Annotated in this window: 100 protein-coding genes and 1 riboswitch (2 of these 101 only partly in view); of the genes, 41 read left to right on the top strand and 59 right to left on the bottom strand. The window is 67.6% G+C overall.

Features of this window, described 5'->3' with window-relative positions; genetic code table 11:
• Positions 1 to 257, bottom strand: partial view of a helix-turn-helix domain-containing protein gene (locus tag AC07OZ_RS12985; protein ID WP_495467521.1) — the 5' end (the start) only. It extends 580 nt beyond the left edge of the window; only the first 257 of its 837 coding nucleotides appear in the window; the start codon lies at positions 255 to 257; the stop codon falls past the left edge of the window.
• Positions 258 to 409: 152 nt separating this feature from the next.
• Between AC07OZ_RS12985 and AC07OZ_RS12980 the strand changes: the two genes are divergently transcribed.
• The 4 genes from AC07OZ_RS12980 to AC07OZ_RS12965 all read left to right on the top strand — a co-directional run bounded on the left by AC07OZ_RS12980 (position 410) and on the right by AC07OZ_RS12965 (position 4560).
• Entirely contained in the window at positions 410 to 1333 is a 924-nt protein-coding gene (locus AC07OZ_RS12980) for an extracellular catalytic domain type 1 short-chain-length polyhydroxyalkanoate depolymerase (protein WP_495467520.1), read from the top strand.
• A gap of 104 nt (positions 1334 to 1437) precedes the next feature.
• Complete coding sequence (dbpA, locus tag AC07OZ_RS12975; RefSeq protein WP_495467976.1) at positions 1438 to 2778, top strand: ATP-dependent RNA helicase DbpA; 1341 nt, start codon at positions 1438 to 1440, stop codon at positions 2776 to 2778.
• On the top strand, positions 2775 to 4025 hold the full coding sequence (locus AC07OZ_RS12970; protein ID WP_495467519.1) for a DEAD/DEAH box helicase: 1251 nt from the start codon (positions 2775 to 2777) through the stop codon (positions 4023 to 4025). Before dbpA ends, AC07OZ_RS12970 begins: the two co-directional genes overlap by 4 nt.
• Positions 4026 to 4041: 16 nt before the next feature.
• Complete coding sequence (locus AC07OZ_RS12965) at positions 4042 to 4560, top strand: hypothetical protein (protein WP_495467518.1); 519 nt, start codon at positions 4042 to 4044, stop codon at positions 4558 to 4560.
• A gap of 50 nt (positions 4561 to 4610) precedes the next feature.
• Here AC07OZ_RS12965 and AC07OZ_RS12960 read toward each other — a convergent pair whose 3' ends face one another.
• The gene (locus AC07OZ_RS12960; protein ID WP_495467517.1) at positions 4611 to 4826 is read right to left on the bottom strand and encodes a putative motility protein; all 216 of its coding nucleotides are present in this window, start codon (positions 4824 to 4826) and stop codon (positions 4611 to 4613) included.
• 370 nt (positions 4827 to 5196) lie between these two features.
• Here AC07OZ_RS12960 and AC07OZ_RS12955 point away from each other — a divergent pair, with 370 nt between their 5' ends.
• Complete coding sequence (locus tag AC07OZ_RS12955) at positions 5197 to 6792, top strand: chitinase (protein WP_495467516.1); 1596 nt, start codon at positions 5197 to 5199, stop codon at positions 6790 to 6792.
• Between the two features lie 68 nt (positions 6793 to 6860).
• Here the strand turns inward: AC07OZ_RS12955 and AC07OZ_RS12950 are convergent, their stop codons facing one another.
• Complete coding sequence (locus tag AC07OZ_RS12950; protein WP_495467515.1) at positions 6861 to 8270, bottom strand: aminotransferase-like domain-containing protein; 1410 nt, start codon at positions 8268 to 8270, stop codon at positions 6861 to 6863.
• A gap of 99 nt (positions 8271 to 8369) precedes the next feature.
• Between AC07OZ_RS12950 and AC07OZ_RS12945 the strand changes: the two genes are divergently transcribed.
• Positions 8370 to 8609 (top strand): hypothetical protein, encoded by a 240-nt coding sequence (locus AC07OZ_RS12945; protein ID WP_495467514.1) that lies wholly within the window; start codon positions 8370 to 8372, stop codon positions 8607 to 8609.
• 69 nt (positions 8610 to 8678) lie between these two features.
• Here AC07OZ_RS12945 and AC07OZ_RS12940 read toward each other — a convergent pair whose 3' ends face one another.
• From AC07OZ_RS12940 to AC07OZ_RS12925, 4 genes are all read right to left on the bottom strand, one after another.
• Positions 8679 to 9350 (bottom strand): 3-keto-disaccharide hydrolase, encoded by a 672-nt coding sequence (locus AC07OZ_RS12940; RefSeq protein WP_495467513.1) that lies wholly within the window; start codon positions 9348 to 9350, stop codon positions 8679 to 8681.
• Positions 9350 to 9985, bottom strand: a complete 636-nt coding sequence (locus AC07OZ_RS12935) for a gluconate 2-dehydrogenase subunit 3 family protein (RefSeq protein WP_495467512.1) — start codon at positions 9983 to 9985, stop codon at positions 9350 to 9352. Before AC07OZ_RS12935 ends, AC07OZ_RS12940 begins: the two co-directional genes overlap by 1 nt.
• Before the next feature lie 2 nt (positions 9986 to 9987).
• A complete protein-coding gene (locus AC07OZ_RS12930) occupies positions 9988 to 11802 on the bottom strand; it encodes a GMC family oxidoreductase (RefSeq protein WP_495467511.1) in 1815 nt (604 codons plus the stop codon).
• A 111-nt stretch (positions 11803 to 11913) separates the two neighbouring features.
• A complete protein-coding gene (locus AC07OZ_RS12925; RefSeq protein WP_495467510.1) occupies positions 11914 to 12513 on the bottom strand; it encodes a flavin reductase family protein in 600 nt (199 codons plus the stop codon).
• A gap of 336 nt (positions 12514 to 12849) precedes the next feature.
• Here AC07OZ_RS12925 and AC07OZ_RS12920 point away from each other — a divergent pair, with 336 nt between their 5' ends.
• Positions 12850 to 13212, top strand: a complete 363-nt coding sequence (locus AC07OZ_RS12920; protein WP_495467509.1) for a hypothetical protein — start codon at positions 12850 to 12852, stop codon at positions 13210 to 13212.
• Positions 13213 to 13325: 113 nt separating this feature from the next.
• The gene (locus AC07OZ_RS12915) at positions 13326 to 13970 is read left to right on the top strand and encodes a hypothetical protein (protein ID WP_495467508.1); all 645 of its coding nucleotides are present in this window, start codon (positions 13326 to 13328) and stop codon (positions 13968 to 13970) included.
• 75 nt (positions 13971 to 14045) lie between these two features.
• Here AC07OZ_RS12915 and AC07OZ_RS12910 read toward each other — a convergent pair whose 3' ends face one another.
• The 5 genes from AC07OZ_RS12910 to AC07OZ_RS12890 form a co-directional block, all read right to left on the bottom strand.
• Positions 14046 to 14654, bottom strand: coding sequence for a DUF2939 domain-containing protein (locus tag AC07OZ_RS12910; protein ID WP_495467507.1), 609 nt, complete (start codon positions 14652 to 14654; stop codon positions 14046 to 14048).
• A gap of 82 nt (positions 14655 to 14736) precedes the next feature.
• Complete coding sequence (locus AC07OZ_RS12905; RefSeq protein ID WP_495467506.1) at positions 14737 to 17466, bottom strand: TonB-dependent receptor; 2730 nt, start codon at positions 17464 to 17466, stop codon at positions 14737 to 14739.
• A gap of 98 nt (positions 17467 to 17564) precedes the next feature.
• Entirely contained in the window at positions 17565 to 18794 is a 1230-nt protein-coding gene (locus AC07OZ_RS12900; protein ID WP_495467505.1) for an MFS transporter, read from the bottom strand.
• Positions 18795 to 18803: 9 nt separating this feature from the next.
• A complete protein-coding gene (locus AC07OZ_RS12895; protein ID WP_495467504.1) occupies positions 18804 to 19778 on the bottom strand; it encodes a carbohydrate kinase family protein in 975 nt (324 codons plus the stop codon).
• A gap of 153 nt (positions 19779 to 19931) precedes the next feature.
• Positions 19932 to 21182 (bottom strand): ROK family transcriptional regulator, encoded by a 1251-nt coding sequence (locus AC07OZ_RS12890; RefSeq protein ID WP_495467503.1) that lies wholly within the window; start codon positions 21180 to 21182, stop codon positions 19932 to 19934.
• 269 nt (positions 21183 to 21451) lie between these two features.
• Between AC07OZ_RS12890 and AC07OZ_RS12885 the strand changes: the two genes are divergently transcribed.
• Both AC07OZ_RS12885 and AC07OZ_RS12880 read left to right on the top strand, forming a co-directional pair.
• On the top strand, positions 21452 to 22603 hold the full coding sequence (locus AC07OZ_RS12885) for a hypothetical protein (protein ID WP_495467502.1): 1152 nt from the start codon (positions 21452 to 21454) through the stop codon (positions 22601 to 22603).
• A gap of 4 nt (positions 22604 to 22607) precedes the next feature.
• Positions 22608 to 24470, top strand: a complete 1863-nt coding sequence (locus AC07OZ_RS12880; protein ID WP_495467501.1) for a glycoside hydrolase family 9 protein — start codon at positions 22608 to 22610, stop codon at positions 24468 to 24470.
• Positions 24471 to 24485: 15 nt separating this feature from the next.
• On the opposite strand, the gene AC07OZ_RS12875 is transcribed toward AC07OZ_RS12880, so the two are convergent.
• The 4 genes from AC07OZ_RS12875 to AC07OZ_RS12860 are packed head-to-tail and all read right to left on the bottom strand — an operon-like array spanning position 24486 to position 27777.
• A complete protein-coding gene (locus AC07OZ_RS12875; protein ID WP_495467500.1) occupies positions 24486 to 24650 on the bottom strand; it encodes a hypothetical protein in 165 nt (54 codons plus the stop codon).
• Between the two features lie 51 nt (positions 24651 to 24701).
• On the bottom strand, positions 24702 to 25661 hold the full coding sequence (locus AC07OZ_RS12870; protein WP_495467499.1) for an alpha/beta hydrolase: 960 nt from the start codon (positions 25659 to 25661) through the stop codon (positions 24702 to 24704).
• Positions 25658 to 27166 (bottom strand): GMC family oxidoreductase, encoded by a 1509-nt coding sequence (locus AC07OZ_RS12865; RefSeq protein WP_495467498.1) that lies wholly within the window; start codon positions 27164 to 27166, stop codon positions 25658 to 25660. The genes AC07OZ_RS12870 and AC07OZ_RS12865 overlap by 4 nt, the downstream gene beginning before the upstream one ends.
• Positions 27163 to 27777, bottom strand: a complete 615-nt coding sequence (locus AC07OZ_RS12860) for an isochorismatase family protein (RefSeq protein WP_495467497.1) — start codon at positions 27775 to 27777, stop codon at positions 27163 to 27165. The genes AC07OZ_RS12865 and AC07OZ_RS12860 overlap by 4 nt, the downstream gene beginning before the upstream one ends.
• Positions 27778 to 28026: 249 nt before the next feature.
• Here AC07OZ_RS12860 and AC07OZ_RS12855 point away from each other — a divergent pair, with 249 nt between their 5' ends.
• Together AC07OZ_RS12855 and AC07OZ_RS12850 are read left to right on the top strand one after the other, a co-directional pair.
• Positions 28027 to 28941 carry a LysR substrate-binding domain-containing protein gene (locus tag AC07OZ_RS12855; protein ID WP_495467496.1) on the top strand — a complete coding sequence of 305 codons (915 nt, stop codon included), beginning with the start codon at positions 28027 to 28029 and terminating at the stop codon, positions 28939 to 28941.
• 165 nt (positions 28942 to 29106) lie between these two features.
• Positions 29107 to 29991, top strand: a complete 885-nt coding sequence (locus AC07OZ_RS12850; protein ID WP_495467495.1) for a pirin family protein — start codon at positions 29107 to 29109, stop codon at positions 29989 to 29991.
• A 60-nt stretch (positions 29992 to 30051) separates the two neighbouring features.
• Here the strand turns inward: AC07OZ_RS12850 and AC07OZ_RS12845 are convergent, their stop codons facing one another.
• Positions 30052 to 30381 (bottom strand): DUF1330 domain-containing protein, encoded by a 330-nt coding sequence (locus tag AC07OZ_RS12845; protein WP_495467494.1) that lies wholly within the window; start codon positions 30379 to 30381, stop codon positions 30052 to 30054.
• Between the two features lie 174 nt (positions 30382 to 30555).
• Between AC07OZ_RS12845 and AC07OZ_RS12840 the strand changes: the two genes are divergently transcribed.
• Complete coding sequence (locus tag AC07OZ_RS12840) at positions 30556 to 32844, top strand: GAF domain-containing protein (protein WP_495467493.1); 2289 nt, start codon at positions 30556 to 30558, stop codon at positions 32842 to 32844.
• Here the strand turns inward: AC07OZ_RS12840 and AC07OZ_RS12835 are convergent.
• Positions 32831 to 33754, bottom strand: a complete 924-nt coding sequence (locus tag AC07OZ_RS12835) for a LysR family transcriptional regulator (RefSeq protein WP_495467492.1) — start codon at positions 33752 to 33754, stop codon at positions 32831 to 32833. The two genes, AC07OZ_RS12840 and AC07OZ_RS12835, sit on opposite strands and share 14 nt — an antisense overlap.
• A gap of 127 nt (positions 33755 to 33881) precedes the next feature.
• Between AC07OZ_RS12835 and AC07OZ_RS12830 the strand changes: the two genes are divergently transcribed.
• Positions 33882 to 34898: a uroporphyrinogen decarboxylase/cobalamine-independent methonine synthase family protein gene (locus AC07OZ_RS12830; protein ID WP_495467491.1), complete on the top strand. Its 1017-nt coding sequence runs from the start codon at positions 33882 to 33884 to the stop codon at positions 34896 to 34898.
• Here AC07OZ_RS12830 and mmsB read toward each other — a convergent pair.
• From mmsB to AC07OZ_RS12805, 5 genes are all read right to left on the bottom strand, one after another.
• Positions 34831 to 35724 carry a 3-hydroxyisobutyrate dehydrogenase gene (gene mmsB, locus AC07OZ_RS12825; RefSeq protein ID WP_495467490.1) on the bottom strand — a complete coding sequence of 298 codons (894 nt, stop codon included), beginning with the start codon at positions 35722 to 35724 and terminating at the stop codon, positions 34831 to 34833. The two genes, AC07OZ_RS12830 and mmsB, sit on opposite strands and share 68 nt — an antisense overlap.
• A 147-nt stretch (positions 35725 to 35871) precedes the next feature.
• Positions 35872 to 37005, bottom strand: a complete 1134-nt coding sequence (locus AC07OZ_RS12820) for an enoyl-CoA hydratase/isomerase family protein (RefSeq protein ID WP_495467489.1) — start codon at positions 37003 to 37005, stop codon at positions 35872 to 35874.
• Between the two features lie 9 nt (positions 37006 to 37014).
• Entirely contained in the window at positions 37015 to 37818 is an 804-nt protein-coding gene (locus AC07OZ_RS12815) for an enoyl-CoA hydratase (protein ID WP_495467488.1), read from the bottom strand.
• A gap of 120 nt (positions 37819 to 37938) precedes the next feature.
• Positions 37939 to 39099 (bottom strand): acyl-CoA dehydrogenase family protein, encoded by a 1161-nt coding sequence (locus AC07OZ_RS12810; RefSeq protein WP_495467487.1) that lies wholly within the window; start codon positions 39097 to 39099, stop codon positions 37939 to 37941.
• A gap of 29 nt (positions 39100 to 39128) precedes the next feature.
• Positions 39129 to 40637, bottom strand: a complete 1509-nt coding sequence (locus tag AC07OZ_RS12805) for a CoA-acylating methylmalonate-semialdehyde dehydrogenase (RefSeq protein ID WP_495467486.1) — start codon at positions 40635 to 40637, stop codon at positions 39129 to 39131.
• Positions 40638 to 40833: 196 nt separating this feature from the next.
• On the opposite strand from AC07OZ_RS12805, the gene AC07OZ_RS12800 reads away from it, so the two are divergent.
• The 4 genes from AC07OZ_RS12800 (at position 40834) to AC07OZ_RS12785 (ending at position 47571) form a co-directional block, all read left to right on the top strand.
• Complete coding sequence (locus tag AC07OZ_RS12800) at positions 40834 to 42339, top strand: helix-turn-helix domain-containing protein (RefSeq protein ID WP_495467485.1); 1506 nt, start codon at positions 40834 to 40836, stop codon at positions 42337 to 42339.
• Positions 42340 to 42378: 39 nt separating this feature from the next.
• A complete protein-coding gene (locus AC07OZ_RS12795) occupies positions 42379 to 42948 on the top strand; it encodes a DUF8617 domain-containing protein (RefSeq protein ID WP_495467484.1) in 570 nt (189 codons plus the stop codon).
• 308 nt (positions 42949 to 43256) lie between these two features.
• Positions 43257 to 43586, top strand: a complete 330-nt coding sequence (locus AC07OZ_RS12790) for a CrpP-related protein (protein WP_495467483.1) — start codon at positions 43257 to 43259, stop codon at positions 43584 to 43586.
• Between the two features lie 670 nt (positions 43587 to 44256).
• Positions 44257 to 47571 carry a sensor histidine kinase gene (locus tag AC07OZ_RS12785; RefSeq protein ID WP_495467482.1) on the top strand — a complete coding sequence of 1105 codons (3315 nt, stop codon included), beginning with the start codon at positions 44257 to 44259 and terminating at the stop codon, positions 47569 to 47571.
• Between the two features lie 41 nt (positions 47572 to 47612).
• Here the strand turns inward: AC07OZ_RS12785 and AC07OZ_RS12780 are convergent, their stop codons facing one another.
• The gene (locus AC07OZ_RS12780) at positions 47613 to 48584 is read right to left on the bottom strand and encodes an alpha/beta fold hydrolase (RefSeq protein ID WP_495467481.1); all 972 of its coding nucleotides are present in this window, start codon (positions 48582 to 48584) and stop codon (positions 47613 to 47615) included.
• A gap of 271 nt (positions 48585 to 48855) precedes the next feature.
• On the opposite strand from AC07OZ_RS12780, the gene AC07OZ_RS12775 reads away from it, so the two are divergent.
• Positions 48856 to 49500, top strand: coding sequence for a response regulator (locus AC07OZ_RS12775; protein WP_495467480.1), 645 nt, complete (start codon positions 48856 to 48858; stop codon positions 49498 to 49500).
• Between the two features lie 49 nt (positions 49501 to 49549).
• Entirely contained in the window at positions 49550 to 50305 is a 756-nt protein-coding gene (locus AC07OZ_RS12770; protein WP_495467479.1) for a GNAT family N-acetyltransferase, read from the top strand.
• Here AC07OZ_RS12770 and AC07OZ_RS12765 read toward each other — a convergent pair.
• Positions 50265 to 50528, bottom strand: coding sequence for a VF530 family protein (locus AC07OZ_RS12765; RefSeq protein WP_495467478.1), 264 nt, complete (start codon positions 50526 to 50528; stop codon positions 50265 to 50267). The genes AC07OZ_RS12770 and AC07OZ_RS12765 overlap by 41 nt on opposite strands.
• Positions 50529 to 50647: 119 nt before the next feature.
• Between AC07OZ_RS12765 and AC07OZ_RS12760 the strand changes: the two genes are divergently transcribed.
• On the top strand, positions 50648 to 51133 hold the full coding sequence (locus AC07OZ_RS12760) for a hypothetical protein (RefSeq protein ID WP_495467477.1): 486 nt from the start codon (positions 50648 to 50650) through the stop codon (positions 51131 to 51133).
• A 107-nt stretch (positions 51134 to 51240) separates the two neighbouring features.
• Here the strand turns inward: AC07OZ_RS12760 and metE are convergent, their stop codons facing one another.
• The 12 genes from metE to AC07OZ_RS12700 all read right to left on the bottom strand — a co-directional run bounded on the left by metE (position 51241) and on the right by AC07OZ_RS12700 (position 65459).
• The gene (metE, locus tag AC07OZ_RS12755) at positions 51241 to 53532 is read right to left on the bottom strand and encodes a 5-methyltetrahydropteroyltriglutamate--homocysteine S-methyltransferase (RefSeq protein ID WP_495467476.1); all 2292 of its coding nucleotides are present in this window, start codon (positions 53530 to 53532) and stop codon (positions 51241 to 51243) included.
• Positions 53533 to 53724: 192 nt separating this feature from the next.
• Positions 53725 to 54588: an isocitrate lyase/PEP mutase family protein gene (locus AC07OZ_RS12750; RefSeq protein ID WP_067278390.1), complete on the bottom strand. Its 864-nt coding sequence runs from the start codon at positions 54586 to 54588 to the stop codon at positions 53725 to 53727.
• Between the two features lie 68 nt (positions 54589 to 54656).
• Positions 54657 to 55868 (bottom strand): 2-methylaconitate cis-trans isomerase PrpF, encoded by a 1212-nt coding sequence (gene prpF, locus AC07OZ_RS12745; RefSeq protein ID WP_495467475.1) that lies wholly within the window; start codon positions 55866 to 55868, stop codon positions 54657 to 54659.
• Between the two features lie 75 nt (positions 55869 to 55943).
• A complete protein-coding gene (gene acnD, locus AC07OZ_RS12740; RefSeq protein ID WP_495467474.1) occupies positions 55944 to 58592 on the bottom strand; it encodes a Fe/S-dependent 2-methylisocitrate dehydratase AcnD in 2649 nt (882 codons plus the stop codon).
• A 51-nt stretch (positions 58593 to 58643) separates the two neighbouring features.
• Positions 58644 to 59816, bottom strand: a complete 1173-nt coding sequence (gene prpC / locus AC07OZ_RS12735; protein WP_495467473.1) for a bifunctional 2-methylcitrate synthase/citrate synthase — start codon at positions 59814 to 59816, stop codon at positions 58644 to 58646.
• Positions 59817 to 59869: 53 nt separating this feature from the next.
• Positions 59870 to 60301 carry an acyl-CoA thioesterase gene (locus AC07OZ_RS12730; protein ID WP_495467472.1) on the bottom strand — a complete coding sequence of 144 codons (432 nt, stop codon included), beginning with the start codon at positions 60299 to 60301 and terminating at the stop codon, positions 59870 to 59872.
• A gap of 531 nt (positions 60302 to 60832) precedes the next feature.
• A complete protein-coding gene (locus AC07OZ_RS12725; RefSeq protein WP_495467471.1) occupies positions 60833 to 61729 on the bottom strand; it encodes a serine/threonine-protein kinase in 897 nt (298 codons plus the stop codon).
• A 123-nt stretch (positions 61730 to 61852) separates the two neighbouring features.
• Positions 61853 to 62416 carry a hypothetical protein gene (locus AC07OZ_RS12720; RefSeq protein WP_495467470.1) on the bottom strand — a complete coding sequence of 188 codons (564 nt, stop codon included), beginning with the start codon at positions 62414 to 62416 and terminating at the stop codon, positions 61853 to 61855.
• A complete protein-coding gene (locus AC07OZ_RS12715) occupies positions 62413 to 63261 on the bottom strand; it encodes a bis-aminopropyl spermidine synthase family protein (RefSeq protein WP_495467469.1) in 849 nt (282 codons plus the stop codon). Before AC07OZ_RS12715 ends, AC07OZ_RS12720 begins: the two co-directional genes overlap by 4 nt.
• Positions 63262 to 63397: 136 nt before the next feature.
• Entirely contained in the window at positions 63398 to 64051 is a 654-nt protein-coding gene (locus AC07OZ_RS12710) for a hypothetical protein (protein ID WP_495467468.1), read from the bottom strand.
• Positions 64048 to 65109, bottom strand: coding sequence for a hypothetical protein (locus AC07OZ_RS12705; protein ID WP_495467467.1), 1062 nt, complete (start codon positions 65107 to 65109; stop codon positions 64048 to 64050). Before AC07OZ_RS12705 ends, AC07OZ_RS12710 begins: the two co-directional genes overlap by 4 nt.
• The gene (locus AC07OZ_RS12700; RefSeq protein WP_495467466.1) at positions 65106 to 65459 is read right to left on the bottom strand and encodes a hypothetical protein; all 354 of its coding nucleotides are present in this window, start codon (positions 65457 to 65459) and stop codon (positions 65106 to 65108) included. Before AC07OZ_RS12700 ends, AC07OZ_RS12705 begins: the two co-directional genes overlap by 4 nt.
• A gap of 42 nt (positions 65460 to 65501) precedes the next feature.
• On the opposite strand from AC07OZ_RS12700, the gene AC07OZ_RS12695 reads away from it, so the two are divergent.
• Positions 65502 to 66158 (top strand): hypothetical protein, encoded by a 657-nt coding sequence (locus AC07OZ_RS12695; protein ID WP_495467465.1) that lies wholly within the window; start codon positions 65502 to 65504, stop codon positions 66156 to 66158.
• Between the two features lie 345 nt (positions 66159 to 66503).
• Here the strand turns inward: AC07OZ_RS12695 and AC07OZ_RS12690 are convergent, their stop codons facing one another.
• The 7 genes from AC07OZ_RS12690 to AC07OZ_RS12660 all read right to left on the bottom strand — a co-directional run bounded on the left by AC07OZ_RS12690 (position 66504) and on the right by AC07OZ_RS12660 (position 73241).
• Positions 66504 to 67865: a TRAP transporter large permease gene (locus AC07OZ_RS12690; RefSeq protein ID WP_495467464.1), complete on the bottom strand. Its 1362-nt coding sequence runs from the start codon at positions 67863 to 67865 to the stop codon at positions 66504 to 66506.
• On the bottom strand, positions 67862 to 68449 hold the full coding sequence (locus tag AC07OZ_RS12685; protein WP_331616326.1) for a TRAP transporter small permease: 588 nt from the start codon (positions 68447 to 68449) through the stop codon (positions 67862 to 67864). Before AC07OZ_RS12685 ends, AC07OZ_RS12690 begins: the two co-directional genes overlap by 4 nt.
• Before the next feature lie 7 nt (positions 68450 to 68456).
• Complete coding sequence (gene dctP / locus AC07OZ_RS12680; RefSeq protein WP_495467463.1) at positions 68457 to 69476, bottom strand: TRAP transporter substrate-binding protein DctP; 1020 nt, start codon at positions 69474 to 69476, stop codon at positions 68457 to 68459.
• A gap of 229 nt (positions 69477 to 69705) precedes the next feature.
• A complete protein-coding gene (locus AC07OZ_RS12675) occupies positions 69706 to 70506 on the bottom strand; it encodes an HvfC/BufC N-terminal domain-containing protein (protein WP_495467462.1) in 801 nt (266 codons plus the stop codon).
• The gene (gene bufB / locus AC07OZ_RS12670) at positions 70503 to 71375 is read right to left on the bottom strand and encodes an MNIO family bufferin maturase (protein WP_495467461.1); all 873 of its coding nucleotides are present in this window, start codon (positions 71373 to 71375) and stop codon (positions 70503 to 70505) included. The genes AC07OZ_RS12675 and bufB overlap by 4 nt, the downstream gene beginning before the upstream one ends.
• Positions 71376 to 71379: 4 nt before the next feature.
• Positions 71380 to 71667: a BufA2 family periplasmic bufferin-type metallophore gene (bufA2, locus tag AC07OZ_RS12665; RefSeq protein WP_431049986.1), complete on the bottom strand. Its 288-nt coding sequence runs from the start codon at positions 71665 to 71667 to the stop codon at positions 71380 to 71382.
• 149 nt (positions 71668 to 71816) lie between these two features.
• On the bottom strand, positions 71817 to 73241 hold the full coding sequence (locus tag AC07OZ_RS12660; RefSeq protein ID WP_495467460.1) for an aminotransferase-like domain-containing protein: 1425 nt from the start codon (positions 73239 to 73241) through the stop codon (positions 71817 to 71819).
• 113 nt (positions 73242 to 73354) lie between these two features.
• Here AC07OZ_RS12660 and AC07OZ_RS12655 point away from each other — a divergent pair, with 113 nt between their 5' ends.
• The 3 genes from AC07OZ_RS12655 (at position 73355) to AC07OZ_RS12645 (ending at position 76555) form a co-directional block, all read left to right on the top strand.
• A complete protein-coding gene (locus AC07OZ_RS12655; protein ID WP_495467459.1) occupies positions 73355 to 74641 on the top strand; it encodes a hydroxymethylglutaryl-CoA reductase, degradative in 1287 nt (428 codons plus the stop codon).
• Positions 74642 to 74723: 82 nt separating this feature from the next.
• Positions 74724 to 75170 carry a hypothetical protein gene (locus AC07OZ_RS12650; RefSeq protein WP_495467458.1) on the top strand — a complete coding sequence of 149 codons (447 nt, stop codon included), beginning with the start codon at positions 74724 to 74726 and terminating at the stop codon, positions 75168 to 75170.
• Entirely contained in the window at positions 75170 to 76555 is a 1386-nt protein-coding gene (locus AC07OZ_RS12645) for a tripartite tricarboxylate transporter permease (protein WP_495467457.1), read from the top strand. The genes AC07OZ_RS12650 and AC07OZ_RS12645 overlap by 1 nt, the downstream gene beginning before the upstream one ends.
• 67 nt (positions 76556 to 76622) lie before the next feature.
• On the opposite strand, the gene AC07OZ_RS12640 is transcribed toward AC07OZ_RS12645, so the two are convergent.
• Positions 76623 to 78404: a glycoside hydrolase family 16 protein gene (locus AC07OZ_RS12640; RefSeq protein ID WP_495467456.1), complete on the bottom strand. Its 1782-nt coding sequence runs from the start codon at positions 78402 to 78404 to the stop codon at positions 76623 to 76625.
• 301 nt (positions 78405 to 78705) lie between these two features.
• On the opposite strand from AC07OZ_RS12640, the gene AC07OZ_RS12635 reads away from it, so the two are divergent.
• On the top strand, positions 78706 to 79197 hold the full coding sequence (locus AC07OZ_RS12635; protein ID WP_495467455.1) for a cupredoxin domain-containing protein: 492 nt from the start codon (positions 78706 to 78708) through the stop codon (positions 79195 to 79197).
• Positions 79198 to 79901: 704 nt separating this feature from the next.
• On the opposite strand, the gene AC07OZ_RS12630 is transcribed toward AC07OZ_RS12635, so the two are convergent.
• Both AC07OZ_RS12630 and glmS read right to left on the bottom strand, forming a co-directional pair.
• Positions 79902 to 84596 carry a DUF3320 domain-containing protein gene (locus tag AC07OZ_RS12630; protein WP_495467454.1) on the bottom strand — a complete coding sequence of 1565 codons (4695 nt, stop codon included), beginning with the start codon at positions 84594 to 84596 and terminating at the stop codon, positions 79902 to 79904.
• A 505-nt stretch (positions 84597 to 85101) separates the two neighbouring features.
• Positions 85102 to 86976, bottom strand: coding sequence for a glutamine--fructose-6-phosphate transaminase (isomerizing) (glmS, locus tag AC07OZ_RS12625; RefSeq protein ID WP_495467453.1), 1875 nt, complete (start codon positions 86974 to 86976; stop codon positions 85102 to 85104).
• Between the two features lie 149 nt (positions 86977 to 87125).
• Here glmS and AC07OZ_RS12620 point away from each other — a divergent pair, with 149 nt between their 5' ends.
• Positions 87126 to 87611: an Lrp/AsnC family transcriptional regulator gene (locus AC07OZ_RS12620; protein ID WP_495467452.1), complete on the top strand. Its 486-nt coding sequence runs from the start codon at positions 87126 to 87128 to the stop codon at positions 87609 to 87611.
• Between the two features lie 14 nt (positions 87612 to 87625).
• On the opposite strand, the gene AC07OZ_RS12615 is transcribed toward AC07OZ_RS12620, so the two are convergent.
• The 6 genes from AC07OZ_RS12615 to AC07OZ_RS12590 all read right to left on the bottom strand — a co-directional run bounded on the left by AC07OZ_RS12615 (position 87626) and on the right by AC07OZ_RS12590 (position 93990).
• Positions 87626 to 88807, bottom strand: a complete 1182-nt coding sequence (locus tag AC07OZ_RS12615) for a class I SAM-dependent rRNA methyltransferase (RefSeq protein ID WP_495467451.1) — start codon at positions 88805 to 88807, stop codon at positions 87626 to 87628.
• Positions 88808 to 88941: 134 nt separating this feature from the next.
• Positions 88942 to 90573, bottom strand: coding sequence for a hypothetical protein (locus AC07OZ_RS12610; protein WP_495467450.1), 1632 nt, complete (start codon positions 90571 to 90573; stop codon positions 88942 to 88944).
• 15 nt (positions 90574 to 90588) lie between these two features.
• Complete coding sequence (locus tag AC07OZ_RS12605; RefSeq protein WP_495467449.1) at positions 90589 to 91518, bottom strand: tyrosine recombinase XerC; 930 nt, start codon at positions 91516 to 91518, stop codon at positions 90589 to 90591.
• A complete protein-coding gene (locus tag AC07OZ_RS12600) occupies positions 91496 to 92218 on the bottom strand; it encodes a DUF484 family protein (protein WP_495467448.1) in 723 nt (240 codons plus the stop codon). The genes AC07OZ_RS12605 and AC07OZ_RS12600 overlap by 23 nt, the downstream gene beginning before the upstream one ends.
• Positions 92215 to 93090 (bottom strand): diaminopimelate epimerase, encoded by an 876-nt coding sequence (gene dapF / locus AC07OZ_RS12595; protein ID WP_495467447.1) that lies wholly within the window; start codon positions 93088 to 93090, stop codon positions 92215 to 92217. Before dapF ends, AC07OZ_RS12600 begins: the two co-directional genes overlap by 4 nt.
• A gap of 9 nt (positions 93091 to 93099) precedes the next feature.
• A complete protein-coding gene (locus AC07OZ_RS12590) occupies positions 93100 to 93990 on the bottom strand; it encodes an LpxL/LpxP family acyltransferase (protein ID WP_495467446.1) in 891 nt (296 codons plus the stop codon).
• A gap of 204 nt (positions 93991 to 94194) precedes the next feature.
• On the opposite strand from AC07OZ_RS12590, the gene metK reads away from it, so the two are divergent.
• The 4 genes from metK to AC07OZ_RS12570 all read left to right on the top strand — a co-directional run bounded on the left by metK (position 94195) and on the right by AC07OZ_RS12570 (position 98838).
• Complete coding sequence (gene metK / locus AC07OZ_RS12585) at positions 94195 to 95373, top strand: methionine adenosyltransferase (protein WP_431259433.1); 1179 nt, start codon at positions 94195 to 94197, stop codon at positions 95371 to 95373.
• 119 nt (positions 95374 to 95492) lie between these two features.
• A complete protein-coding gene (locus tag AC07OZ_RS12580; protein WP_495467445.1) occupies positions 95493 to 96560 on the top strand; it encodes a GGDEF domain-containing response regulator in 1068 nt (355 codons plus the stop codon).
• Positions 96561 to 96646: 86 nt separating this feature from the next.
• On the top strand, positions 96647 to 97669 hold the full coding sequence (locus tag AC07OZ_RS12575) for a GGDEF domain-containing response regulator (RefSeq protein ID WP_495467444.1): 1023 nt from the start codon (positions 96647 to 96649) through the stop codon (positions 97667 to 97669).
• 71 nt (positions 97670 to 97740) lie between these two features.
• The gene (locus AC07OZ_RS12570; protein ID WP_495467443.1) at positions 97741 to 98838 is read left to right on the top strand and encodes a DNA glycosylase AlkZ-like family protein; all 1098 of its coding nucleotides are present in this window, start codon (positions 97741 to 97743) and stop codon (positions 98836 to 98838) included.
• 6 nt (positions 98839 to 98844) lie between these two features.
• On the opposite strand, the gene AC07OZ_RS12565 is transcribed toward AC07OZ_RS12570, so the two are convergent.
• Positions 98845 to 99873 (bottom strand): aldo/keto reductase, encoded by a 1029-nt coding sequence (locus tag AC07OZ_RS12565; protein WP_495467442.1) that lies wholly within the window; start codon positions 99871 to 99873, stop codon positions 98845 to 98847.
• A gap of 189 nt (positions 99874 to 100062) precedes the next feature.
• On the opposite strand from AC07OZ_RS12565, the gene AC07OZ_RS12560 reads away from it, so the two are divergent.
• Both AC07OZ_RS12560 and AC07OZ_RS12555 read left to right on the top strand, forming a co-directional pair.
• Entirely contained in the window at positions 100063 to 101004 is a 942-nt protein-coding gene (locus AC07OZ_RS12560; RefSeq protein WP_495467441.1) for an AraC family transcriptional regulator, read from the top strand.
• 8 nt (positions 101005 to 101012) lie between these two features.
• The gene (locus tag AC07OZ_RS12555) at positions 101013 to 101996 is read left to right on the top strand and encodes an AraC family transcriptional regulator (RefSeq protein WP_495467440.1); all 984 of its coding nucleotides are present in this window, start codon (positions 101013 to 101015) and stop codon (positions 101994 to 101996) included.
• 59 nt (positions 101997 to 102055) lie between these two features.
• Here the strand turns inward: AC07OZ_RS12555 and AC07OZ_RS12550 are convergent, their stop codons facing one another.
• Entirely contained in the window at positions 102056 to 102688 is a 633-nt protein-coding gene (locus tag AC07OZ_RS12550) for a hypothetical protein (RefSeq protein ID WP_495467439.1), read from the bottom strand.
• Between the two features lie 174 nt (positions 102689 to 102862).
• Complete coding sequence (locus tag AC07OZ_RS12545; RefSeq protein ID WP_495467438.1) at positions 102863 to 103702, bottom strand: SDR family NAD(P)-dependent oxidoreductase; 840 nt, start codon at positions 103700 to 103702, stop codon at positions 102863 to 102865.
• Positions 103703 to 104243: 541 nt separating this feature from the next.
• Between AC07OZ_RS12545 and AC07OZ_RS12540 the strand changes: the two genes are divergently transcribed.
• From AC07OZ_RS12540 to AC07OZ_RS12525, 4 genes are all read left to right on the top strand, one after another.
• On the top strand, positions 104244 to 104414 hold the full coding sequence (locus tag AC07OZ_RS12540; protein ID WP_197507081.1) for a hypothetical protein: 171 nt from the start codon (positions 104244 to 104246) through the stop codon (positions 104412 to 104414).
• Between the two features lie 85 nt (positions 104415 to 104499).
• Positions 104500 to 104757 (top strand): translation initiation factor IF-1, encoded by a 258-nt coding sequence (gene infA, locus AC07OZ_RS12535; protein WP_067278543.1) that lies wholly within the window; start codon positions 104500 to 104502, stop codon positions 104755 to 104757.
• 49 nt (positions 104758 to 104806) lie between these two features.
• Positions 104807 to 105016, top strand: coding sequence for an oxidoreductase-like domain-containing protein (locus AC07OZ_RS12530; RefSeq protein WP_495467437.1), 210 nt, complete (start codon positions 104807 to 104809; stop codon positions 105014 to 105016).
• A gap of 210 nt (positions 105017 to 105226) precedes the next feature.
• Positions 105227 to 105709, top strand: a complete 483-nt coding sequence (locus AC07OZ_RS12525) for a hypothetical protein (RefSeq protein WP_495467436.1) — start codon at positions 105227 to 105229, stop codon at positions 105707 to 105709.
• Here the strand turns inward: AC07OZ_RS12525 and AC07OZ_RS12520 are convergent.
• Entirely contained in the window at positions 105637 to 106428 is a 792-nt protein-coding gene (locus AC07OZ_RS12520; protein WP_495467435.1) for an HAD-IIB family hydrolase, read from the bottom strand. The genes AC07OZ_RS12525 and AC07OZ_RS12520 overlap by 73 nt on opposite strands.
• 82 nt (positions 106429 to 106510) lie before the next feature.
• Positions 106511 to 106609: riboswitch (S-adenosyl-L-homocysteine riboswitch) on the top strand.
• A 102-nt stretch (positions 106610 to 106711) separates the two neighbouring features.
• Between AC07OZ_RS12520 and ahcY the strand changes: the two genes are divergently transcribed.
• The 4 genes from ahcY (at position 106712) to AC07OZ_RS12500 (ending at position 110517) form a co-directional block, all read left to right on the top strand.
• A complete protein-coding gene (ahcY, locus tag AC07OZ_RS12515) occupies positions 106712 to 108145 on the top strand; it encodes an adenosylhomocysteinase (protein ID WP_495467434.1) in 1434 nt (477 codons plus the stop codon).
• A 33-nt stretch (positions 108146 to 108178) separates the two neighbouring features.
• Positions 108179 to 108910 (top strand): TlyA family RNA methyltransferase, encoded by a 732-nt coding sequence (locus AC07OZ_RS12510; RefSeq protein ID WP_495467433.1) that lies wholly within the window; start codon positions 108179 to 108181, stop codon positions 108908 to 108910.
• Complete coding sequence (gene metF, locus AC07OZ_RS12505) at positions 108907 to 109746, top strand: methylenetetrahydrofolate reductase [NAD(P)H] (RefSeq protein WP_495467432.1); 840 nt, start codon at positions 108907 to 108909, stop codon at positions 109744 to 109746. The genes AC07OZ_RS12510 and metF overlap by 4 nt, the downstream gene beginning before the upstream one ends.
• A gap of 129 nt (positions 109747 to 109875) precedes the next feature.
• A complete protein-coding gene (locus AC07OZ_RS12500) occupies positions 109876 to 110517 on the top strand; it encodes an OmpW/AlkL family protein (RefSeq protein WP_495467431.1) in 642 nt (213 codons plus the stop codon).
• Between the two features lie 10 nt (positions 110518 to 110527).
• Here AC07OZ_RS12500 and pepQ read toward each other — a convergent pair whose 3' ends face one another.
• Together pepQ and AC07OZ_RS12490 are read right to left on the bottom strand one after the other, a co-directional pair.
• Positions 110528 to 111862 (bottom strand): Xaa-Pro dipeptidase, encoded by a 1335-nt coding sequence (gene pepQ / locus AC07OZ_RS12495; RefSeq protein ID WP_495467430.1) that lies wholly within the window; start codon positions 111860 to 111862, stop codon positions 110528 to 110530.
• 20 nt (positions 111863 to 111882) lie between these two features.
• On the bottom strand, positions 111883 to 111981 hold the final stretch of the coding sequence (locus AC07OZ_RS12490) for a 5-formyltetrahydrofolate cyclo-ligase (protein WP_495467429.1). The gene runs 495 nt beyond the window's last position; 99 of the gene's 594 nt are visible here — the last part of the coding sequence; the start codon falls outside the window, past its right edge; the stop codon is at positions 111883 to 111885.

Below are 111981 nucleotides of genomic sequence, written 5' to 3'. Positions count from 1 at the left end.
AGCGCCAGGTGTTGCTGCTGCGGCCGGGTCGCGGCCGTTGCGTGCTCGATGCCGGGCGCCACCAGCGCCATGCAGGCGGCGTTGATGCGGAAGGCGCTCTGCTCCTCGCGCACGCGCACCACCATGCCGCCCGAGCGGGGCATCAGGACCATGTACTCGTCGTGCGCGTGGAACGCCGTCTCGTAGGACGGCGTGCGGCTGTCGACGATCCGGGCGGTGACCTGGGGCGCCAGGTGGCGGCGATGGGTGTGGAACATGGCCCGGCATTCTGTCCTTCGCGCGGACAGATGCCCAGGTGGCGACCCAGGCGGCTACCCGATGGGTATCGCAAACATTCATGAAGCCGATCGGCGATCCGTGCTTCAATCGGTTCACTGACACACGCGCCCTCGGCGCCATCGGCCTTCGAATGCTCATCGACCTCCCGCTCGAACAGAAGAGCGGCACGCTCGCAGAACAGTTCATCCGCAGCACTTCCGTGCAAGGCCGCGCTTCCATCGACTATCAGCTATACGTCCCGCCGGGCGACCGCGACGAAGCCCGTCCGTTGCTGGTGATGCTGCATGGCTGCGGACAGGACCCCGACGACTTCGCCGTCGGCACCCGCATGAACGAGATGGCGCGTCGCAACGGCTGGCTGGTGCTGTATCCCGCGCAGTCGACGCGGGCGAATCCGCAGGGCTGCTGGAACTGGTTCAAGCCCAACCACCAGGAGCGCGGTCGCGGCGAGCCCGCGCTGATCGCCGCCCTGACGCGGGAGATCATGGCCGGCCACCGCGTCGATGCGGACCGCGTGTTCGTCGCGGGCCTGTCGGCCGGCGGTGCGATGGCGGTGATCCTCGGCCGTGCCTATCCGGAACTCTTCGCCGCCGTCGGCGTGCATTCCGGTCTGCCGCACGGCGCCGTCGACGACGCGAACGGCGCGATGGCGATGATGCGAAGCGGACAGCCCGCGCGTCCGCCCGCGAGCGCTGCCACGGACGTCGGGACGGACGGCACCGGTCGCCCGACGCCGACCATCGTCTTCCACGGCACGCGCGACATGACGGTCCACCCGCTCAACGGTGAGCAGGTCTACGCCGATGCCACGTCCGGCGTGGCCGGCGTCCCGCGCGTCGAGAACGGCCGCGAAGGCACGCGGGCCTACACCCGTCGCACGCACGTGACGCCGCAGGGGCGCGTGCATGCCGAACTCTGGCTGATCGAAGGCGGCGGGCACGGCTGGTCCGGCGGCGACCAGAGCGGCTCCTGCACCGACTGGCTGGGGCCGGATGCGAGCGACCAGATGCTGTGTTTCTTCATGGCACACCCGCTGGGCGACAATCGTGCATGACCCGCACCGATCCCACCGGCGCTGCTGCCTCGGCTCCCGCAGCCTCGCAGCCGCCGGCGGCGCCTAGCGCCACCTCCTTCGACAGCCTGCCGCTGCCGCCCGCGATGCGGGCGAACCTGCAGCAGCTCGGCTACCTCTCGATGACGCCCATCCAGGCCGCCAGCCTGCCGCTCGCGCTGGCCGGCAAGGACCTGATCGCGCAGGCGAAGACGGGCAGCGGCAAGACCGCCGCGTTCTCGCTGCCGCTGCTGACCAACCTGAATCCGCGCCGCTTCGCCGTGCAGGCGCTGGTGCTGTGCCCGACGCGCGAGCTCGCCGAGCAGGTGACGCAGGAGATCCGCCGCCTGGCGCGCGCGGAGGACAACATCAAGATCCTGACGCTGTGCGGCGGCGCGCCGATCCGCAACCAGCTCGCGAGCCTGTCGCACGGCGCGCACATCGTCGTCGGCACGCCGGGCCGCATCCTGGACCACCTGCAACGCGAGACGCTGACGCTGGAAGCGCTGAACACGCTGGTGCTGGACGAAGCCGATCGCATGCTCGACATGGGCTTCGCCGAAGACATCGCGCAAGTGATCGCGAACTGCCCGAAGACGCGCCAGACACTGCTGTTCTCGGCCACCTATCCGGACGGCGTGAAGTCCATCGCGACGCGTTTCATGCGCGCGCCGCAGGAGGTGACGCTCAAGGAGAAACACGCGGCCGGCAAGATCCGCCAGCGCTTCTACGAGGTCAAGGAAAACGAGCGCCTGCATGCCGTCGGCCTGCTGCTCAACCACTTCCGCCCGGCCAGCACGCTGGCGTTCTGCAACACCAAGCAGCAGTGCCGCGACCTCGTCGCCGTGCTGCAGGCCGAAGGCATCGTCGCGCTGGAACTGCACGGCGACCTCGACCAGCGCGACCGCGACCAGGTGCTGGTGCAATTCGCCAACCGCAGTTGCAGCGTGCTGGTGGCGACGGACGTCGCGGCGCGCGGTCTCGACATCGCGCAGCTCGAAGCCGTCATCAACGTCGACATCACGCCCGACCCCGAGGTGCATGTGCATCGCGTCGGCCGCACCGGGCGTGCGGACGAGGAAGGCTGGGCGTTCAGCCTCGCGAGCCTCGATGAAATGGGCCGCGTCGGCCGCATCGACCAGATGCAGGGCAGTGTCACGCCGTGGCATCCGCTGACCGAGCTCACCACCGAGCCCGGCGCCGAGCCGCTGCATCCGCCGATGGTGACGCTGCAGATCCTGGGCGGCCGCAAGGAGAAGATCCGTCCGGGCGACGTGCTGGGCGCGCTGACCAAGGACCTCGGCTTCGACGGCGCGCAGATCGGCAAGATCAACGTCAACGAGTTCTCGACCTACGTCGCCGTCGAGCGCGGCATCGCCGACCAGGCGCTGCGCAAGCTCAACGCCGGCAAGGTCAAGGGCAAGTCGGTGAAGGTGCGCCTGCTGTGAGCACGGTGGACAGCTTCGCCGCGCTGGGCCTGTCGTCGCGCCTCGTGCGCGCGGCCGACGAGCTCGGTTTCGAGATCCCCACGCCGATCCAGGCGGCCGCCATGCCGCCGATCATCGCTGGCCGCGACCTGCTGGGTTCGGCGGCGACGGGCTCCGGCAAGACGGCGGCTTTCGTCTTCCCGATGCTGCATGGCATCGATTCGCGCGTGCGGCCTGCGCTGCGCCGCACGCAGGCGCTGGTCCTGGTGCCCACGCGTGAGCTCGCCGCGCAGGTCGGCGAGACGGTGATCCAGGTCGGACGTTTCCTCGACGAGCCCTTGAAGGTCTCGGTGCTCTACGGCGGCGTGTCGATCAATCCGCAGATGATGGCGCTGCGCGGCGGCGCGGACATCGTCGTCGCGACGCCGGGCCGGTTGCTGGACATCGTCGAGAAGAATGCACTGAAGCTCGCCGACGTGGAGTGCCTGGTGCTGGACGAGGCCGATCGGCTGCTCGACGCCGGCTTCGCCGACGAGCTGGCGCGGGTGCTGGCGCTGCTGCCGAAGCGTCGTCAGAACCTGCTGTTCTCCGCCACCTTCCCGGCAGCGGTGCAGGCGCTGTCGGATCAGTTGCTGCACGACCCGGTGCGGATCGAGATCACCGGCGAGCCCGCCACCGAAGGCCAGATCGAGGAACACGCAGTCGAGGTCGACGTCGCGAAGCGGACCCCGCTGCTGCGCCACATGATCGAGCAGGGCCAGTGGTCACGCGTCCTGGTCTTCGTCGCGACGCGCTACGCCTGCGATCACGTGGCGGACAAGCTGCGTCGCGGTGGCCTCCAGGCCGCGGCCTTCCACGGCGACGAGAGCCAGGGCGCCCGCACGCGCACGCTGGCGGACTTCAAGGCGGGGCGGATTCAGGTGCTGGTCGCCACCGACCTGGGCGCGCGCGGCATCGACATCGCACGGCTGCCGGTGGTGGTGAACTACGACCTGCCGCGTGCCGCGGCGGACTACACGCACCGCATCGGCCGCACGGCGCGCGCCGGCGCGAGCGGGCTCGCGGTGAGCTTCATCAGCGCGGCCACGGAAGCGCACTTCCGCCTGATCGAGAAGCGTCAGGGACGTCGCGTCCAACGCGAGCGCATCGCCGGTTTCGAGCCGACCGAGGTCGCCTCGCCCGAAGCCGCCACCGGCGGCATCAAGGGCAGGCGGCCGAGCAAGAAGGACAAGCTGCGCGCGGCGGCCGCGGCCGCAGCGGGCAAATGACGGTCGAGGCTCTGGAATGACGGCCTTCCTCAACCGCCTGAGATCCATGCTTTCAGGCGGTACGCCTGAGCCCAAAGGCGAATCGATTGAAGACCCGCTCGACTACGACAAGGCGATCGGATTGGACGCCGAGGCCCTTGCGGAGTTGGGCATCTTGTCCGCCTACCTTGAACTGCTTCCCACGCTGCAGCAGTTTGCGGAGTCGCCCATCGAGGTCACCGAGCACATCGACGACGACGAACCGAGCTATGCCATCTCGGCGGCCGGAAAGAGGATTCAGGTCTGGGACGCCGGCACCACGAACGTCGACTGCTGGGAGCGGGCGACTGTCGCGTTCTTCGACATCGTCAACGCGAATCTCCAGACCTCGTCCCACAGGTTCTACGCGCTCTACGGTGGCAACGACCTCCACGGCATGTTCCTCACCGACGAGGAGTTTGCCGCCGCGAGAAGGACTCTCAAGAAGCGGTCCGAATGGCCATGGCTTCCAGTCGATGTGCCGCCGCACTATGGGTACCCAGACGCGGCCACCTGAAGTGGGCATCGGAGCGCGCGCGACCCGCTGCGGGTCGCGCAGCCGCGCGATCAGGCGTAGGTGTTGACGTTGCGCCCGAGGCTGCCCTCGGTGGCCAGGGCGGGCGCCTGCGGCAGGGCGGCGAGCAGCGCGGCAGCGCCGGACTCCTGGACGTCCATGGCCTTGCGGAGCACCAGCAGGCTGGCGGCATTGCCCACCGTGCCTGGCGTGCTGTTGGAAGCACCGCTGACCGCGGCAGCGACGCTGGAGGAATTGGCGATGTTCATACCTTCAATATCGGCGAATCCCCTGCAGAGTTGAGCACGAATCTCGCGATACCACGGGGCCAAGGTGGTGAAGCACGCTCAGCCGGCCTTCGCTGAGCCCCCCGGCTCGTCGATTTGTGACGCGGCCCGTCCAGCCCCCCGCTTCCAGGCACCCGACCACACGCCTTGTCACCACGATCCGGGTTTTCCCGCTGCGCCACTTCGTCCGGATTTCGGAAAGTGGTATCCAAGCGGTGGCATGAAAACTGGATTATTCGAATACCAGTAAAGATCCACCGTCGACGCAATCCGTCGGCTGGCTCGCATGCGCCTCCGGCGGCTTTGGTGCGGGTTCGGGACCCGCTTCGGTCTCAACCCTGGATCCACTGCCATGACCGTCTCCGTCCGACGCCCCTCCTCCGCCACGTCCGCCCCGCTGCGACTGATCGTCGCCCTCGGCGCCGCCGCCCTCACCTTCCAGGCGGTCGCGCAGACCGCCGCGGCCTGGAAGCCCGATGTCTACTACACGGCCGGCACGGTCGTGAGCTACAACGGCCAGCTCTACCGGGCCACCGTCAACCAGACCGACTACGCCAGCACCGGCTGGAACCCGACCAACGCGTCGCTGTGGACGCTGGTCGGCCCCGCGAGCGGCCCGGCACCCTCGCCTGCCCCTTCCCCGGCACCCACGCCGAGCCCGGCGCCCAGTCCCGCCCCTGCCCCCACGCCGGCCCCGTCTCCGGCCCCTGCGCCGCAGGGCGCGTGGAACGCAGCCACGGCCTACTCGGGCGGCGCGATCGTCAGCTACCAGGGCGTGATCTACCGCGCCAACTGGTGGACGCAGGGCGACAACCCCGCCGCGCAAAACGGCCCCGTCGGTTCCGGCAAACCGTGGACGGTCTATGGCGGCTCGACGCCACCCGCCCCGTCGCCGGCGCCCACGCCCTCGCCTGCTCCCTCGCCTGGACCGGCGCCCGCACCTGGCCCCGCGCCCACCCCGGCCCCGTCGCCCGGCCCGGCGCCCGCGCCCGGCAAGCACCAGCTGATCGGCTACTGGCACAACTTCACCAACCCGGCCGGCCCGACCTTCCCGATCAGCGAGGTCTCCGCCGACTACGACGTGATCGTCGTGGCCTTCGCGGACGATGCGGGCAACGGCAGCATCGCCTTCAACCTCGACCCGAGCGCTGGCGGCGAGGCCCGCTTCATCGCGGACGTCGCGGCCGCGCGGTCCAAGGGCAAGAAGGTCGTGCTGTCCTTCGGCGGCCAGAACGGCACCGTGACGCTCAACAACGCAACGCAGGTGACCAACTTCGTCAACAGCGTCGAGGCCATCATGCGGCGCTACGGCTTCGACGGCATCGACATCGATCTGGAGAGCGGCGCCGGCGTCACCTCGGGCGCGCCGGTGCAGGCCAACCTGGTCACGGCGGTGAAGCAGCTGAAGCAGCGCATCGGCAGCGGCTTCTACCTGTCGATGGCGCCGGAGCACCCGTACGTCCAGGGCGGCTTCGTCGCCTACAGCGGCATCTGGGGCGCGTACCTGCCGATCATCGACGGCCTGCGCGACGAGCTGAACGTGCTCCACGTCCAGTACTACAACAACGGCGCCGTCTACACGCCGTACGCGACGCAAGGCCTGGCCGAAGGCAGCGCCGACATGCTCGTGGCCACCAGCCGGATGCTGATCGAGGGCTTCACGACCAACAACGGCACCGGGCCGTTCGTGTTCCGCGGACTGCGGCCAGACCAGGTCGCGTTCGGGTTGCCATCAGGCCCGTCGTCGGCCAACAGCGGCCAGGCGAGCGTCGCGACGATCACGGCGGCGCTCAACTGCCTGACGAAGCTGTCGCAATGCGGCGCGATCAAGCCGCCGCAGGCCTATCCGACGTTCCGCGGCGTGATGACGTGGTCGATCAACTGGGACCGCCATGACGGGAAGAGCTTCTCGACGGGCGTGAGGTCGTCGCTGAACGCGTTGCCTTGAGCGAAGCCGGCCGGGAGGCCGGCTCAGGGATCACACGGTCGGGGCCCATTCGGCCCCGGCCGAACCCCTTAGCCCACAAGCGCCTTTGCAATCTGACCCAAGGTCTTCAGCGCCTCCTCGACCTGTGCGTGGTCGGGATGCCCGAAGTTGAGCCTCAGGTGGTGCGTGAAACGGCGATCGGCCGAGAACAGATGCCCCGGCGCGATGCTGATGTCATGGGACTGGGCGACCCTGTGCAGTTCCAGCGCGTCGATCCGGGCGGGCAACTCGACCCAGACGAAGTAGCCGCCCTCCGGTTGCGTGACCCGCGTGCCTTCAGGAAAGCTCCTCGCGATGGTCCTCAGCACGGCTTGACGGTTCGTGACGAGCGCTTGCCGAAGCTGCCGCAGGTGCCGGTCGTAGCCGCCCCGCCGGAGGTACTCGCTCAAGCCCTCCTGCATAGGCACCGGGGTGGCCAATGAACTCATAAGCTTGCGGCGGCTGACATCCCGGGCGAACCGGCCCGCGGCCGCCCAGCCGACGCGGTATCCGGGCGCCAGCGACTTCGAGAACGAGCTGCAGTGCAGCACCAGGCCGGCCTTGTCCCAGCCCTTGGCGGGCCGTGGGCGTGAACCGAAATACAACTCGCCGTAGACGTCATCCTCGATGAGCGGGATCCCGCGCTCGGCGAGCAACGCCACCAGCGCCGCCTTGGCCGCATCGGGCATCAGGCTGCCCAACGGGTTCTGGAAATTCGGCATCAGCCAGCATGCCTTGACCGGATGACGGTCGAGAACGGCCGCCAGCGCCGCCACGTCGACGCCGGTGCGCGCATGGGTGGCCACTTCGACCGCCTTGAGTCCGCGGCGCTCCAGCGCCTGCAAGGCGCCATAGAAGGTCGGCGACTCGATGGCGACGAGGTCCCCCGGCTGCGTGACCGCCTCCAGGCACAGGTTCAAGGCCTCCATCGCGCCGTTGGTCACGACGATCTCGTCCGCGTCGACCTTGCACCCGGCGCCCAGGTAGCGCAGGCCGATCTGGCGCCGCAGTTCGGCGCTGCCCGGCGACAGGTCCTCGACCGTGCGCCATGGGTCCAGCCCGCGCGTGGCCTTGCCCAGTGCCAGGGCCAGCTTGTCCAGCGGGAACAGGGCCGGGCTCGGAAACGCCGAGCCCAGCGGTACGACGGCCCGGTTGCGCGACAGGCCGAGCACCTGGAACACCAGCTCCGACACCTCGACGCTGCGCTCCTCGGCCAGCGGATCCGACGCGTGGGGCTCGGCGTGCGGGATCGCCGCCTCGTTGACGAAGTAGCCGGACCGGGGCCGCGCCTCGATCAGGCCGCGGGCCTCGAGCAGGTAGTAGGCCTCGAAGACGGTGGACGGGCTGACACCGCGGTCCTTGCTCGCTTCGCGGACCGAGGGCAGGCGGTCGCCGGGGCGCAACTGCCCCGCGGCGATGGACGCCGCCAGGTCATCGGCCAGGACTTCGTAGCGCTTCACATCTGATCCGGTCTTTTTCTAAGAATCTGGATCTGTATTTTTCATGGCGCCGAGCGCACAGTGGCAACTCGGAAAGAGAGCCTGGAAACGTCGAACATCATGGAATGGGTCCCTGCAGTCTTCATTGCGTTCAAGGCCAGCGTGCTGTGCATCGGCATGTTCTTCGCCATCAAGTGGCACTACGACCGGGCAAAGAAGGAGAACGGGGCGGAGAAGCAGCGCGCGGTGCTTCGCACGAGCGCCATCGTGGCCGTTGTCTTCTTGCTGCTGGTCGTCGGCCTGGTGGTCCTGACCTTCAGCCTGGGCACGATGCTCGGCCTGGACCTGACTTTCTCATGAGGGCGCTGCCGGCGTGACCAGCGTCGCTGGCGCCACGCCGGGGTCAGGCCGCAGCAGCCGCCGCAGGCGTCAAGGCAGCACCTTCACCTTGATGTTCCTGAAGTGCGCCTCGCTCTCGGGATCGTGGCCCTGCAGCGCGAAGGTGCCGCTGGCCAGATAGCGCTTCTCCAGGCCCTTCTTGCGGACGATGGGCGACTCCTCGGTGTAGTCGGCCGTCTTCTCGCTGTTGACGAAGGTGGTGACGTGTTTGCCCTCGACACGCACGGTCAACGTGAACCACTGGTTGTCCGGCGACACAACCTTCAGATAGTCCTGCACGCCCCACAGGCCGCCGGTGCGGCTCGGGTCGCTGTGCGAGTTGTTGACCTGCACCTCATAACCGAGCTCAGGCCAGCCCACCTCCTGCCACTGGGTGTGGAAGTAGACGCCGGAGTTGGCCTTGGGAAAGGTCATCACGTCGACCTTCAACTCGAAGTTCCTGAAGTCGTGCTGCTGCACGGGCCCCATGTAGAACAGGTGCGAGCGCGGCCCGCGGACGACGACGGCGCCGTCCTTCACGCTGAAGGAGCCGGGCTGGTCGCTGGCGCGCCAGTGCTCGAGGCTCTTGCCGTCGAACAGCAGTTGCCAGCCGGCGGCGGATTCTTCGGCGGTGAGCGTGTTGGGCATGTCGGCGGCGTGGGCAGTGGCGGACAGGGCAAGCGCGGCAGCAGCCGCAATGGAAGCAATGGGGGCAAGGCGCATCAGGCGACTCCAACGATCTGCAGGACCTTGAGGGGCGGGCCGTCGAAGGTGACGGAGGGGATGTTGCCGACGAAACCGACGTCCTTCATGCCGTCGGGCGTCGTGTAGAAGCCGCCGGCGGTCAGGTCGCGGAAGCGCTTGAAGAAACGCGCGGCGGTGGCGAACTCAGGTTTGGCGCGCTCGGTCCAGCAGATGTCGTCGGCGATCTGCGATTGCTGCGAGACGTCGAGCTGGTCGAAGCGCTTGCCGCCGAAGCGCTTCGCGCTTTCGGCCTCGATCCAATCCAGGCCGCTCACGATGACGGGCTTGTCCTTCGTCTGGGTCGGGTACGGCGCGCTGATCCATTCGTCGATGAAGCGGTGCACCTGCAGTTGCGCAGCGCTGGGCGACTGGTCATCGGCCGGGATGATGAGCCCGCACAGCGCCTGCGCGGTGCGGTTCTGCGCGGCGTTGAAGGTCAGCGGCCACAGCTCGCCGCTCTTGTAGCTCTTCGTCAGCGTCGGGTCGGTGCCGTAGCCCTTGGGCTTGCCGCCCTTGCCGTCCACGCGCCGGGCGGGCGTGGCGCCGGCCGACACGTCGACGCTGAGCGCCGCGCCCGCGGCCAGCATCCATTGCAGGGTCGTTCTGCGGTCCATGCTCAGAGCTCCTTCTTGCGGAAGCGGTCGACGATGTGGTCGGCCTGGCGCCAGGCCAGCGCCATGATCGTCAGCGTGGGGTTCTTGTCGGCATTGGAGGCGAAGGGCGCGCCGTCCGACAGGAACAGGTTGGGCACGTCCCAGGTCTGGCCCCAGCCGTTGGTGACGGAGGTCCTGGCGTCCGCGCCCATGATGGCGCCGCCGACCTCGTGGATGATCGAGCCGCCGGGGGCGATGGCCTTGCGGCCGTCCAGCTCGGGGCCGCCGTCGAGCACCTTGCCGCCCATGGCCTCGACGATCTCGGCGAAGGTCTTCTGCATGTGCGCGGCTTGGCGGGTTTCGTGCTCGGCCCACTGCCAGTGGAAGCGCAGCACGGGAATGCCGAAGCGGTCCTTCTTCGTCGGGTCGATCTCGCAGAACGACTGGTCGTTCGGGATCATCTCGCCCCGGCCGGCGAAGTACACGAACGAGCCGAAGGTGCGGCGCACGTCCTGCTTGAACTTCGCGCCGTAGCTGCCCTTCGTCAGCCACTCCAGGCCCGCGCCGGTGCTGGCGCCGGGCATGCGGCGGCCGGTGCCCAGCTCGATGTGATAACCGCGGGGGAAGCCCAGGCCCTGCTCGGCCCAGCGCGCGCCCTGCTTGCCGTACAGCCACCAGGGGGCGTACAGGTGGGAGCCGCCGGCACCATCCTCGTTGTGCGGCGGCAGGTTCTCCAGCAGCGGCACCTGGCCGGACAGGTCGCTGCCGACGGTGTCCATCACGTACTTGCCGACCTTGCCGCTGCTGTTGGCCAGGCCCTGCGGGTAGGCGCTGGTCCTGCTGTTCAACAGGATGCGCGCCGACTCGCAGGCACTGGCGGACAGCACCACCGCGCGGCCTTTGACTTCGATGTGCTTGCCGGTCTTGCGGTCGACGAAGCGCACGCCGCTGGCCTTGCCATCCTTGGTCGTCACCTCGTAGACCATGGCGTCGCACAGCACGTCGAGGTTGCCGCTGGCCAATGCCGGCGGCAGGTGCACCGCGGGGCTCTGGTAGGTCGCGCCGATGGAGCACCCGCGCGAGCACGGCGTGGCCCAGAAGCAGGCCGCACGCTCGCGCATGGATTGCGCAACCAGCGCCTGCGCGCGCGGGTTGCCGGGATGCAGCAGCGCGGGGATGCGGCTGTCGTCGAGCTTCGCGGTCAGCACGGCGCGATGGATGGGCACCACCGGGATGCCCAGCTTGCCGGCGCGTTGCGCGACGAGGCGCTCCCCCACGCGCGCCGCGGGTGCGGGCAGCAGGCAGCCGTCAGGCGAGTCGGGCGTGTTCTCCAGACCCTCGTTGCTGCCGTAGACGCCGACCAGCATCTCGACCTTGTCGTAGTACGGGGCCAGGTCTTGATAGTCGATGGGCCAGTCGAAGCCCAGTCCGTCGCGGCTGTAGGGCTTGAAGTCGTAGGGCCCGTTGCGCAGCGAGATGCGGCCCCAGTGGTTGGTGCGGCCGCCCAGCATGCGGGCGCGCCACCAGTCGAAGCGCTGCTCTTCCTTGTCGGACGCCTGCGTGTACGGCTCGCCCGGCACCTGCCAGCCGCCGTCCACCGTCGCGTCGTAGAAGCCGAAGGGCTTGTCCGGCGTGCTGGCGCCGCGCAGCGGGGCGTCGTGCGAGGCCTGGAACATCGGCGTCTCGGTGCGGAAGTCGTAGTACCGGCCGGCTTCCAGCATCAGCACCTTCACGCCTTCCAGCGCCAGTGTGTAGGCCGTCTGGCCGCCACCGGCCCCCGAGCCGACGACGATGACGTCGTAGTCGCGCGCCAAGTTGCGCGTCGTCACAAAACCCATGCGCCCTCCTGAAAAGGTCGGCGGAGTTTGCCATCGCGGCGGCAGGCGCGCGCCTCAAACGATCGACTTGGCGCACGCGCCCTCATGCCCCGTTCACACCGGGGATGACGTTCAGTCGGGGCGCGCCATGAAGAACTTTTCCCCGAGCTCGAAGTAGTCGCCGGGACCACCGCCTCGCAGGATGATCCTGGCCGCCGCGGTATCGAACAGTCCGTCCTTCAACAGGGCCGGGGAAATGTGCATGAGCAAGACCTGACCCAGGATCATCCAGGTGTCGACGGGCTCGTCGTCCTTCGACTTCAGCTGGATGAGCTGGGACACCTTGCACTCGAAGGCGACCGGGCTCTCCCCGACGCGAGGCGGCGCCACCTTCACGGACGCGACCTCGGTCAGTTGTCCGAGCTCGAATTCATTGACGCCGTGAGGGACCCGCGCGCACGTGGCATTCATGGCCTCCGCCAGGTCGCGGGTGGCGAGGTTCCAGACGAACTCGCCGGTCTCCTCGATGTTCCTCAGCGAGTCCTTCCGACCGATGCTGGAGAAACCGATGATGGGCGGCGTGTAGTTCAACGCGGTGAAGAAGCTGTACGGCGCCAGGTTCACGACACCGGCCTTGCTCTTCGTGGACATCCAGCCGATGGGCCGCGGGCCGACGATGGCGTTGAACGGGTTGTGGGGCAGGTTGGGCGCGGTGGGGTCGTAGGTGTGCATGCGCTGGGTCGATCGGGTTGGGCTGAGGGCCGGACTTCGGACGTGGCTCGTGCTCACGCTCAATCGGCGCCGCTGATGATTAGACTCGCTGCCATGGCTGCCTTCAGACATGGCTTTTTCGAAACGGGGCGAGCGGGCGTGAGGCGACTCCTTCAGTCCGCTGTGCTCGCCGCGATGGCGGTCGCAACGTTCACGACCTCCGCGACCATTCCGTTCAATGGAAGAAATGCGCCGCCAACCCCAACGCCTCCTCCGCCCCCGCCCCGGTCCGAGGCCACTCGGCCGCTGCTACTTCTACTCAAGCGGGTCTGCGACCTGGGATTGATCTTTGAGCCCGTGATCCTGGCGGACTACTTGCCCTTCGCGCTCCGCACCAACTTCTACGAAGACTCGGTCGTACGCCGCTCTGACAAGGCGCCGACGCCGCTGGGCATGACAGCGACTTATGCGGGCAATTTCTGGCAAGCGCAGCCGTCCGTCACCTTGGTCTGGCCCTCTCGCCCGCTGGTCAGCATCCCGCGTGAAGAGGTCCACGCATCACTCGGAATGCCGGATGACATCCAGACGTCCGACGCGGAATTCGGCGACGGACTACGCACCGAGATCTACGAGCAGATCTGCAAGTCGAACAGCCGGTTGCTGGTCGTTTACGGGCGCAGCAGCGACGCGGCCCTGGAGCTGGTCGTCATCGCGCGCTGACGCCGAGTCGGCGTCGGGCCGACCCCCTGGGACACGGGAGTCGCGCACGCGAAACGGGCACTTCTCACGCCGTGTGGGCGGCGAGCGCCCCGGGAGCTTCCTACACTGCGCCGATGTCCATCGCCCGCCACTCCCTCGTCCTGGCCTCAGCCCTCGCGCTGACCGGCTGCGCCTCCACCCAATACCCCCCGTGCTGGCTGATCGGCGCGTGCGCCTCGATCACGCAGTCTTCCGAGACCCTGGTCGCGCCGAAGCCGCCCAAGGCACCGATCGAGAAGCTCTGCGTGTCGCGCCTGGCGGCCGCTCCCGGCACACAGATCCGCGTGATGACGGTGGGCGTGAAACCGTCCGAGTCTCACCTGGCCGGAGCGCAGGCCGCCTCGCAACAGATCGTCGAGCTCTACCAGCGCAACGCGCCAACGCTGATCGCCCAGCAACTGCAGGCCAGTGGCGTGCAGTCGTCGGTATGCCGGGGTGGACTGGTGGACATGAACGCCAAGCTCGAGCTGTCCGTGATCGGCATCACCTCGGACAACGGCGGCGCCGGCGCCCGGATGCAGCTCGACGTGTACGGCGAACTGTCGATCCCGGTGTCGTTCGCGTCGCCCTTGTACACGACCGTCTGGAAGGGCACGTTCAAGACCGGCAGCCGCATGGCCGTCACGACGGCCGACGAGGAGAACGTGAAAGCGTTCGCCGAGAACGTCGCCGCCGAAATCGTTGGCACCGGCTGGGTGCCCAAGCCCCAGAAGAAGTAAGCCGGGCGGCGGCCAGGCGGCGGCCAGGCCGCGGACAGCCGTCGATGGCGGGCGCCCCCTTCGGTGCCCCATGTCTCACAACGCCGGCAACCGAATCTCCGTCAGTACCCACGACGCAAACCCCCGTCGCTGAAAGACCAGCCCGGTCCGGCGGTCCTCGGCCTGTCCCGCGCGGCGGGCGTAGAGGATGAATGTGTCGGCGCCTTGGCGTTCGGTCGTCCAGATGGGCTCGCGCTTCGACGATGTCGCGCTGCCATCGGGCTCGCCACCCTCGTCAGAGGGCGTGTCGCCCGGCGTCTTCGCACGGGACTCGCGCCGAGGCATCAGCTTGCCCTCCTGCATGATCCGCATGACCGACTCCGGCCGCACGAAGGCCTCCACCATGCGATCGACCATCGCCGTCGCGAACAGCGAGCCCAGCGCCGCGCCGGCCTTGGCGATGTCGCTGCCGGATTCGGACCGCTCGGTCGCGCGCGCGCCGATGGCGGCGCCCAACTGGCCCTTCAAGCTCTCGCGCAGCAACGGATAGTCCACGCGCTCGTTGAACGCCGCCGCATCGCCGGCCTTCGCCGCATTGCGCATCTGATGGATCGCCAGCCACGGCGACCAGTACCAGTAGGCGGCGAGCGCCAGGACCGCCGCGATGAACGCGGCTTTCGAGAACTTCCGAGCGGTGGGAGTCATCCCTTGCCTTGCGTTTGATGCACCGGGACGCAGTGTAGAAAACTCAAGGCCGGGTCGCGCCGCGAGGGACGGCATCGCAGGATCAGTAATCGATCCCCACCCGGATCCCGAAGGTCCGCGGATCGTTCCAGTACCCGCGCACGAAACCGCCGCCGTCCTGCGCGGAGTTCTTCGTCATCTTGTTGGTCGCGTTCAGCACGTAGATCTCCGCGTGCCAGTCCTTGGGCGCCTGCAGCCGCAGGCTCGCATCGACCTTCGCGAAAGCCTTCTGCCCATCGGAGATGTGCGCGTTGTCCAGGTTGCGCAGCGTGAAGTACATCTTGTCCTGCCACTTCACGTTGACCCACGGCGTCAGTTCCCAGCCCTCGCCGAAGCGGAAGCTCTGCGAGAAGTTGACACCGAAGCTGTACTTCGGCGACAGCGGCAGGTGGTTGCCGGTGATGTCGTAGATCTGGCGGCCGGCGTTCTCGCGGATCGGCCCGGTGTAGGGGTCAGGACATGCCGGCGCGCCCATCTCGGCGCGCACGCCGCAGTTCCAGCTGTCGTTGAAGGACGGGTAGTCCTTCATCTTGCTGTTGATGTAGCTGAAGAAGGCGCCGAGCCGCGCGCCCTTCCACGGCTTGTAGTCGACCTCCAGCTCCAGGCCGGGGATGTCGACGACACCGACGTTCACCGTCTGCCACTTGGTGACGATGTCGCAGGTCGGGTTCTCGTCCGGGCACGGGCCCACCTGCTTGACCTTGGAGGCGAAGAAGTCGCCCGTGACCTGCATGTCCTTGTAGCGGCTGTAGAAGAAGGTCGCCGACAGGCTCAGGCGCTTGTCCAGCATCAGGCCCTTGTAGCCGAGCTCGAAGTTGGTGACCGTCTCCGGCTTGTACGGGAAGAAGGTGTACTGCGGGCCGGCCGGACCGTCGACGCATTCCTTGCCGCCGCAGCGGTCGTCCTTGTCGCCGAAGCCGCCCGCCTTGTAGCCGGTCGACAGCGAGGTGTAGACCATGTCGGCCGGCGTCAGCTGCTTGCGCAGGCCGAGGCGGTAGGTGAACTTCTTCCAGCTCTCGCCGTGGTCGTTGCCCGCGGGCTCGCCCCACAGGCCATAGGCGCCAGGACCGGCGAAGGGTCCCATCTGCTCGGTCAGGTCGCGGCCGTTGTGCGGGCGGAAGCCCGGCGTGCCGGGCGTGCCCGGGTCATAGAGGCCGTTGTAGTAGGCCGGCGTCGAGCCGTCCCAGCCGCCGTAGACGCGGCCGCCCTTGTCGGTCTTCTTGTCGAAGCTGATGCGGCCGCCCACCGTCGCCGTCCAGGTCGGCACGAAGGTCCAGTCCGCCTGCGCGAACAGCGCCTTCGCATCGATCTGGCGATCGGGCTGGTGATAGAACTGGCTGGTCGGGAAGCCGAAGGGCGCGGTGACCAGCTGCTCCTGCGCGTAGTCGATCGCGTTCTTCTCGTGCATCCAGAACAGGCCGGTGACCAGCTGCACGGTGTCGGTGTGATGCTTGAACTGCAGCTCGTGCACCTGCGACTTGTAGGTCGAATCCAGCGTCAGCGAGGTCTCGTCGCGGATCGGCCAGGTGCCCCAGTCACCGTCGGGTCCGACCGGCAAGGTGGCCGTGACCTGGCGCGACAGCGGGTAGTAGCCGCCGTCGTCGTCCGACTGCTGCGAGCGCTTCTGCGTCGCGTAGGCGAAGCCGTATTCGATGCTGGATTGATCGTTCAGGCGCCAGTTGAGGTTGGAGCGCACCGTGTCGATCGACATGTCCGTCTTGCCCGGCACGTTGACCTTCACGTCCCACTTGCCGCCGGGGCATGCGAAGTCGGTGCCCGCGGCCATGTCGCAGTCCTTCATCGCGATCTCGCCGGCGCCCTTGTTCTGGAACTTCTCGTAGGCCACCAGCCATTCGAGGTCGCTCGAGAGCTTCACGCGGCCGGCGATGCGCGCCGCCCATTCGTCGCGGTTGTAGTAGTACTTGCTGCGCGGCACCTTGGCGTTGCGGCGCTGGTCGACGTCGGGGATGCCGTCGGCGACGAAGCCGTGCTCAGGCATGTTCACGTCGGTGAAGTCCTGCTGCTGGTTGATCCAGCCGTCGCGCTTGATCGTGCTGACGGTGGCGCGCAGCGCGATGGTGTCGTTGACCGCGATGTTCTGGATCACGTTCAGCTGGCGCTTGCGGTAGTTGCCGAGATCCAGTTCCGCCGAGCCGTAGGTCGCGCCGAACTCGGGCTTCGCCGGGATGATGTTGATGCTGCCGCCGGTGGAGTTCCGCCCGAACAGCGTGCCCTGCGGGCCGCGCAGCACTTCCACCTGCTCGAGGTCGAACATCAGCGCCAGCGCGCCTTGCGGCCGCGGCGAGTAGAGGCCGCCGACGTGCAGACCGACGGCCGGATCGCCGACCTCGGTGAAGTTGGTCGAGCCCACGCCGCGGATGTTGATCTGCACGCCCGAGTCGGCGCCCTGCGAGATCTGCAGGTTGGGCACCTTGCCGGAAAGGCCGCGCACGTCGTGGATGCCTTCACGGGTCAGCGCCTCCTGCGAGAGCGCGGTGACCGCCACCGGCGTCTGCAGCAGGCCGGAGCTCACGCGCGTCGCGTTGACGGTGATCACGGGGAGCTCGTTCTTCTCCTTGTCCGTGATCTCGCGCGCCTTGGCATCCGGCTTGGTGTCAGGTTTTGCCTCGGCCTTCGCCTCGGGCTGCGACACGGGCGCGGTCTGCGATTGCGCGAAGGCGGCGGTGGCCAGCAGGCTCACGGCGGCAGCCGTGGCGGTGCGAGCGAAAGCGGCTCCAAACACGGGACGGAATGCGGCTCGATCGGGTCTCATCACTGGGATCTCCATGGGTCTGTCAGGCAGCCGCCGTCCCGGCGACGGGGCCGTGGCACGGGACAAAGGGGCTGGAAGGGGGAGGCGGTACGGAGCGGTCAGGCCTCTGGGCTGGGCTTGAACCGGGACAACAGGCGGGACAGCGGAACGGTGTCGTTGGTCACGAGCGGCCGCGCCCAGGCACTCACGCTCAGGATGTAGAGGAGCGTGAGGAAAACAGTGGACATCGCGGCGCGCAGGCCGATGACGTCGCCGAGGCCGCCGACCAGCAGCGGCAAGACCGCGCCGCCGAGGATGCCGGTGCAGAGCACGCCGGAGAACGCGCCGTGGTGGTGGGGCACCGAGTTCAGGCCCAGTGAGAACACCACCGAGAACATCACGGACAGGAAGAAGCCGGAGGCCGGGAAGGCGATCTGCGCGACGTGGGCGGAACCGAAGAGCGCGAGCGCCACGCTGCCGATGGCCAGCACCGTGAAGCCGGCGAGCACGACGCGGGAGTCGAGCAGCTTCAGCAATCCCAGTCCGAGCAGGCAGCCCAGCGACATCAGTCCCCAGAAGCCCGCGACCGCGTCGGCGCCGTCGGTCGTGGCGGAGACGCCGTGGTACGTCGAAAGGAACTGCGACATCCAGTTGGCCAGGGTCTGCTCGGTGCCGACGTAGGCCATGATGCCGAGGAAGAACAGGCGGACATCGCGGCGCGCGAGCAGCTCGCGATACGCGGCCCAGCCGCCGGCGCGTTCATCGTCCTTGAGCTGGACCTCCGGCAGTGGCAACGTCTGGTTGGCGACGATCAGCGCGACGAAGCCCACGACGAAGATCCAGTAGAACGGCACCCACGCGAGGCCCTTCGCGGCATCCGGCCGCTCCATCAGCAGTTGGAAGGCCATCGGGCTGAGGAACGACGCGAGGCCGAAGACCAGCTGCCCCATCACCGAGAAGAAGGCGAAGTGGGGTTCGCCGCCCGCCGTGCGCATCAGCGGGTTGATGACGACCTGCAGCAGGGCCATGCCGAGGCCGATCACGAACAGCCCGCCGACGGCGGTCGCGTAGCTCGGCCACAGCGCGATCGCCAGCGAGCCGGCCCCGTTCAGCAGAAAGGCGGTGAGGATGGTGAAGCGCGAGCCCCTGCGTTCCACCAGCATGCCCCCGGGGATCGACACCAGCCCGTAAGCGAGGAAGAACGAGAACGGGAGGAAGCCCGCCAGGCCCAGGCTCAGGTGGAAGTCCTGGATGATGATCGGCATCAGCGGCCCGATCAGGTTGGTGACGAAGGAGATCACGAACCAGATGACCAGGATGTAGCCGACGATCAGCGCGCGGTGCTTCATGGCGACTCCTCAGGCGGGGACTCTGGAGGGAAGGCAGCCGGCGAACTCGCCGGCGCGGATGGTCTTGCGCGGGAAGCGAGACAGGATGGCCCCGGCGGTGCGGCAGCCCGCGGCCAGCCCCTCGGCGAGATCGCCGCCGCGCAGGCGCGCGGCCAGGTAGCCGGCGTTGAACGCGTCGCCGGCGCCGATGGTGTCGAAGATGTCGGCAGGCTCGGTGATGCGCTCGACGCGTCGGCCGTCCTCGATGCCCAGTGCGCCGCGCGCGCCGACCTTGACGATCAGGCTCGCGTCGGGCTTCAGCGCGCGGCCGATCAGCGTCAGCGCTTCATCGAGGTCCTCGGTGCCGGCGATGCTCTGCGCCTCGAGCTCGTTGATGAGCAGGTGGTCGCAGTGCGGCAGCCAGCTCATCACCTCGTCCCGGTCCCAGCCTTCCGGCGGCCAGCCGGTGTCCAGCGCGACGCGGTAGCCGCGGCGTCCGGCCTCGGCCATCAGCGCGGCGTAGCGAGGCCGCAGATCGGTGAGCAGGAAGGGCGCGGTGAACAGCGCGATCGATGGTGCCATCTTCGGCGTCTCGGTCGGCTGCAGGTGCCCGAGCACGTGATCCGCCGACAGGCGCTGCAGATGCCCGTGCGTGGTGAAGAAGTTGCGCTCGCCGCAGGTGTGCATCAGGCCGACCGAGACGGTGGTCTCGATGTCGCAGATCTCAAGGCTCGTGGTGATGCCGGCGAACTGCTCCGCCAGCCATTGGCCGAAGTGGTCGTTGCCGACGGCGGAGATCAGATGCGCGTGTTGTCCGATGTGGCGCGCGGCCAGCGCGGCATTGGCGCCGGAGCCGCCGGGGCGCAGCTCGCTGCGCGGCATCAGGAGTTCGGTGCCGAGTTGCGGCCACCCGGTCAGGCTGCCCAGCACGAGGTCGACGCCGACGTCGCCGACGATGCTGAGCGGGGGATGCGCAAGCGGTGAAAGAGGTCGTGCCGTGTCCATGGGCGCCGACTGTAGGAGCACTCAGAACACAGCGTCAATAATTAAATCCATTGGATTTAAGTAATCAAGGGAATCCCCCAACGGGCTTTACCCTGTCCCTACCCTGCGCGATCCTCCCCGCGCGCCGCCCTGCCCTGCGCTGTACCCCGCGCTCTACCCTCGCTTGGGCATCGGGGCCCGATGTCCCAGCAGCTCGGCCACGTCGGCCTCGCCGCGACGGTCCTGCTGCAGCGTCTCCAGGCGCGGGGACAGCATCTCGTAGATCGGCAGCACGGCGGCGCCGAGGATGGAGCTGTCGTCCTGCCGGTCCGACAGCAGCAGCCGCGTCTCCGGCGTCGCGACACCGCCGCGCACCGAGCGGTGCCAGGGCGAGGCGAGCGCGACGAGATGCTCCACCAGCACCTTGGGCGCCGAGCCGCCGATGACGATCGAATGCGGGTCCAGCATGTTCTCGATCATGCAGACCGCATCGCGCAGCCGGTCCGCGGCCTGGCGGCACCATTGGTGCAGCACCTTGTCCTTCGGGTCCTTCAGCCGCTTGGCCAGGTCCAGCGTCCAGACGTCGTGGTCGGACACCTTCAGCGCCTCCGCCAGCGAGTGCATGGAGACGTAGCGCTCCAGGCAGCCGCGGTTGCCGCAGTAGCACGGCGTGCCGCCGGGCACGATGGGCACGTGGCCGATCTCGGTCGCATTGCCGTTCGAGCCCGGATAGGCGGCGCGGCCGATGACCAGCGCGCCGCCCAGGCCCAGGCCCAGGTGCAGATAGAAGAAGTTGTCCAGGTGGCGGGCGACGCCGAAGAGCGTCTCGCCCAGCGCGCCAGCCACGCTGTCGATCCGGTAGAAGACGGAGAGCCCGGTCACCTCGCCGAGCTCGTCCAGCACGGACAGGTCGTTCCAGCCTTCCAGCGCGGTCGGGCCGACGAAGCTGATGTCGGTGTGACCCAGCGGCCCCGGCAGCGCGACGCCGATGCCCCACAGCGGCTCGGTCGATTCGCGGCGCAGCTGCGCGACCAGCTGCAGCATCGCGGCCAGCATCTGGCGGCGATCGCTGGTGTCCATGTCGACCTCGCAGCGGCTGCGGATCTCGCCGACCAGGTTCACCAGCGCGGCCGACGCGCGGCCCGGCTCCAGGCTGATCCCGATCGCGTTGCCCGCCTGCGGGTTGAGCTCGAAGGCGATCGGCGGCTGGCCGCGCGACTTGTCGACCTTCTGCCGCCTCGAGACGATCAGGCCGATGGCCTCCAGGTCGTTGGTGATGTTGGCCACCGTCTGGGGGCTCAGGGACACCATGTCCGCGATGTCCTTGCGCGACGCCGCGCCGTGCTGGCGGATGAAGTCCAGCACCACACGGCGGTTGTAGGGCGCGCTGGACTGTTGGGTGGCCCCTCGACTGGTGGTTCTCATGCTGGCGGGTGGTCCTTCGGGTATCCCCCATTCTGACGCAGCTTCACGACGGCATCACGAGGCCGGCTGACAAATGAATTTACACATCCAGTGGTTTTATTTATTGCGCCAACGAAATGTTCCGCCTACATTCGCCGCCCATGGGCTGCAACGACCCACGCCCCCGAGCGCAGGACCGGCTTGGCGAGAGTGGTGGGCAGCGGCTCTCGGGAATCTGTCCCGTGGCGCAGGCCACGCCCCCTACCCCCGTGTTTTCGGAGGCAACCACCATGCAATCTCGTTCCCCCAGCGTCCGCCGCATCGGCGTGCAAGCGGCGCTCACCGTCCTGGCGCTCGTCTGCGGCGCGTCGGCGGCTGTCGCAGCCGGCAAGCCCAAGGCAGCGGCTCAGACGAACGGCCAACCCAGCGTCTACGTGCAGGACGGCTGGGTCTACACCCACACCTTCACGGCGACCGGCCAGCCGCTGGTGACGGCCACCAAGGCCGCGGCAGCGGCGGGCGTCATCCCCGTCGGCGACTCGCGCGTCTACGGCAACGTCTTCGACAAGGGCCGCAAGCTGACGGTCAACCAGTGGCAAGCCGTGCTCAGCATGGATGCCTATCCGGAGAACGGCACCACCAACTATCAAGACCCGGAACCCTGGCGCTACTGCGAGGTCGACTACGAGGCCTCCGAAGGCATCTCCGACTACCGCGGCAACACCTTCGGTCCGGTGGGCGTGACGACGGTCGGCGACTTCCCGGACTACTTCAAGAACGCCTACGCGCCGTACGTGCTGGGCAAGACCGGCGCGACCAACACCGACATGAAGAACTGGGGCGTCCAGGTCACCGGCATCGCGGCGGCGGACATGAAGGCGGACGACACGCGCCTGGACCCGTATCCGAACCTGGCCCGCTCCAACTCGAAGAAGCGGGCGGCGCTGACCAAGATCTGCCAGGCGCTGCAATCGGACTTCGACAACCGCCAGGCCCAGTACGTGATGAGCCATTACTCGCACATCGACAGCGACAAGCTGGTGCCGGTGCTGGACGCGCTGAAGAAGCTCGGCTTCACCAGCTTCGGCCAGTACAACCTGGTCGGCCTGGCCTTCCAGGTGCAGGTGAACACGGGCTCGATCAGCAGCGTCTCGGCGTTCTCGTCGGTGAAGTCGGCGGGCAACTGCGGCAGCATGTCCAACGAGACCTGCTTCGCCACCTACCTGACGGACCAGTACATCCGCTGGCTGAAGTCCTCGAGCCTGGGCGACGATGCGGGCAACTGCTGGCGCGCCAGCATGGCGCTGGACATCTACAAGCAGGACCCGACGATGGGCAACGTGAGTGTGGTGACCAGCATCATCAACAGCAAGTACCCGAACAACTCGGGCAAGTGCCCGACCTCGGGCGTGAAGTGGTCCAAGAACATGGCCTGGAATTGATCGCATGAAGACCCACGCCACCGCACGCACGGTGCTCCTCCCCCGACGCTCCGCGCTCGCGGTGGCCGCGGTCTTCGCGGTCACTGCGGTCCTCGCGACCGCATCGATGGCCTCGCACGGAGCGACGGATGAACGCAAGACGACGGTCTCCGTCAGCCTGCCGAAGGATCCGCTGCTCGTGCAACTGAATCAGGTCGCGCTGGAACGGACTGGTCCGAAGCGCGCCCTCATCGAATCGACGGGCGCGGCGCAGACGGGCCGCTACCGCGTGCTGTCAGGCGGCAAGACGGTCGCCGAAGGCGAGCTCAAGCCGCTGCCCGATTTCTCCGCCTGGGGCGCGGGCAAGCGCTACTTCGAAGCGGACTTCTCCTCGGTACAGGCTACGGGCGTCTACCGCGTCGAGGCGACGCTGAACGGCACGCGCGTGCTGTCCGCGCCGGTGCGGGTACGCGATCAGGCGCTGTTTTCGATCACCGCCGACAAGCTGCTCGACTACTTCCACCGCAGCCGCCACACCGGCAAGGGCGATCGCCGCATCCGCATCTTCGAGACCGACCGCTTCGTCGATGTCCACGGCGGATGGAAGGACGCTGGTGGCGACACGGGCAAGTACCTGTCGCACCTCGGCTACGCGAATTTCTTCAACCCGCAGCAGACGTCGATGGCGGCCTGGGTGCTGGCCTACACGGCGGATGCGTCGGCGGACCTGTACCGCCGAGCGGGGCTGCTCAAGCGCGCCCAGGACGAAGCGTTCTGGGGCGCGGACTACCTGCACCGCATCCTCGATGCCGAGGGTTACTTCTACACGACGGTCTTCGACAAGTGGGGCGCGGAAGGCGCCGAGCGCATGGTCGTCGGCTACGAGGGCGACGACGGGCGCTACACCAAGCTCTACCGCTCGGCCTACCGCGCGGGCGGCGGCATGGCGATCGCCGCGCTGGCGCGGGCGTCGCTGCTCGCGAAGCAGTCCGGACGGCACGGCAGCTTCGATGGCAAGACCTACCTCGCGGATGCGATCAAGGCTTTCGACCATCTGCAGCAGTTCAACGCGCAGTACACCGCCAATGGCGTCGAGAACATCATCGACGACTACACCGCGCTGATGGCCGCGGTGGAGCTGTACCACGCGACGAAGGACACACGCTTCCTCGACGCGGCGCGGACGCGCGCCGACAGCCTGATGCGTCGACAGACGGCCGATGGCGGCTTCATCAGCGACGGCGGGACGCGTCCCTACTATCACGCGGTCGAGGCTGGCCTGCCGGCGTTGAGCCTCGGCTTCTTCCTCGACATCGAATCGGACGACGCCCGGCGCGCCCGCGTCACCACGGCGATCAAGGCATCGCTGCAGCACGAGGTCGACATCACGCGGCGCGTGTCCAACCCCTTCGGCTACGCGCGGCAGTCGTTCCAGCTCGCGAAGGACGGCAAGGCTGATGGTCCGGTGCTGGAAGGGTTCTTCATTCCCCACAGGAACGAGACCGGCTACTGGTGGCAGGGCGAGAGCGCGCGCCTGCTGTCGCTGAGCACCGCGGTGGCGGTGGCGGGTCGCAAGATCTCCCCTGCCCTGCCCACGGACTGGGCCGTGTACGCGCAGGACCAGATCGACTGGACCTTGGGCAGGAATCCCTACGGCATCTCGATGCTCTACGGCTTCGGCCAACGCAACCCGCCGACGGTGGCGTCGAGCGCCGGCGACATGTTCGTCGGCGGCATCTCCAACGGCATCACGGGCGCCGTCGGCAGCGACACCGGCGAAGGCATCGCCTTCGGACCCGGTCCGGACGACGAGCAGTGGCGCTGGGTGGAGCAGTGGATCCCGCATTCGACGTGGATGCTGCTGGCGGCGACGTCGATGGCGCGCTGAGTCGAATCTTCGGGGTTACCTCTTTGGGGTGTCGGTCAGGTCCGACGGCGCCTGGGGAGCCGCTTCCGCCAGGGGCGGCGTGAGGACAGCGCCGCCGACGGCAACGATGAGCGTCGACAGCGCCAACAGCGCGCGCGAACGACGGACAAGAAGGCGGGCAAGGGACTTGAGAGCGTTCATGCTGGATCCTCCTGGCGATCGGTTGAATGGGTTGGCGGGTGCGAAGCCGCGTCAGCGCAGGTGTCGCACGAGGAACTCGGCGGTCTGATCCAGCGCCAGGCGAGCGCTCGCGAGTTCCTGCGTGTTGAGCTGGAACACGTGGTGCAGGCCCTGCCAGACCTGCAGTTCGACCTCGGTGCCGGCGGCCTCGGCGGCGCGCGCCATGCGGATCGAGTCGTCGCGCAGGACCTCGTCGCTGCCGACCTGGATCAGCGTGGGCGGCAGGCGCAGGTCGGGCTCGAAGAGCGGCGACGCGCGCGGGTCGTCGGCCGGCGTCGCGCCAAGATAGGCCGCCGCTGAAGCACGCAGATAGTCGACCGCCAGCAACGGATCGACCACCGCGGGATCGCGGACACTCTCGCCACTCAGGCTGAGATCGGTCCACGGTGAGAACGTCGCGATCGCGGCCACCGGCAGTCCACGACGCCGCGCCTCCAACACCGTCGCGAAGCTCAGGCCGCCGCCGGCGGAGTCGCCGACGACGGCGACCGAGTCGAAACGCTCCGTCAGCGCGGCCAGCGCCGACACCGCCAGATCCCTCGCCGTCGGCCACTGCGCCTCCGGCGCCAGCGGGTACTCCAGCGCGAAGGCGGGAACGCCCGAGCGCGCCACGATCTGGCTGACGAAGCCGGCATACGGCCCCGCGTGGCCGAGGCCGTAGCCACCGCCATGCAGGAAGAGGATGGCGCGTCCGGCGAGCGCCGCACCGGGATCGGCCGGCTCGCACCACCAGCCGGGAGCCGGTTCGTCGAAGACCTCGCGCGTCGTCACGCCCGGCGCCATCGGCGTGGCGCCGATGAAGCGGTCGTAGACCTCGCGCGGCGTGCCTTGCGCGGTGGACCAGAAGCGGCCGAACTGCGCGCGCAGCTCCCGCGAGGCGACCACGTCGTCGGCCATCAAGGGGATCGCACTGGTGCCAGTGGTCTTGAGGACCGCCGCGCTCGTCGCGCCCGTCGTCGTGTTCGTCGTCATGCTGGTACTCCCAGGCTGCGGCCGGCGAGGTGCCAGGCCATCATCATCGTGGTGATGTTGGGCGGTGCGCTGGGGACCAGCGGCATGATCGACGCGTCGATCACGAACAGCCCGGTGATGCCGAACACGCGGCCGCCGCCGTCGACGACACCGTCGCCCGGCCGGCCCATGCGGCAGGTGGATGTCGGATGCGCGTAGCCATCGAGGTGGCGAGCGATCACGGGACCGAGGTCGTCGCCGTCGGATACATCGGCGCCCGGCGACATCTCCGCATGGACCAGGTCCGCGAATGGCGGCTGGCGGCCGATCGCTCGCGAGAGCCTCACCGCCTCCAGCATCCGCGAGCGGTCGCGCGCGGTGCCGAGGAAGTTGTAGCGGATGCGAGGCGCCGATCGCGGATCGCGGTCGACGATCTCCAGGCTGCCGCGCGCTTCCGGCTGCGTGAGCGCCACGGCCAGGACGATCGCGCCGCCGGTCGGACTCAAGGCCGGATCGAACAGGTGCGTGGCGGAGACGTGGACGTCCAGGTCGCCCGGCGCCGCTTCCGACGACGCGGCCCACAGGATCGCGCCCGCCGCGGGATGCATGCCGGCGGCTTCGGGCGTCAACGCATAGACGTTGTAGTAGAACGGGTGCTCCTGCAGCCCCTCGCCCACCGGCAGATCGGCCACCAAGGGAACGCCTAGCCGAGACAGCACGGCCGCCGGCCCCACGCCGGAGCGCATCAGGATCGCCGGGCTGCCGAAGGCGCCGGCACTCAGGATCACCTCCTTCGCGTGCCAGGTCTTGCCATCCGCGTCGACGACACCCACGGCGCGACCTTCCTCGATCAGCACCTTGTCGATCTCGATGCCACCGTGGATGGTCAGGTTGGGCCGGGCGCGCACGGCCTCGTCGAGGAACGCGATGCCGGTGTTGATGCGACGACCCGAGATGACGTTGAGCGGATACGGCGACACGCCGTCCTGCTCGCCGCCGTTGAAGTCGTCGACGCGGGCGAAGCCGAGATTCGCCGTCGCGTCGACGAAGGCGTTCAGCGCGGGCGTCAGTTCGTCGGGGCGACGATGCCGGATCGGCAGCGGTCCGTGGCGGCCACGGAAAGCCTCGTCACCGTCGGGCGTGTTCTCGATGGCCTTGAAGGCCGCGAGCACCGCGTCCCATTCCCAGCCGTCGATGCCGAGCGCGCGCCACTTCGCGAAGTCCTCGCGCCGCGAGCGGATCGCCACCGCCGCGTTGACCGCGGAGCAGCCACCGATCGTCTTGCCGCGCGGCGCCCGGATGCTGCGTCCCTCGATGCCGGTCTCCGCCGTGTAGCCCCAGTCGTGTCCATCCGGACCACCGGCGGTGTCGGCGTCGGCGAGGTCGCGCGGGAACACGTTGGGCCGGTAGGCCTGGCCGGCCTCCAACAGCAGGACCCGCCGCGACGGATCCGCGCTCAGCCGGTGGGCGAGCACGGCGCCGGCCGAGCCCCCACCGACGATGAGGGTGTCGTAGGCGGCGGTCATTGCTTCAGCGCTCCGGCGACCTGGCCCATCAGGACGGCGAACGGCATGTCCAGCGCGGCGTAGACCTCCAGCGCCTTCGGGTCGGCGTTGTCCGCCATGATCTCGACCATCAGCGTCGCGTAGTCGGAGACCTCGATGCCCAGGGTGGTCAGGCGCGCGACGCCGGCCTCGCGCTTGGCAGGGGTGAAGGTGCCGCAGGCGTCGATCGCGACGATCGGCTGGAAGCCTTCTTCCTGCGCCGAGATCGCCGGCAGCGAGGCGCAGACCTCGAAGGACAGGCCCGCGATGATCAGGTGGTCGCGGCCGGTCGCCTTGACCGCGTCCACGAAGGGCGCGAAGTCCCAGGCGTTGACGGTCGAGCGGTCCATGATCTCGCCGCCGCCCAGCGCTTCCTTGAGCTCGGGCGCGGTCGGTCCCCACATGCTGTCGCGGGCCGTGGTGATCGCCACCACCGGCAGGCCCAGGACCTTCGCCGCCTTGGCCAGGCCGACGACGTTGTGCTTCAGGTCGCTGACGGTCATGTCGCGGACGCCGGTCAGCAGGCCCACCTGATGGTCGATCAGCAGGACGGCGGTGTTGTCGCGGTTCATGCGGGTGCGCTTGGTTTTCATGTCGGATCCTTGAGGGTTGAAGGGCTCCGGCGGCGACGGTGTCGCGAGGTGTTCCGGAGTGATTTCATTCCATCCGACGCCCCTCGGCGGATCAACGGGGCTGGGTTGAATCGAGCTTCCAACGGGTCGGAAGACCAGCGACCTTCCGTCACGGATCGTCCGGTCGAACGGCGCCACAATCCGCTCGCTCATCGCCAGCCAGCGTCATCCGACGGTGGCCCGGCGCACGCTCATTGCCCGAGGACGCCGATGCTCGATCTCAACGATTTCCGATACTTCGTCGAAGTGGCCGACCGGGGCGGACTGTCCGCGGCGGCACGCGCGCTGGAGCGGCCCGTGTCGACGATCAGCTACCGCATCCAGCAACTGGAACGCGAGCTGGGCGTCACGCTGTTCGCGCGGACCTCGCGGCAGGTGACGCTCACCGAAAGCGGCATGGAGTTCTACAGCCACGCCGTGGCCACGCTGTCCCGCGCGGACGAGGCGGAACTGGCGATGCGCAGCCTCTCGAAGGAGCCGGCCGGCACGGTGCGCTACACGGTGGCGACGGCGACGGCGCAGTTCGCGATGGCGCGGATGGTGTCGACCTTCCTGGAGAAACATCCGAAGGTGGAGATCGTCCAGCACGCGGGCGACAACAACGTGGACATCGTGGCGGACCGATTCGACTTCGCGATCCGCGCGTACTCGGGCGCGCTGCCGGATTCGACGATGGTGCAGCGCCCGCTGGCCGAGGCGCCGTGGCACCTGTTTGCGTCGCCGGCCTATCTGGCATCGGTGGGCACGCCGCAGACGCCGGACGACGTGGTCGGCTGCGCGAGCCTGTTCATGAAGCGCGACAGCGTCACGCCGTCCTGGCGGCTGCGCCGCGCGGACGATCCGGAGCAGGTGGTGCAGGTGGCCATCCGGCCGAGGATCCTGGGCTCCTGCATGGTGACGCTGAAGCAGGCGGCGGCGTCAGGCCTGGGCATCGTGGCGCTGCCCGCCTACGTGTGCCGGGATGACGTGCGCGCGGGGCTGCTGCAGCGCGTGCTGCCCGACTGGATCGCCGCGGATGCGACGATCACCGTGCTGATGCCCAGCCGCCGCGGCATGACGGCCGCGACACGCGCATTCATCGAGCACATCGCGGAGGCGTTCCCCGAGGCCGTCCGTCTGGACTGACGCAACGGCTCGCCTTGGCGCGCCTCGGGGTGAGCGCATGGCACGAGCGCGTCATCGTCCAGCCGGTTGGAAGCAGCATCCCGATCCGACGGCTTCTCCGGGCGCGGCCCGGCCTCCAGAATTTCTGCAAGGACGCGCCTGGAGCGTCTTCTGGAGCAGAGTCACATGGACCCCACCGACACCCTCGCGACCGCGGAGGTTGCCGCCGACCGCGTCGGCGACACGATCACCGGCAGCCCGCAAACCATCGGCCGGAACTTCACGGCGCGGCATTTCTCGGAAGAGATGTTCCGCGGGCGGATGGACCCGCTGCTGATGGTCGACCACTTCGTGATGACCGGCCCGACCTTCGCGCCGCATCCGCACGCGGGCATCTCGGCCGTGACGATGATGTTCGAGGACGCCGTCGGCGGCTTCTTCAATCGCGACACGCTGGGCAAGCGCTTCACGCTGCGCGCGGGCGACCTGTACTGGCTGGCCGCGGCGGGCGGCGCCGCTCACGAGGAAGTGCCTGAAGCCGGCGCGCGCACGCATGCCTTGCAGATCTTCGTGAACCTGCCCGGACGACTGAAGCGCGGACCGGCGCATTCGCTGCTGGTGCGCGCCGAGGACGTGCCGGTGATCGAAGCGCCCGGCCATCGCGTGCGGGTGGTGCTGGGACAGTCCGGCGACATCCTCGGCGCGGCCGGGACGCCGGAGCCCTTCACGCTGCTCGATGTCACGCTGACGCCGGGCGGCGCTTTCGCGCATCCGCTGTCGTCGGAGGAGATGGCCTGGATCTACGTGATCTCGGGCGCGGTGACGCTGCATTCGCAAGCCCGCGAGCATGTCATCGAGGAAGGTCGTGCCATCTCGGTGCGTGCCGGCGTGGACGGGCTGGTCCGCCTGGAAGCCGACACGCCGGCCCATGCCGTGCTGATGGCCGCGAGACCGATCCGCGAGATCTTCGTCAAGCACGGACCGGTCGTGATGTCGACGATGGCCGACGTGCGCCAGGCCTTGATCGACTACGCCGACGGGCGGTTCGGCGAGTTGCCGACGGCACCCTGATCGCCGACCGCCAATCGCCAAATTGCCGATTGCCGATTGCCGATCCCTCGGCGATGGAGGTCAGCCGATCACCTGGCCTTCGGTGATGACGGCGCGGTAGCTGGCACCGCGGAAGCGATGTTGCGCCGCGGCCTGGTAGGCCGGGCTGAAGTACCAGGCCCGTGCCGCTTCCACCGACGGGAACTTCAGAAGGACCACGCCTTCCATCGGCGCGCCCTCCACGACCTCGTGCGCGTCATAGGCCGCGAGCACCTGCGCATCGTGCCCTTCGAAGGTCGCGCCGACGGCGGCGCCGTACCGGGCCATTTCATCGGCGTCGAGGGTCGCTTCCTTGATGAAGACGATGTAGGCGGGCTTGGCCGCTGGCGCGGCGGCGGAATCTTGGGACATGACAGGCCTGTCGAGGTTGAATTTCAAACGCGTCGCCGACGTGGCGTCGCGCAGGCAATGTAGGCCGGCGGCAAGGCGCTGAAAAGGCGTCCGCCGACCGATCTCTTTCAAACGGCATTTGAAGATGCGGGCAAGGCGCAGGAGCCATCCGGGCGACAGCGCTAACATCCGCCGATGGGCACGGAGCAGCAGCACATCGACGCGATCGGCCGGATGGCGGTGGTGCCGACCATCCTGGACGCCACGGCGCGCCTCACCGGGATGCGGTTCACCGCCGTCGCCCGCGTGACCGACACCTCGTGGACCGCCTGCGCCGTCCGCGACGAGATCGCCTTCGGGCTCAAGCCCGGCGACGAGCTCCAGCTCGTCACGACGATCTGCAACGAGATCCGGCAGCACGGCCGTCCCGTCATCTTCGGCAGCGCGAGCGCGCACGAGCAGTTCCGCGATCACCCGACCCCGAAGATGTACGGCTTCGAGAGCTACGTCTCGATCCCGATCTTCCGCGCCGACGGCTCGTTCTTCGGCACGCTGTGCGCCATCGATCCGCGCCCCGCCCAGCTCGACGATCCCGTGCTGCAGCAGACGCTGGAGCTGTTCGCCAAGCTCATCGCGACCCAGCTCGATGCGCAGGACCTGGACGCCCAGCGCCAGGCCGCGCTGGCCGCGGCGGCCGACGCGCGAGAGTTGCTCGAATGGGAGAACCAGCGCATCACCGCGCTGCTCAACGAGCGCGAGCAGGTGGAGCGTGTCATCACCCGCGAACTGAACGACACGCGACGCCTCCGCGACGTGGCCGCCCGTCTGATCGGCACCGACGGCGGCTCGACCCTGTTCGGCGAGATCCTCGAGGCGGCCATCGAGATCCTGGACGGCGACGCCGGCACCATCCAGCTGCTGGACGAGCACTCGCACTGCCTGACCTTCCTCGCCTCGCGCGGCTTCAGCCCCGAGGTCACGGCGCACTTCTCGGTGGTGGATGCGTCGTCGGGCTCGCCTTGCGGCCGGGCGCTGGCCGCCGGACAGCGGACCTTCATGCGCTTCGACGACCCCGACGATCCCGACACGGATGGGTCCAACCGGATGCACCTGAACGACGGCGTGCGATGCGCCCAATCCACGCCGCTGGTCAGCCGGTCCGGGCGGCCGATCGGGATGTTCTCGGTCCACTGGGCCGAGCCGCGCGATCTCAGCGAACGCGAGCTCCGCTTCCTCGACCTGCTGGGTCGCCAGGCCGCCGACCTGATCGAACGCAACCAGGTGCAGGACGCGCTGCTGGCGCGCGAGCGCGAGTTGCAGGAGGAAGCCCGCCGCAAGGACGAGTTCATCGCCGTGCTGGCCCATGAGCTGCGCAATCCGCTCGCGCCCATCCGCAGCGGCATCGAAGTGCTCAAGCGCGCCAACGGCGACATGAAGCTGATCGAGCGCGTCCGGCCGATGATGGAACGGCAGATCGTCCAGGTGGTGCACCTGATCGACGACCTGCTGGACGTCTCGCGCATCCGGTCGGGCAAGGTGCAGCTCAAGCGCGATTGGGTGAACCTGCAATCGCTCGTCGAGAGCGCGCTCGAGGCGCACCGCGGCCAGATCACGGCGAACGGCATCGATCTGCAGGTGACGCTCGACGATCCCGCACGACAGCTCCACGTCGATCCGACGCGGCTGTCGCAGGTCGTCTCGAACGTGCTCCACAACGCGGTGAAGTTCACTCCCGCGGGCGGCCGCATCGCGATCCGCTCCACCGTCGAACCCGCCATGTCCGGAGAGGGCACGGAGCAGGTGCTTCGCATCACCGACTCCGGCGTCGGCATCGCCCCGGACATGCTGCCCGACATCTTCGACCTGTTCACGCAGGCGCGGTCCGACAGCTCGCGCCACGGCGGGATGGGGATAGGCCTGGCGCTGTCGCGCAGCCTGATGGAACTGCACGGCGGCGCGATCGAGGCCACCAGCGGCGGCGCCGGCCAGGGCAGCGAATTCGTGATCCGTCTGCCCGTGGAGGTCCGCGAGGCGGCGCCGGCGATCCTTGATCGCAGGGAGGACGACATCGACCTGGCCGGTCTCCGCGTGCTGGTGGTCGACGACAACCAGGATGCCGCCGACGGCGTCGCCATGCTGCTGTCGATGAGCAGCGCCGACGTGCGCGTCGCCTACGACGCCACCCGCATCGTCGAGGACGTCCGGGACTTCGACCCGGGACTCGTGCTGCTGGACATCGGCCTGCCCGGCATCGACGGCTACGAGGCCTGCCGGCGCGTGCGCGCGGCGGTCGGCCCCGCCGTCCATGTCGTGGCCTTGACCGGCTGGGGCCAGGAAGACGACCAGCGTCGCGCGACCGCCGCCGGCTTCGATGCCCATCTGACGAAACCGGTGGACCTGTCGAGCCTGGCGCGGATCGCGTCGACTGCGTCGCAGGCGTTGACCGCGTCAACGACGGCCAAGTCCCCGCTCAGAGCAGACTGACCGCCGGCAGCGTCAGCAGCGAGGTCTCGCGCATGATGCTCACGAAGTCGCTGAGGTAGGGCTTGCTGGCGAGCGAGGTGGTGCTCACCGCATACAGCCGCCCGGTCAGGCCCGCCTCGCCGATGCGCTGCTGCGCGACATAGCCGCGGGCGAGGTAGTTCTCGACGGCCCACAGCGGGAGCGCCGCCAGCCCGCGGCCGCTGGCCACCAGCTGCAGCATCGCGACCGTCAACTCGCTGGTGCGACGCGGCGGCGTCACGCCGGCCGGCTTCAGCACGCGGCGCACGAGATCGAGCATCTCGTCCGGCACCGGGTAGGTGATGAGCGTGTGGTCGGCGAAGTCCGCCGCCTCCAGCCACGGCTTGGCGAGCAAGACATGACCCTTGGGCAGCAGCGCGACGATCTCGAACTCGAAAAGCGGGTGCACGACCACCGCCGCCTCGTCCACATCCACGTCGGACACGATGGCCACTTCCGCGCGGTCCTGGTGCAGCAGCCCCACGGGGTCCGCATGGAAGCCGGACACGATGTCCAGCTCCACCTCCGGCCAGCGGCTCCGGAAGGCGTCCATCGCCGGCATCAGCCAGTCGAAGCAGGTGTGGCACTCCACCGCGATCCGCAGCTGGCCCGCGGCGCCGGCGGCCAGGCGGCGCAGGTCGCGGTCGGCCTCCTCCACCAGCGGCAGCACCTGCTCGGCCAGGCGCAGCAGGCGCTGGCCGGCCACGCTGAACTGCACCGGCTGGGTCTTGCGCTCAAAGAGCACGGCCTCGTAATGGTCCTCCAGCCCCTTGAGCTGATGCGACAGCGCGGACTGCGTGAGGTTGAGCAACTGGCCGGCGCGCGAGACGTTGCCGGCCTCTCGCACCGCCAGCAGCGTGCGCAGGTGTCTGAGTTCCAACGGCAGGTTCATGAATGGAATTGTTGATCGACTGAAAAACGTTTCGTTTGAATCATAACGAGCAAGCCGGGATCATCGGCCTTCGAATTCACCACGACGACGCACGACGACGCTTCAGATGATCCGGATCCATGAACCCATGCGCTGGCTCCGCCCCGTGCCGCACCCCGTGGCCGCCGCCGCCATTGCCAACGCGGCCAGCGCGCAGGATCGGCCGGCACCGGCGCCTGCGTCGCGCGCTGCCCTGTGGCGGGCGCAGCAGGCCAAGGGCCGCGACTTCGTGACCGTGGGCGCGCGGCCCGGCGTCGACGCGGTGACGCAGATGCTGTCGCTGATCGGCCTCGCCGCCGCTGAATTCGACAGCGCCACGACCTTCCAGTTGGACACGAGCGCGCTGCTGGCGGAGATCGACGAGGCCATCGCCCTGCCCGCCAGCCCGTGCGTGGCAGTGCTCGGCCCGGTGAGCCTGCTGTTCCTCGGCAGGAGCGTCGAGGAAGGGTTCGACCGGCTCGGCCTGCTGGACCGCCTGCTCCCCGTTTATGAAGCGCTGCTGACGAAGCTCGCGGCGCGCGGCGTGACCTGGGTGCAGATCGATGAGCCGCTGCTCGGCGAAGCGTTGGAGCCGGTGTGGCAGGACGCGCTGCGGCGGACCTACGCGCGGCTGCTCGGCGTGGACCAGCATCTGATGCTCACGACGGGCGCGGCGCTGCTGCCGGGCAACCTGGCGCTCGCCTGCGAGTTGCCGGTGGCCGGTCTGCACATCGACGCGCCGATCGATTCCGATGCGTTGAAGGACGCCGCGCAGCGGCTTCCGCGCGAGCGGGAACTGTCCGTGAGCGTCGAGCGCTCCGCTCGCATCAGCGCGGACACGAGTGTGGACGGGCACGCGAGTGCGGACACCTGCGCCGACGTGCGCGCGGCCGCCGATGCGCGCACCCTCGCCTCGCTGCGCGCGTTGCGTCAGCTGCGCGGCGGGCGTGTCTGGCTGGCCGGCGAACTGGAGTGGAATGTCCGCGACGGTGTCGAAGCCGCCGATGACCTGGTCGCCCTGCAACGCGCGCTGTGGCGCGACGATGCGGCGCTGGCGCTCACGGCGTCGTCAGCAGCTGCTGCACGCTCGAGAAGTCCAGGCCTCCCCGCCCAGCCCGGCTGTTGAGCGCATAGAGGTTGCGCGCGAGCTCGCCCAGCGGCACGGCCGCGCCGACCTGCAGCGCGGCCTCGACCGCGAGGCCGAGGTCCTTGAGCATCAGGTCGCTGCCGAAGCCGCCGCTGTAGCCGCGCGACGCGGGCGCTTCCGGCTTCACACCGGGCCAGGGATTGCAGACCTCGGTGGCCCAGCTGCGGCCGGTGCTCACGGCCATCATCGCGGACAGCGCCTGCGGATCGAGACCGTGCGACACGCCGAGCGCCAGCGCCTCGCCGGTCACGGCCATGATCACGCCCAGTGCCATGTTGTTGCACAGCTTGGCCACCTGGCCGGCTCCGGACGCGCCCATGTGGAAGATGTTCCTGCCCATCGCGGAGAGCACAGGGCGCGCGCGCTCCAGCGCCGCCGCCTCGCCGCCGACGATGAAGGTCAGCGTGCCCGCGGCCGCACCCGCCGTGCCGCCCGACACCGGCGCATCGATCATCGCGAGCCCGCGTGCCTGGGCAGCTGCCGCGACGCGCTGCGCGCTCGCCGGGGCGATGGTGCTGCAGTCGATGACGAGCGCACCCGCGGCGATGTGGGCGATCAGACCGTCGTCGCCGAGGAACAGCGACTCGACGTGTTTACTGGCCGGCAGCATCGAGATCACCACCGACGCGCCTTCAACGGCCGCCGTGGCCGACGGCGCCACGGTGACGCCCGCCTCACGCGCGGCGGCGAGGGCCGCTTCGCTCAGATCGAACGCCGCCACGGCGTAGCCGTTCTTCACGAGATTCGCCGCCATCGGCCCGCCCATGTGGCCGAGGCCGATGAAGGCGATGCGTTCAGCGGTCATCGCGTTTCCGGTTGCGTTTCCGGTTGCGTTGCTCATGGTCCCGTCTCCTTGTCTTGATGGCATGCGCTGCCATGTGGTCAATGCAATGCGATCGATGCGGTGTGGTCAATGCAATGCGATCGATGCGGTGTGATCGATGCGTTGAACTCAGCGCAGGTCGGCCAGCGGATGCTCGCCGGTGAAGCGCGCCGCCAGCAGCACGTCCAGATGCGCATCTCCGCCCTCGTCTTGCGCGGCGCCTGACCAGCGCGGCGTCTTGTCCTTGTCGATCAGCAGCGCGCGCACACCTTCGGCGAAGTCGGGGAAAACGCAGCAGCCGACCGAGGCCTGGTACTCCAGGCGGAACACTTCCGCCAAGGACGCGTGGCGCAGGCGACGCTGCAAGGCGATGGCCAGCGCTGCCGAGGTCGGCGAGCCTTTCTGGAAGGTCGAGCCCGCTGCGGCCAGCCACGCGTCGTCCTCGCAGGCCAGCGAACGCAGACGTGGCGCGATCGTCGCCAGCGCGTCGTGCGGACCGATCAATGCGTCGATGCGGTCGCGGTGCGGCGCCAGCTGGCTCGGCGCCAGCTCGGCGGCAGGCAGCGCGCGCAGCAGATCGTCGAGCCGCTCCGAGTCCGCGGCGCGTTGGCCCTCCCAGCGCGCATGCGCGATGCCTTCGAGCAAGGCGCCGTGATCCTCGGCGCGCGCCGCGCGATCGGCCAGGCCGGCCCAGAGCGCGTCCGCCGCGTTGAGCGGCGCGCCGGTGAGCGCGAGGAACAGCCCCGTCCGCCCCGGCAGCCGCGAGAGGAACCAGCTCCCGCCCACATCCGGATAGAGGCCCAGCGTGATCTCCGGCATCGCCAGCTTGCTGCGCGGTGTCACCACGCGGTGTGACGCGCCCGCCATCAGTCCGATGCCGCCACCCATGACGATGCCGTGGCCCCAGACGAGCAGCGGCTTCGGATAGCGATGGATCGTGTGGTCGAGGCGGTACTCGCGCTCGAAGAAATCGGCGGCGTCGGATGGGACCTTGCCAGGGCCGACCGCGCGCATCGCGCGGTACAGACCGACCACGTCGCCGCCGGCGCAGAAGGCCTTCCCGCTGTTGCCGTCGAGGATCACGCCCGCGACCTGCGGATCGTCGGCCCATGCGTTCAACTGCGCCTGAAGCAGATCGACCATCGGCAAGGTCAGTGCGTTGAGGCTGGCCGGCGCGTTCAGCGTCGCGTGGCCGAAGCGATGGCCCGACGCGGTCACCACCGTGCGGAACAGCACCGGTGCTTCGTTCTGAAGATCAGTCATTGACGGCCCTCAGGCGTTTCGCCACTGCGGGCTGCGCTTGCCCAGGAAGGCTTGCACGCCCTCGCGCTGGTCTTCGGTCTCGAAGAGTCCGATGAAGGCTTCGCGCTCCGAGGCGAGTTGCGACTGCGGCGGCGCGGTGCGCGCGCCTTGGATGAGTCGCTTGCAGGCGGTCACGCTGGTGGGGCTCTGCGCTTGCACGCGCTCGGCCCACTGCAGCGCCTTCGCCAACGCGCCGCCTTTGGGCACGAGTTCGTCCGCCAGTCCGATGCGCAAGGCCGTCTCCGCGTCGACGCGCTCGCCCAGCAGCACCATGCGCTTGGCCCAGCTTTCGCCGACGGTCCAGCTCAGCCATTGCGTGCCGCCCGCGCAGGGCAGCAGGCCGACGGTCGCCTCGGGCAAGGCCATCACCGCATGCGATTCCGCGATGCGCAGGTCGCAGGCCAGCGCGCATTCGAGTCCGCCGCCCATCGCGTAGCCGTTGATCGCGGCGATGCTGACGCCGCGGAAGCCGGCGAGCGCCTCGAAGGCCTCGCCGAAGCGGCGGGCCATCGTCGCGGCGACGCCCTTGTCGCCGTCGGCGAACAGCTTCAGATCGGCGCCGGCGCTGAAGAACTTCTCGCCGTCGCCGGTGATGACCAGCACGTAGATCTCGCGGTCACGGTTGAGGTCGCCGACCAGCCGCGTCAGCGCGGCGAGGCTGTCGGCGGTCCACGTGTGGGCGGGCGGATTCATCAGGGTGACGACGGCCGTGTAGCCGCGGCGTTCAAGGCGCAGACCAGCATAGGCGGTCGTCGTGTCGTGGGTGTCAGTCATGAGGTCACGCAAGTGAAGGTGTGAATGGGATCGAGGGGTTGCAGGTCATCTGCCTTCGACAGGCCGCTGGCCTCACCCCTGCCCTCTCCCGCAAGCGGGAGAGGGAGTAAGAAGGGCGCATCACCGGATCGCCTCCGGCGCCTGGTCCTGCAGCATCCGGCGCGCGACGATGACGCGCATGATTTCGTTGGTGCCTTCGAGGATCTGGTGCACGCGCGCGTCGCGCAGGTAGCGCTCCAGCGGGTACTCGCGGATGTAGCCGTAGCCGCCGTGGATCTGCAGCGCCTCGTTGCAGACGCTGAAGCCGATGTCGGTGGCCAGGCGCTTGGCCATCGCGCAATACACCTGCGCATCGGGCGACTTCGCGTCCAGCTTGGACGCGGCAAGCCGCACCATCTGCCGCGCGGACACCAGCTCCGTCGCCATGTCGGCCAGCTTGAACTGCAGCACCTGCATGTCCGCCAGCGCGCGGCCGAACTGGTGGCGCTCGTGCATGTAGCGCTGCGCCGCGGCCAGCGCGCCCTGCGCGGCGCCGACCGAGCAGGTCGCGATGTTGATGCGTCCGCCGTCCAGCCCCTGCATCGCGATGCGGAAGCCCTGCCCTTCCTCGCCCAGCAGATGCGCCGCCGGCACGCGCACGCCGTCGAAGGCGATGGCGCGCGTGGGCTGGCTGTTCCAACCCATCTTCTCTTCCTTGCGGCCGTACTGGATGCCGGGCGAATCGCCTTCGACGAGGAACGCGGAGATGCCGTCCGCGCCCGCGCCGCCGGTACGCGCCATCAAGACCAGCACGTCCGTCGCGCCGGCGCCGGAGATGAAAGCCTTGTTGCCGTCGATCACGTAGTCGTCGCCATCGCGCCGCGCGGTCGTGCGCAGCGAAGCGGCGTCGGAGCCCGATCCCGGTTCGGTCAGGCAGTACGACGCGAGCGTCACGCCGCTGCACAGGGCCGGGCCGAATCGACGCGCGATCGCTTCCGTCGCATAGGTGCTCACCATCCACGCCGCCATGTTGTGGATGCTGAGGAACGCGGTGGTCGACGGACAGGCCGTGGCCAGTTCCTCCAGCACGATGGTCGCGTCCAGCCGCGGCAGACCGAGTCCTCCGCATTCCGCCGGCGCATAGAGCCCGCAGAAGCCGAGTTCGCCCGCATGACGCAGCGTGTCGCGCGGGAAGAACGACTGCGCGTCCCAACCCGCCGCGTGCGGCGCCATCTCGTCGCGGGCGAAGTCGCGCGCCGCCTGCTGGAAGGCGCGTTGCTGCTCGTCGAGCTCGAAGTCCATCAGGTACTCACCGGTTCAGGGTTCGCGGCTCACTTGAGGCTGATCGTCGTGTTGACGCCGCCGGTGGAGGCATCGTCGAACCAGCGCGCGGTGACGGTCTTCGTCTGCGTGTAGAAGAGGACGACCTGCTTGCCGTAGGGGCCGAGGTCGCCGAGCTTCGAAGCCCGCGATCCGGTGAACGAGAACATCGGCACCGGCACGGGGATGGGCACGTTGATGCCGACCTGGCCGATGTCGATCTCATCCTCGAAGCGGCGCGCCGCCGCGCCCGACTGCGTGAACAGCGCGGTGCCGTTGCCGTTCGGGTTGGCGTTGATCATCGCGATCGCGTCGTCCAGCGTCGCCGCTTCGGCAACGCAGAGCACCGGGCCGAAGACCTCCTGGTCGTAGATCGTCATGCCGGGCTTCACGCCGCTGAAGATCGTCGGGCCGACGAAGTTGCCTTCCTTCAACTGGCCGCTGAGCGGCGGCAGGCGGCCGTCGAGCGCCAGCGTCGCACCGTCCTCGATGCCGCGGCCGATCAGGCTTTCGACGCGATCGCGCGCCGCGCAGGAGATCAGCGGTCCGACGTCGGTCGTCGCCGAGTCCCCGGCGCCGACGCTCAGCCCCTTCGCTTTCGCGATCAGGTCCGGCAACCACTCTCGCGCGGCGCCGACCAGCACCGCCACCGACACCGCCATGCAGCGCTGCCCCGCCGCGCCGAACGCGGCGCCCGCGAGCGCGTTGAGCGTCTGCTCCTTGTGCGCATCGGGCAGCACGACGGCGTGGTTCTTCGCGCCCATCATGCATTGCACGCGCTTGCCGGCTTTCGTCGCGCGGTCGTGCACCAGCGTGCCGACGCGCGTCGAGCCGACGAAGGAGATGGCGCGGATGTCCGCGTGGTCGCACAGCGCGTTCACGACGTCCTCGCCGCCGTGCACGACGTTGAGCACGCCCTTCGGAATACCGGCCTCGAGCGCGAGCTCGACGAGCCGCATGGTCACCATCGGATCCTGCTCCGACGGCTTCAGCACGAAAGTGTTGCCGCAGGCGATGGCCATCGGGAACATCCACAGCGGAATCATCGCGGGGAAGTTGAACGGCGTGATGCCGGCGCAGACGCCGAGCGGCTGCAGCAGGGTGTAGGTGTCGACGCCGCCCGCGACGTTGTGGGCGCGCTCGCCCATCTGCAGCGAGCCGATGTTGGCCGCATGCTCGACAACCTCGAGTCCGCGGAACACGTCGCCTTCGGCATCGGCGAGGGTCTTGCCCTGCTCGGCGGTCAGCGTCGCGGCCAGCGACTTGATGTTGTCGCGGATCAGCTGCTGGTATTTCAGGAAGATGCGCGCACGCTGGCCGATGGGCACCTTGCGCCAGGTCTTGTACGCGTCCTGCGCGGCGGCGATGGCGGCCTCGACTTCATCGGGCGTCGCCATCGGCACGCGGGCCAGACGTTGCTGCGTCGCGGGGTTGATCACGTCGCGCCACTCGGTGCTGCGCGACTGGACGAATTCGCCGTTGATCAACAACGGAATACGGGGCAACTCTTCGCGGCTCATGCACGGTCTCCAAGCGGTCGATGCCATCGTTGCGACCGATTCGCGGACCATTCCGCGGCGCACTCGACGGTGGATTGAATTTCACAGAGAATCTATCCACACACTTCGCAAGACGCCAGTTCTTCCTCTTGTGAAGCGGTGCCGCGGCAAAACACTCCACACGAATTCTGTGAAATCAGCGAATCCTGTGAAACGCATGACCAGCCCCACCGGCGCCCCGCCGAGCTCGTCCCGCAAGCTGTTCATCGGGCCGCGGATCCGCCGCCTGCGCGAGCAGCTGCAGTGGAACCAGGCCGAGCTGGCGAGCCGCCTGGGGCTGTCGCTCAGCTACGTCTCGCAGATCGAGACCAACCAGCGGCCGGTCACGGCGAGCGTGCTGATCAAGCTCGCGGAGGTCTTCGGCGGCGGCATCGGGCAGTTCTCGGAGGAGCAGGATCAGCAGTTGCTCGCTGACCTCGATGCGGCGCTGCGCGACCGCTCGCTGACGACGACGGTGATGGCGCCGGCACAGGTCGCGCGGCTGGTGGAACAGGCGCCCGAGCTGGCGGAATCCTACGTGGCGCTGCATCAGCGCTACCTGCGGCTGCAGGACGAGCACTCGCAGATGATCGACCGCTTCTACGGCGAGCAAGGCCGCGAGGCGGCAGGCGCGCCGCCCTCGTTCCGCGGCGAGCCGCTGCCGCACGAGGCCGTGCGCGATCACCTGAATCGCAGGAACAACCATCTCGACGATCTGGACCTGCGCGGCGAGCAGCTGGCGGCGTCGCTCGGTCTGGTGCCTGGCCATCGCGCGCAGCCGCTGCGCGATCTGCTGCTGCAGCGCTTCGGCATCAAGACCGAAGTGGGCGATGAAGGCGAGACGCGGGAAGAGACGACCGACGCCTTCCTCCGCCACTACGACGCGCGCCGGAAGCTGCTGCGCATGCCGCGGTTCCTGAGCGATGCGCAGCAGGCGTTCCAGCTCGCCACGCAGTACGCGCTGATCGCCGAGGCCGAGGCCATCGAGGCGGAACTCGGCGCCGGCGCCTTCGTCGACGAGGCGACGCGCGCGCTGGCCCGCCAAGGCTTCGCCCACTACTTCGCCGGCGCGACGCTGCTGCCGTATGGCGAGTTCCTCACCGCGGCGCGCAACGCGCGCTACGACATCGAGCTCCTGCAGCAGCGCTTCCAGGTGAGCGTGGAGACGATCTGCCATCGCCTCTCGACCCTGCAGCGCAACGGCAACCGTGGCGTGCCGTTCTACTTCGTGCGCGTGGACCAGGCGGGCAACATCTCCAAGCGGCAGAGCGCGACGAGTTTCCACTTCGCGCGGCACGGCGGCGCGTGTCCGCTCTGGCATGTGCACGAGGCCTTCGCGCAGCCGGGTCGTTTCCTCACGCAGATCGCGGAGATGCCCGACGGCAGCCGCTTCTTCGGCATCGCCCGGACCATCGAGCGGCACGGCGGTGGCGGCTACCTGGCGCGGCGCAAGCTGTTCGCGATCGGCCTCGGCTGCGACATCTCGCATGCGAGGGAACTGGTGTACGCCGAAGGCCTGAACTTCGACGAGAGCACGGTCTCCAAGCAGGCGATCCCCATCGGCCCCGGCTGCCGCGTGTGCCCGCGCGAGCACTGCGTCCAGCGCGCGTTCCCGCCCGCGGGCAAGGCGCTGGTGGCGGACAGCGACAGCGAGTCGTTGGTGTCGTATCGGTTCACGGGTTGAGCTCGATCCCATGAACCTCGAAGACACGAAGCACCTCCCATGAAGTTCGCATGCTCCTGCGGCCACGTCATCGTCGACCAGACCGACTTCCTGCCCTACAAGGCCTACCTGATCGCCGACCAGGATTGGGAGGACCATTGCGAAAGCTTCGAGGCAGCGTGGGAGTCCCGCCGAATGCTGGACCGCACGTGCTATCAATGCGGGCAGTGCGGCCGGCTGTGGGTCGACGACACGGGCGGTCAATTGCAGAGCTTCATGCCGGAGAGTCCGGCAGGCCATCGCATCCTGGGATCGTCGCTCGGCAAGGCTTGGCGCTCGCCGATGGTGGGCCGCTGGACAGACAGCCCCTATGGTGGCGCTCCCCGAGGCACGCTGTGGTGCAATGCCGCGCCTGAATTCCACCAGGACTTCGACGACTGGGGAGAGCTCGAGCGGGCCTACCACGCGCTGCTGTCCCAGCTCATTCATCAGGATCGGGTGAGATCCGCGTTCCTGTCGAAGAACGGGGAGACGCTCCATCAATGGTCGTTGGAGAAGACACCGAAGTCGGCAGACGGTTCGAATTCCGGGGGCTGGTGGCAACGTTGGTGGAAGTTCCGGCAGCGCTGATACTCCGCGCATGCCCGCCTATGCTTGGTCCTGCCTGTCCTGCGGCCGCTCGAACGCGCCTGCGTGCGAGCGTTGCAGCGAATGCGGCTGTCCTGCGGCGCCGCGCTCAAGCCAGATCGAAGACGCTCGGCGCCAGTACACGCAACGAGGCGGCACGCTCGAGAACGACGCCAGGATGGCGGCGACGTGGGACCCCGATCCCTTCGGTCTGCTGGTCAGGCTGTTTCTTGCCCTCCTGTTGGGCCACTGGCCCCGGCGCAGAGACGAAGGCTGAGTCGGCACCGACCCGTCTTCGCTGAGAGCGCCTAATGGAGTCCACGATCAAGCTGGAGTGGACGATGAAGCGCAGTACCAAACCCCACCCGGACAAGCCACAACGGTCCGATGACGCACGCGGACTGCCCACCGCGGAACGCGCGGAGCTGCAGCGGCAAGGCGCGAAGGCCGCGGCCCGTGGCGACCGGTCTTCCGGGAATCCGATGAACGAGGCGTCCAATCTGCCGACGAACACGGGGGAATGCTCCGACGTCTGGAAGGAACGCAAGGACGCGTGGCAGAGCGGCCACGAGGCCCAGACGAAGACCGACGACAAGACCACGCCCCGCCTCGAGATCGACCGCACGAAGGACGAGCACTGATCAGCCCGGCGCCACGCCCGGCAAGTTCTCTCCACGATTGCTCGATATCGGCCCGGATTACCGGGCGACCTCGCGTTGACGGTCCTCGCCAGCGGCCCCGGATCGAGGCCGCTGACGCATGACGCCAAGCGCGCCCCGTCTTTACGTCGGGAACGGCGGGCCACGGCCTCCGACTTGCTCCATCCGTGGAGCCGGTTCCCCGGCTCAACGAAAGTCTCATCATGAACCGCAGTACCTCGCCTCACGGCACGCAAGCCCATGGACCGTCGAAGCCCGAGAACGAGGACGACGACCCGGTGGGGGACAACAAGCCGGTGGGAGAAGGTCCTGAAGGGAGCGATGCGGGATCGCGAGATCCCCTCAACGGTCACCGCTCGGATGAAGACGCACGCAGCCGTCCGCAACGCCAGCCGTCGTCCGACAGCAAGCTGCCGCAATCCAGCCGAGGCTGAGGCCCAGTCCCCGCCTGACGAGATCTTGTTGGCGAACAGAGCGTGCGGACGACGCTGAAGCCGTTGCGTTCTGGCGAGCGGTGGCGTCGAGCCTGCGGACCAGAGGCTGAGCGCGGACTTCGCAGGCCACCAATCACCGGCCGACGTCTCCCATCCGGGCGACGCCCCCCTGCCCCCGCCGGTGGTATGTTGCGCGCTCCGCACCTCCGGCCCCCGACATGCAAGCACCCGGTCTTCGTCTGCTTCGTTCCATCGTCCGTGCCGGACTCGCGTTGCTGCTGCCGCTGCTCGGTCATGCGGGCGCGATGGCGGCGCCGGCCGCGCAGGCGCCCGCGCCGGACCGGATCACCCTCGACGAACTGCTGAAGCATCCGCCGCTGGACCAGCTCCATCACACCTCGTGGGGCGGGCGGGAAGGTCTCTTCGGACCGGTGTACGGACTCGCGCAGACCACCGACGGCTACCTCTGGCTGGGCACCGACCGCGGCCTGCTGCGCTTCGACGGCATCCGCTTCGAGACCTTCGAATCGCTCGCCGGGGAGTCGCTGCAGAGCAAGTCCATCATGACCTTGTTCGCGACGCCGGACAACGGCCTGTGGGTCGGTTTCCTGTCAGGCGGCGTTGCGCTGGTGCGCGGCGGCCAGGTGGTGTCGCAGGAGAAGCCGCAGGTCGGCGGCTTCATGGGGTCCACGCGCGCCTTCGCGCGTGAGCGGAACGGCACGATGTGGGCAGCCAGCACGCGCGGGCTCTTCAGGCGCGACGGCGACCGCTGGCGCCGCATGGGTCAGGCCGAGGCCTACCCGGAACCGTCGACGGGCGTGCTGACGATGGCCGTGAGCATCGACGACGACGACAACGTCTGGGCGGAAACCCGTTCGGGCCTGTTCGTGCGGGCCGCCGGGCAGACGCGATTCGCGCGGGTGTCCGTCCCCGGCCGGGGCATGCGGTACCTCGCCCGGGATCCGCAGGGGCGCATGTGGGGCGACGTCGAACGGCATGACGCGGCCGGTGTGTCCCACATGCGCTATCACCGGCTTCCGCAGCCCAACGCGGCGAGCGAAGCGATGGGGACCGGACACCCGATCCATCAGAGCACCTACATGCCGATCTTCGACAGGGACGGCCACCTCTGGTCCGGCGCGCTGGACGGGGTCACGCGGGAGCGTCTGCCGAGCCAGGAGCCCGCCGCCGACCTCGATCTGGCGCCGGAGGCGACCGCCGCGCCGCCGACACCGCTCGCCCCGTTCGTGCCTGCCCGCGGCGCACCGGCACCGGCAGGCGGCCAGGCCTACCACTTCCACCTGCCGGCGCTGCAACGGCTGACCCAGCATCAACGCCTGAGCGGCGACGAGGTGCTGCAGATCTTCCAGGACCGGGAGGGCGCCATCTGGATCGGCACGAACGGCGGGCTCGATCGGCTGCGGCCGTCGCGGCTCTCTCTGTTCCAGTTCCCGACCGGCATGTCCACGCTGGCGATGGCCGCCGGACCGCAGGGCGATCTCTGGTTCTCGTCGCGCAACGGCATCTTCCACCTCCCGTCGTCCGGCGCCGGGCCGGACCTGATCCGCTACCCCGTCGCCAACCCGTCGCTGAGCCGGGTCTTCGTCGGCGCCGACGGCACCGCTTGGTTCGGCGATGCCAACGGCCTGTCCCGCCTCGGCACGGACGGCCGGTTGATCGAGGAGAAGGGCACCAGCTTTCCCGACTGGAAGGGCATGCTCGTCGACATCGCCCAGGACCGGGCCGGCACCGTCTGGACCGCCACGCAGTTCATGGGCCTGCTGCGCCGCTTCAGCGATGGCCGTTGGGAGCGGCTGTCCGGCACCCGCGGTTTTCCGGCGTCGACGGTGCTGTCCTGCGTCACCGTCGACGGACGGGGCCGGGTCTGGGTCGGTTACTCCGACGGCCAACTGATCCGCGTGGACGAGGACGACCGCATCACCCCCTTCACCCACCTGGTCGCACTGCGGATCGGCGCCGTGCAGTCGATCACCGCGGGCCCGGGACACGTGTGGATCGGCGGAGAACGCGGCGTCCAGCGGATTGACGACGACGGCGGCCTCCATGACTTGCGCGCCGCGGCGGCGGACGCCTTCAACGGCGTGAGCGGCATCGTCGAGACGCCGCAAGGCGACCTGTGGCTCAACGGCGCGGCCGGCATCACCCGCATCGAAGCCGCCGACCTGCGCCGTGCGATGAAGGATCCGCGCGTCCTGGTGCCGCTGACGGTGCTGGACACGCTCGACGGCCTCCCCGGGCGCGCGGAAACCTCGTGGCCGTTGCGCACGGCGCTCCAGACACCCGACGGCCGGCTCTGGTTCACCGTGACCAACGGCGTGGTCACCCTGGACCCCGCCACGCTGGCACGCGGCGAAGGTCCTCCGGCCATCGACATCCAGCGCGTGTCGGTGAACGGCGCCCCGCTGAAGCCTCAGCATGGCGGCCTCGTGCGGGCCGTCGCGGGGACGCGTGACCTGCAGGTCGACTACACCTCGATGTCGCTGGCCATGCCCGAGCGCGTGAACTTCCGGTACCGGCTGCGCGGCCTGGAGACGGCGTGGCACGACGCAGGGTCACGTCGCCAGGCCTTCTATACCAACCTCGGTCCGGGCCGCTACGACTTCGAGGTCCAGGCCAGCAACGACGAGATGACCTGGAGCGCCGCGCCGGCCACGCTGGCCATCGAGATCCCGCCGACTTTCCTCCAGTCGACCGGTTTCCGCGTGCTCTGCGCCCTGGCGGTGCTGATCGCGATCGCGCTCCTCGTGCGCATGCGCCTGCGCCAGATCGAAGCGCGTGCGCGCGAGCGCTACCGCGCCCGGCTCGACGAGCGCACGCGCATCGCGCAGGACCTGCACGACACGCTGCTGCAGGGCTTCCAAGGCCTGTTGCTGCGTTTCCAGCGCGTGGCGTGGGGCATCCCGGACGGGTCGCCGGCGCGCGCGGAGATGGAACGCGCGCTGGACCAGGCCGATGCCGTCGTCATCGAGGGCCGCAACCGCGTCACCGACCTGCGCCTGCCGCCGCCGGACGTGGGCACGCTGGAGCAGACGCTGGAAGCGCTGGGCCGGGATCTCTCCGGCTTCCATGAGGCGGCGTTCCGTTCCGGCGTCGAAGGCTCGCCGCGGCTGCTGGACGCGCGCGTGCACGCCGAACTGGCGCTCGTGGGCCGCGAGGGGTTGTTCAACGCGTTCCAGCACGCAAAGGCGACGGCCATCACGCTCACCATCGCGTACACCGACAGCGCGTTCAGGCTCACCATCGCCGACGATGGCGTCGGCGTGCCGACCGCGACGCAGCTCGACGGCCACAGCCCCGGTCACTGGGGACTGAGCGGCATGCGCGAGCGCGTGACCGGCGTGGGCGGCAGCTTCGAGCTGCGCAGCGCGCCGGGCGCCGGAACCGAGGTGCGGCTGAGCATCCCCGCGGCACTGGCCTATCGTCGGCGCGACAAGCCGCCGCGCCTGCCGGCGCTACAGGGGTGGCTGCGCGACCTGCTGGGCCGCGCACTGCCGACGCGCGCGCCGGGCTGACGACGGATCAGACCTGGCGCTGGTTCACGCCGGGACCCGGCTCACTTCAGGAACTCGACGAGCGCACCCATCGTGACCTCCGGGGACTCTTCCATGATCCAGTGGCCGGCGCCCTTCACGATGCGGCCGTCGACCGACTCCGCGACCAGGCGTCCCTGCGCGATCAGGAACTCGCCCGAGGCCTTCTCGCCGGTGAGCACGAGCATCGGCATCTTCAGCTTCGTCTTCGACATCGCCTCGAAGTCCTTGGCATCCTGCTCGAAGGCCTTGAAGTAGCCGAAGCCCGCGTGCATGCCGCCCGGCTGTCCGTAAGCCGCCGCGTAGAACTTGCGGTCGGCTTCCGGGATGGACTTCGTCTTGTCCGCGGCGAAGTCGTTCCAGAAGTGCTCGAAGTAGATGCGCTCGCGGCCCGCGACCAGCTGCTCGGGCACCTCGCCATAGAAGTGGAAGTGCCACAGGTCGCGCAGCAGCCACACCTTGGTCCAGTCGCCGACGCCGGGCAGGAAGGCGTCCAGCAGGGCGATCTTCTCGACCTCGTCGGGGTACTGCGCCGCGTAGGCGTAGGCCACCATCAGGCCGATGTCGTGGCCGACGATCTTCACCTTCTTGTAGCCCAGCTGCTGCGTCAGCGCGTGGATGTCCTGGGCCAGCAGCTTCTTCTCGCCGGGACGGTCGATCTTGCCGGAGCCGCCCGCGCCGCGCAGGTCCACCGCGATGACGGGGCCGTCGGTGGCCAGGCGCGGCATCAGCGGACGCCACATCCGGCTGGTCTGCGCGTAGCCGTGCAGCAGCACGATGGGCGTGGCGTCGCCGGAGCCGGCCGTCAGGTAGTGGAGCTTCACGCCGTTCACGGTGGCGTCGCGTTCGACGATGGGGGCAGGTCTTGCCTTCGACGCGGCGGTCGACTGGGCCATCGCCGGAGAAACCGCGACGAGAGCGCCGACGGCGGAGATCGCGGCGCCTCCCGCAAGGAGCAGCGCCGCGACGGTGCGGCGGGTGGCGGTCATGGTCATGAGGAATTCCTTCAGGCGGGCAAGGGGTTGCCGGGTGGAGTGGGACCTGCGCCCATTCAGCGAGGTGCCGGTGATGTTCGCCACGGCCGGCTTGCGCCGCCATGCCGGATAGGAGCCCCGCCGCCTCCCTCTTTCGTACAGGGTAGGCGGCTGGTGGCGGGGCTTCCACACGCTGTCACCGGTGGGCGGCGGCATCTCCCGAAGGAGAGATCCCCCTCCCCTCACGAACGGGCAGAGTCCCCGCGGAAAGGATGCAGAGAGGATGCCCGCCATGACGACCCCACTGCCGAAGCACGACCGGACGATCCGCGTGATGACGGTGGACGACCACCCGATGCTGCGCGAGGGCTTGGCCGGCGCGATCGAGCTGCAGCCCGACATGCGCCTGGTGGCGGAGGCGCAGGACGGCGCGGAGGCGCTGGCGTCCTTCCGCCGCTGCCTGCCGGACGTGACGCTGATGGACGTCCGGATGCGAACGATGGACGGCATCGCGGCGCTGAAGGCGATCCGCGGCGAATTCCCGGCGGCGCGCATCGTGATGCTCAGCAGCTTCGGCGCGCCGGCCCAGTTGCTGGAGGCGGCGCAGGCCGGCGCGGCGGGCTACCTGCTGAAGGAGACGCTGCGCAAGGACCTGCTGGACACGATCCGCGCGGTGCATGCCGGCGGCCGGCGCTTCCCGCCCGAGCTCGCCATGCAGCTCGCCGAGCATGTGGCCGATCAGCACCTGACCGGGCGCGAGACGACGGTGCTGAAGCTGGTGGCCGAAGGCCGCTCGAACAAGCGTATCGGCGGCCAGCTGGACATCGCCGAGGGCACGGTGAAGGCGCACATGAAGAGCATCCTCGGCAAGCTCGCCGCGAGCGATCGCACGCATGCGGTCACGATCGCGGTGAGACGCGGGATCATCGATCTCTGAACCATCACGCGGTCCGGCGACATCGGCGGCCAGGGTGGGCATGTTGGCCATGGCCACCGTGGCGGGATATGACCTTCTGCGCGCCAGCCCTGTGCAGAAGATGATGTGCCGGATGCACCCACTCACCTCGACTTCGACTGGCGCTCCTGAAATCGGCGCGCTCGATCCATCGGCCGCCGCCCGGGCGTGGGCCTGCGGATGGGCGATTTCCCGCAGCACGCCGGCGCCGGTCGAACGCCCCGGCTACTTCCAGATCCACGTCGGGAAGCCGGATCAGGTCACGCGCTACGTCGTTCCTCGCTTCGATGCCGAAGCGTTTCGAAGGCTCGTCGCCGCCGAGGCCGGTCCCGGAGTCTGGTTGAAGGTCTGCGCTCCGTCACAGGACGTGTCGCCCCTGCTTTCCAGCGACTGGACCGTTCATGCGCCTGAGTTCCTGATGAGCGTCACGCTCGCAGGAAGCGACGGCCTGGTCGTTTCCGGCTACCGCGTTCAGATCGAGCGGATGGGTGCGATCGCATTGGCAACGGTCGTTGCCGACTCGGGGGAACTGGCGGCGAGCGGCCAGGCCGCCGTCGACGGCGCGTTCGCGACCTTCGATCAGATCGTCACCGCGGAAGCCCACCGGAGGAAGGGGCTGGGTCGGCTCGTCATGGCGGCGTTGTCCCATGCCGCCCTCGAGCTCGGCGCCCGGCACGGCGTGCTGGTCGCCACTGAGGCGGGCGCCGCGCTGTATCAGACGCTCGGCTGGGCGATGGTCTCGCCGGTCACGGCCGCGTCGTGTTCCGCCGCCGCTCCCGCAGCATGAACAGGTAGAGCCCTTCGACCTTCTCCCGCGCCCACGGCGTCTTGCGCAAGAACTTCAGGCTGGACTTCACGCTGGGCTCGAAGGCGAAGCAGCGCAGCGGGATGCGCTCGTCGAGGCCGTCCCAGCCGTATTCGGCGGCCAGCTCGGTCACGATGGTTTCCAGCGTCAGGCCGTGCAAGGGGTTGCGGGGTTGCTCGGGCGGCGGCGGGGCGGAATCGGTCATGGATGGATTGTCGCCGGTCACAGGCGGATCGCCGCCGGATCGCGCCGCATCCCCGTGATCGTCGCGAAGGCCGCCCGGGCCACGCCGGGGTGCTCCCGCCCGCGTGGTACCTTCATCGCATGAGCACGAATTCTCCCGACGAAGAACGCCCCATCATTCAAGAGCCGCGCACGTGGCAGGACGAGCGCTGGACCGCGCAGGTCATCAAGAACGAGGACGACGAAGGCTGGGCGGTCGCCATGACCCTGATCGGCGAGTCCGAGCCTGCGCTGGTCGGCCCCTGGACCATGGGCCGGGACAAGAAGAACCCGAAGCCGCTGGATGCCGCCGCGTTCCACACGCTGGTGAAGACGGCCTCCGAGGTGCTGCGCCGTCATGAGCAGCAGCTGCACGCGCGGCTGCACAAGAGCGTCAAGCTGGACACGGACAACGGCCGCGTGCAGGTGCTGCTCGACATCGTTCCCGATGAAGACAACCCGTACGCGACGCTGACCGCGCTGAACGACGACGGCGAGCAGCTCGCGCAGGTGCGCGTGGCGGCGGGCTTCAAGTTCAACGAGGCGAGCGCCGCGGCTTGGGTGGAGAACGACTTCCTGAAGCCCTGACGTCGGTTCGTGCGTGAGGCTGCTGGCCCTCACCCCTGCCCTCTCCCGCAAGCGGGAGAGGGAGAAAGAAGGGCGCTGGCGTAGCGCCCTCTCCTGCTGGAAGAAGTTCAGACCGACTGCCGCAGCGTCCTCGCCGCCGCGACCATGTTCGTCAGCGCCGGGATCACTTCCGCCCACTGACGGGTCTTGAGCCCGCAGTCCGGATTCACCCAGAGGCGCTCGGCGGGGATGCGCTCCGCCGCCTTCCTCATCAGTTGCACGATGTGCTCCTGCGTCGGGATGTTGGGCGAGTGGATGTCGTAGACGCCCGGGCCGATCTCGTTCGGATACTTGAAGTCGTCGAACGCGTCGAGCAGCTCCATGTCCGAGCGCGAGGTCTCGATCGTGATCACGTCGGCGTCCATGTCGGCGATGGACGCGATGATGTCGTTGAACTCCGAATAGCACATGTGCGTGTGGATCTGCGTCTCGTCCGCCACGCCGTTGGCGGTGATGCGGAAGGACTCGACGGCCCAGTCCAGGTACTCGCTCCACTGCGACTTGCGCAGCGGCAGGCCTTCGCGCAGCGCGGCCTCGTCGATCTGGATCACGCGCACGCCGGCCTTCTCCAGGTCCAGCACCTCCTGCCGGATCGCCAGCGCGAGCTGCTTGCACGACACCGAACGCGGCTGGTCGTCGCGCACGAAGGACCAGTTCAGGATCGTCACCGGCCCGGTCAGCATGCCCTTCATCGGCTTGTCGGTCAGCGACTGCGCGTAGCGGGTCCACTCGACCGTCATCGCCTTCGGACGGCTGATGTCACCAAACAGCACCGGCGGCTTCACGCAGCGCGAGCCGTAGCTCTGCACCCAGCCGAACTGCGTGAACACGTAGCCCTCGAGCTGCTCGCCGAAGTACTCGACCATGTCGTTGCGCTCGGCCTCGCCGTGCACGAAGACGTCCAGGCCCAGCGCTTCCTGCTCGTTGACGCTGCGCTCGATCTCGGCGCGCATCGCCGCCTGGTAGCCCGCTTCGTCGAGGCGGCCGGCCTTGTACTCGCTGCGCGCGTGGCGGATCTCGCCGGTCTGCGGGAACGAGCCGATGGTCGTCGTCGGGAAGGCGGGCAGCTTCAGCAGCGCGGCCTGCTTCGCGGCGCGCTGGGCGTATGCGGCCTGGCGCTGGCCGAGCTTTGCATCGATCGCGGCCACCGCGGCCTTCACCGCCGGGTTGTTGACGCGCGGCGAGCGGCGACGGGCTTCGACGGCATTGCGGTTGGCATCCAGCTCCGTTTGCACGGAGGCGCGGCCGCCCTTGAGCGCACGGCCCAGCAGGTCCAGCTCCGCCAGCTTCTGCAGCGCGAAGGCGAGCCAGGACTTCACTTCGGCATCGAGCTTCTGCTCGCTCGCGAGGTCCACCGGCACGTGCAGCAGCGAGCACGACGGCGCGATCCACAGGCGCTCGCCGAGCGTCGCGGCGACCGGCTCCAGCCAGTCGAGGACGGCGTTCAGATCGCTCTTCCAGATGTTGCGGCCGTTGATCACGCCCAGTGAGACCACGCGGTCTGCCGGCAGCGCCGCCGTCAGCGCGGAGACTTCATCGCGCGCGTTGACGGCGTCCAGGTGGATGCCCTGCACCGGCAGGCTGGCGGCCAGCGCCAGGTTGTCCTTGAGTTGGCCGAAGTAGGTCGCCAGCAGCAGCTTCACACCTGACCCCGACAGCGCCGCGTAGGCCGTCTTGAAGGCCTGCGCCCAGCCGGGCTCGAGGTCGGTCACGAGGATCGGCTCGTCGATCTGCACCCATTCCACGCCCTGCTCGGCGAGCGTCTTCAGCAGCTCGGCGTAGACCGGCAACAGCAGGGGCAGCAGTGAGAGGCGGTCGGAGTCGTCCTTCGACTTGCCCAGCGCGAGGTAGGTCACCGGACCGACGATCACCGGCTTGGCCTTCACGCCTTGCACCTTCGCCTCGAACAGCTGCGCCAGCAGGCGCGAGGCGTCGAGCTTGAACGTCGTCGTCGCGTCGAACTCGGGAACGATGAAGTGGTAGTTGGTGTCGAACCACTTGGTCATCTCGCCGGCGGCGACACCGCCGCAGCAGTGCGAGTGAGCCTCGGCGCTCTCGGCGGAGCGGCCGCGGGCGACGCGGAAGTAGTTGTCCAGCGTGTTGCCGTGGAAGTCGCGCACACGCTGCGGCAGGTTGCCGAGCGTGAAACTCATGTCCAGCACCTGGTCGTAGAACGAGAAGTCGCCGACGGGCACCAGGTCCAGCGCCTGCTGGTCGGCCCAGTGCTTCGCGCGCAGCTGGACGCCGAGGGCGAGGAGCTCATCGCGCGTGGACTGGCCCTTCCAGTAGGCCTCCTGGCCGAACTTCAGTTCGCGCTTGGCGCCGATGCGGGGAAAGCCGAGGTTGTGGATAGTGGTCATGGAGAGGCTCCCTCCCGGGAGATCGACTGCTGAAAAGTCCCGAAGCGTAGGGACCCTTCTCCATGACGTAAAACGATATTAATTCAAGATAACTTGAATGGGATTCATCACTGAACCGCTTCCAGCGCCCTTCCTTCTCCCTCTCCCGCTTGCGGGAGAGGGTCGGGGTGAGGGCTGCGGTCGTTGGAGTCCTCAGGTGTACTTCTTCTCCAACGCATCCCACTCCGGCTTGTTCACCAGACGCTGGCGCTCGGCGAATGGGATCACCAGGTTGGGGTCCTCGTCGATGCGGCGCTGCGTCTTGAGCACGCCCAGCGCCTTCTGCATCCCGGCCACCGCGCCCTGCAGCGCCGCGTTGGCATACAGCACCACGCCGTAGCCCATCTGCTGCAGTTCGCCCGCATCGGTGATCGGCGTCTTGCCGCCGATCACCATGTTCATCAACTGCGGCGTCGACAGACGCTGCGGCAGCGCGCGGATCTCTTCCGCCTTCGTCACCGCCTCGACGAACAGGATGTCCGCGCCGGCTTCGGCGAAGCGCTGCGCGCGCTCGATCGCGGCCTCGAAGCCCTGCGTCGCGCAGGCATCCGTGCGGGCCATGATCAGGAAGTCCGGATCGCGCCGCGCGTCCACCGCCGCCTTGATCTTGCTCACGGCTTCCTCGGTCGAGATCACTTCCTTGCCGGTGAAGTGCCCGCAGCGCTTGGGCGCCACCTGGTCCTCGAGCTGGATGCAATCCGCGCCGGCGCGTTCCAGCACGCGCACCGTGTGGCGCACGTTCAGCGCGTTGCCGAAGCCGGTGTCGGCGTCGACGATCAGCGGCAGGTTCACCGCGTCGCGGATGCGCGCGGTGTGGTCGGCGATCTCGGACAGGCCCATGAAGCCCTGGTCCGGCAGGCCGAACCACATGTTGGTCACGCCGGCGCCGGTCACGTAGATCGCCTCGAAACCGAGGTCCTCGATCACCTTGGCCGACAGCGCGTTGAAGGCGCCCGGCACCAGCACGCCACGGCGTTCGTTCACCAGCGCGCGCAGCGTCTTGCGGGTCGATGTCATGTCAGTTCTCTTTGATGTCTGAAGTCGAATTCGATACGGAGGTCGATGGCGAGATCAACGGGAGCCGATCACAGCGCCTCGGCCGGCACGCGCACGGTGCCTTCCATCAGGATGCGCGCGCTGCGGCTCATCACCGCCTGCGTCACGCGCCATTGGCCGTTCTCCTGAACGGCCTCCGCGCCGACGCGCAGCGTGCCGGACGGGTGGCCGAAGCGCACCGCCGGCAGCGCCTTGCCGCCCGCGGCCTCGCACACCAGCGTGCCGGGGATCGCGGCCGCGGTGCCGATGGCCACCGCCGCCGTGCCCATCATCGCGTGGTGCAGCTTGCCCATGGACATCGCGCGCACCAGCACGTCGATGTCGCCGGCCTCGACGGTCTTGCCGGCCGACGAGCGATAGGTCGACGGCGGCGCGACGAAAGCCAGCTTCGGCGTGTGCTGACGGGTCTTCGCCTCGTCCAGCGTCTTGATCAGGCCCATGTGCAGCGCGGCGTGCGCGCGGATGGCCTCGAGCCGCTTCAGCGCGGCAGGGTCGCCGTTGATCGCGTCCTGCAGCTCGGTGCCCGAGTAACCCAGGTCCTTCGCATCGACGAAGACCGCCGGGATGCCCGCGTTGATCAGCGTCGCGCGCAGCTGGCCGCCGGGAACGAGGTCCTCCGGCATCGTCAGCACATCCACGACGTTCCCGGTCGGGAACAGCGCGCCGCCGGCGTCGTCGCCATCGGCGTCGTCATTGCCCGGATCGAGAAAGGCCAGCTCGACCTCCGCCGCCGGGAAGGTCACGCCGTCGAGCTCGAAGTCGCCGCTCTCCTGCACCTGCCCGTCGCGCATCGGCACCTTGGCGACGATGGTCTTGCCGATGTTGGCTTGCCAGATGCGCACGGTGGCGATGCCGTCGCGCGGCAGCGTCGAGGCATCGATGAAGCCCGCCTGGATCGCGAACGGTCCGACCGCCGCCGACAGGTTGCCGCAGTTGCCGGACCAGTCGACCAGCGCGGTGTCGATGGCCACCTGTCCGAACAGGTAGTCGACGTCGTGACCGGGCCGCGTGCTGCGCGAAATGATCACCGTCTTGCTGGTGCTCGACGTCGCGCCGCCCATGCCGTCGATCTGCTTGCCGTAGGGATCGGGGCTGCCGATGACGCGCATCAGCAGCCGGTCGCGCGCGGCGCCAGGCACGCGCGCGGCCTCGGGCAGATCTTCCAGGCGGAAGAACACGCCCTTGCTGGTACCGCCCCGCAGGTAGGTCGCGGGGATCTTCACTTGAGGGAGAAAACTCATGACTGCTTCCGTCGTTGTTCCCGATGTTCACGAGGTTCGCGGTGCTCGCGAGGTTCCGTCGAGCACCGCGCGACCTCAGGCCGCCTCGGCCGCCGCCAGGAAGTCCTGCGCGAAACGCTGCAGCACGCCGCCGGCCTGGTAGACCTCGACCTCCTCGGCGGTGTCGAGGCGGCAACGCACCGGCACTTCGATGCGCTCGCCGTTGCGGCGGTTCACGATGACCGTCAGCGTCGCGCGCGGCGACAGCGCACCCTGCACGTCATAGGTCTCCGAGCCGTCCAGGCCGAGCGTGAGTCGCGTCGTTCCCGCGAGGAACTCCAGCGGCAGCACGCCCATGCCGATCAGGTTGGTGCGGTGGATGCGCTCGAAGCCTTCGGCGACGATCGCCTCGACGCCTGCGAGACGCACGCCCTTCGCCGCCCAGTCGCGCGACGAGCCCTGCCCGTAGTCCGCGCCGGCGATGATGATCAGCGGCTGGCGGCGCTCCATGTAGGTCTCGATCGCTTCCCACATGCGCACGACCTGACCCTCGGGCTCGATCCGGGCGAGCGAGCCGGCGATGACGTTGCCGTCGGGGTCGCGGACCATCTCGTTCTTCAGCGTCGGATTGGCGAAGGTGGCGCGCTGCGCGGTCAGGTGGTCGCCGCGGTGGGTGGCGTAGGAGTTGAAGTCCTCTTCCGGCAGGCCCATCTTGGCGAGGTACTCGCCGGCGGCGGAGTCCATCATGATCGCGTTGGACGGCGACAGGTGGTCGGTGGTGATGTTGTCCGGCAGGACCGCCAGCGCGCGCATGCCGCGCAGCGTGCGTTCGCCGGCCAGCGCGCCTTCCCAGTAGGGCGGACGGCGGATGTAGGTCGACTGCGCGCGCCAGTCATACAGCGGCTCGGTCTTCGTCGTCGACGCCGCGGTGATCGCGAACATCGGCTCGTAGACCTTGCGGAACTGCTCCGGCTTCACGCTGGAGCGCACCAGCGCGTCGATCTCGTCGTCCTCGGGCCAGAGGTCCTTCAGGCGGATCTCGCGTCCCTCGACGACGCCGAGCACGTCGCGTTCGATGTCGAAGCGGATGGTGCCCGCGATCGCGTACGCGACCACCAGCGGCGGCGAGGCCAGGAAGGCCTGCTTGGCGCGGGGGTGGATGCGGCCGTCGAAGTTGCGGTTGCCCGAGAGCACGGCGGTGGCGTAGAGGTCGCGCTCGACGATCTCGCGATCGATGGCGGGATCCAGCGCGCCGGACATGCCGTTGCACGAGGTGCAGGCATAGGCGACGACGCCGAAGCCCAGCGCTTCCAGGTCGCCGAGCAGGCCGGCTTCCTCGAGGTACAGCGTGACCGCGCGCGAGCCGGGCGCCAGCGAGGTCTTGACCCACGGCTTGCGCGTCAGGCCGAGGCGACGCGCATTGCGCGCGAGCAGCGCCGCGGCGATGACGTTGCGCGGGTTGCTCGTGTTCGTGCAGCTGGTGATGGCCGCGATGATCACGGCGCCGTCAGGCATGCGGCCGGGTTCTTCGGTCCACGGACCGGCGATGCCGCGCTCGGTCAGCGCGGAGGTCGGCAGACGGCGGTGCGGATTCGACGGGCCGGCCATGTTGCGCACGACGCTGGCCAGGTCGAACTTCAGCACGCGCGGGTAGACGACGCCCGACAGCGTGTTGCCCTCTCCCGACCACAGGCCGGCGGCCTTCGCGTAGGTCTCGACGAGCTGGACCTGCGCTTCCTCGCGCCCGGTCAGGCGCAGGTAGGTCAGGGTCTGCTCGTCGATCGCGAACAACGCGGCGGTGGCGCCGTACTCGGGCGCCATGTTGGAGATGGTGGCGCGGTCGCCGAGCGTGAGTCCGGAGACGCCTTCGCCGTAGAACTCGAGGTAGGCGCCGACGACCTTTTCCTTGCGCAGGAACTCGGTGAGCGCGAGCACCAGGTCGGTGGCGGTGATGCCGGGTTGGCGGCGGCCGGTGAGCTCGACGCCGACGATGTCGGGCAGGCGCATCCACGAGGCGCGGCCGAGCATCACGTTCTCCGCTTCCAGCCCGCCGACGCCGACGGCGATCACGCCGAGCGCGTCGACGTGGGGCGTGTGGCTGTCGGTGCCGACGCAGGTATCGGGATAGGCGACGCCGCGGTCCACGTGCACGACCGGCGACATCCGCTCCAGATTGATCTGATGCATGATCCCGTTCCCCGGCGGGATCACGTCGACGTTGCGGAACGCTGTGCGGCACCACTCGATGAAGTGGAAGCGGTCCTCGTTGCGGCGGTCCTCGATGGCGCGGTTCTTCTCGAAGGCTTGAGGATCGAAGCCGCCGCACTCGACGGCCAGCGAGTGGTCGACGATCAGCTGCACCGGCACGACCGGGTTCACCTTGGCGGGATCGCCGCCCTGATCGGCGATCGCGTCGCGCAGGCCGGCCAGGTCCACGAGCGCGGTCTGGCCCAGGATGTCGTGGCAGACCACGCGCGCCGGGTACCAGGGGAAGTCGCGATCGGCCTTGCCGTCGGCGAGCTGCAGCAGGCTCGCGTCGAGGTCGGCGGGCTCGCAGCGGCGCACCAGGTTCTCGGCGTGGACGCGGGCGGTGTAGGACATGCGTTCCCACGCGCCGGGGCGCAGCGCCTCGACGGCGGCGCGCGCGTCGAACCAGTCGAGCGCGGTGCCGGCCAGCGGCTTGCGCCAGGTCTCGTTGAGCGGGATTGCGGAGGCGATGGTGGGTGCGGGCGTCGTGGCTGGCATCTCTGAAACTTCTCTCATGCGGTCATCGCGGTCGACGGGATCGGGGGCACCTCAGGGACGCTGTGCCAGCGGGACGAAGACCTGGTCTTCCGGGCCCGTGTAGACGGCGCTGGGGCGGATGATCTTGTTGTCCTGGCGTTGCTCGACCACGTGGGCGGACCAGCCGCTGGTGCGGGCGATGACGAACAGCGGGGTGAACATGGCGGTGGGCACGCCCATCATGTGATAGCTCACCGCGCTGAACCAGTCCAGGTTGGGGAACATCTTCTTGGCGTCCCACATCACGCGCTCGAGGCGTTCGGCGATGTCGTACATCTTGGTCGAGCCGGCGTCCTGGGACAGGTGGTGGGCGACCTTCTTGATGACCTCGTTGCGGGGGTCGGAGACGGTGTAGACGGGGTGGCCGAAGCCGATGACGACTTCCTTGGCCTCGACGCGGCGGCGGATGTCGGCTTCGGCTTCGTCGGGGGTGTCGTAGCGCTTCTGGATCTCGAAGGCGACCTCGTTGGCGCCGCCGTGTTTCGGGCCGCGCAGGGCGCCGATGGCGCCGGCGATGGCCGAGTGCATGTCGGAGCCGGTGCCGGCGATGACGCGGGCGGTGAAGGTGGAGGCGTTGAACTCGTGCTCCGCGTAGAGGATCAGCGAGGTGTGCATCGCGCGTTCCCAGCTCTTGGTGGGCGGCTTGCCGTGGAGCAGGTGCAGGAAGTGGGCGCCGATGGAGTCGTCGTCGGTTTCGACCTCGATGGAGCGGCCGTTGTGGCTGTAGTGGTACCAGTACAGCAGCATGGAGCCGAAGGAGGCCATCAGCTTGTCGGCGATGTCGCGGGCGCCGGGCAGGTTGTGGTCGTCCTTCTCGGGGAGCGAGCAGCCGAGGGCGGAGACGCCGGTGCGCATCACGTCCATGGGGTGGGCGGCGGCGGGCAGGGTTTCGAGCGCGTCCATGACGGCGGCGGGCAGGCCGCGCAGGGCCTTGAGCTTGTCCTTGTAGGCGCGCAGTTCGGCGACGTTGGGGAGCTTGCCGTGGACGAGCAGGTGGGCGATCTCTTCGAACTCGCAGCGTTCGGCGAGCTCGAGGATGTCGTAGCCGCGGTAGTGCAGGTCGTTGCCGGTGCGGCCGACGGTGCACAGGGCGGTGGTGCCGGCGGCGACGCCGGACAGGGCGACGGACTTTTTGGGCTTGAAGGCGGGGGCGGCTGCCGCGTTCGCGGTCGTGGTGTCGCTCATGGGGATGTCTCCTGGAGATGGAATCTGGGAAGGGATTCGGAAAGGCGGATGGCTCAGAGGTCCGATGCAGACGAGGTTAGCGGCTGCGGCTCGGACGGCGTGCGAGGGGTGATTCGGCAAGGCTTGCCGGCGGCGACGGCGACCATCTCGAAGGTGGCGCGGAGGACGTCGGAAGGGGCCGCATTGTCGATGCGGGCGTGGACCTCGACGGTCATCGAGGTGCCGCCGACGCGGGAGACGCGGGAATGGATGTGGAGGACGGAGCCTACCGGGACCGGGGCGAGGAACTGCACGTCCTTCACGGCGACCATGACGATGTCCTGGAAGCAGAAGCGCGTGGCGACCATGTGGGCGTTCTGGCCGAGCCAGGACAAGGCCTCAGGGCCGAACAAGGTGCCGTAGTGGTTCGCGTGACGCGGCAGCACCAGCTCGCTGCGAAGCATCTCCGTCGAAGAAGCGCTCGACAGCGCAGTAGGCCAGTCCATTGCAGGTTGTGAAATTGGCAAGTTCACAATGTTCGCAGCGGATGGGCCGACGGGCAACGATGAAGTTGCGATGGGTTGCGAAGGCGGGAGGGCCGGTTTGCGAAACTTGTGAAGTTCTGGCTCAGGTGAGCTGGATTTCAGAAATGTCTACGAGCGCAGACTTTTCGCTGTTTTCGACACCCAAAACTCAGAAAAGTCTACGAGCGTAGGCACAACCTGACCCCAAGCATGAAGCGTTTGATCAAGTCCCCTGAAGCCCTCGGGCTCGTCATCCGAGCGGTACGGAGGTACTCGAATCTGCTGCTAGACGGTTTGGCAGGGGTGGCCGAGGCGAGCAAGCAACTTGTGATGGATGCAGAACGCGCTCAATGCTGATTGGGAAGTGGCTGCAATTGATAGACGAGCTTGGCCTCCAGCTGACTGTCGACATTGCTGACGACTTAGGCCTCAGGCGGGGACGTCAAAGAGAATGAAATGACCCCCAGGAGTCTCTAATCTTCTTCGCCTCGAGAAGGCCGCGCGACTAGATGCTTAGCCGATGGCCGCAACGAGCTCCTCAACTTCTTTTAAGGATTGAGGTCGACCTTCAGGATCGTCATCGATCATGGCAACCACGAGTTCTCGAAGTTTTCCATTCGCTGGGCATTCCCTTTTTGATGGGATACCCGCAGAGATTTTTCCTGTAGCCAAGTACCAAAGTAGCTTGCCCACCTGAAAGATGTCGGAGCGATAGTCAACTGGGTGAGCCTTGTTCCTCGAGTACTCAATCAGCTCGGGTGAGGAAAAGAAGACAGGACCAACGAACTCCGTGATCTGCGTGAACGTATCCATCGGACGACCCGATACGTCTTCCCCTTGTCTCTTCGCTAGTCCGAAATCGATCATGAGCACGGCCTGCCTATCGCCACCCGCCCATACAAAGTTATCAGGCTTGATGTCCCGGTGAATGAAGCCGACCTCATGCAAATGAGAGACAGCCGCGCAAATGCCCGGCGTCATCCGCTTCAGGTCTCTTACCGATAGTGGCCCGACATGCTCGATGTGTTGGCGCATGTTCAGGCCGCCAAGCTGCATTGCAGCCCAAGGGATGGATCGGAGAGTCTGCGGAGCCTGTTGTGATGAGACCTGAACATGGCCTGCATCAAAGAACTTTGAGATGTACGGCGAATTCAGTTCTCGAAGGACACGGACTTCGTTGCTGAACCGGTCGGTTCGCGGCACGCTGCTTTGACGGAGAATCTTGACCGCGCAAGCCGGGCCAACGTCTCGGAAACCGCGCATCTTGTTTGCAGTGAAGACAACCCCGTTACCACCGCCGAGCGTAGCTCGCTGTAGACGGTAAATCTCCAGGCTGTCACTCGTAATGTGCTCCGGAACATCGAATCGACCGAGGTTTCGATTGCCATCGAAGAGATCGATGTACAGCATGACTCACCCCCATTCGATCGACTAGTCGTTGAATGCGTCCGTGGACGTTTCCGGATCTCAAACCGCCATCTGTAGCAGCTAGGGCATGCGAAGCTCTATTGGAACCACGATGTCCGAGTCCAATCATCGCAACAAGACGGCGTAAGGATCAGCCAATCGAGCCGCCAGCCCGAGATGCACGGCGCTGTCTCCCGAGTTCGGTCCTGCGCTTGGGTCATAGACCAAACACGCTTTGTCGAGATGGCCCCGGATGTAGTCAGCGCCACTGCGGCCAGCGCACCGACCCACGCCCACACGCGTCTGAGCCAAAGAGAGCGCTAGATTGATGGGCTCTAACGTCTTGAGTACAAGTGCGAATCGAGACCCCAGAACCTTGACTCCTTTAGGAATCGGTTCGTAGTGTTTCCCATCGACGCTGTACTCCGTCGCTTCACCTTGTGCATAGTGATGCGAATTAATCTCCTGCATCAACAGCCGAACGGTCAGGCCTTTTGCCGTTTCTTCCTTTACAAAAGGCTGCACCGCCGTCAGCGGGTGGCAGCTGTTGCCGCCATAACCCCAGAAAGAGACTCCGGCTTGCTCAATCTCCGCTCGCTTACGACGGATGATGTCTTCAAGCGTCTCGCTTGCGTGAACACCCACCTTCATGTAGAGAAACGAGTCGCCTGGGCTGAGGATCGAGCTCATTTTTCCTGCTCCAGAAGTTCTAAGGCATAGGTGACATCTACAGCCTTGCCATAGTCGACACGGGCGTGCTCACGCACATATCGGACTCTCAATGGCTGCGCCTTGCCATAGAAGTCTTCCAGTCGGCTGCCATGCAGCGCATGGCTTTTGGTGGGCAGCACTCGATCGGGGTGGGAGCGGAAGAAGAGGTTGCACGAACGCAGGTCCGGGGCGTCATCCAAGTGATACTCATGCAGGTTGGTCTGCATCTCTTGGACATAGAACCCTTGTTCAAGCGCAAATTTTTGCGTCTGAGCCAAAACGCGAGCCGACCAGGGCACCTTGGGATCATCCGCAATCACAACGGCCCCCACAGAATCAGCCCCACAGGCCTCCATACCTCGCTCGGCAAATACCTTCACGCTCTCGCCATCATTGCTCGCTCCCCACGGGGGATTCGTATAGAAGGCGTTGAACTTGCCAATCAACTCAGAAGGCAGCTTGTCGATGCAGTTGTAGAGCTGCGAATCGATTCGATCACTCATCCGGTTGGCATCGGCAAAGCGCTTGACGGCATTGACGATCCTCTCGTCAAAGTCGAGCACGAGGATACGAGCAGGACCTTCCGAAAGGACGGCTTCATGCAGCAGATACGTGAGGCAAAGACTGATGCTGTCTCCATCGCCGATGAAGATCAGATCTCGACCAGAGAAGCGCTGCGCGATCAAACTGGTCTGCAAGACCATGTCGCCCGCCTTCATGTAGATCTGGTCGAACTCGCGTAACGGCGGCGGTCGATTTTGGATCACGTCCGAAACCGCATTGATGGCTTGACGTAGGTCAAGCTGCGTCTTTTCTCTTGCCATCGGCCCTCCCTTTGAGCATCCCAGCCAAGACAGCTTACTAGTACCAAGTACTGTTCGATGGCGCACAAATGGGGGGGGTGGCTATTCCCGAGTAGCGTCGAGGCAACAGTCGGACGCATCAGCCCATTTGCAACACTTATGGCTTGAGCCACCCAGGAGCATTCCGCACAAGCTGTTCGTTGACTAGATGGGTCAATGCGGCGGTGAAGCGCAATGCATCACCGCTAGCGACCTGGTGGTAGACAAAAGCGACGGCCTCGTCTGCCCGCGGGGCAAGTGCAAGGGCCCGACCGACAAATGCCAAGCCTCGGGCCTGCGCCATGCGAATGAAGATCTGCTCCAAGCAGATCAAATGTCCCTGGAGCGCAGAGATACAAGGGTCGAGACGCCCCATTTCGGGGAGTGCCAGAATTGCGCGCTTATCCCCGGTGGCAACGTCGAGCAAACCGCGATGCAAGGCGACGACCAAGAGCATCAATTCGCCCTCGTCCAGATCAAGCTCGTTGATCAAAGCAATCGCCATCAACTCGGCAGCCTTCAAAGCCTCCGCCTCGGTCAACTCTATCTCGACAATTGAGGTCAAAGCTGCCTGTAGTCGATCCGCCTCGCCTTGACTCGCGCACAGCTTTCGTCGGCGGCTTTCGTCCGCCACTCCCATGTAGCGCAGCATCACCTTGATCGAACCGACCTCGCCTCGGCCCCGGCCGACGGCAGCCAAGCCCTCTTGGAAACAGCCCATCCGGGCGAGCTTGATCACGACATCGTTATCGATCAGAAGCGTCAGGCTCATATGGGCGCGACCGCTTCCAAATATGCGCGAGCCTGCTCGTCGATGGCACCATGCCCATGTCCATGCCCATGCCCATGTCCATGCCCATGCTCAAGCTGAGACCACAACACACGATTGACGAGGGCGCTCGGCGCGTTCGGCTGCTGGGGAAGAAGTTTTGCCGCCGCCATTGCTCGGCTCCAGTTATGAGTGCTGTGCCCATAGCACATCACGATGTGCCCAGGATCAATACCCAATTGGGGTGCTGACTGCAATGCCAACGCGGCCAGCTCTTTAGCTGAACCATGTGCTGCCGAGGTCAGCTGACCACCAAGAACGCTGAAGCTCGACTGGCCTGTAAGAAGTTGCTGTGCGTATGCATCGGCCGCAGCCTCCTCATCGTCATCAACTAGTTCGTCCGCTCGATTGTTGGGATCCAACGGGTCGGCGTCGACAATGGCCCCCGCATCCTCCAAGTGACCCAATGCGATGTGCCCCAATTCATGAGCCACATGGAACATGTATTGGGCATCAATGCCTGTCTCGCGCGCCACCAAGATCGCGTGGCGCTGGCCCAGCCTTACGGCAATGGCCGTCACGCCCTTGGTGGTCGAGGGGAACACACGCAGATGCAAGACAGGAATTCCAAGCGACCAACAAGCCGTCAGCACGTCGCCAAAGGAGACAAAAGCCCCACCGGAGCCTAGCAAGGCTTGGCGCAGAACAAGAGGATCCTTCGGGACTTGGTGCACCACACCAGCCGCCATTACTCCTAGTGCGATCCGACCCACGCCTCGGGCAAAAGCGACCAAAGCCTCCCTGCGAGGACCGTCCACCAAGCGCATGTGCTTGAACTTGGTAGGGCCGGCTTGAAGGAATCCAACCGGCAGGTTGTCGTCCAGAAGAGTACGCGGATCCAAACTGAGGCGCCGGGCCAGCAGGAGCGAAGCCAAGGTTTTGGCAGATGGCGAGTTGGCATCTGCCGGCTGCCACCACTCGGGCAACGCCGCATCCACCAGCTCTCTAGACAAGCCAGTATCGAGCAGTCTGTCAACAAAATGGTCTGCTGAAGTCGTCATTTGGTGCCCGAACCAACTGTAGCAACAGCGCCGGCCGCGCGGATGACTGCCGCGATCGCGCGGGCATGCTCCGGCGTGCCGTTCCACACTTCCCAAATTGCGGATGCCAATGTGGGATCGACGATGGGGCTTGTCTTCAACGGTCCCTTCGGTGACGTTGATTGCCTCTCAATTGCATAATTGCATAACTTCTTGAACGCCCGCCCTTCGCGCACCGGTTCGCCACCTAGTACGCGACTGACTGCAGCTTGGCTCACTCCTGCAAGCTTTGCCAGATCTTCTTGTCGAAGATCTTCTTGCTCTATCCAAAGCAAAAGGGCGATCCATCGCTCCTTGATTTTGACGCTCATTCGCGTTATATTACTGCATAAATGCATTCGCGGAATTGCCTAATGAACGTCACACCTGAGCGTTTTTGCTGGACGCGCTTCGGGACAGAGTCCGGAGAGCCCATCGAAGAAATCCTCAGACGCAAGGAAGCACAGCGCATCGCCCACGACGGCATGTTTCTTTGGGGCATTGGCAATAGCGTTGGACCTGCCGTTCGCGAACTCGTGCGACTTGAGAAGCAGCCAAAGGTGGTGTTTTCGCCCATGCGCAGCAAGCCCAAGAGCGTGGACGTGGCGCCTTCTCGAGTGATCACGTGGACCCGAGCCTTCACGCTCGATGGCGACGAATGGGCCATGCCGGAAGGGCTGCATGTCATCAGCCGCGGGGCGACGGAAGCCGGGGCCTTAAAGCGTGCGCACTATGCGCTGGTCTGTCGATCTAGCGCTCCCCTTGTGATTTCGTCCGATACGGCCGCTCAGATTCCATACGAGGGATTGGTCAATCTACTTAGCCAGAACAAGCTTGGCCACTCGCAAGTCACAGCCGTTGTTGAGCAGAAACCACGCGAGGAGGGTCCTCCGGCAGGCACCGTCTACGCAGTCGGTTTCGTGGCCGAATTGGTCTACCCATACTTCGTCCGCCTAGGCGATCCAAGCTTCGAGGGTGGAGCATGTCCGAGGCGCCGGGCAGAACAGTCTGTGCTTGAGCTGACCAGTTGAACCTTGCCAATCCATGAGGATGCCTCTCGCTCATGGGGGCCACAACACCTCGACTCGCAGTGCTTCCGCACAGCTTTCAATTCAGGCCGCGTCGCTCCTGACCTGAATGAATGTCCTGGGGCAATCCAAGGCGTTCATTCCCACTCACTCATTTCAACAGATAGCACTGCTGCGCCGATTCATAGACACCATTGCGCGCACTGCCTTGTCGAGGAAGGCCGGATCGCACGCCCTCACCCTTCGTCAGGTCAGCCACTGCATTCGCGTTGCCCTTGAATGCCCTGAGTCGACCCACGGAAGCGGCAGGCGACTCAGGTTGCAGTTGGCAGATTCACCTGCGTCGCCTCAATGCCCCGCCACCACCTTCCCCATCACCAAATCCGGCAACCCCGTCGCGATGCTCGGGAAGATGCAGATCAACACCACCGCCAGCAGCATCAGCACAACAAACGGCAGCACGCCCCAAATGATGTCCCTCAGATCGATATCCGGCGCGATGTTCTTGATCACGAAGATGTTCAACCCCACCGGCGGGTGAATCAGCCCCGTCTCCATCACGATCGTCATCAGGATCCCGAACCAGATCAGGTCGAACCCCGCCGCCTTCAGCGGCGGCAGGATGATGGGCGCGGTCATCAGGATGATGCTGACCGGCGGCAGGAAGAAGCCCAGCAGGATGACCATCAGCAGCACTGCCGCCAGCAGCACCCATTTGGACAGGTGCATGCCGACGATCCACTCCGCCACCGCCTGGCTGATGTGCAGGTAGCTCATCACGTACGAGAACAGCAGCGACATGCCGATGATGAACATCAGCATGGTCGACTCCTTCAAGGTCGACGTGAGGATGGGCGCCACGTCCCGCGGTCGCCACACACCGTAGATCACCGCGATCAGACCCAGCGCCAGCAGCGCGCCCAGACCCGCCGTCTCCGACGGCGTCGCGAAGCCGCCGTACAGCGCCACCATCACGCCGATCAGCAGCAGCACGAAGGGCACGACCCGCGGCAGCATCTCGAACTTCTGACGCGTGGTGAAGGTCTCCTTCGACAGCAGCGCCGAGGCTGCCCCCGTGCGGTTGAACTCGGCCTCGGCCAGCGCGTACTCCTTGCGGTAGCGCAGCGCCGCGTAGACGGCGAACAGCACCACCAGCAGCACGCCCGGCGCGATGCCCGCCAGGAACAAGCGGCCCAGCGACTGCTCCGCCGCCACCGCGTACAGGATCATCGTGATCGACGGCGGCAGCAGGATGCCCAAGGTCCCGCCGGCCGCGATGATGCCGGCCGCGAAACCGGGCGAGTAGCCCCGCTTGCGCATCTCCGGGATGCCGGCGCTGCCGATGGCCGAGCAGGTGGCCGGGCTGGAGCCGGCCATCGCCGCGAACAGCGCGCAGGCGAAGACGTTGGCGATGCCCAGCCCGCCGGGGATGCGCCCCATCCAGACGTGCATCGCCGCGTACAGGTCTTGCCCCGCCCGGGACTTGCCGATGGCCGCCCCCTTCAGGATGAAGAGCGGAATGGAGAGCAGCGTGATGCTGGCCATCTCCTCGTAGACGTTCTGCGTGACCGTGTCCAGCGCGGACGCCGGCATGAAGAGGGCCATGAACAGCACCGCGACGCTGCCGAGCGCGAACGCGATCGGCGCGCCCGAGAACATGAACAGCAGCGTGACGATGCCAAACAGTGAGCCGAGGACGAGCATGCTCATGCGCCCACTCCCGATTGATTTGCCGAGTTGTTTTTCTTGAAGAGCCCGTTGATGCGCGCAGTCAGTTGAACCAGCAGTTGCAGGCTCAGCAGCGTCATGCCCAGGGCCATCAGGCCGTAGGGGATCCACAGCGGCGGCGCCCAGGACGACGAGGTCGTCTGACCCTCGACCCAGGCCTCGTGGAACAGCGTCCACGACTTCCACGCGAAGAAGGCGCAGAAGGCCGTGCACAGCAGGTCCACCAGCGCCAGGCGCAGGCGGTTGACCGACCGCGGCAACAGCCCGGCCATGGCCTCGATGCCCACGTGCCCTCGCAAGGATTGGACGAAGGCGCCGCAGAGGAAGGTCGCACCGACCAGGCAGAAGACCGCCGCCTCGTCCTGCCAGTCCGTGGACGCCTTCATCACGTAGCGCGAGACCACGCTGTACGTCAGCACGCACGAGGCCACCAGCAGCGCCAGCATGCCCAGCACGACCACGCCTTGATTGATGAGGTGCAGCAGCCGCGCGAGCGGCAGCAGCACCGCCGGCGTGTCGGGGTCGATGCCGGCGACCGCCGGCTTCAGTTCAAAGCCGTGGCTCATCGCGCTCTCACAGCAGCTTCTGGGCGGCCTTGAGGATGGCCGCGCAGGACTCGTTCTTCTCGGCGAAGTCCTTCCACGCGGTGTCGCGCGCGATGGCCTGCCACTTCTTCAGCGTCGCCTCGTCCATGTCGTAGACCTTGGCGCCGGCCTTCGCATAGATCGCGGCCGCGGCCTTGTCATCGGCCTTGGCGGCATCGCGGGCGAAGACCTCCATCTCGGCGCCCACGCCCATGACGATGTCCTGCTGCGCCTTGGGCAGCTTGTTGAAGACCTCCTTGGAGATCATCAGCGGCTCCAGCATGAACCAGTAGGTGCGCTCGCGACCCGAGGTCAGGTGCTTGGCGATCTCCTCCAGCTTGAAGGAGATGAAGCTGGTCGACGAGGTCATCGCCGCGTCCATCGCGCCGGTCTGCATCGCCGCGTAGATCTCGTTGGACGGCAGCGTGATGACCGACGCGCCGGCCTGCTTCAGCATCATGTCCATCTCGCGGCTGCCGCCGCGCACCTTCAGGCCCTTGGCATCGTCCGGCGTCACCAGCGGACGCGCGCGGCTGGCCACGCCGCCCGCCTGCCAGACCCAGCTGACGATCATCACGCCCTTGTCGTCCAGCACCTTGGACAGCAGCTTGCCGACCTCCGCCGTCTTCCAGGCCGCGCCCTGCTCGTAGCTGGGCACCAGCGCGGGCATCAGACCGGCATTGGTCTCGGCCACCTCGCCGCCGGCATACGACAGCGGCACCAGGCTCATGTCCAGCGCGCCCTTGCGCATGGCGGAGAACTGGGCGTTGGTCTTCATCAGCGACGAGCCCGGATAGACCGCCGCCTTGAGCGCTCCGTTCGAGCGCTTCTCCACCTCGGCGGCGAAACGGCGGCACAGCCGGTCGCGGAAGTCGCCTTCGGTCAGCGTGCCGCTGGGGAACTGGTGGGAGATCTTCAGCGCGCTCGCTTGAGCGTGCGCGGTGGGCAGCCAGACGGCTGCGGCGGTGCCGGCGGCGGCACCCATCAACTGGCGTCGAGTCAGGGTCATGCTTGTCTCCAGGTCCGCCATGGGTGGCGGTATGCGGGCGGAGTGTCAAAGCGGCCCCCGACCCGATCAATCAACCTGTCGTTGCGACCTTTACCTCCGACGGAAGGATCGCGGGCTAACCCTGAGGCCCCTGCCCCGGCCCCAATGGAAAAGGGCCTCGCATCGCGCGAGGCCCTGCTTCATTCACACCGTCGTCACATCGGCGAGGCGCGCCGACCATGGGCGCTGCTCAACGAACGAGCAGCTCCTCGTCCACCCAGCGACGCAGCAGCATGCCCATCTCCGCGGCGACGTTCAGCTCGGGCTGCGCTTCGGCCAGGACCGCACACGTTTCTGCGAACGTGCGCCCCGAGGCCAGCGCGTCCAGCGCCTGAGCCTCGAGCGGCCCCAGGCTTCTGAAATGCGGAGAATGGCCGCGCCGCCAGATCAGCAGATTCAGCGGCTTCGCCAGCGGCTGCGCGGCCGGCGGCGTCTCGTCGCCATCGAGCGCCTGCCACAGCGCCAGCGTGTTGAAGGACTGCTTCAGGCGCGCATAGCTGGGCGGCAGCTGAAGTCGCAGGTCGGCCCAGTCCTCGGGCGCCAGCGACGCCAGGTCGGCCATCGTGAGCGTGGGCGCATCAGCGGCATCAAAGGCGCTGCGCAGCGCCCAGTCCAGCGCGGCCAGTTCGCCGATCTCTCCGTCGTCCGGCCACCGCTGCGACAGCCACTGAGCGAAGTCCGCGCCGTACCAGCGCAGGCTGAAGTGCTGCGAGCCGTGACCTTCGACGAAGGCCAGCGCCTCGCGCTCGAACCACTCGTCGCCGAGGTATCGCCGCGTGTGCCCGTAGCTGTCCGCCAGCGTCTCGTGCAGCCGCGCGCGATAGGCATGGTGGTAGATGGACAGGCGTCGCTCCGTGGCGATGCCAGGGCCGCGACGCAGCCTCGTGCCGATCTGGCTGGGTTGCCCGATCAGGTAGGCCTGCAGCGACTGCTGCAGGTCCAGGAGCTGAAGGGCCGGAAAGGAATGAAGGGGCGTCGCGATGTCGTTCATGCGGCCTTCCTTCCGGCGTCGCCGGGCCAGATGGTCGCCGTGATCACGCGGGCCTGATCGAGCTCCACCAACAGCTCCGACAGCGGCGGAATGTGGTCGTCCCGCTCGATCATCGTCGCCACCGGGCCGAATCTTCTGAGCGCCTCGGCGTACAGCTGCCAGACCGGCTCGGCCACCGGCTGGTCGTGCGTGTCGATCAGGTGGTCGCCGTGGTCGCTGTGGCCGGCGACGTGGATCTGCTGCACGCGCTCCGCGGGCAACGCATCGAGGTAGGCGAGCGCATCGAACCCGTGGTTCACCGCGCTCACATGGATGTTGTTCACATCGACCAGCAGCAGGCAGTCGGCCTGTCGCGCGACCTCGGCCACGAACTGCGCCTCGGTCAGGCTGGAGTCCGCGTAGTCGAGATAGCTGGAGACGTTCTCCACCACCAGCCGGCGGCCGAGCGCGTCCTGCGCCTGACCGATGTTGCGCACCACCACCCGCAGCGCCTCGTCCGTGTAGGGCAAGGGCAGCAGGTCGTGCAGGTTGCGGCCGTGGACGCCGGTCCAGCACAGGTGGTCGGAGATCCAGAGCGGCTCGACGCGACGGGCCAGCGCCGCCAGTTGCCGCAGGTAGTCCGCATCCAGGCCGGCCACGGCGCCCAGGTTCATCGAGACGCCATGCATCACCATCGGGACTTTCGCGCGGATGCCGTCCAGCATGGCCAAGGGCTTGCCGCCGGGCACGAGGTAGTTCTCCGAGATCACCTCCAGCCAGTCGACCGGCTGGGGTCGCTCGAGGAACTCCCGATAGTGCGTGCTGCGCAGCCCCAGGCCGAAGCCCGGGCTCGGCTGCGCGACGCGCGAGACAGGTCCGGCGGGCCTCACGGATTTACTTCTTCGCGGACAGATCGCCGATCGTGCCGCCGGCGCTCAGGCACGACGCCGCGCTCATGCCCTTGAAGCTGTGGCCCTTGCACTCGTTCTGGCCCTTGCAGGCGTTCTCCGTGGTCTTGCAGTCCGCGTTGCCCTTGCACTCGTGCACGCCGTAGCAATGCACCTTGTCGCTGGCGGCCACGGCCAGGCCGCTGCTGCCCTGGGGCGCGGGCGCCGCCTGGACGGACAGGGCGAACATGGCGGCGGCAGCGGCCAGGGCGGCGGATTGGGTCTTGCTGATCATGGGATGCACTCCGTAAGAAGGTTCAGGTGGATGAAGCGGAGCGCTCCTGCGCGTTCCGCACCCTTCTATTCGCAGCCACCGCCGCGGAAGTTACAGCGCCCGGAAAATTTTCTTCGCCGCGCCCGTCGTCCCGCCGCACGCCGCACGCCTCACGCCCCCAATCGCCGCAACGTCGCCCGCAGCGCCTTCGCGAACCGGGGATCGGCCACCGCGCCGACGTTGAACCTCGCCCACGGCGACACCTTCGACGAATCGACACTGAAGATCCGCCCCGGTGCCATGACGATCTTCTGCGGCAGCAAGGCCTGCGCGAGCACCAGCGAGTCCGCGACACCGGGCAGCGCCGCCCACAGGTAGAGGGATCGGGTGCTCCTGGAGAAGATGTCCGCGCCCACCGACTCGAACAACGCCACCGCGGTGGCCGTCGCGCCTTCGAGCCGGCCCCGCAGACGGATCAGGTGCCGCTGGTAGTGGCCCTCGCTCAGCATCACGTCCACCGTGCGCTCGCAGTATTCGGAACTGCTGACGTGGATCAGCGCCTTCAGGTCGGCCAAGTCGCTGGCCAGGTCGGCGCCGCAGGCGATGAAGCCGACACGGAGCGCCGCCGAGAACGACTTCGAAAAGCTGCCGATGTAGATCGTGCGCTCGAGCTGGTCGAGCGAGGACAGCCGCGGCGACGACATCGGCTTGAAGTCCGCCAGCGGGTCGTTCTCGACGATCAGCAGGTTGTACTTCTGCGCCAGCTGCAGCACCCGGAACGCCTTGGCGGCGGAGAGGTCCGAGCCCGTCGGGTTCTGCGCCAGCGACTGCGTGAAAAAGAGCCTCGGCCGCTGCGTGATCAGGAGCTGCTCCAGCACCGCCAGGTCCGGCCCATCCGGCAAGCGCGGCACGCCCAGCACCTCCGCGCCGGCCATCTTGAGCTTGCCGAACAGCGGGTAGTACCCCGGGTCGTCCACCAGCACCTTGCCGCCGGGCGGCACGAAGTAGCGGATGACGATGTCCATCGCCTCGTTCGCACCATGCGTCAGCACGATCTGGCGCGGCTCCGCCCCGATCCCGAAGTCCGCCAGCTTGCGCACCAGGTGCTCGCGCAGCGGCGCGTAGCCGAAGCGGCTGCCGTAGCGGAACAGCGCGCCGAGACCCGTGCGCACGACCTTCTGCTGGTACTTGTCGAGCCGCACATCGGCCAGCCACTCGACCGGCGGGAAGCCGTCACCCACCGCGAGCGCGCCCGGCTCCGTCTTGAGCTGCTCACGCATCAGCCACACGATGTCCATCGCCCGGCCGAGGCTGCCCGCCTCGCTGTCGACGGCCTTGGTCGCGGGCCTGTCCAGCACGAAGTAACCCGCGCCGCGCCGCGGCTCGATCAGCCCGCGCGACACCAGCAGTTCGAAGGCCGTCACCACCGTGTTCTTGGAGTACCGGTGCAACTCGGCGAGTTCGCGCAGCGAGGGCAGCTTGTCTCCGACCTGGTAGGCGCCGTCCTCGATCTGTCGCTGAACGGCATCGGCCAACCGGATCGGCAGCGACACGGCGCGCGGCGCGGCCGCAGGTTTCATGCGAGAAACGGTCATGCGGTCCCCTTCGGTTCGCGCGTCCATCCGGCCACTGTCCCGACAAACTGTACCTTCTTGTTTGGGTACACATTCCCTACATTGCCCCTGCACCGTCACCCGCAGGAGACATGATGGTCGTCGACTCCCGGCTTCCCAACTTCCGCAGCCTCTCGCCGTATCAGCGCTTCGAGCACATCGCCAGCGTGACCGACCTGAGCGCCGAGGAAGTCGCCCTGGTCACCCAACCGGGCGCGCTCAGCGTCGAACGCGCCAACGGCATGGTCGAGAACGTCATCGGCACCTTCGAGCTGCCGTTCGGGATCGCCGGCTACTTCCAGGTCAATGGCCGCGACGTGCTGATCCCGATGGTCGTCGAGGAACCGTCGGTGATCGCCGCCGCGTCGTTCATGGCCAAGCTGGCGCGCGAGTGCGGCGGCTTCGAGACCTCGAGCACCGGCCCTCTCATGCGCGCCCAGGTGCAGGTCCTCGGCATTACCAATCCGCACGGCGCGCGACTGGCGCTGCTGAAGCAGCGCGACGAGATCCTCCAGGTCGCCAACAGCCGCGACAAGGTGCTGATCGGCCTCGGCGGCGGCTGCCAGGACATCGAGGTCCACGTGTTCCCCGACACCGCCCGCGGCGCCATGCTCGTGATGCACCTGATCGTCGACGTCCGCGATGCGATGGGCGCGAACACCGTCAACACGATGGCCGAAGCGGTCTCGCCGCTGGTCGAGCAGTTGACCGGCGGCACGGTGCGGCTGCGCATCCTGTCGAACCTGGCCGACCTGCGCCTGGCGCGCGCCCGCGTGCGCCTGACGCCGGAAGTGCTCGAGACCCGGGAGCGTCGCGGCGAGGACATCATCGAAGGCATCATCGACGCGTACGCCTTCGCGGCCATCGACCCCTACCGCGCGGCGACGCACAACAAGGGCATCATGAACGGCATCGACCCCGTCATCGTCGCCACCGGCAACGACTGGCGCGCCGTCGAGGCGGGCGCCCATGCCTACGCGTGCCGCGGCGGCCGCTACACGTCGCTGAGCACCTGGGAGAAGGACGGCAGCGGCGCCCTCGTCGGCACGATCGAGATGCCCATGCCGGTCGGCCTGGTCGGCGGCGCCACCCGGACGCATCCGCTGGCGCGTCTCGCGCTGAAGATCATGGGCGTGAAGTCGGCGCAGGAACTCGGCGAGATCGCCGCCGCGGTCGGCCTGGCGCAGAACGTCGGCGCCCTGCGCGCACTCGCCACCGAGGGCATACAGCGCGGCCACATGGCCCTGCACGCCCGCAACATCGCGCTCGTCGCGGGGGCGATGGGTCACGAGATCGAGCTCGTCGCCACCTGCATGACCGACGAACACGACGTTCGCACCGACCGCGCCGTCGCGCTGCTCAAGGCGATACGCGGCCAGTGATCACCGCGGACCGGACCGCGCTCTCCGCAGCCGCCTCGATCGGCGGACTGCATCCGGCATAGAACAACGACGGAGACAAACCATGACGGACAGCAGCACGACACGACCGCGGCGTTTGATCGAGGTATGGGGCGACACCGCCGATCAGGGCCACCTGGCCTGGTCCATCGGCATTGGCGTGGTCGTCAGCCTCACCGGATTCCTGATCGCCAACAGGATCCTCAAGGGGAGCGTCGATTCGCCCGAGCTGGCGCGCGCCTACGCCATGCTGGCCGGCCTGGTGGGCTGCGTGGTCGCCGGCCTCATCTGTGCCTTCCTGTTCGCGCCCCAACGCGAAGTCGTCGACGGTGTCGGCGCCGATCCCCGTTGGCGCGAAGAGGTGCTCGCCGGGCTCGCCGCGCAATACGGCGGTCTGGGCGCCGTCGCCGACCTGCCGCCGGCGGTGGTCAAGGAGATGAAGGAGCTTCAGATCTACGAGCTGTTCGCCCACTACCAGCCGGCGGCGATCGTTGAAACGGGGAGCGCCTGATGGACGCCGCGCTCTTGGGTCAACTCTCGTGGGCCGCCGGCATGGGCCTGGCCGGCGCGGTGGTCTTCGCCGCGATCGGCCTGGTGTCCGGCACCGACGAGACCACGACCCTCGCGCCGCTGACCCTGCTGGTCGTGCTGCTCGGCGTGCCCGCCGCCGGCGTGTTCACCTTCTTCCTGGCCGGGGCCGTCGCCAAGCACATGACGCACGCCGTGCCGACGGCGCTGCTCGGCATCCCGGGCGACACCATGGCCACGCCCTTGCTGCAGGACGCGAACGTGCTGCGCCACCTCGGCGTGCCGCACATCGCGCTGCGCAAGATGGTGTCGGGCGCGATCATCGCGGCCTTCGTCGCCGTACCGCTGGCGGTGCTGTTCGCCGTGCTGCTGGCCCCCTTCGGCCCGACGATCACCAAGGCCGCGCCGTGGATCTTCGTCGTCGCCGCGGTGTTGATCGCCTACTTCTCAGGCGGCCGCTGGGCCTCGGTGGCGGCGCTCGTGCCCTTCGTCGTGGTGATCATCGCGTTGCAGACCCTCACCGCGAAGTACAACGTCAAGCTCAGCATCAGCTACTTCCTCGGCATCGCGATCGGGCCGCTGGTGGCGGACCTGTTCTCGATGCTCTCGCCGACGAACAGGCTCCGCATGAAGCGCGACAGCGTGCGCACCTTCCAGCTCGCGCCGGACGTCAAGGGCTGGTCGGGTTACTTCCCGAATCCATTCAAGGTGCTGGACCGCAGCCAGACGACGTGGACCCTGGCGACGGCCACCGTGTCGAGCGCGACCTTCGTGTTCAGCCCGGTCGCGATGACCGTGGTGCTCGGCGAACTGGTCGGCTCGCGCGTCAAGCATGCCTACCATCGGCTGACGACCGTGCTGAGCGCGCGCAATGGCGTGACCGAGGCGACCTACATCGCCGAGGCGCTGATCCCGCTGATCGCGTTCGGGCTGCCGCTCAGCCCGGTGGCCGCGGGTCCGGCCGCGCCGCTCTTCAATGCGCCGCCACGCTTCACGGTCGACACGGTGACCGGCGAGACGCACAACCTGCACAACCTCCTGAGCCACTGGGAGTTCCTGGGCTACGGCATGCTGGCCGTGGTGCTCGCGGCGCTGGTGTCGTATCCGTTCGCGATGAACTACGCCCGGCGGGCCGCGCTCTTCGTCTCGACCCGCGTGAGCCACGAAGCCATCATCGCGACCTTCATCGGCCTGATCGTCGTGATCAGCGTCTGGGAAGGGCAGTACCTGGGGCTCCTGGTCATCACGGTGATGGGCCTGATGGGCGGCCTGCTCTCGCGCACGATCGGCTTCAACGCGGGCGTCCAGTTCATGGGCTACTACATCGCCGTGCTGACCGTGCCCGCGCTGCTCAAGCTCGTCGCCTGAGAGACGCCGTCCCTGCGAATGAAGCGGAGCGCCACGAGGACTCCCCGGGGCACTCCTGCTCAGTCGCTCACTTCAGTGTGTAGCTCTGCTGCGCCGTGTCATACGCGCCGTTGCGCGCCGGGTCCCAGTAGGTGAAGTTGAAGCGCACGATGTCGCCCTTCTTCAGACCTGACACCGTGTACGCGTTGCCGCTGCCTTCCTTGAGCATGCGCACGTTCAACTGACCGCCGCCGTTGACCGTGTAGTGCACGTCGGCCCAGGTGCCCGTCGCCTGCGAGAACTTCACCGTGGTCGCCGTCGGCTGGCTGATGCCATCCGGTGTGGTCGGCGTGGTGGGCGGGTTCGGATCTGTCGGCGTCGTCGTTCCCGTGTCCCAGTACACGTCGTCGATCGCGAACTGGAAGGCCTGCGTCGGCAGCCGGTTGTTGTCGCCCGAGAACATGAAGATGTCCGCGATCGACTGCAGCGCGACCTTCGGTCCGATCAGCGTCGAGATCGGCACCGTGGCCGTCGCCCATTCGCCGTTGCGCACCAGGCCGAACGTCGTCGTGTTCGCCGGGAAGTTCACCCAGTTCTGGTTGGTGTAGGTATCGCCGATGCCGATGTTGAACGACACGTTCGCCGGGATCTTGATGCGGAACTTCAGGTTCCCGTTGCGGTAGTTCGTCAGGTCACGCAACTGACGCGCCTGGATGCCGCCGCCGAACCACTGCCCCGGCGTGTTGTAGCTCCAAGCGATGACGTTGGTGCCCTCGGCCGGCTGGATGTTGCCCGCGCCGGTCGACGCGCCGTTCCACAGGAAGATGTCCGACGTGCTGCCGGCCTGCAGCTTGTTGGTGATCGCCGTGTTGTCCGTGAACACGCCGAACTTGCCTGCCGCTTCCGGCACGGTCTGGTTGCCCAGCTTGACCTCGCCCTTGCCGTCGAGCTCGTACACGCGGACGTAGTCCACGTACATCGTGCCCGGCAGCGGCGCCGTCACCTGCGAGGGATTCGCCGCGTCGGTGAAGTTGCCGCCGACCGCCAGGTTCAGCAGGAAGTAGAACGGCGCGCGCAGGGCCTCCGTGTTCACCGGCAGCGGCTGGTCGTACATGTCGTGCTCGCCGTCGTTGTCGACGACGGTGAACCGCATCTGGCTTTCCGTCCAATAGAAGCGGTACTTCACGAAGCGGTTCGCGAACGAGGTCGTCGGCTTGTACCAGTTCTTGGTCTGCCACGCCGTCGAGGCCGCGCACGATTCATTGCCCGGCACACAGGCGGCTTCCGCGAAGGTGATCACGTTGGCGCCGACGAAGTAGTCCGGTCCCGGCGCGCCTGCGGCGGCCCAGGCCGACGACTTGTGGCCCAGCTCGGCGATGTCGATCTCGCCCTTTCGCGGCCAGGCCTGCGGGCTGGTGCCCAGCAGCCAGGCCGCCGGCCACAGACCCGTCTGCAACTGCGGCGTCGCCATGCGGATCTCGATCATTCCGTACTTCACCTGCACCTTGTTGAAGGTGTCGATCTTTCCCGAGGTGAACTCGTTGCTGCCGATGGTCTGCCGAAGCGCGCGGATCGCCAGCGCCCGCGTGCCCACTTCAAAGGGCACGTCGGCGATCGAGAGGTTGTTCGGGCTGTAGTACTCGAGTTCCGCGTTGCCGTAGCCGCAGAGATTGATCTGGCAGCCGTTGCCGTCGTACGGCGTCCAGAGCGAGGTGTTCAACGAGGCGCCGTTGAACTCCTCCGACCACAGCAGGCGACCGATGGTCGGGTTGGTCACGCTGGCGTCGGCCTGCGCGGCGGCAGTGACCAACAAGCCCAGCGCGGTAGCGCGCAGGAGACCCTGCGCATCGAAGCGGTTCTGCAATCCCATTCATGTCTCCAAGAGGTTTCGATGGTGTGCTGCAGGGCACCGATGAGCGCAGCCAGCCAGCGCTCTGCGTCACTGGTCCGGGTCCGCGGCTTGTCTCCTGCGACAACCATCCTAGGCAAGAAATGCGGATTCTGAAAGCGCTTTCATAAAATTGGGGTTTTGGATTGCAACGGCTTGAAAGCGGCGCCCCAGGACGAATCGAGTCGCGACCCGCTTGACCTTGCCACAGGGGCAAGGTTCAACATGCCTCGCGAGCGCTTGCTCCACCCGTGAAGACCGATCGTCCTGAAGGAGAAACCCGATGAAGACATCCCACCTGATGGCACTGGCCGCGCTGATCGCCGCCGCGCCGGCCGCGTTCGCCCATGGCGACGCGGAACACGCCACGCCGCGCAAGTTCGACCCCGCCCAGGTGGAACTCACGGACTTCGGTCAGGAAGGTGACCCGAAGAAGGTCACGCGCACCATCCAGCTCGACATGGCCGACACCATGCGCTTCACGCCGGCTGATGTCGCCGTCAAGCGCGGCGAGACGGTCCGGTTTGTGGTCCAGAACAAGGGCCAGGTGTTGCACGAGATGGTGCTCGGCACCAGGACGGCCCTGGCGGAACACGCCGCGTTGATGCGGCGCTTCCCCGGCATGGCGCATGAGGACCCGAACATGGCTCACGTCAAGCCGGGCACCAGCGGCGAGATCGTCTGGCAGTTCACCAAGGCGGGGGAATTCCAGTTCGCGTGCCTCCTGCCGGGGCACTTCGAGGCGGGCATGGTGGGTCAGTTGCTGGTGAAGTGAGGCGCCGCGGCTAGACAAGAACGACAGGGGGCGCCTTGGCGCCCCCATCGGATCACTCCACCGTCACGCTCTTCGCGAGGTTCCGCGGCTTGTCCACGTCCGTCCCGCGCGCACAGGCCGTGTGATACGCCAGCAGCTGCAGCGGCACCGTGTGCAGGATCGGGCTCAGCGCGCGTAGTGCTCCGGCATGCGGATGACGTGCAGCCCTTCATATCATTGACCGTGAGCAGGACCTGCAAAGCCACGTCGAGGCGGTAGGCGAGCTGACCGGCGCACGCGGCGTCAACGGGGTGTTCGACAGCATCGGTGGCCCGACGCTGGAGCATTCACCGCTCGTACTGGCGGGACGGGCCATCGTGGTCATCGCCACGCCGCAGAACCTGGTGAGCGCATGGGGCGTGAACGCGGGGCACCACTTCGTTTTCACGCGTCAGAACCGCGGCAAGCTGCATGCGCTGAAGAGCGCTACTCAAACGCGAGCGCATCCGTCATGTCATCGGCGCGACTGTCACGCTGGCGGAAACCGGCGCGGCGCACACCGCGCTAGAGACGGGCATCCACCTGTGGCAGAAGATCCGAGGCAAGGTGGTCGTGGACGTGGCTTGATCAACCTGATCAGAGCGCGCCCTCCTTGCTCTCCCCAAGATAGAGTCGCAAATGGCTCCTCTTCCTTGCCCGGCAATGAGGTTCTCGTCCCGCTATACCTAGCCGATTATTCGACCAGAAATCCGCGCGTGTAGCTCGGATCCAACTCGTCGGAATCCCATCAACTTCGCCGCAGCACGCACTAGTTCAGCGTCGTCGCCACCAGCGTTGTCCTCCCGCGCAAGTTGCAATGCGGCATCGATCTCCAGGTTGGAAATCAAGCTCGCCTTAAGCGTCGCTCCACTCTCCGCGCTCCGGTCCCGTACAGGGGGTGAGTCGGCCTGAGTAGCGGTGAACCAGAATTCGCCGTCCGTCCGTAGCCGCGTGTCGTGTGTCATCGCACTGGTCAACGCCTTCTGCGCCACACCAAGAATTCTCGATCCTGCCTTCTCTTTGCCATAACAGGCGGCCAGGCGTCGCGCCACTTCCTCGACGTGCAGAGGCCCCTCCGCTTCGACAATGCGGCTTACAAGCGCGGAGAGCGTGGCGATCGCGACCTCGTGGGGTTCCTGATAGCTGCCTGTATGAAACACCGCCCGCTTGTAAGGCGGCATCAGCCTTTCAACGATTTCAGGAACTTCGATTTGCTTCAGGTCTGGTTCTGTTTCAATCGCCGAAACCGGCCGGGCCTGGTTGGCGCCGTTGATCCGGATCCCCGAATCGGCGGCTTCACGCGCGGAGGCCAGCGCCGCGACCAGTCTCGCCGTCTCGGTCGCGCGGTTGTAGAACCAGTCCGTGCTCCACACTCGATGAAAGCGCCATCCCAAGTGCTCGAGCACGTCCTGGCGCAGACGGTCTCGCTCGCGCGCCCAAAGCGCACTGTGGTAAGTCGCGCCATCGCACTCCACTGCCAGCAGGTAGGTTGATGGCCTGTCGGGATGACGAACCCCGATGTCAATGCGAAAGCCTGCCGAGCCGACCTGTGGGTCGGCAAGAAATCCGTGCTGACGGATGACCTCCGCGACGTCCTCCTCGAAAGGAGTATCCGCCTCCAGATCTGTCAGTGAGCTATTGTCGATCTGCCCATGCTTCGCGAACTCGAGAAATCGCTTCAGGATCCTTGGGCCCACGCGTGATGTACGGCTTACGTCGATGTCGCCCGGGTCGAACGAGGCAAATACCTCGCAGCGCACGCGTGCACGGGTGAACAGGACGTTGAGACGCCGCTCGCCACCCTCGCCATTCACAGGACCGAAAGACATGCTTGAAAGCTTGCCGCCCGGCGTTGTAGGCCCGTAGCCAACGCTGACCAGAATCACGTCACGCTCGTCCCCTTGGACGTTCTCGATGTTCTTGACGAAGACATCTTCGGCCTGGCCTTCACGAAGGAAGGCATCCAACACGGCGTTGGTGCGCCGAGCTTGCTCCAGCAATTCGGTGATCAGATTGCGCTGCGCGAACGAGAAGGTGACGATGCCGAGAGACATCGTGGGATGGTTTCGGGCGTGCTCCGCCACCCTCGCAACGATTGCCTCGCCTTCCCTACGGTTGTCGCGTTTGCCGCCCTTGTCGTAAGCGCCGTCCACACGCGTGAAGCACAGGCCATAGGCGTCATCCTGCTGCAGAGGCGAAGGCGGCAGGATGAGCCCGCCGTCGTAGAACTCCTGGTTCGACACTGCAATGAGCGACGGATCGCGCGACCGGTAGTGCCACCTCAACATCCGCGAGCCGAGCCCGCGCGCTTCGCAGAGCGTGAGGATGCTTTCCATGGATCCGAGCTTGGCAGCGCCATCCAAGAGGTCCGGCCCGAGATCCTCGTCGTCCCCTTCTTGATCATCCTCCTCGCCCGCGACCACACGATCAAAGAAGGAGGACGGCGGCAGTTGCTTGTTGTCGCCGACCACGACGATCTGATTGGCGCGCGCAATCGCGCCCAGCGCATCCTCGGGCCGCACCTGGGATGCTTCGTCGATGACCAGAAGGTCGAACTCCAGAGCCCCTGGGGGCAGGAACTGAGCAACCGAAATCGGGCTCATGAGCAGCACGGGCTTGATGCGCTGGACAGCAGTACCCGCGCGCTCGAACAGACGCCGAACCGCGAGGTGACCACGCTTCTTCGCCATTTCACCGCGGATGACTTTCATCTCGCCTTGGGCACCCTGCGGCACTTGCGCCAAGTGGCCCGCCAGGATGGTCCTTACGCTCTCCTTGAGCCGCGAGCGTTCCAGGCCCGCGAACCGCTGCACAAGATCATGGCGATCCAGGGTGGAGAGGCTGCGCAGGACGGCGGATTCCCGCAATGCCAACTTCCAGAGGGCTTCGGACCGGGCGTATTGCAGTTCAATCACCGCCGAGGGGCCATCCAGTTCGCCGGACCGCATCCGCGCACCAAGGCTCTCCAGTCCTGCATCGTCGATCACGCGACGCAGGCGAGCGAGTTGCACCCAGGAGTTGTAACGAGTAGGAGCCTCGGCCATCGAGGCGAAGCGGCGCGCGACTGACGCAAGATCAACACGCTCGACGTCGCTGGCGCCGATTGTGGCGAGGTCGAGATCGAGGACTTCGATCATGGAACGGAGGCCAGTTCGTGCAGCTTCTACGACACGCCGCAGCCCCTCGCAGATCCTCGCGACGTCTTGCGATCGCGCCGCCAGCGCTAGCAATCCCTCATGTGTCGCGCCCAGTTTTGATGTGCGAGCCTTTTCGCACCAATCAGACACTGCCAGCAGGCGCGCGAAGTCCGTGCGCTCGCCGCGCCACGCATCGCCGAGCACCCTTCCGGCATATTCACGGTCGGACTCCCATGCCGCCTTCGCCGTCGAGATGGCCAGCAACTGATCAACAAGTGCGACACGATCCGCCGCGCCCTTGGGAAGAGCACCACGCAGTAGCCCGGCCAATTCCTTCGATGCCCCGCGGTAGGCACTGCCCCAACGAGCGAAAAACGACTGAGTACCGGAGACCAACGGCGCCCGCAAGCCTCCAGCCACATTCGAAAACGCGGTATCGACGAACAGCGGTTCAGCCGCGTCCCGCTTGCTTCTCCACGCGACCCCAGCAGACAGGAGCTCTCGCAGGCGCGCCCCGTCCGGCAAGGCGAGCAACGCCCTAGCGTCATCGACGGCATTCCCCGGCAAGCTTGAAAGGTGTGTGACCAGATCCTCCGTGGGTGCGGTTGTTGCCAGAACTCTCGGCGCTGTCGATCCAACCGCGAGCAAGGCTTCATTCAAGACCTCCCACAAGTGGTCGGCGGCCCGTCGCACCTCAACCAGACGTGGTGCCAGGCGCTCCAGGTCGACCGGTTGCAACTCCAGGTTCCGAGCTCCTTCGAAGATATGCGGTGCACCCGAATCGTCGGCAGCGATGCGCTCGCCGTAGAGCTGCAGCGTTTGGGCCAGCATTGCCTCGCCCTCACGACTCATCGCCGTCAGCGATGTCGTGTCCAGAGTTGGAGGCGCGTATCCGGCGCCCATGAACCTCGCCTGCCGTCCGATGACGGCATAGGGTGTCTCGCCCGTCTGGCCGATAGGCATGTGCAACGCTGCTGCGATGTCGTTGAGCTGGTCACGCGAATTTCGCAACGCCACGGGCGCGTCAGGCATCTGAGGGATAGCTGCCGCCTGCGACAGCGTCCTTGCGAGCTCCGCCAGCACCGCCTTCTTGTTTGCATTACGAGAATGCAGCTCCAGGCAGATGTCGCGCAGGCCAACTTTCACAAGACGATCATGGACAACGGAAAGCGCCGCCATCTTCTCCGCGAGAAAGAGCACACGTCGGCCTTCCTTGGACGCCGCGGCGATGATGTTGGTGATCGTCTGACTCTTGCCTGTACCTGGCGGCCCCTGCACCACCAGATTTCTTCCTGCTCTAACCTCCTCGATGACCTGGGCCTGCGACGCGTCGGCATCGACTACGTGGAATTGCCTGTCAGGCGGGAGCGCAAGGTCCAGGGGTTGTTGGCCGTCGAACAGCGGCGACTCCGATGTGAAGCCCTCGTACAGCAGCCCCCGCGTGAGCGCGTGATCCGCCAAGGCGCCATCCGGCCAAGCATCGACCGCTAGGTCCTTGAACATCAATAGCTTGTTGAAGCTGAAGAAGCCCAGTTGCACGGCGTCGGCGTCGATCTTCCATCCCTGCCGCTGAGCGATGACTTCCGCAACCTCGTCGAAATAGTTGTTCGGCGACCATTCATCGCCGACTTCCAATTCGGGCAGTGCGATCCCGAAGTCATCGAGCAGGCGCTGCTGGAGCGGCAGGTTGGCGACGAGGTCTTCCTCCCGCATCCGAAGGTCGTAAGTGGATGTCCTGGCATTGCGCACGAGTTCTACCGGGAGCAGCACCAGAGGAGCTTCGCGGGCTACGGTGGACGATTTATCCTCGAACCAAGTCAGGAAGCCGAGAGCCAAGTACAGGATATTGACGCCCGACTCCTCCTCGGCCGTCTGAGCTTCGCGAGCGATCTTGAGGAGCTTCTTTTGGAGGGCATCCGGCCCCAACCGGGTTTCCAACTGAACGTCCTGGAAACGCCCCTCGTCGAAACCTTCGCAACCCGCATCCGTGAAAGGGACTGGGTCCTTCTCCTCATCCTTGTCGAGACCAAGGGCAAGGAAGCGCATGGCCCTGCCCGCCGAAAGGATGGCATGAACATCGTTCGACCTCTCGTTGACGATGTTCAGGACGTTGCCTCGAGTGTTCCCACGGTTGACGTGCACAAGTCGGTTTCGAGTCCCGGTCTCTACCAGTCTCCGACGCGTGTCGTCGAACAGCTTGGTGATTGCGGATCTCGCGACCTGATCTTTTGTCGATGACGACATGCAGCGCTCCCATATCCTCAGCCGTTCGTGGTCGGCTGCTCCCCACGGATAGCCTGCTGGTGGCTGGCCTCGAGAGCCGCGCGCAGGACTGTTGCATCAATTGTAAGCAGACGGAAACATGTCGTGCTCCGGCCGTTTGGAACGGCTGGCCTCTAAGCGACTCACGGTGTAAACGAATCGCCCCCGGCTCTACGAAGGCTTTAGCTTTTGAGAGGTGGGCAATGAACAAGTCAAGCAAGTTCACACCGGAGGTCCGCGAGCGGTCTGTGTGGAAGGTGCTGCAGATCGTCTCGTCGGGATATCGCGGGCGAGAGGTTCAGCAGCGTGCCCCGCAGACTCGCTGCACGCGTGCGCTCATTGCTGAAGCCATGCTCTGCATCGAGCAATCGGATACATCCCGCGCCGCAGTAGGCGAGGTAAACCGTTTGCCGTCATCTCGCCAGTCAAACCGCCGAGGCGGCGGCTTGACCTAAACCAAATGGCCTTCCACGTAAACCGGGGCGATTCACTCCACCGTCACGCTCTTCGCCAGGTTCCGCGGCTTGTCCACATCGGTCCCGCGCGCGCAAGCCGTGTGATACGCCAGCAGCTGCAGCGGCACCGTGTGCAGGATCGGGCTCAGCGCGCCGTAGTGCTCCGGCATGCGGATGACGTGCAGCCCCGGCTCGCTGTCGATCTTCGTATCGCCGTCGGCGAACACGAACAGCTCACCGCCGCGCGCCCGCACCTCCTGCATGTTGCTCTTCAGCTTCTCCAGCAGCGTGTCGTTCGGCGCCACGGTCACGACGGGCATCTGCGCCGTCACCAGCGCCAGCGGGCCATGCTTCAGCTCACCGGCCGGATAAGCCTCGGCGTGGATGTAGCTGATCTCCTTGAGCTTCAGCGCGCCTTCCAGCGCGATCGGGTAATGCAGCCCGCGGCCGAGGAACAGCGCGTTTTCCTTGCGCGCGAATTCCTCGCTCCACGCGATCACCTGCGGCTCCAGCGCGAGCACCGCCTGCACCGCCACCGGCAGATGGCGCAGCGCCTTCAGGTGCTCCTGTTCCTGCTCTTCCGTGAGGTGCCCGCGCGTCTGCGCCAGCGCCAGCGTCAACAGGAACAAGCCCACCAGCTGCGTCGTGAACGCCTTCGTCGACGCCACGCCGATCTCCGCGCCCGCGCGTGTGATGTAGGCCAGCGAGCACTCCCGCACCATCGCGCTCGTCGACACGTTGCACACCGTCAGCGTGTGCACCATGCCCAGCGAGCGCGCATGCTTCAGCGCCGCCAGCGTGTCCGCCGTCTCGCCGCTCTGGCTGATCGTCACCACCAGCGTGCGCGGATTCGGCACGCTGTCGCGGTAGCGGTACTCGCTCGCGATCTCCACGCTGGTCGGGATCTTCGCGATGCTCTCCAGCCAGTACTTCGCCGTCGAGCCCGCGTAGTAGCTGGTCCCGCACGCGAGGATCAGCACCGAGTCGATCTCCTTGAACACCCGGAACGCGCCGTCGCCGAACAGCTCCGGGCTGATGCCCTGAACCGCGTCCAGCGTGTTGGCGATCGCCACCGGCTGCTCGAAGATCTCCTTCTGCATGTAGTGCCGGTAGGGGCCCAGCTCGGCCGCGCCGCTGTGCGCGTGCACGGTCTTCACCTCGCGCTCGACATTGACGAAGCGGCCCGTCGTCGCATCCTTGTGGCTGATCCAGTAGCGGCCCAGCTGCAGGTCGACGACGTCGCCCTCCTCCAGGTACACGATCTGGTCGGTCACGCCCGCCAGCGCCATCGCGTCCGAAGCGACGAAATTCGCGCCCGCGTATTCGTCCTTGCCGACGCCCAGCACCATCGGCGAGCCCTCGCGCGCACCGATCACGCGGTGCGGCTCGTCCTTGTGGAATACGGCGATGCCGTAGGCGCCGCGCAGTTGAGCCACCGCGGTCTGCACCGCCTCCAGCAGGTCGCCGTGGTAGTGGAAATCGACCAGGTGCGCGATGACCTCGGTGTCGGTCTGGCTGTGGAAGACGTAGCCGCGCGACTTCAGCTCGGCGCGCAGTTCATCGTGGTTCTCGATGATGCCGTTGTGCACCAGCGCCACGCGGCCCGGCTGCTGGTGCGCATCCGCGCCCGGGCCGTGCGAGAAGTGCGGATGCGCGTTGTGCACCACCGGCGCGCCGTGCGTCGCCCAGCGCGTGTGGGCAATACCTGTCCCCGCCGCCACGCCGTCCTGCGCCGCCAGCGCCTGCAGCTCCGCCACCCGCGACGTGCTGCGCGCGCGGCGCAGTTGTCCGTCCTGGTGGACCGCCACCCCGCACGAGTCGTACCCGCGGTACTCGAGCCGCTTCAGGCCCTCGATCAGGATGGGAACGATGTCTTTCTGGCTGACCGCGCCGACGATGCCGCACATGATGTGTCTCCCCGGATGCCCGGATGAATTTGCGAATGGCGGAATGCTAGGCACCTCAGCGAGGTGGATGCTTTCAAGCTTTGTTGATTAATGAAATAATTCATCGCCTATCCCGCAATTTGGCGAATTCTTTCATCTATTAACTTCAGATGGAATCTTCTATCACACTCGACGCCATCGACTTGAGGGTGCTGGACCTGCTTCAGCAGAACGCCTCGCTGTCCAACCAGGCGCTGGCCGAGCTCGCCCATGTGTCGCCCGCCACCTGCCTGCGCCGCGTGCGGCGGCTCGTCGAGACCGGCGTGATCGAGAAGCAGGTCGCCATCCTGTCGCCGGAGAAGCTGGGCGCCGGGCTGTCCGCGCTGGTCGAGATCACGCTCGACCGGCAAGGCGCCGAGCACCTCGATGCCTTCGAGGCCATCGCCGTCGCAGCGCCCGAGGTCCAGCAATGCTGGCGCGTCGCACCAGGGCCGGACTTCGTGCTGGTGCTGCAGGTGCCGGACATGCCGGCGTATCACGCGCTGGTGCAGCGGCTGTTCACGCAGCAGGCCAACGTTCGCAACGTAAAGGTGTTCTTCAGCGTGAAGCGCGCGAAGTTCGAGCCGCGCCTGGCCCTCCCGGCGGCGCGGCCCTGATCGGCGTTTGAGGATCAGCGCTTGAGGATCAGCAGGCCCTTGAGGTACTCGCCCTCGGGGAAGTAGATCGTCTGCGGATGGTCCGGCGTCGCGCCGACGCGATCAAGGATCAGGCCGTCCGTGCCCGCATCGATGCCAGCACCAGCCACGATCTTGTGGAACAGCTCCGGCCCCACGCCGCCCGAGCACGAGAACGTGAACAGCAGGCCACCCGGCTTCAGCAGCATCAGGCCGAGGCGGTTGATGTCCTTGTAGGCCCGCGCGGCGCGCTCCGCATGCGCGGCGGTCGGCGCGAACTTCGGCGGGTCCAGCACGATCGCGTCGAAGCTGCGGCCTTGCTTGAGCATGTCGCGCAGCGTGTGGTTGACGTCGGCGTCCAGCGCTGTGTGATGCGCCGGATCGAAGCCGTTGAGCGCGACATGCGCCGTGGCGCGCGCCAGCGCCGGACCGGACGAGTCGACGCTGATGACGTCCGTCGCGCCGCCCGCCAGCGCGGCGACCGAGAAGCCGCCCGTGTAGCTGAAGCAGTTCAGCACCGACTGGCAGCCGTAGTGCTTCACGACCTCGGCGAACTTCCGGCGGTTGTCGCGCTGGTCGAGGTAGTAGCCAGTCTTGTGGCCCTCGGCCACGTCGAGGCTCAGCTTCCAGCTGTTCTCGGAGATGACGAGTTCGGTGCCGCCCTCGCCGCGCAGCCAGCCGGTGACGGCCTCCATGCCTTCGAGCGTGCGCACGTTCGCGTCGGAGCGCTCGTAGATCCGCGTCAGACCGGTCTGCGCGAGCAGCAGGTCGGCGATGGTCTGCTTCCAGCGCTCGGTGCCGGCAGAAAGGAACTGCGCGCTGAGCGTGTCGCCGTAGCGGTCGACGATCAGGCCCGGCAGGCCGTCGGCCTCGCCGTGGATCAGGCGCAACGCGTTGGAGGCGATCGGCATGCGCTCCCGGAGCGCGAGCGCCGCGGCGATGCGACGTTCGAAGAAGGCCGCGTCGATGCGCTCCTTCTCATCGAAGCTCCACGCGCGCACGCGGATCAGCGACTCCGGACTGAACGAGGCCCAGCAGAGGAAGCTGCCGTCGAAGGCCTCGACGCGCACGGTCTCGCCCGCGTCGGCTTTGCCCCTCGCGATCGAGCCTTCGAAGACCCAGGGATGGCGGCGAAGGAGCGAGCGCTCCTTGCCCTCGCGGAGACGGATGGATTTCATGAGACGACTCTCTACGATCGCGTGCAGCCCCGATGAACACGGGGGAAACTCCGTTTTATCGGGTCTTTATCGCGAAAACGATAATTTATCGGTTTGCCGATAAAACTTGATAATTCAGATGCAGGCGACAACCATCAGCGCTGCGCCGCCGGCCCCAGCGTCCCGAACGCCCAGCCCACGTTCAGGCTGACCATCGGGGTGCTCTGCTTCTCGCCGCCGAGGGCCTTCCACTGGCCCACGCCGACCTTCACGCGAAGGCGGTCCCGGCCGGTGCCTTCCCACTGCGCCCACAGCTCGCCTTGCGTCACCGCGCCGCCGCCGACCGCGACGCCGCCGCCGCCGGCCGCGCCGACCAGCGCTTCAGCGCCAACGCGCACACCGCTCCACTTCGGCGAATGCGCGCCGAGGCCGAACATGCCGTACGAGAACGCGCCCGCCTTGCCCAGCGCCGCGCTGCCCGCGTGCGCCACGCCGTACCACGGTCCGCCGAAGTCGCGCGTCATGCCAATCCCCAGGCCGGTCACGTTGTCCTTCGTGCCGTCCTTGAACTTGAACTCCTTGAAGTACGGCATGCTCAGGTACAGGGCCTGCGCGCGGATCGTGCCGGACTCCAGCGGCGGCGAGTTCAGGATGCGCGAGACCTTCTCCAGCGGCAGCGCCAGCGAACCGCGCACCTGGAAGGAGTCGTAGTTCCCCCACGGCGCCTTCATGTAGCCCGCATCCAGCCGAAGCGTCGGGCCCCACGGGGTGATCCAGCGCAGCGTCGGACCGACCCGCACCAGCCAGCCGTTGCCCGTGTCCATGTCGCCGCCGCCACCCAGGCCGAACGAGAACTGCCCGCCGACGCGCAGCCGCTCGCTGCCGATGCCCCAGTCCTGGCCGGCGTTCGCGAGGATCTCCATGTAGCCGTCGTGTCCGCCGGACGCGGCGCCCGAAGCCTCCAGGCCCCACCACGACGAGCCGTCGCCGAAGTACTGCCGCAGGTCGCCGCCGGCCTTGCCCTTGCGGCCCGTCAGCGGCACGCCGCCGCGCGTGCGGCTGCCACTGCGCGGCTTCTCGACACCGGCGCTCAGCGCGATCTCGTCGAAGCCCATGCCCGTGCGATCGCCCGCGCGGCCCGGCGATCCTGAGTCGCTCGGGTTGAAGCTCAGGAACCGGTCCATCCGCCCGATGGTGAACGCGACGCCGGTGTCCTTGATGTTGCCGTTGCCGTTAGGGAAGGTGATGTGCGATACCCCCACGCCGGCGTACCAGTTGCCGAACTCGCCGCGCAGCGACAGCTCCGGCCGCAGCATCAGGCCGCCGCCGGCACGCACCTTGTCCGAGCTCACGCCGCCGCCGGCGCCCGCGTACAGGCTGGCCGCCAGGTGCCAGTCCTGCGCGACGCGGAAGCGCCGCTGCACGTTGAAGCCGACCGTGAACAGGCCGCCGAATTCACCCTTGGCCGCGCCGTACGCGGCCGGGCCGAGGCCCCAGTCCTCGTTGATCGCCACCATGTAGTGCGCACCGAGGAAGGCGGTCTTCTGCCCCGTGGGCATCTTGACCGGCGACCAGTTCAGCTCGAACGCGGCGGGTCGGCTGTCGGTCGCGGTGATGACCGAGGGCGCCGACGCGTCGCTGGAAGTGGCGCTCGAGTAGGCGGTCGAATGGGCGCCCGAAGCGACGCTCGACTGGGCGTTCGCATGCAGCTGCGCCGCCATCAGGGCGGAGCACAGCAGCAGCGGGCGGGAAGGGAATCGCGAGGAGGTCTGATCGGTGCGGCGCATCGGGAGAGCAGTCGGTTATTTCTTGCGGGCGCGTGGATGCGCCGCGTCGTAGACCTTGGCCAGATGCTGGAAGTCCAGCCGGGTGTAGATCTGCGTGGTACTGATGTTGGCGTGGCCCAGCAGTTCCTGGACCGCGCGCAGGTCGCCGCTGCTCTGGAGCAGGTGCGACGCGAACGAGTGGCGCAGCATGTGCGGATGGACATGCGTGGGCATGCCCGCCGCCAGCGCGCGCTGCTTGAGGCGTTTGCGGATCTGGTCGGCGCTGAGCCGGTGGCCGCGCGGACCGACCAGCAGCGCGGGCTCGTCTGCCGCGGCCCATTGGCCGCGCACCGCGATCCAGGCGTGCAGCGCCGTCATCGACGGGCCGCCCAGCGGCACGGCCCGGCGCTTCGAGCCCTTGCCGAGCACTTGCGCCTCGGCATCCTCGAGCACGATCCAGCCGGCCGACGACGCCTGATGGCGCTGGTCCAGGCCCACCAGTTCGGAGACCCGCAAGCCGCTGCCGTAGAGCAGTTCGACGAGGCAGCGCTCCAGCGCCTCGGCCACCGGATCGGCGGCGTCCTGACGGTGTTCCGCGAGCCGCACCGCGTCGTCGACGCCGAGCGCCTTCGGCAGCGGCCGGCCCTGCTTGGGCGCGTGCAGGTCGGCGATCGGGTTCGCGTCGACCAGGCCGTTCTGGCCCAGCCAGCGGTACCAGCCGCGCCATGCCGACAGGATCAGCGCCAGCGTGCGCGGCTTGAGCTTCTGCGTGTGCAGCTTCGCGAGGAAACGCCGCGCCTGATGCGCGGACACGCGCAGCAGGTCCAGCCCTTCCGCCGAGGCGAGTCCGGTCAGCCGCTGCAGCGCGTCCGTGTAGAGCGTCAGCGTGCGCTCCGCCAGGCGGCGCTGCACGCGCAGGTGTTCCAGGTAGCGCTGCTGCTCGTCAGTCAGGCTGAGCGGCAGCATGGGGAACGACAGGGGGAGCGACGTTCGGGTCGGCATCCAGCAGGCGCGACAGCGCGGCGCTCGCGATCTCGCCGACGCGGGCCAGGAACTCGGTGCCCATCTCGGCCGTGTAGCGCGTCGGATCCGGCGAACCCAACACCAGCAGCCCGAACGGTTGCGCCGGGGCGCCCGTCGTCAGCGGCACCAGCGCCAGCGACGCCACGTCGTCCTCGAGCCAGCGCGCGGCCTCGAAGCCCGAATTGATGCCGCAGTACGGCTGGTTCAGGCTGCCCACGAAGGTCTTCACGTCCGGGCTGACCTCGGCCGCGAACGGCGCCAGCGCATGGCCCGGGTCGACGTTCCACAGCCGCAGGCCGGCCTGCGGGATCAGGAACTGGTGACGCAACTCGCGCAGCAGCACTTCCGGCAATTGCCGGTCGTCGCGCGTCAGCATCAGCGCCAGCGTCCAGCGGTGCAGCCGGTCGGCGATCGCGACGTTCTCCTGCCCGTTGCGGATCATCTCGATGATCTTGTTTTCCAGGCCGCGGATCTTGTCGCGCAGCAGCTCCGCCTGGCGCTCCTGCAGCGAGACCGCGCGCTGGCCGTGTGGATGCGAGATCCGGACGTTGGCCAGCAGTTCGGCGTGACGTTCGAAGAACGCCGGGTCATTCGCCAGGTAGTCGGCGATGTCTTGTTCGGTGATGCCTTCGATGCCGCTCACAGTTCGATTTCTCCTTCAAAGACCGTCTGTGCCGGCCCTGTCATGTAGACCGGGGCGGACAGCCCCGGGCCGCCCGGCGTCATGCCGGCCCATTCGATGCGCAGATCACCGCCGCGCGTGTGCACCTCGACCGCGGCGTCCAGCCAGCCCAGCCGGATGCCCGCCACCACCGCCGCGCAGGCGCCGGTGCCGCAGGCCAGCGTCTCGCCGGCGCCGCGCTCGAACACGCGCAGCTTCACTTCGCTGCGGCTGACGATCTGCAGGAACCCGGCGTTGACACGGCGGGGGAACGATTCATGGTGCTCGACCAGCGGCCCGACGATGCCCACCGGCGCATGATCGACGTCGTCGACCCGCTGCACCGCATGCGGGTTGCCCATCGACAGCACGGCGACATCCGCCGTGATGCCGTCGCCCAGGTCCAGCGGCCAGCGCTCGAAACCGTTCTCGTGGCGCGGCGAGGATTCCTTCGGGTCGAAGGGGATCCGGGGCAGGTCGAAGACCGGCGCGCCCATGTCCACGGTGACGCGGCCGTCGTCCTGCAGCCGCAGCTCGAGCAGCGCGTTGATGGTCTGCACGCGGATGGTCCGCTTGTCGGTCAGGCCCTTGTCGACGACGTAGCGCACGAAGCAGCGCGCGCCGTTGCCGCACTGCTCCACCTCGGAACCGTCCGAGTTGAAGATGCGGTAGCCGAAGTCGACGTCGGGGGTCTTCGAGGCCTCGATCACCAGGATCTGGTCGCAGCCCACGCCGAAGCGGCGATCGCCGACGCGACGCAGCTGTTCGCTGGTCAGCGGCATCGGGTGGCGCGTGGCGTCCAGCACGACGAAGTCGTTGCCGGCGCCCTGCATCTTGGTGAAGCGCAGTTTCATGGGAGCGGATTATCGGGAATACAGCGACGGCTCGCCGGGCGGTCTCGTCTTGAATCGCTTGTGGACCCACAAATACTGGGCCGGGTGTTCGCGGATCCGGTCCTCGAGCCAGCGGTGGAAGTGGTTCGCGTCGGCCTCCAGGTCGCCGCTCGGATAGTGATCCAGCGGCTCGTGCGCGTGGATCACGATGCCCTGGCCCTTGGGCAGCATCGTGACGACCACCGGCTGCACCACCATTTTCGCCGCCTGGGCGATCTTCGCCGGCGCCAGCAAAGTGTTGGCCGGCACGCCGAAGAACGGGATGAAGGCTGAATCCTTGGGCCCGAAATCCATGTCCGGCAGATTCAGGAACGAGTAGCCGTCGCGGATCGCCCGCAGCACGCTGCGCACGCCGTCATGGCGGTCGACCAGCTTGGTCGTGCCGAAGCGCGACCGCGCCTTGCGCAATGCGTCGTCGAGCAGCGCGTTGCTCTGCCGCTGGTAGATGCTGGCGCCAGGTCTTGCCTGGTTGAGCATCAGCGCCGGGCCGCTCCAGTCCAGGCCCACGAAGTGCGGCATCAGCCACATCACCGGGCGGTCGACCTGTTCGGCCAGCTTGATGTTGCCCTCGATGCGCATCAGCCGCAGCAGGCGCCGGTCCGACGCGTACCAGAGCAGCCCCCGCTCGAGCAGGCTGCGGCCCAGCCAGCCGAAATGCTCCCGCACCAGCGCTTCGCGCTCGGCCAGGGGTTTCTCCGGAAAACACAGCTCGACGTTGCGCAGCGCGACACGCCGGCGCGAGCCGGCCACGCGGTGCAGCAGGCCGCCCAGTCCCCATCCGAGGGCCGCCAGCCAGCGCAGCGGCAGCCAGTGCAGCAGCCACAGGAGCGCGATCAGCGCATATGTACCCAGTTTTCCCATCGACCCGTCCGTGGACCCTCTCGGGCCTTGGTCTTTCCTATAATGCCGCCCCAGTCGCCGAGTTAATCTGGACAACTTGCGGGGCGACTCATAAATCCCGCTAAAGCGTTCGCCGCCTGACTCCCGTCTCGGCGACGCCAAAAGGCAAGCCCAAAGGGCAAGGCCAGAAGGCCGTGCACGAAGACTGAATCACAGGAGTTTAAATTGGCGAGCGACTTCCTCTTCACCTCGGAATCCGTATCCGAAGGCCACCCCGACAAGGTGGCGGACCAGATCTCGGACGCGATCCTCGACGCGGTGCTGGCGCAGGATCCGCGCTCCCGCGTGGCCGCCGAGACCCTCTGCAACACCGGTCTGGTGGTGCTGGCCGGCGAGATCACGACGAACGCCCACGTCGACTACATCCAGGTCGCCCGCGACACGATCAAGCGCATCGGCTACGACAACACCGAGTACGGCATCGACTACAAGGGCTGCGCCGTGCTCGTCGCCTACGACAAGCAGAGCAACGACATCGCCCAGGGCGTCGACCAGGCCTCGGACGACCACCTCAACACCGGCGCCGGCGACCAGGGCCTGATGTTCGGCTACGCCTGCGATGAGACGCCGGAGCTGATGCCCGCGCCGATCTACTACGCGCACCGCCTCGTCGAGCGCCAGGCACAGCTGCGCAAGGACGGCCGCCTGCCCTTCCTGCGTCCGGACGCGAAGAGCCAGGTCACGATGCGCTACGTCGACGGCAAGCCGCACAGCATCGACACCGTCGTGCTGTCGACGCAGCATGCGCCGGAGATGTCGCTCGGCGACAAGATGAAGCCCGAGTTCTACGAGGCCGTGATCGAGGAGATCATCAAGCCCGTGCTGCCCAAGGAATGGCTGCAGGACACGAAGTACCTGGTCAACCCGACCGGCCGCTTCGTCATCGGCGGCCCGCAGGGCGACTGCGGCCTGACCGGCCGCAAGATCATCGTCGACACCTACGGCGGCGCCTGCCCGCACGGCGGCGGCGCGTTCTCGGGCAAGGATCCGACCAAGGTGGACCGCTCGGCCGCCTACGCGGCCCGCTACGTGGCGAAGAACATCGTCGCCGCCGGCCTGGCCAAGCAGTGCCAGATCCAGGTCGCGTACGCGATCGGTGTCGCGCGTCCGATGAACGTCACGGTCTACACCGAAGGCACCGGCGTCCTGCCCGACGAGCAGATCGCCGCGCTGGTCAACGAGCACTTCGACCTGCGTCCCAAGGGCATCATCCAGATGCTGGACCTGCTGCGCCCGATCTACGGCAAGACCGCGGCCTACGGCCACTTCGGCCGTGAAGAGCCGGAGTTCACCTGGGAACGGACGGACAAAGCGAAGGCGCTGCGAGCAGCGGCGGGTCTGTAATTCCCCTCATCTCGAACCGGTCATTTGCCGCACACGCGGCAACTTGATCCCCCGACTCAGGGCCGCCTCGCGCGGCCCTTGTCGTTACAGGAACCCGGGCATCGCGGCAGAATGTCCGCATGCATGCCATGCCGACCTCGCCGTCCCCGCTGACCATCCTGATCGTCGACGACCAGAGCGCCACCCGCGTGGCGCTGACAGCGGAACTCGATCGCGCCGGCCACCGCGTGCTGGAAGCCGACAGCGCCGAATGGGCGCTGGAGCTGTTCCGCCGCTACCGGCCCGACCTGGTGCTGCTGGACGTCGAGATGCCCGGCCACGACGGCTACTGGACCTGCCGCGAGATGCGCGCCGCCGAGCCCGGCGGCTGGACGCCGATCATCTTCCTGTCCCAGTTCAACCAGGACGAGGACGTCTGGAAGGGCATCGAGTCCGGCGGCGACGACTACCTCGTCAAGCCAGCCTCCGCGATGATCCTGCACGCCAAGCTGCGCGCGATGCAGCGCCTGGCGCAGATGCGCGCGCGGCTGGTGCAGATGTCCGAGGAACTGCGCGCCGCGAACGCGCAGCTGGAGGAACTTTCCAGCGTCGACGCGATGACCGGCCTGATGAACCGGCGCGCGCTGGATGCGCGGCTGCAGCAGGAGCTGGACCTCGCCCGCCGCGACGGCAAGCCGCTGACGCTGATGCTGTGCGACGTCGACCACTTCAAACGCTACAACGACGCGGCCGGCCACGTCGCCGGCGACGCCTGCCTGCGCCGCATCGGCCAGCTGCTGAAGGAGACCTGCCGCCGCCCGAGCGACTGCGCCGGACGCTATGGCGGCGAGGAGTTCGCGCTCGTGCTGCCGAACACGCCGCGCTCCGGCGCCATGACCTACGCCCGCGCGCTGATGCGCACCGTGGAACTCGCCGCGATCCCGCATCCGGATTCGCCGACCGGCGCCACGATCACGCTCTCGGGCGGGATCACGACCTGCCTGCCCGACGAGAGCACCAGCGCGGAAGGCCTGATCATCCGCGCCGACGACGCCCTCTACAACGCCAAGTCCACCGGCCGGAACCGCTTCTTCAGCTACGAGATGCAGATGGACACGGCGGAACAGCGCCGCCAAGCCGCGCCGGCCGCCGCCGCGCCCCCGGCACCCGGCGTGCCGCCCTCCTCGTCGTCCTCGTCCCCGACTTGAGGCATACCCGAACTGCCTTCCGCGGGACTGGCCCCGCATAATCGGCTCCGGCACATCTTGTTGCCGCCTGTCGACGATGCCCGGCCATGGACGCTTCCGACTCGCTGCCGCCTGCTTCGCTCCCTCCGCTGCGCATCCTGGTCGTGGATGATCAGGCCAGCACGCGTGGTTTCCTCTGCAGCCAGCTGCAGGCGATCGGGCACCACACGCTGGAGGCGGATGGCGGCGACAGCGCGCTGGCCCGCTTCGACGGCGACCATCCCGACCTGGTGCTGCTCGACGTCGAGATGCCCGACCACGACGGCTACTGGGTCGCCAGCCAGATGCGGGCGCACGAGAACGGCGGCTGGACGCCGATCATCTTCCTCTCCAGCCGCGACCGCGACCAGGACCTCTGGCAGGGCATCGAGTCCGGCGGCGACGACTACCTGGTCAAGCCCGTCTCCAACACCGTGCTGCAGGCCAAGCTGCGCGCGATGCAGCGCCTGCGGCGGATGCAGACGCGTCTGCAGGAGGTCTCGGACGACCTCCGCCACAGCAACGCCCGGCTGGAGAAGCTGTCCGGCGAAGATCCGCTGACGCGGCTGCTGAACCGGCGCGCCTTCGACGCCCGGCTCGCGCAGGAGATCGCCTGCGCGCGCCGCGACCAGACGCCGCTGACGCTGGTGCTGTGCGACATCGACCATTTCAAGCGCTACAACGACAGCTTCGGCCATCTGGCTGGCGACGCCTGCCTGCAGCGTGTGGCGCTGCTGCTGCAGGAAACCTGCCGCCGTCCGCGCGACTGCGCGGCCCGCTACGGGGGCGAGGAGTTCGCGCTGATCCTGCCGGGCACGCCGCGCTCCGGCGCGATGACCTTCGCGCGCGCGGTGATGCGCACGCTGCGCAACTGCAACATGCGGCATCCGGACTCCGTGGAGCCCTACGTCACGCTGTCCGGCGGCATCACCACCTGCGTGCCGGATGCGGACACGACCGTCGAAGGCCTGCTGCGGCGCTCGGACGACGCGCTCTACACGGCGAAGTCGCGCGGGCGCAACCGCTTCTTCAGCTTCGAGATGCAGATGGACACCGTCGAGCAGGCGCCCAGCGGCTTCGCGCCGCTGTGATCCACCCCTGCTGACACATCCGGTGCCGCGCCGAAGGTACCGTCACGGCTTTCGACGACCACTGCTCCCGAATGCCCGTGATCGACCATGACGCGCTGCGGCGTCACGCCATCGCCCGCACCCTCTTCAAGCCGACGACGCTGCTGCGCGCGATCCAGCGCCTGGGCTTCGTGCAGGCCGATCCGATCCGCGCGCCGGCGCGTGCGCAGGACCTGATCCTGATGCACCGGGTGAAGGACTACCGCGCCGGCCAGCTCGAGGCGCGCTACGCGAAGCTGGCCGTCGAGGAGGACGCGCTCGTCAACTACGGCTTCCTGCCGCGCGAGACGCTGGCGCTGCTGCACCCGCGCACCGCGAAGCGGGCCTGGGATGAGGCGATGACCGCCCGCGCCGCCGAAGTGCTCGAATTCATCCGCGCACGCGGCCGCACCCATCCGCAGCACGTGCAGCAGGCCTTCAGCCACGGGCGCGTCGAGGGCTACTGGGGCGGCGAGCTCAACGCGAGCACGCACCTGCTCGACGGCATGCACTACCGCGGCCTGCTGCGCGTGGCGCGGCGCGACTCCGGCACGCGGGTCTACGAGGCGATCGAACATCTGCTCCAGGACGACAGCCCTGAAGCCCGCCACGCGCGGGCGGGTCAGCTGCTCGACATGATCGTGGCGCTCTACGCGCCGCTGCCCTCGCCCAGCCTCGGCTACCTGACCTCGCTGCTGGGCTACGGCGCGCCGCACCTGAGGGTCGAGGCGCGCAACGTGCTGAAGGAGGCGAAGAGCCGCTGGGGTCACGCGAAGGTCGACGGCGAGGTCTGGTACTGGCCGGCCGACGAGAACCCCGCGTCGCGCGCGCACAGGGTCGAGCCGGAGCGGCTGCGCTTCCTCGCCCCGTTCGATCCGCTGGTGTGGGACCGCCGCCGCTTCGAGCGCCTGTGGGGCTGGGCCTACCGTTTCGAGGCCTACACGCCGCCGGCCAAGCGCACGATGGGCCATTACGCGCTGCCGATGCTGTGGGGCGACCGGATGATCGGCTGGGCCAACCTGAAGGTCGAGGGCGGGACGCTGGTCCCGGACCTCGGCTTCATCGACAAGCGGCCACGCGATGCGGCCTTCCGCGCCGCGCTGGACGAGGCGTACTACGAGATGGCCGTGTTCCTCGGCCTCGAGGAATGACGCCGATCAGGCGTTCACGAGCGCCATCGACACCTCGGGGTATCGCTCCCCGGCAACTGGGAACTCGTCGAGCAGATCCCGCAGCTCCTCGCGCAGCACGTCGTTGAGCCGCAGGCGCGCGGCCATCGCGTTCTCCTCCAGCCGCGCGATCGAGCGGGTGCCCGGGATCGGCACGACGTCCGGACCGCGGTCCAGCAGCCAGGCGAGCGCCAGTTGCGCCGGCGCCAGGCCGTGGTCGCGGGCCAGCGCGACGATCGCATCGGCCAGCGCGAGGTTCTGCGCGAGGTGGCCATCCTGGAAGCGCGGGTTGACGCGCCGCCAGTCGTTGGCTGCCAGTTGATCGGCGCTGCGGATCGCGCCGGTCAGGAAGCCGCGCCCCAGCGGGCTGTACGGCACCAGCGCGATGCCGAGTTCGCGGCAGGTCGGCAGCACCTCGGCCTCGACGTCGCGGGTCCACAGCGAGTACTCCGACTGCACCGCCGCGATCGGATGCACCTGGTGGGCGCGGCGGATCGTCTCGGCCGACGCCTCCGACAGTCCGATGTGGCGGACCTTGCCGGCGCGCACCAGCTCGGCCATGGCGCCGACGGTCTCCTCGATGGGCACGGACTTGTCGACACGGTGCAGGTAGTACAGGTCGATGTGGTTGACGCCGAGCCGGCGCAGGCTGGCGTCGCACGACGCGTGGACATGCGCCGGCTTGCCGTTGACGCCGGCCGAAAGCCCGTCGGCATTGCGGACGATGCCGAACTTGGTGGCGAGCACCACCTCGCGGCGGCGGTTGGCGAGCAGTCCGGACAGCAGGCGCTCGTTGGCGCCGTTGCCGTAGATGTCGGACGTGTCGAGGAAGTTCATCCCGAGATCCAGCGCGCGGTGCAGGACGCCCATGGACGTGGCCTCGTCGGCGGGGCCGTAGAAATCGGACATCCCCATGCAGCCGAGCCCGAGCGCGGAGACCTCCGGCCCGTGCGCGCCGAGCCGGCGGCGCGGCAGCTGAGGCAGGTTGTTGAGCGGTTCCCTGGACATGATGGTCATGGCGGCACTCCTTCAAAAGCGATGACGACGCGATGGCCGGACGGCCGCCGCGATGACCGAGAGCTTAGGAATCCGCCCCCCTCCGCAACCAGCGCAATGCTCGCCCATCCTTGCCCGATCCTCCGGAACCCGCTCCGCCGCGCTCGCGGGCGCTGGCGGCGCGCGCGAGGGACTTGCACAATCCGATGCATGGTCGCACCCACTCCGATTCCCCTCGCCGACGGCTTCCCCGACGCGCTGCAGGCCCTGCGCGCGCAGATGGTGGATCTGACGCTCCGGCACATCGACAGCGAAGGCTCACGCCCCACCGCCATCCCCTGCCTGCACCTGATCAAGGCCAGCTGCAGCATGCCCAAGACCGCGCCGGCCTTCTACGAGCCCGGCCTGGCCATCGTGCTGCAGGGGCGCAAGAAGGTGGAGCTCGGCACCGAGACGCTGTACTACGACCCGCTGCACTTCCTGCTGGTGTCCATGCCCATGCTGCCCAAGGGCGGCGTCATCGAGGCGACGCCGGACAAGCCCTACCTGTGCGTGCGCATCGACTGCTCGACCGCGACGCTGGCGGAGCTGATGCTCGAGGTCGGCCCGGCCAGCACCGACGCGTCGCCGTCGGCGCAGTCGGGGCTGAACGTCGCGCCGGTGTCGGAGTCGCTGCTGAGCGCCGCGCTGCGGCTGATGCAGCTGCTGGACAACCCGTCGGACCAGCGCGTCATGGCGCCGCTGCTGCAGCGGGAGATCTTCTATCGCGTGCTGACGGGCCCGCTCGGACCGCGGCTGCGCGCGCTGGCGCAGCAGGACAGCGCGACACGCCGCCTGTCGCGCGCGATCGACGAGTTGAACCGCCGCTTCAGCGAGGCCATCAGCATCGACGAGCTGGCCGAGGTCGCGCACATGAGCGCCTCGACGCTGCATCAGCGCTTCAAGCAGCTGACGAGCATGTCGCCGATGCAGTACCAGAAGCAGCTGCGGCTGCAGCATGCGCGCCGGCTGATGCTCGGAGAAGGGCTGGACGCGGCGGCGGCGGCGCACCAGGTCGGCTACGAGAGCGCCTCGCAGTTCAGCCGCGAGTACCGCCGCCTCTTCGGCACGCCGCCGCGCGCCGACATCGAGCAGCTGCTGCGCGCGGGATGAACGCCCCCATGCCCGATACCGAGGCGCTGAGCGCGCTGCTGTCACGCCATGCGCCGCGCGAAGGCGTCTGGCCGACGGCCCTGCCGCGACTGTGGATCATCCGGCTCGACGCGCCCGGCGGTGAACTCTCCCATGCGGTGCAGCCGGCCTCGCTCTGCGTGATCGCGCAGGGCGCGAAGGAAGTGCGGCTGGGCGAGGAGCGTTATGCCTACGACGCCGCGCGCTTCATGGTGTTCACCACCGACCTGCCGGTCAGCGCCCGCGTGACCGAGGCGACACCGCAGCGTCCCTACCTCTGCCTGCGCCTGGATTTCGATCCCGAGGAGGTCGCGGAACTGGTCGCGCGCAGCGGCCCGCCGCGGTCGTCGCGCACGCCGGTCACATCGGCGCCCGCATCAACGCCCGCAACCGCGCCGACCTCCGCGGCGAATGGCGAGACGGAGAGCGGCGACGATCCGGGTCGCGGCCTTTTCGTCAGCGCGGTCACCGCAGAGATGCTCGACGCGTCCGCGCGCCTGATGCGGCTGCTCGACCATCCGGAAGACCAGGCCGCGCTCGCAGCCATGGCGATGCGAGAACTCGTCTATCGCGTGCTGCGCAGCGAGCAGGGCGAGCGTCTGGCGCAGGTCGCGCGCGCCGACAGCCAGACGCAGCGCGTCCACCGCGCGATCCGCTGGCTGAAGACCCACTACGCGCAGCCGCTGCGCATCGAGTCGCTGGCGAAGGAGGCGCACATGAGCGCGTCCTCGCTGCATCACCACTTCCGCGCGCTGACGGCGATGAGCCCGCTGCAGTACCAGAAGCAGCTGCGCTTGCAGGAAGCGCGCCGGCTGCTGATCGCCGAGGGCCTCGAGGTCGCACGCGCGGGCCATGCGGTCGGGTATGAGAGCCCGTCGCAGTTCAGCCGTGAGTACAGCCGCCTCTACGGCGCACCGCCGTCGCGCGACGCGGCGAAACGGCGCGACACGCCGGCCTCGCGATTCACGGCCTGAGCGTCGTCGCGATACGGTCGATGCCGGTGGGACGCGGTGCCTTCAGGCTCATTCCAGGATCATTTGTTGAAGCAATTGCCCGCCATCGCGGGCGCATCCTTCAAGCGATCGTCCGTCGGGTTGAGCGCGGCGACGCGGTTCTCATAGACCCGCGTGCATTTGCTGCCCTGACGGATCACCTTGGAGCCCGAGCCGCTGGTCGACACGCTCGACACGATGGGCAGGGTGCCGGCGGCGTCGGCGATCGCGGACTCGATCGTGCGCGGCGCGCTGTGGGACCGATCGTCGTTGCGGATCTGATCGGCCATGCGCACGCGCGCATCGCTCGCGGGAACGGACTTCGGCAGCGCGAGGTTGAGCGTCGTGCGGCCGTTGCCGGGCGGTGCTGAAGCGCCGGAGGCCGGCAGGGCCGGCACCGCCACGGTCTGGATCGAACCCGACGGCGGCGCGGCGGTGATCGTGACCTCCGGCGGCGCCACGAAGATCGGTGCGGGAACGTGTTCTCGAGGACGCGACGGGACGTACTTGCCGACCCACCTGTCGTCGAAGGCCGACGGATCGTCGACGAGCTTCGGAGTGACCTTCACCAGCAGCAGAGGCGCCATCTGGTGGCCGAGCAAGTCCGGCCGCACCGTCAAGGTCCCGCGCCACAGCAGCAGCAAGGCGAGCGCCTGCACGAACAGCGCAGCCATCCCCGCGATCCGCCGCCGGCTCCGGCCGGCGGGCTCCCAATGCGCCACCGTCATGACGGCGTGCCGCGTCCCTCCATCGCGCCCTCCCTGGCGGACATGTCCTGGGGCGGGATGGTAGCCGCGCCCCGTGACCGCTGCCGGAGGTCAGTTCAGCTCGACGCGACGCCGCTCGACTCAGACGTCGTCGCGGTCGAGCGAGGCCGACAAGCCCGCGTGCGCTTCCACCTCCGCCATCCGCTGGCCGAAGGTCTCGCGCGCCATCCCCAGTGCGTCCGATCCCGCCACGAAATGCAGCGGCGGCGCCGGCATCGCGGCCAGCTCGATGAACGCCCGGCCCAGCTTCGCCGGATCGCCAGGCTGCTGGTGGTTGTAGGCCTCGTAGGTGGACAGCGGCGGCGTGGGCAGCGTCGCGTAATCCGCAATCGACTGCGAGCCGTAGCGGACCGAGCTGGCGTCCAGGAAGTCGGTGCGGAAGAAGCCCGGCTCGACCACCGTCACGCGGATGTTGAAACCCGCCAGCTCGGGCGCCAGCGAGGCGGTGAAGCCGTCGACGGCGAACTTCGTCGCGCAGTACACCGTCGCGCCGTCGAAACCGCGGAAGCCGCCCACCGACGCAATGTTCAGGATGTGCCCGTCGCGCTGCCGGCGCATCACCGGCAGCACCGCGCGGGTGACGTGCATCAGGCCGAAGACGTTGGTGGCGAACTGCCGTTCGATGTCGGCGGCGCTGATTTCCTCGAACAGCCCCAGCTGCCCGTAGCCGGCGTTGTTGACCAGCACGTCGATGCGGCCGAAGCGCGCCACGGCCTGTTCGACCGCATGGGCGGCGTCGGCTTCGCGGCTGACATCCAGCGGAAGACACAACACGTTCTCGCCGTGGTCGGCATACGCCGTCTTCAGTGCGTCGACGTTGCGGCCGGTGGCGACGACGCGGTCGCCGGCAGCCAGCGCCGCGCGGGCGATCTCGAGACCGAAACCGCGGTTGGCGCCTGTGATGAACCAGATCTTGCTCATGGGATTCCGTCCTTCAGGGGATTCAAGGCCGCGGCATCAGGAGCCGGGCCGGTGTTGGGGGGGGCGGATGAATCGTAGGAACGGGGCGGCGATCGCACGTGCCCGTTCCGGCGCGGCGCTTGCACGATCCGCCGAAGGGGCGCTTGGGCTCCTCCCCACACCCGGGGTCGCGGGAGATGCAGGAATCCGGCGCTTGGGCTACAATCGCCGCTTGACTCGCACAAGACCACCCTCTTCAGGTCTTCTTCTGCAGCCCCTCCGGTCCCTCCCAAGGACACTTCTGCGAGCGGCTCGCACCAGCATCACCCCCCGGTTCGTGCGCTTGAGCGTTTCTGGTTTCGGCCTGTCTGTTCGCCATTCGGCTGATCGGCATCAGAAACCACTTTCCGTGCCCCTTCTGTTCGTATCATCGAATAGCAGTGACACACCTTCCCACACCGCGCCAAGACGGTTGCTTATTGCGATTGCCTGTCAAGGCGCACACCTCAAAATAATGATGCATAACAAACGCATTGAGGTGGGGCGATTCCTTGTCTCACCGATGACCAAACCCCATGCCGACGGCGGATTCGCCGCGGCCGTCTCGATCCAGTCGGGACGCGGCATGGCCAGCATTGATCGTGTCATGCGATTCGTGCCGACCTTCGAGACCCGCCGCGCCGCGTTGCGCTATGCGGAGACCGAAGGCACCGCCTGGGCGCGCAGCCACTGAGCCGCGCGCCGCTGATATCCAGGGCGAAGGCCTGCGGCAGACCGCGGCTGGCGCCGTTTTCATCTTCAAGAATGGAGCAAGCCGTATGGCCAAGGAAGAACTGATCGAAATGCAGGGTGTCGTCAACGAAATCCTGCCGGACTCGCGCTTCCGCGTGACGCTGGAAAACGGCCATCAGGTCATCGCCTACACGGGCGGCAAGATGCGCAAGCATCACATCCGCATCCTGGCCGGCGACGCCGTCTCCCTGGAAATGTCGCCGTACGACCTGACCAAGGGCCGGATCACCTTCCGTCACCTGCAGCGTTCGAACCACTCGGGCCCGCCGCCGGTCCGTCGCTGACGCGCCTTGCCGCGGGAGGCCACGGCCTCCTGCGGGAGCATCGCCAGCCATGACCGACGTCCAGACCGATTCCGCCGCCGTCCCTGCCTCGCTCGAGGCGGGCGACGATCCGATGCCCGTGCCGCCGCCGCAGCCGGACATCGATGCGTGCTGCGGCAACGGCTGCGACCCGTGCATCTTCGACCTGCACGATCTCGCGATGGACGCGTACCGCCAGGCCCTGCGTGCCTGGAAGGTCCGCCATCCCGAAGCCTCCTGAACGTCGGAGTCCTGACGATTCTCCGAACCCCACCCGAAGGGCCGCCTCGCGCGGCCCTTTTCTTTTTGGACACCCCTTGGCGGGGTGTTTTCGTTTCGTGACGTTTTCGGGGACATCCCCCGATTCAGAACCGGCTCCCCCTGGCCGACATCAAGGACAGGCGCCGTACTTGCCACAACGGCGCGGTGCTCCCGCCCTCCGGAGGTCTCGATGTTCATGACCGGCCAGAACCGTTTCCACGTCGCGCATTCGGACGCGCAGGCCAATCTGCGCTTCGCGCTGGCGCGATTGAGCGCCGATTGGCGGGGCCTCGATCCGCTCGGGCTCGAGATCCTGCTGCGTCACCTGCTGATGGCGGAACACCGCTGCATGCCGCATCCCAGCGTGATGCGCGAGCGCCCGACCAACCGATGGCTGCTGCCGCGGCTGCGCCGTCGGCGGATCGACGTGGCGGAGCGCCTGATCGCCGTCGGGGGACGGGTCAGCCACGCGGCGCTGGCCCGCGTGCTGCCGCGCGGTCATGATTGGCCGGGCGTGTCGGCGCTCGTCGGCCGCCATGCGTGGGACCCGGTCGAGGGACGCCAGCCGCGGCCCCACCGCCCGGCCGTCGAGGAGACGGTCTACCCGCGTGCCGACAGCAGCGCCCGGGCCACTTCCGCGAAGCCGTCGCCGCGCTCGGTCGCGGTGACATAGGCGGGCGGGTGATCCAGCATCGGCAGGAAACGCGCGATGTTGGCCACCCCCACCGACAGCGGCATGCGTTCGAACATCACTTGATCGTTCGTCGAGTCGCCGACATAGACCCACTCGGCCGGATCGAAGTCCAGGCCCGTCAGCCGTTTGACCGCCCAGTGCGCGGCGGTCCACTTGCTGTGATCGCCTATCCAGCCGTTCACGTGGATCGAGCTAACCGTCGCCACCAGCCCATGCGCACGCATCCGGTCGCAGACGGCGGCGATCGCGTCGTCGGCGAGCGTCGTGAACTCGCTGTGGTCGATCGCGATGTCGGTCAGACGGCCCGCGCTGTCGCGCGCGAGCACGGCGCCGGGCACGGTCGCCACGATCTCGCTCGCGCAGGCTTGCAGCCGCGCGAAATTCGTCAACCGCGTGGCGTCGTCCTGGGCGAATTCGGTCGTCAGCGCCAACCCCTCGCGGTGCAGCAGCACCCCGCCGTTCTCAGCGACGATTCCTCTGACGGGCCAATCCATCGCGAATGGCTCGCTCCAGCCGGCGGGCCGCCCCGTGATGGCGATGACCGGCACGCCGGCCGCCTGCAGCCGCTGCAGCGCCTCCAGCGCGGCGGGTGCGATGGCGCCATCCGCCGTCAGTGTGTCGTCGATGTCCGTCAACACCCCGCGCAGGGGGAACCAGGCCGCGCGAGGGCAGTCGCTCAGCGGGGGGATCGTTCGCATGGGGGGCGATTGTGGCCCCGGACACAACGCCGTCATCCAGGCGACGCACGGAACAAAACGGAACATGACTACAATCGCGCCCTGTTCCGAGGAGCGTTGCGACCTCCCATCCCATCGAGGCCAGGCTCGGAACCGCCGCGCGGCGACACGTCCGCGGCAATGGCAACCGCGCTCACCCGTCGACCCTTCGCAGGCCGGGTGAGGACCGAGCGGCAATCGCCCTCTCCGCTTCTCCCCGCTTCCTGACCGCTGGTGTCGACGGCCCTTCTTCGCAGGAGTCCGCATGAACGCCCAACTGAAGCCGCTGGCCCAAGACCAGTACCTGATCAAAGACCTGTCGCTGGCCGACTGGGGCCGCAAGGAGATCAAGATCGCCGAGAGCGAGATGCCCGCGCTGATGGCCATCCGCGAGGAATACGCCGCCGCGCAGCCGCTCAAGGGCGCGCGCATCACCGGCTCGCTGCACATGACGATCCAGACGGCCGTGCTGGTCGAGACGCTGCAGGCGCTGGGCGCCGAAGTGCGTTGGGCCTCCTGCAACATCTTCTCGACGCAGGACCACGCCGCCGCCGCGCTGGTCGCCGTCGGCACGCCGGTGTTCGCCTACAAGGGCGAGACGCTGGAGGACTACTGGGACTACACCCACCGCATCTTCGATTTCGGCGCCAAGGGCACCGCGGGCGAAGGCCCCAACATGATCCTGGACGACGGCGGCGACGCGACGCTGCTGATGCACCTGGGCCAGAAGGCCGAGAAGGATCTGTCCGTGCTGGCCAACCCGGGCAGCGAGGAAGAGCGCATCCTGTTCGCCGCGATCAAGAAGAAGATCGCCGAGGACGGCACCTGGTACACCCGCAAGAGCGCCGAGATCATCGGCGTCACCGAAGAGACGACCACGGGCGTGCACCGCCTGAAGGAAATGTCGGCCAAGGGCACGCTGCTGTTCCGCGCGATCAACGTCAACGACTCGGTCACCAAGAGCAAGTTCGACAACCTGTACGGCTGCCGCGAGTCGCTGGTGGACGGCATCAAGCGCGCCACCGACGTGATGATCGCCGGCAAGATCGCCGTGATCGCCGGTTACGGCGACGTGGGCAAGGGCTCCGCGCAGGCGATGCGCGCGCTGTCGGCCCAGGTCTGGGTCACCGAGATCGACCCGATCTGCGCCCTGCAGGCCGCGATGGAAGGCTTCCGCGTCGTGACGATGGAATACGCCGCCGACAAGGCCGACATCTTCGTCACCACGACCGGCAACAAGGGCGTGATCCGCCATGAGCACATGGCCGCGATGAAGCACAACGCCATCGTCTGCAACATCGGCCACTTCGACAACGAGATCGACATCGCCTCGATCGAGAAGTACGAGTGGGAAGAGATCAAGCCGCAGGTCGACCACGTGATCTTCCCGGACGGTAAACGCATCATCCTGCTGGCCAAGGGCCGTCTGGTGAACCTGGGCTGCGGCACGGGCCATCCGAGCTACGTGATGTCGTCGAGCTTCGCCAACCAGACGATCGCGCAGATCGAGCTGTTCGCGCACAAGGACGCCTACGCCGTCGGTCAGGTCTACGTGCTGCCCAAGCACCTGGACGAGCACGTCGCCCGCCTGCAGCTGAAGACGCTGAACGCGCAGCTCAGCGAGCTGACGGACGAGCAGGCCGCCTACATCGGCGTGTCGAAGTCGGGCCCGTACAAGCCCGACACCTACCGCTATTGATCCATTGACCCGAGACTGACCCGAGACCCGACCATGCGTGCTGACCAGCTGCTTCTTTCCCTTGGCCTGGCGCCCACGCGCTCGGCCGCCCAGCGGCTGATCGACGCGCGTGCGGTCGAGTGGGAAGGCCCCAAGGGCTGGACCGTCGTGCGCAAGTGCGGCGAGGACCTGCTGGAGACCACGCCCCTGCGCGTGACGGACGACGCCGAGCTGCGTTACGTCTCGCGCGGGGGGCTCAAGCTCGAAGGCGCGCTGGCCAAGGTCGGCGTGTCGGTGGCGGGCCTCACGGCGCTGGACATGGGCCAGAGCGCGGGCGGTTTCACCGACGTGCTGCTCAAGGCGGGTGCGACGCACGTGACCGGCATCGATGTCGGCCACAGCCAGCTGCATGAGACCTTGAAGGCGGACCCGCGCGTGACCGCCCATGAAGGCATGCACGTGAAAGACTACGTCCCCGCAGAGCCCTTCGATCTGGTCGTGGGCGACCTGAGCTTCATCTCGATGATCGGCACGCTCAAGCACGTGGTCGGCTGGCTCAAGCCGCAAGGCCAGGCGCTGCTGCTGATCAAGCCGCAGTACGAGCTGGGGCCGAAGGCCTTGAACAAGAACGGCATCGTCAAGGACAAGTCGCAGTACGCGGTGCTCAAGGAGCAGGCCGTGGCGGCCGCCGAGAAGCGCGACCTCGTCGTCCGGGGCTGGTTCGAAAGCCCCGTCACCGGCGGCGACGGCAACACCGAATTTTTCATCTGGGTACAGAAACCATGACGACGCCTGTCAGCATCGAATTCTTTCCGCCCAACACGCCCGTCGGCACCGAGAAGCTGAAGACAGTCGTGCAGGAACTGCGCGCGGTGAATCCGCAGTACTTCAGCGTCACCTACGGCGCGGGCGGCTCGACGCGCGAGAAGACGTTGTCGACCGTCGCGGACATCGCCTCGCAAGGCTTCGACGCGGCGCCGCACCTGTCCTGCGTGGGCTCGACGCGCGAGAACATCGCCGAGATCCTCGCGACCTACCGCGAGCAGAACATCCGCCGCGTCGTCGCGCTGCGCGGCGACCTGCCCAGCGGCACGGCGACGGCGGGCGAGTTCCGCTACGCCGCCGAGCTGGTGCGCTTCATCCGCGAGACGCAAGGCGCGGACTGGGACATCGAGGTCGCCGCCTATCCCGAGTACCACCCGCAGCAGCGCTACGCCGCGCGCGACCTGCAGTTCTTCGCGGACAAGGTGCGCGCTGGCGCCAGCGGCGCGATCACGCAGTTCTTCTACAACCCCGATGCCTACTTCCATTTCGTCGATGCGACGCGGGCCATCGGCGTGGACGTGCCCATCGTGCCGGGCATCATGCCGATCAACAACTTCGCGCGCATCGCGCAGTTCGCGCAGCGCGACGGCATCGAGATCCCGCGCTGGGTCGCGCTGAAGATGGAAGGCTACATGGACGACGCCGCCTCCGTGCGCGCCTTCGGCCTGGACGTCGTCACCCGGCTGTGCGAACGGCTGATCGCCGGCGGCGTGCCGGCGCTGCACTTCTACTCGCTCAACCAGAGCGCGCTCACGCTGGCGTTGTGCGAACGCCTCGGCTTCACAGCGAAAGCTTGATAAGGCGCAAGCGCCCCGCGCCATCAACAGGAACCGCTCCGGTTCACCGCCGTTCCTTGTGAACGGTCAAGGTTCTCGAGGAGCGGCACGCGTTCAATCCCGGTCATCCCATTGACCAGGAGTGATCGCATGTCCCGCACCCGCACCCCCGCGCTTTTCCGTCCCTCGATCGCCGTCGGCGTCGCACTGGCCGCGCTCGCCACCGCGATGGCGCCATCGGCCCACGCGCAGAGCAGCCCGTGGGTGTTCCGCGCCCGCGCGGTGAACATCGACCCGGCAGACAAGGACAGGACCGGCCTGGGTCTGTCGCTCAGCCGCAAGACGATCCCGGAACTCGACTTCAGCTACTTCCTCGCGCCGAATTGGGCCACCGAGCTGGTCCTGACCGTGCCGCAGCGCCACACGCTCTACAGCAACGGCACGCGCATCGGCTCGGTGAAGCACCTGCCGCCGACGCTGACGCTGCAGTACCACTTCAATCCGGAAGGGACCTTCCGCCCGTACGTGGGCGCGGGCCTCAACTACACGAGCTTCTCCGGCGTCCACTTCGATCCCGCGGTGCAGGCGGCACTGGAGCCGACCATCAAGAAGCACAGCGTCGGCCTGGCCGCACAGGCCGGCTTCGACGTCATGCTCAATCAGCAATGGTCGATCAACGTCGACGTGAAGAAGGTCCAGATGGACACCGAGGTCCGCTCCAAGGGAACGAACGTCGGGAAGTTCAAGATCGATCCGCTGCTGGTGGGCGTGGGGGTTGGATACCGGTTCTGACCGGCTCTGATCAGTTCAACGCCGCGAACGCATCCCGCGTCAGGTTCTCCGGCGCGCCCGTCTCGCGGCAGGCGACGTCGTCCTCGATGCGGACGCCGCCGAACGCGCTCAGGTGCTTCACCAGCGCCCAGTCCACGTTCGTCGACGCGGGCGTCGCGCGCAGCTTGTCCAGCAGCATCGGGATGAAGTACAGCCCCGGCTCGATCGTCACGACCATGCCGGGCTGCAGCACGCGCGTCAGGCGCAGGTACGGATGGCCCTCAGGCTTGGCGATGGTGCCGCCGTCCTCGCCGGCCATGAAGCCGCCGATGTCGTGGACCTGCAGTCCCAGCAGGTGGCCGATGCCGTGCGGCAGGAAGGTCGAGGTCACGCCTTGCGCGAGCATCGCCTCCTCGTCCATCTTCACGATGCCGAGCTGACGCAGCACGCCGGCCGTCTCGCGGTGCGAAGCCAGATGGATGTCGCGGTAGTCGACACCGGCACGCACGCGATCGACCAGCCGCAGTTGGGCCGCTTCCATCGCATCGATCAGCGCCTGGAAGGTCGCGTCGCCGTTGCCGGTCGTGCGCGTGATGTCCGACGCGTAGCCGCAGCTGTGCGCGCCCGCGTCCACCAGCAGCGACAGCGATTGCGCCGGCGCCTGCTGGTCCTGGTACTGGTAGTGCAGCACGGCAGCGTGCTCGTTGAGCGCGACGATGTTGCCGTAGGGCAGGTCGCGCTCCGCGAAACCGCAGGCTTCCAGATACGCGTTGTGGATGGCCGCCTCCGAACGTCCCTCGCGGAACGCGCGCTGCGACGCCAGATGCGCCGTCGCGCCCAGCGCCGATGCCTCGCGCAGGCGCAGCAGCTCGTAGCCGGTCTTCGCGGCGCGCGCGTAGTGCAGCGGGTTCAGCACCTCGGGCGGGTTGTTCGGGACGATGTCGCCCAGCGCCGCATCCGCCTCGCCGACGATCGCCAGCGTGCCCGGCACCTGCAGGTAAGGCAGCGCGTCCTCGGCCTTGCGCACGATGATCAGCTCGAAGTGATCGACCCAGAAGCCGCTCGGCGCCTCGGGCGGCACATGCCAGTAGTCTTCGGGCTGCACGTAGACGAGACGGGGCTTGTGCCCGGGGCGGATCACCAGCCAGCTGTCCGGATGACGGATCAGCGGCACCCACAACTTGAAGTGGGGATTCGGCTGGAAGACGTAGGGCCGGTCGTCGAGGAAGGCGAACTTCTCAATCCCCGACGCGATCAGCAGCGCGTCGAAGCCACCGCGTTGCAGCGCGTGTTCGGTGCGGCGCTGCTGCTCCGCGAGGTGCGCCTTGTAGAGGTCGTTCAGGGCGTGGGAATCAACGGAACTCATGGCTGGACTCGAGGCGGCATTCATGCGCGGGAATTCTCCCAGACGACCCCCATCTCGGTCAGCATCGCATCGAGCCGCACGTCGTTCGGCTGGGCGGTCAGCGTCGGTTGGAAGCCGTG

Source organism: Roseateles sp. GW821-FHT09G03, assembly GCF_059416045.1.
Note: the sequence above shows the minus strand (reverse complement) of the source record. Positions and strands in the feature narration are given on the sequence as shown.

Excerpts from the sequence above, each read along its gene's own strand:
- AC07OZ_RS12980 (WP_495467520.1), top strand. The coding sequence starts at position 410 with ATGCTCATCGACCTCCCGCTCGAACAGAAGAGCGGCACGCTCGCAGAA.
- dbpA (WP_495467976.1), top strand. The coding sequence starts at position 1,438 with ATGCGGGCGAACCTGCAGCAGCTCGGCTACCTCTCGATGACGCCCATC.
- AC07OZ_RS12965 (WP_495467518.1), top strand. The coding sequence starts at position 4,042 with ATGACGGCCTTCCTCAACCGCCTGAGATCCATGCTTTCAGGCGGTACG.
- AC07OZ_RS12960 (WP_495467517.1), bottom strand. The coding sequence starts at position 4,826 with ATGAACATCGCCAATTCCTCCAGCGTCGCTGCCGCGGTCAGCGGTGCT.
- AC07OZ_RS12955 (WP_495467516.1), top strand. The coding sequence starts at position 5,197 with ATGACCGTCTCCGTCCGACGCCCCTCCTCCGCCACGTCCGCCCCGCTG.
- AC07OZ_RS12945 (WP_495467514.1), top strand. The coding sequence starts at position 8,370 with ATGGAATGGGTCCCTGCAGTCTTCATTGCGTTCAAGGCCAGCGTGCTG.
- AC07OZ_RS12940 (WP_495467513.1), bottom strand. The coding sequence starts at position 9,350 with ATGCGCCTTGCCCCCATTGCTTCCATTGCGGCTGCTGCCGCGCTTGCC.
- AC07OZ_RS12935 (WP_495467512.1), bottom strand. The coding sequence starts at position 9,985 with ATGGACCGCAGAACGACCCTGCAATGGATGCTGGCCGCGGGCGCGGCG.
- AC07OZ_RS12930 (WP_495467511.1), bottom strand. The coding sequence starts at position 11,802 with ATGGGTTTTGTGACGACGCGCAACTTGGCGCGCGACTACGACGTCATC.
- AC07OZ_RS12925 (WP_495467510.1), bottom strand. The coding sequence starts at position 12,513 with ATGCACACCTACGACCCCACCGCGCCCAACCTGCCCCACAACCCGTTC.
- AC07OZ_RS12915 (WP_495467508.1), top strand. The coding sequence starts at position 13,326 with ATGTCCATCGCCCGCCACTCCCTCGTCCTGGCCTCAGCCCTCGCGCTG.
- AC07OZ_RS12910 (WP_495467507.1), bottom strand. The coding sequence starts at position 14,654 with ATGACTCCCACCGCTCGGAAGTTCTCGAAAGCCGCGTTCATCGCGGCG.
- AC07OZ_RS12905 (WP_495467506.1), bottom strand. The coding sequence starts at position 17,466 with ATGAGACCCGATCGAGCCGCATTCCGTCCCGTGTTTGGAGCCGCTTTC.
- AC07OZ_RS12900 (WP_495467505.1), bottom strand. The coding sequence starts at position 18,794 with ATGAAGCACCGCGCGCTGATCGTCGGCTACATCCTGGTCATCTGGTTC.
- AC07OZ_RS12895 (WP_495467504.1), bottom strand. The coding sequence starts at position 19,778 with ATGGACACGGCACGACCTCTTTCACCGCTTGCGCATCCCCCGCTCAGC.
- AC07OZ_RS12890 (WP_495467503.1), bottom strand. The coding sequence starts at position 21,182 with ATGAGAACCACCAGTCGAGGGGCCACCCAACAGTCCAGCGCGCCCTAC.
- AC07OZ_RS12885 (WP_495467502.1), top strand. The coding sequence starts at position 21,452 with ATGCAATCTCGTTCCCCCAGCGTCCGCCGCATCGGCGTGCAAGCGGCG.
- AC07OZ_RS12880 (WP_495467501.1), top strand. The coding sequence starts at position 22,608 with ATGAAGACCCACGCCACCGCACGCACGGTGCTCCTCCCCCGACGCTCC.
- AC07OZ_RS12875 (WP_495467500.1), bottom strand. The coding sequence starts at position 24,650 with ATGAACGCTCTCAAGTCCCTTGCCCGCCTTCTTGTCCGTCGTTCGCGC.
- AC07OZ_RS12870 (WP_495467499.1), bottom strand. The coding sequence starts at position 25,661 with ATGACGACGAACACGACGACGGGCGCGACGAGCGCGGCGGTCCTCAAG.
- AC07OZ_RS12865 (WP_495467498.1), bottom strand. The coding sequence starts at position 27,166 with ATGACCGCCGCCTACGACACCCTCATCGTCGGTGGGGGCTCGGCCGGC.
- AC07OZ_RS12860 (WP_495467497.1), bottom strand. The coding sequence starts at position 27,777 with ATGAAAACCAAGCGCACCCGCATGAACCGCGACAACACCGCCGTCCTG.
- AC07OZ_RS12855 (WP_495467496.1), top strand. The coding sequence starts at position 28,027 with ATGCTCGATCTCAACGATTTCCGATACTTCGTCGAAGTGGCCGACCGG.
- AC07OZ_RS12850 (WP_495467495.1), top strand. The coding sequence starts at position 29,107 with ATGGACCCCACCGACACCCTCGCGACCGCGGAGGTTGCCGCCGACCGC.
- AC07OZ_RS12845 (WP_495467494.1), bottom strand. The coding sequence starts at position 30,381 with ATGTCCCAAGATTCCGCCGCCGCGCCAGCGGCCAAGCCCGCCTACATC.
- AC07OZ_RS12840 (WP_495467493.1), top strand. The coding sequence starts at position 30,556 with ATGGGCACGGAGCAGCAGCACATCGACGCGATCGGCCGGATGGCGGTG.
- AC07OZ_RS12835 (WP_495467492.1), bottom strand. The coding sequence starts at position 33,754 with ATGAACCTGCCGTTGGAACTCAGACACCTGCGCACGCTGCTGGCGGTG.
- AC07OZ_RS12830 (WP_495467491.1), top strand. The coding sequence starts at position 33,882 with ATGCGCTGGCTCCGCCCCGTGCCGCACCCCGTGGCCGCCGCCGCCATT.
- mmsB (WP_495467490.1), bottom strand. The coding sequence starts at position 35,724 with ATGACCGCTGAACGCATCGCCTTCATCGGCCTCGGCCACATGGGCGGG.
- AC07OZ_RS12820 (WP_495467489.1), bottom strand. The coding sequence starts at position 37,005 with ATGACTGATCTTCAGAACGAAGCACCGGTGCTGTTCCGCACGGTGGTG.
- AC07OZ_RS12815 (WP_495467488.1), bottom strand. The coding sequence starts at position 37,818 with ATGACTGACACCCACGACACGACGACCGCCTATGCTGGTCTGCGCCTT.
- AC07OZ_RS12810 (WP_495467487.1), bottom strand. The coding sequence starts at position 39,099 with ATGGACTTCGAGCTCGACGAGCAGCAACGCGCCTTCCAGCAGGCGGCG.
- AC07OZ_RS12805 (WP_495467486.1), bottom strand. The coding sequence starts at position 40,637 with ATGAGCCGCGAAGAGTTGCCCCGTATTCCGTTGTTGATCAACGGCGAA.
- AC07OZ_RS12800 (WP_495467485.1), top strand. The coding sequence starts at position 40,834 with ATGACCAGCCCCACCGGCGCCCCGCCGAGCTCGTCCCGCAAGCTGTTC.
- AC07OZ_RS12795 (WP_495467484.1), top strand. The coding sequence starts at position 42,379 with ATGAAGTTCGCATGCTCCTGCGGCCACGTCATCGTCGACCAGACCGAC.
- AC07OZ_RS12790 (WP_495467483.1), top strand. The coding sequence starts at position 43,257 with ATGGAGTCCACGATCAAGCTGGAGTGGACGATGAAGCGCAGTACCAAA.
- AC07OZ_RS12785 (WP_495467482.1), top strand. The coding sequence starts at position 44,257 with ATGCAAGCACCCGGTCTTCGTCTGCTTCGTTCCATCGTCCGTGCCGGA.
- AC07OZ_RS12780 (WP_495467481.1), bottom strand. The coding sequence starts at position 48,584 with ATGACCATGACCGCCACCCGCCGCACCGTCGCGGCGCTGCTCCTTGCG.
- AC07OZ_RS12775 (WP_495467480.1), top strand. The coding sequence starts at position 48,856 with ATGACGACCCCACTGCCGAAGCACGACCGGACGATCCGCGTGATGACG.
- AC07OZ_RS12770 (WP_495467479.1), top strand. The coding sequence starts at position 49,550 with ATGGCCACCGTGGCGGGATATGACCTTCTGCGCGCCAGCCCTGTGCAG.
- AC07OZ_RS12765 (WP_495467478.1), bottom strand. The coding sequence starts at position 50,528 with ATGACCGATTCCGCCCCGCCGCCGCCCGAGCAACCCCGCAACCCCTTG.
- AC07OZ_RS12760 (WP_495467477.1), top strand. The coding sequence starts at position 50,648 with ATGAGCACGAATTCTCCCGACGAAGAACGCCCCATCATTCAAGAGCCG.
- metE (WP_495467476.1), bottom strand. The coding sequence starts at position 53,532 with ATGACCACTATCCACAACCTCGGCTTTCCCCGCATCGGCGCCAAGCGC.
- AC07OZ_RS12750 (WP_067278390.1), bottom strand. The coding sequence starts at position 54,588 with ATGACATCGACCCGCAAGACGCTGCGCGCGCTGGTGAACGAACGCCGT.
- prpF (WP_495467475.1), bottom strand. The coding sequence starts at position 55,868 with ATGAGTTTTCTCCCTCAAGTGAAGATCCCCGCGACCTACCTGCGGGGC.
- acnD (WP_495467474.1), bottom strand. The coding sequence starts at position 58,592 with ATGCCAGCCACGACGCCCGCACCCACCATCGCCTCCGCAATCCCGCTC.
- prpC (WP_495467473.1), bottom strand. The coding sequence starts at position 59,816 with ATGAGCGACACCACGACCGCGAACGCGGCAGCCGCCCCCGCCTTCAAG.
- AC07OZ_RS12730 (WP_495467472.1), bottom strand. The coding sequence starts at position 60,301 with ATGGACTGGCCTACTGCGCTGTCGAGCGCTTCTTCGACGGAGATGCTT.
- AC07OZ_RS12725 (WP_495467471.1), bottom strand. The coding sequence starts at position 61,729 with ATGCTGTACATCGATCTCTTCGATGGCAATCGAAACCTCGGTCGATTC.
- AC07OZ_RS12720 (WP_495467470.1), bottom strand. The coding sequence starts at position 62,416 with ATGAGCTCGATCCTCAGCCCAGGCGACTCGTTTCTCTACATGAAGGTG.
- AC07OZ_RS12715 (WP_495467469.1), bottom strand. The coding sequence starts at position 63,261 with ATGGCAAGAGAAAAGACGCAGCTTGACCTACGTCAAGCCATCAATGCG.
- AC07OZ_RS12710 (WP_495467468.1), bottom strand. The coding sequence starts at position 64,051 with ATGAGCCTGACGCTTCTGATCGATAACGATGTCGTGATCAAGCTCGCC.
- AC07OZ_RS12705 (WP_495467467.1), bottom strand. The coding sequence starts at position 65,109 with ATGACGACTTCAGCAGACCATTTTGTTGACAGACTGCTCGATACTGGC.
- AC07OZ_RS12700 (WP_495467466.1), bottom strand. The coding sequence starts at position 65,459 with ATGAGCGTCAAAATCAAGGAGCGATGGATCGCCCTTTTGCTTTGGATA.
- AC07OZ_RS12695 (WP_495467465.1), top strand. The coding sequence starts at position 65,502 with ATGAACGTCACACCTGAGCGTTTTTGCTGGACGCGCTTCGGGACAGAG.
- AC07OZ_RS12690 (WP_495467464.1), bottom strand. The coding sequence starts at position 67,865 with ATGAGCATGCTCGTCCTCGGCTCACTGTTTGGCATCGTCACGCTGCTG.
- AC07OZ_RS12685 (WP_331616326.1), bottom strand. The coding sequence starts at position 68,449 with ATGAGCCACGGCTTTGAACTGAAGCCGGCGGTCGCCGGCATCGACCCC.
- dctP (WP_495467463.1), bottom strand. The coding sequence starts at position 69,476 with ATGACCCTGACTCGACGCCAGTTGATGGGTGCCGCCGCCGGCACCGCC.
- AC07OZ_RS12675 (WP_495467462.1), bottom strand. The coding sequence starts at position 70,506 with ATGAACGACATCGCGACGCCCCTTCATTCCTTTCCGGCCCTTCAGCTC.
- bufA2 (WP_431049986.1), bottom strand. The coding sequence starts at position 71,667 with ATGATCAGCAAGACCCAATCCGCCGCCCTGGCCGCTGCCGCCGCCATG.
- AC07OZ_RS12660 (WP_495467460.1), bottom strand. The coding sequence starts at position 73,241 with ATGACCGTTTCTCGCATGAAACCTGCGGCCGCGCCGCGCGCCGTGTCG.
- AC07OZ_RS12655 (WP_495467459.1), top strand. The coding sequence starts at position 73,355 with ATGGTCGTCGACTCCCGGCTTCCCAACTTCCGCAGCCTCTCGCCGTAT.
- AC07OZ_RS12650 (WP_495467458.1), top strand. The coding sequence starts at position 74,724 with ATGACGGACAGCAGCACGACACGACCGCGGCGTTTGATCGAGGTATGG.
- AC07OZ_RS12645 (WP_495467457.1), top strand. The coding sequence starts at position 75,170 with ATGGACGCCGCGCTCTTGGGTCAACTCTCGTGGGCCGCCGGCATGGGC.
- AC07OZ_RS12640 (WP_495467456.1), bottom strand. The coding sequence starts at position 78,404 with ATGGGATTGCAGAACCGCTTCGATGCGCAGGGTCTCCTGCGCGCTACC.
- AC07OZ_RS12635 (WP_495467455.1), top strand. The coding sequence starts at position 78,706 with ATGAAGACATCCCACCTGATGGCACTGGCCGCGCTGATCGCCGCCGCG.
- AC07OZ_RS12630 (WP_495467454.1), bottom strand. The coding sequence starts at position 84,596 with ATGTCGTCATCGACAAAAGATCAGGTCGCGAGATCCGCAATCACCAAG.
- glmS (WP_495467453.1), bottom strand. The coding sequence starts at position 86,976 with ATGTGCGGCATCGTCGGCGCGGTCAGCCAGAAAGACATCGTTCCCATC.
- AC07OZ_RS12620 (WP_495467452.1), top strand. The coding sequence starts at position 87,126 with ATGGAATCTTCTATCACACTCGACGCCATCGACTTGAGGGTGCTGGAC.
- AC07OZ_RS12615 (WP_495467451.1), bottom strand. The coding sequence starts at position 88,807 with ATGAAATCCATCCGTCTCCGCGAGGGCAAGGAGCGCTCGCTCCTTCGC.
- AC07OZ_RS12610 (WP_495467450.1), bottom strand. The coding sequence starts at position 90,573 with ATGCGCCGCACCGATCAGACCTCCTCGCGATTCCCTTCCCGCCCGCTG.
- AC07OZ_RS12605 (WP_495467449.1), bottom strand. The coding sequence starts at position 91,518 with ATGCTGCCGCTCAGCCTGACTGACGAGCAGCAGCGCTACCTGGAACAC.
- dapF (WP_495467447.1), bottom strand. The coding sequence starts at position 93,090 with ATGAAACTGCGCTTCACCAAGATGCAGGGCGCCGGCAACGACTTCGTC.
- AC07OZ_RS12590 (WP_495467446.1), bottom strand. The coding sequence starts at position 93,990 with ATGGGAAAACTGGGTACATATGCGCTGATCGCGCTCCTGTGGCTGCTG.
- AC07OZ_RS12580 (WP_495467445.1), top strand. The coding sequence starts at position 95,493 with ATGCATGCCATGCCGACCTCGCCGTCCCCGCTGACCATCCTGATCGTC.
- AC07OZ_RS12575 (WP_495467444.1), top strand. The coding sequence starts at position 96,647 with ATGGACGCTTCCGACTCGCTGCCGCCTGCTTCGCTCCCTCCGCTGCGC.
- AC07OZ_RS12570 (WP_495467443.1), top strand. The coding sequence starts at position 97,741 with ATGCCCGTGATCGACCATGACGCGCTGCGGCGTCACGCCATCGCCCGC.
- AC07OZ_RS12565 (WP_495467442.1), bottom strand. The coding sequence starts at position 99,873 with ATGACCATCATGTCCAGGGAACCGCTCAACAACCTGCCTCAGCTGCCG.
- AC07OZ_RS12560 (WP_495467441.1), top strand. The coding sequence starts at position 100,063 with ATGGTCGCACCCACTCCGATTCCCCTCGCCGACGGCTTCCCCGACGCG.
- AC07OZ_RS12555 (WP_495467440.1), top strand. The coding sequence starts at position 101,013 with ATGCCCGATACCGAGGCGCTGAGCGCGCTGCTGTCACGCCATGCGCCG.
- AC07OZ_RS12550 (WP_495467439.1), bottom strand. The coding sequence starts at position 102,688 with ATGGCTGCGCTGTTCGTGCAGGCGCTCGCCTTGCTGCTGCTGTGGCGC.
- AC07OZ_RS12545 (WP_495467438.1), bottom strand. The coding sequence starts at position 103,702 with ATGAGCAAGATCTGGTTCATCACAGGCGCCAACCGCGGTTTCGGTCTC.
- AC07OZ_RS12540 (WP_197507081.1), top strand. The coding sequence starts at position 104,244 with ATGACCAAACCCCATGCCGACGGCGGATTCGCCGCGGCCGTCTCGATC.
- infA (WP_067278543.1), top strand. The coding sequence starts at position 104,500 with ATGGCCAAGGAAGAACTGATCGAAATGCAGGGTGTCGTCAACGAAATC.
- AC07OZ_RS12530 (WP_495467437.1), top strand. The coding sequence starts at position 104,807 with ATGACCGACGTCCAGACCGATTCCGCCGCCGTCCCTGCCTCGCTCGAG.
- AC07OZ_RS12525 (WP_495467436.1), top strand. The coding sequence starts at position 105,227 with ATGTTCATGACCGGCCAGAACCGTTTCCACGTCGCGCATTCGGACGCG.
- AC07OZ_RS12520 (WP_495467435.1), bottom strand. The coding sequence starts at position 106,428 with ATGCGAACGATCCCCCCGCTGAGCGACTGCCCTCGCGCGGCCTGGTTC.
- ahcY (WP_495467434.1), top strand. The coding sequence starts at position 106,712 with ATGAACGCCCAACTGAAGCCGCTGGCCCAAGACCAGTACCTGATCAAA.
- AC07OZ_RS12510 (WP_495467433.1), top strand. The coding sequence starts at position 108,179 with ATGCGTGCTGACCAGCTGCTTCTTTCCCTTGGCCTGGCGCCCACGCGC.
- metF (WP_495467432.1), top strand. The coding sequence starts at position 108,907 with ATGACGACGCCTGTCAGCATCGAATTCTTTCCGCCCAACACGCCCGTC.
- AC07OZ_RS12500 (WP_495467431.1), top strand. The coding sequence starts at position 109,876 with ATGTCCCGCACCCGCACCCCCGCGCTTTTCCGTCCCTCGATCGCCGTC.
- pepQ (WP_495467430.1), bottom strand. The coding sequence starts at position 111,862 with ATGAGTTCCGTTGATTCCCACGCCCTGAACGACCTCTACAAGGCGCAC.